Source organism: Flagellimonas sp. (assembly GCF_965222555.1).
GTDB lineage: Bacteria > Bacteroidota > Bacteroidia > Flavobacteriales > Flavobacteriaceae > Flagellimonas.
On the sequence record NZ_CBDCUG010000001.1, the window covers coordinates 115,344 to 230,686 of the forward strand.

Genomic DNA, 115,343 nt, shown 5'->3' on the forward strand with positions numbered 1-115,343 from the left:
CCCATAACGTTCCACCTCCGCCACCAGGGAGAACAATCCCACTAAAATTTGCACCAAGCCAATTATTCCTTAATGGGGCATGCCAAGTGAAAAAATGTACCGATCCACCGCCATAGGCAAATTGCTGGTACACGGGCCATCGTATATTGGCTGCACATTGGTTTACGGTCACTAATAACCCCGGAGCCAAACCTTGGGCTGCTATCCATCCCGCTACTCCGGCATCAACAGCTGGATCCAAATTGACCAAGTTAAAACCGCCTACGGGAACTAAGTTAAGGGCGGCAGCTGGTCCAGCATCCATATAGGTCAATCTATAGGCTCTAGATGGCATAATCCTAAAGGGTTGGGCCGGAATTGGTAAATGTTCCCTACTGAACAACGGAGGTTGTACAAAAGAAACCGAAAATGGCGGGGTGCCCGTAAAGGCTGCATGAATGCTATCCGGAGCGACTCCCGTTTCCTGACATACACATAATTGCAAGGGATGTCCCGGGTACATTCCGGTTAAAGCATTTGCAGCGGCAACGAGTTGGCCACCTCTTGGGACTGCACCTCCATTGGAGTTCCAGGTTAATACTCTTAAACTAGGCATGATTCTATAAATTTTAAAGGTTAATGATATTACCACAATTGTATGGGCAAAAAGAAGGGGCGCATTGCTTTTCCATGTATAAATGGTTCGATTAGGAATGCGCCCCAGACCCTGTCAAATATGATTAAGCAGGTTTGTCGTAGTTATAGTTGACTATAGTGTATTTATAATCATATGAGTAATGCTGCGCACTTCCACAAACCAATTTGACCACCCAAGCACTGGTTTCAGCGGAAGAAAAAACGTATTGGAAGCTTGTTACCGGAACTCCCAAGCCTGGCATCACAGAAATCAAGCCGATAACAGTTCCAAAGTTTTCGGTTACCGTACTTCGCCTTGTTTCTGCTATAACATCCCCCATTTGAGTTGTTAGATAGGCCATTAAAGGTTCCACGTCCCCATCCAGTCCGCCTAAAATCGCTGCAAAAAATTCCATATTTATGGATACAGTGGTTCCACTTCCCGATTTTTCTTGTTGGTCCACAGAAGTTTCCCCCATTCCATCTATATTATTCATCGCCTTGGTCATTGCAGGTTGGTTCAAAAGATATAGTCCATTGACCACATCGTCACCACTGGTGGCCTTAACTTCTTTTTTTATCACTGTAGACATTTTTAGAGCATCTTCAAAAGCCTTTGTAACCTGTTGTTTGACATCGGCCGACCAATCGTTTTGAATAAATGCGAATAGAAAATCGGATCCTGGCGCATGAAGCCATGTACCTTTGGCCGTTACGGTTTGGTTGTAGGAAGATTGTACGTGTTGTGTTTGTGTTCCCATAGTTTTGTGTTTTATTAGGACACTATGAATGCCCTGGGTTACTGATTAATTTAATAGGGGGAGATCATGGTCAGAAAAGCGCGTATTGAACGTAATTCAATCTACTAACCCATTTACAGTGATCAAGAATTCCCAAACAGTTAAGATTCACGCTTTTTTTGCAGCCATTGCCAATAATGAACATGTACCATTAGTTGCTCTTTTAGGATAAGAATCCCTTTTACATTTTAAAAGGCGTAAGACTGTCCTATCAAAAAACATGATGTTTCCGGCCGAAGAGGAAGCTTTTATATTCACCTTGTGATTTGCAATTATCTTCGGAATATTAAGAAGCTACCTGCTAACTGTTGAATCAAATATGAGTTATCATTACATCAAAAGAAAAATAAATGAGTGGACGAAAGGGTGTTTTGAGTGAACGAATGAAATTTTTGTGTAAACTATTTTTGTGATTGCCTTATTTGTGTTTTTATCTGAAGATTATATCCTTCGGAACGACTTAAAAACGGAATGGTGATGGCTTTTACTCACCGGAATTTTATGTTGTTCAACAAACAATAGATTTCCTTCAAACCCAGTAACAGCCTCCATATTCACAACAAAACTGCGATGCACTCTTAAAAAGAAGTCCGAAGGTAGTAGTCCTTCAATCTTTTTTAGTACCATGGAGTATACGAATCTACCACATTGGGTATGTATGGTGGTATAGTTGCTCTCAGCCTCCAAGAACAAAATTTCCTTTAATAGAACACGTTCAAAATGGTTGTCTTTTTTTAAGAAAAGACTATCATTAATTTTTAAGACCTGTTTGGGCTCAGGTTTATAATTGTTACTTGCCAGGATATCCTGAATGGGTTTGCGGTTGGAAAAATTTTCCAAAGCCATTTCTATAGATACCGCCACTTGTCTCTTATTAAAGGGTTTTAGGATATAAGCGTAGGGTGTAGTTGTTTTTACTTGGTTAACCATTGCTGCATCCGCATGGGAAGTCAAAAAGATGTACGGGATATGTGGGTACTTCCTATCCAAGAGTTTGGCAAAGGTCAAGCCAGTTTCGTCTCCTCTTAAAATGATGTCAATTAATATTAAGTCTATGTCAGGATCTTGCATTAAAAGTTTCTTAGCTTCAGCCGAGGACGGAGCAATACCTGCAATTTCATATCCACATTCGATCAGACCTTCAGCAATATCTTTAGCTATCAGATGTTCATCTTCAAGAATGAGTAACCTAACTTTTTTAACTTCCCCTATCATCGTATATGTTTATGTCCTTTTAAACCATTAATCCATACTAAGTTGAACCTGCCAATGTGTGCCCCTATTATCTTTTTTGGTCAAAGTTCCCTCTAACTGTTCCACCAACGACTGGATTAATTTAAGCCCAAAAGAGCCTTTCTTGCCACTATCCGATAAAATGAAACCTTTGCCATTGTCAATCACCTGTATGGTCAAATTAGAATCAACTTCTTGTACTTTAAGGGTCAGTGAAGGATTGTCCAAGCCGTTGTAGGCATATTTAAGGGCGTTTACAACCATTTCATTTACAATTAACGCCAAAGGCACCAAAGTATCCACTGAAATATTGATGTCCACAAGCTCAAGTTTGGGTTTAAAATGGGCATTGTACCCATGAAACAATCCTAAAACCAATTCTTCCAGATACTCCTTTAAGTCCACCCGTGTTTCTGCATCTTCCTGGTAAAGTTTTCTGTGAATCAATGACAAAGCTTCCACACGGTCCTTACCTGTTTCTAGTGCTTCTTTTGCAGGGTGGCCGTCCAATTCACGACTTTGAAGACTTAATAAACTGGATATCATCTGCAAATTGTTCTTTACCCTATGGTTAAGTTCCCGTAACAACAGGGCTTTTTCCTTTTCTCGTTCAGAAATAATCTCTTTTTGTTCAAATAAAATTGTATTGGCTTTTTTTACTTTTCTGTTCCCCCTATAAAGCTGATAAAGGAAGGCAAGAGTTGCTACTACGCCACCAACTAAGGCCCATAAAAGATATTTTTGATTGGTATTCACCTGGTTCAACAGACCAATTTCTGATTCTCTTTTGTCAATTTCATAGGCTGCCTTAACTCTCTCAATTTTTTGAATGTTAGCCTTGTTTACCAAACTGTCCTGGTAAATCTGGAATATCTTTTGGAACCGAAGCGCTTCGGAAAACTTGTTTTCATTTGCATAAAACTGGGCTAGTTTTTTGCTGAAGTCCCTTATTTGTTCTTTGAATCCTGTTTTTTTTGCCATTTCCATGGCCCTCAAATAGTTTTTCTCAGCCAAATCCATACGTCCCTCTTCTTCATATATCGAAGCCAATTCTGTCATATAAACAGAGGTTGAATAGTAGTCCCCAAGTTGCAGCAATAGGGTGATGGCTTGCACTAAATTTGTTTTGGCATTGGATAACTCATTTAGACTATGGTATATCATACCCAAATTACCCAAGGAGTACCCCTCAGTAATGTCGCTGTCTATTTCTTGGTTAAGTTCAAGGGTTCTTTTAAAGGAAATTTCAGCGCTATCCAAATTATTGGATAATCGATAAGCTTCCCCGAGATTTAAAATAGTGTTGGCTAGATTTTCATCTTGATTGGAGTTTTCATATATAACCTCGGCTCTTTTAAGATATGTAATTGCCTCTGGATAGTTTTCATTCATCATGTGGTTGGCAGCCAATTGGTTATAGGATGCGGCTACTCTTTGCTTCAATCCTTCCCTCTCATATATCTTCAAAGCGTTTAAGGATGCTTCCAAGGATTTATCAATATTACCCAACCTTCCTTCTAGATGTGCTATTTCTTCCCAAGCTTCGGCCTGTAGAATAGGATTATCCAATTTTTTGGCCAAAAGCAAGGATTCCTTTGCATAAGTCAAACCAGAATTCACATCCGGATGGTAATAGGCTATATATCTCAATGTTTTTGTCCTCTCCAAATAGGAAAGGTCGGTGTTATTTAAAATCCGTATTAAACTATCGGCCTTTTCCTTGTTTTGGGAAAAAATGGGTAAACTCGCCAATAGAACGGAAAACAGTATTAGAAACGAAAGAGAGTTTCTATTTGAACACATGATTAACGTGGTGGATTGGAACTAACCTTAATTACTGGATCCAATACAAAATAATAACTTCTTTGATTATCATTATCGAACTGTACGGTCGCTGAAAAGATCATGCTATATGCAAGGATGGCGTCAGGAACTTTTTTACATGTATTAATACAACATTTTCCATTCTTTTTTGGTCCAACGTACAGGGTGCCATCTGGAGCTGGATAAATAGTTCTTAATCGCTTTCCGCTCTTTCTTTTTAACTTAAAAAACTCAGACCAAGGATTTCCAGGATTTCCCTTAAGGTCATCATTATGCCTGCGGTCTATATTGGTTACTTTGCAGCAGACCATTTGCATGTCGACAAGGGTATTGGTAGAGTCACTCCAACTAAGGTAGGCGGTAATTTGTGTCCTGGGATGTATAGTGGCATATTCCTGATTTTCCAAATTGATAAAATTATCCACCGGTATTGGTTGGTAAGGTGTACCAATTCCCATATAACTTGACTCGAGTGCCTCGAGCAATTCCTTTATTTTGATGGTAAAACTAGGTTGGTTTTTGTTTTTTTTTGAATTAACAGGGTTTTTGCCCCTCACTTTTAAATTAAGTCGGATACTGGCATTCATGGGTTATGGCTTTTAGTTTAGTTTGTTAAATATGTAGGGGAAACTTTCAAAGTTTATAAGATAATAAAAATTAATCCTTTTCCCGGTTTTGTATAATTAAAATTGGATATAGTTATCCGTAAGGTTTATGTATTACAATATGAATCTTCGATAATTCTATATCAGGATTTGGAATCAATACCTTGAAAGTTGAAACAACAGATGAAAATTTTATCTCTTATTTTGAGCTTTTTGTAGTCTCCAGGTTGACATCTCTAAATTTAGGGGTGTTTGCAAATTGTTTGCAAAAAATAACCCTTGAAAAGTAAAACTCTCCAAGGTTATTTGAGGTTTTTAAAATAAAAGTAAGCCATTTTGGAGCTATGTGTTCACTAGATCAAGATGGTTTCATTCAAGATCATATGGTCTAGGTCAGACTAACGGTCAGCAGATGTTCGCTTCGGAGTTAATGTTCTGGTTTGGTTGTTCTTAAGGCCGGAGTGTTTCAATAATTTGAGCATCTACCCAGAATATATCTACATCTTCGTATTTATCTGTTGGTTTTGTTTTGCCCACATCCCTATTGAAGATAAGATATTTTCCATCTGGAGTAACAATTGCACCAAATTCTGAAGTTTCGGTGTTGATCCTGTCTCCCAAGTTAATGGCTTCACCCCAGGAACCATCCAACTGTCGAAAACTTACATAAATATCAGCCTTACCGTACCCGCTATCTCTTCTACCATCCCAAAGAATATAAGATTCATCTGGTGCGATGAATGGATGAGCATTATATTTTCCGGTGTTAATTTCTTTACCAAACGGTTCTGGTTCCTCTCGTTTTCCATCCACTAATTTTGAATAACGAAGAATACCATCATCCATCGAATCAAAAACATAGGTTCCTTTTGCCGAAGTTGTAAGGAGCATAATCGGGAAGTCTTTAAATGGAGCGTCAAGGCTTTTTATCTCAGACCAATCACCAGTTTCTTTACGCTCCTTATATCTATTACCTAAATGCATAGTCTTCCCGTCGGGAGAGATAAAAGGTTCACCCACTCTTGGTGAAACTACTGACATGTGCCACTCATCATTCTTGTTTTGAATAACCACAAATTCCATTTTTTTATCTTCATCGGTTTCTCCAACTTCTCTGATGAAGTAAAATTCTTTTAAATCGGGTGTGAAGACACCAAAAGTTTGCCAATCTTTTGTAGATACCATTCCAGGGGCAAATAATTCGGGTAATAAACCTGGCGGCTCTTGCCCAAGATAGGGACTTTCTATGGTTGATGAATCACTAGCCATTGAGTTCTGTTTTTTAGTATTGCAAGCATTTAAAAATGGTACCGATACAAGTATCAAAATAAAATGCTTTTTTTTCATTAGTTAGATTTTTAAACGATTCATTATTTCTTTGCAAACGCCGGGATGATAATTTCAGAAATTTGTGACATTATTTTATCGTCTCTATCGTGACCTGAAATTACAATGGTTAGGTCAAGCTCTTCAATTACTATAACACGTTGTCCTCCACCTCCCCATGCGAATGTTGCGTCATAATTTTTAGAACCTACCTTTATCAGGGTGTGATACCAAAAATAACCGTAGCGATAGTCTTTGGGCATCCAATCTTGAGTAGGTTTCACAATGCCACTGGTGGCTTTGGCAAGATATTCTTCAGCAATAAGCTGCTCGCCTTCAAATTTACCCTTATTGAGAACCAAATTACCCAATTTGATCATGTCGCGAGACATGATACTTGCTCGCCATCCTGCTTCTGGCAAACCACTAATATGAGTTGACCATTTATAATTTGTAATACCAAGTTTGTCAAGTAGCTCAGTTTTAATAAAGTCCTCAGCCGTTCCAGGAACAACGGCGTCAATAACCGTCATCACCAACATCGGATTAAAATTACCATACAAATACGTCTGAGACTCTGAGGTTATGGGTTTGCTTTGCTCAAGAAGTGTCTGAACCAATCCCTGACCCTTTAATCGAACGGAATCTTTCTCAAATTCTTTCCATGCATCGCTATCTATATTCAATCCTCCGTGCATGGTCAATGCTTTATGAAGTGTAATTTTTTCAGCGCCTTTGGTCATTTTTTCAGGATTAACATCTTTTAGAAAACGAATCAACGGTTTGTTTAAATCTTCCATAGATAAGTAACCCATTTGAATTGCTCTACCCAAAACCAAACTGGTATATGCTTTTACCGCTGATGCTTGTCCATGAGGCACGTTGATACGACCTTTTTTATAATAGGATTCAAAAACTAATTTGTTTTTATGTGAAATGAGTAAGGCATCGTAGCTGCCATGTTTACCATCAAAAATGTCTTGGGACAATTTGAGAATGGCATTTCGATTATTGCTATCTACCGATAAGGTATCAACAGATATTCCATCTTTTCTATCTTCTGGTGTTGTATTGACAAATGCATTATTGAGATGTGGAATCGACCAGAATGAGACCTCGTTGCTACTCGTTGAAACATGATTCATCAAGGATGACAACCAAGCCGCACTGCGAACTGCTGTCATCGGGAAAGCGGTTCCATGATCACCATCAATCACTACTTTTTGAACTGACAAACCATCATCCCTTCTGTCGTTTAATACCTTGGTAAACTCATCGATATGCGGAGCTACCTCTTCTTCTAATGTGCCATATGAAATGAAAACATTAGAATTCAAGCTTGTGTTTCCATTCGATGCATCGTATGGACCAAATTTCGAATTGAGTTCAGATAGATAAGAAACTTCGTTTTTTATTGATGGACTACCAATAATGTAATTGTTGAATGTATCAGGTTTAGTCAATAGTATATAAGCACCGAATTCACCACCCAACGAGTATCCAAAATATGTACGACTGTTTGGGTCAGTTCGATACGTGTTGTCAACATACTTGATGACATCATTACGAATAAAATCAAGATGCGTATTGGCTTGTCCAAACTTTATTTTTGGATGTTTTGGATTAGAGATTTTCTTGGATGAGTAATCACTAAATCGACTGAAATGAGCCCCGTATTCTTTCTTTAAGTCTTCGCTGATATCCTTTTGCCATGAAATACCAACCAGAATAACATCTTCAAGCATGTATTCTTGGCAAGCAGATAGTACTTCGAGATGCCACATAGCGTCTGTGTAAAAAAGGACAGGATACGTTTTATTCTTATTTTCAGAATAACCTTGTGGCAGTTCTATATAAAGTTCATAGTTTCTTTCTGTCTTCGTATCTTTTATTGGGATGACCTGTATTTGTGGCGATACAAAGGAGGACCCTTTCACTGGTTGCGAATTTCTATTTTCTTGTGTAAAGACAGCGTTAAATGATAAAGCGCATATTGCTATTAATAATTTCAGTTTTAATATTTTCTTTCGTTTCATTGTTTAGATTTTCATTCGATTTGCAATTACTTTATAAATGCAGGTAATATGGACTCCGCAATTATTTGCAGGGTGCGGTTGTCGTTGTTATGAGCAGTAACCACAACCATTAAATCAAGCTCTTCTATCAGGATGATATATTGGCCACCACCACCCTGGGCAGATCTGCTGAAATAGGTTTTATCGCCGTATTTTAAATCTGCCGACCACCAATAGTATCCATAGCCCTGCTTAGAAACATCTTCACCTCCGCCATAGACATCGTCATCGCCTGTTAAGAGAATCCTGCTGGTCGCTTTAGCTAGAAAAGCCTCCGGAACCAGTTGTTCGCCATTCCATTTGCCCTTGTTCATTGCTAAAGTTCCCCATTTGACCATATCACGAGAGGTCATATTCGTACTGCTTCCGGAATTTGGCAGACCACTAACATCGGTCCTCCACTTATAGTTTGTGATGCCCAGCCTATCAAGAAGTTCCTTTTTAATAAAGTCTTTGGCCGTCCCGGGCACAACGGCCTCAATGACCTGCATTACCAACCTTGGGTCATCTTTGTAATCAAAACGTTGAGAAGCTTCCGTAACTGGCACACTGTGTTCAAGAAAAGCCTGAACATGCCGCTGCCCTTTTATTTGAGTGGGGTCTTTCTCCAATGCATCACGTTGTTCTTTACTTAGATTGATACCTGAACGCATTGTCATTGCTTGATGCAACGTGATCCTTTCTGCCCCTTCTATAAATTTTGTTGGATCCAGCTCATTGAGAAAGCTTATTAAAGGTTTATCCAAATCTTCCATCGTAAGATAGCCCAACTGGATTGCACGACCGAGTGCCATTGAGGTATATGCTTTGGTTGCCGACGCCTGGAAATGAGGTAAATCGATTCGACCGCGTAAATAATAGGATTCAAACAAGAGTTTACCCTTGTGCACTATAAGAAAACTATCGAATTTACCATCATTGTTTGCCTCAATTTGCTTTGCCCACTCAAGAATCATGGCCTTGTCACCCCCATCCGTTCCTAATACCCCTACAGGAATACCATCTTTTCTATTCATTGGCGTTGGATCTATAAAAGCTTTCTTGAGATAAGGTATATCCCGGAACGAACTTTTGGTTTCCTCAGCTGTAGCCTCTGGTGCAGTATCGTTTTGTTGAGCAAAGACGGTATTATATGATAGAATGACTATGAGCATTAGAAATTGGGTAGTTCTCATTTTCTATTTTATTTAAGGATTATTGCGTTTGAAATTTTGAAGTGTTCGGATAACTTCATTTTGTGAGGTGTCCATTAGCTATTTTTAGCCATGCAGGACTTGTAGCATTAGATATAAGTTTTTTTACTGAAGAACCATCCCTGTTCATAATGTAAATACTTTTTTCTCCATTCCTAAGTGATGAAAAAATTAGTTGAGAACCATCAGGGGACCACGATGGATACCAATCATCAAAATCATTATTTGTTAATCGTTTTTGATTGGAGCCATCTATATTCATTACATAAATTTCATGATTTCCATCCCTGTCAGACATAAAAGCGATTTGCTTGCCATCCGGTGAAACTTCAGGATGTTGCTCTTCTGCTTCATTATGTGTCAACCGAATTAGATTGTTACCATCAATATCTGCTATGCTTATCCAGCTTTTTTTATTTTCCGAGTGAAAGACTATTCTACCATCTGGTGTAAAATAAGGGCCACCACCCCTTAGTGATTTTATTTGAGACAATTCACTACCATCAGAATTCATAATCCAAAGTTCTTTTTGCCAATTATTATCTGAATCTTTATATGCTCTTGAAAAAACAATTTTTTTACCATCAGGTGACCATGCTGGAGAATTATCCCATTTGTTTTTCGCATGCGTTAATCGTTTTCTATCTGTCCCATCACTATTCATTGTATGAATTGACCATGTTTTTTCTTCATCATATTTGTGATAAAAAGCAAAGTGTTTTCCGTCAGGAGACCAAGCCAAGTAACCACCCTTTTCATTTGTACTTTTAATACTTGATTTACCTTCGATATCCCTTAAATAAATTTCTACATTGCCAGTTTCTTTGGAATGATAGGCAATTGTATAAGAAGTCGGTTCTGACTTTTTACTATTCTGACAATACAAATTGGCAGATAGTAAAGTCAAAAAAACAGACAAGATTTTTACCCGATTGAGATATTTGGTTCTCATTGAATTCTTTTTTTAGTATGTTTTGCTACACATGGAATTGAAACAGACGTTTTTCGATGCCTTAGTTATCTGACAAAAGATGTATTTTTCTGTCATGTTTTCAATCTAAATTTTGTCAACTGCTCTATACCCTAATGAACTACTCTAATAAGCCAATTTATAATGGTTAGTTTGCATGAGTAAAACCGGATCAAAATGAAGTTGAGGTCTTCATCTTATTTTCTTTTAGTGTGCTTTATGCTATTTGCGAGTTCTTGCTCTCAAAGTTCAAATCCTGTTTTCAAAAGATATCGGACCGTATTTAAAATAGGAAATCAACAAGAATGGGCATCCAAAAACCTGAACGACCGGCAATGGAAAACACACTTGGAATTGGTGCCGGACGGTCAGGTCTTCTGGTCAAGGACCCCCATCGATATTCTAAAAGCTCCTGAAGTATTGCAACCCTATGGACTTCGATTGGAAGTCTATGGTGAGTATGAAGTGTTTTGGGACGGGGTTTTGATCGGTAAGAACGGAAACCCGGGACAGGAAGCAGATTTACCTCCTGAAGGTGAATTATGGATTACCTTTAACATTCCTACCCATTTGACCAATGAAGGTGAACATGTAATAGCCTTGCGGTTGAGTAATTATTATTACCCTGATCATGTTGGCAATTACGGATTGCAGATAGATGATTATCATGATCTTTTAACCGACCGACTCATCCAAAACTCCTATATGCATGTTTTTGCGGGAGCTTTTCTTATCGCATCCATCTATTTTCTTTTTCTATTCTTAGGAAATAAAAAGGAATACCTCACACTTATTTTCAGCATCAGTTGTTTGCTCTTTTTTGGCTTAACAATGACCCACTTTGTAAGGACAACCATACCCATCCATTACAGTTTACATGTAGTTCGTTTAGAAGTTATCACTAGTCTAATGTTCGGTATTTCGTTTTTGATTCCACTCTATTTCTCAATGCAGTTCCCCTATCCCAAATGGAAACTCGTCTTAGGTATTTACACCGCTATTCTTTTGTTTATATTCTCTATTGAGCACCACTTATTTGACCTCACCATATTAAATATGACGCTAAGCTTGTTGCTGTTTTCCCTATGTATAGCAGTTTTTGGGGTTTATAAAAAAGCAAAAGGCGCTCTTTTAGTGCTTCTCACCCTTCTTCTCTGTATATTCATTCGATACTCTGTTTCGCTTAATCTTAGTCTTTTTACAGGTTTTAGTCTAATTCTACTTAACATGCTGTACTTACTTTCTTTGCGGATTAAAGAACAACGATTGGCCTATGAAAATTCTTTGGTCCAATCCACGCGCCTGCGTTTGGAATTACTTAAAAAGAATATTCAGCCCCATTTTCTAATGAACACCTTAACTTCATTAATAGACTGGATAGAAGAATCTCCTAAAAAAGGTGTTATGTTCATAGAAGCCCTGGCCAAAGAATTTGACCTCCTTAATCAGATAGAAAATAAGACCTTAATACCTATTGCTCAAGAAATAGCACTCTGCCGTTCACATCTTGAGATTATGGAATACCGGAAAGAAATAAACTATTCCTGGCAAGAAGAAGGTATAGATCCTGAACAAAAAGTACCTCCTGGTATTCTGCACACGTTATTGGAAAACGGAATTACGCACAGCTTTCCTTTGGAAGATAACAGCATCAAATTTAAGCTTGTTTATGAATCGAACAGTGATTACAAGTGTTATACGTTTTTAACCTTTGCTGTTATTGTGGGACAAGAAGCGAATACCAAAAAAGAAGGTACAGGACTGAAATACATAAAGGCCCGACTCACAGAGAGTTATCACGAGCAATGGGAATTTACTTCTGAACGTGCAAACCATGGGTGGAAAAATAGTATAAAAATATATTCGTAAGGGGATGAATATTTTAATCGTTGAAGATGAATCCAGAATCGCCAAAAGAATTGAGCGAATGACACATGATATCTTTGGAGATACCTTACAATCATTAAAGCGTATTAACACACTTCAAGAAGCGCTGAAATTCATTGAAAGCAATGCTTTAGATCTTGTTCTCCTAGATTTAAATCTAAACGGTAGTAATGGCTTTAGTTTGCTTACCACAGCAGTTTCCAAATCGTTTCACACCATCATTATTTCTGCTTATAAAGATCAAGCGATTACCGCTTTTGAATATGGAGTTCTAGATTTTGTACCAAAACCTTTTAACAGAGAACGACTGGAGCAAGCTCTAAATCGAGTCATTAAAAAAGAAAAAACAGAAACAAATGCGGTTAAGTTTTTAGCTGTTAAAAAAAGACACAAAGTACAGCTTATCCCAATTGAGGATGTGATTTATGTGAAAGGAGCTGGTGCCTATACCGAACTCTTTCTAGTAAATGGGAAAAAAGAGTTGCATGATAAATCTCTGGAAAAGTTAGAACAGCTGTTATCCCGCTTTTTTGTACGAATTCATAAATCCTACTTGGTAAAGATGTCTGAGGTAAAGGAAATTAGTGTAGAATCTGGAAGTAAGTATATGGCTGAGCTAAAAAATGGGGAACGCCTCCCTATTGGAAGAACCAAATACAAGGACATAAAAGCCAAGTGGTTTTAAAAGGTTTTGAGGCTATTATTGGCCTACCTTGTATCCATTCAGCGCAATGTGCCGGTGAAGGATAATTTTAATTCATAGTTATTCATCTTAAAATACGCTTTGGAGGAATCAATTTAACCTTAAAAAGTAAACCTATAACACAACCAAAAAAGAAGACAGCCGAAGTAGTTTAGTCAAAGTCAGATAACACTCAAAAAATCTGCAAGATAAAGTTCTGTATGGTGTCCCTTACACCATTTTTATCAATATAATTTCGAAAGACATATTCAATAATGGGAAATCCCTTTTTGGCCCTACACTTCCTCTTGTTGACTTTAATAGTAATCTTCTCTGCAAACCGAAAATGATTGCACAAAACACTACTTTTTTACGCATTTCCATTAAAATTAGAAGTAAAAGAAAAGTTCTAAAAATGAAAAAACCCCAGAATTACTGGGGTCTTGGAGTAGTGATCGCGATAGGATTCGAACCTATGACCGTCTGCTTAGAAGGCAGATGCTCTATCCAGCTGAGCTACGCGACCTTTTAGCGGGTGCAAATATACAATAAAGATGAAATAACTATAACAAAATATAAAAAATATGCTCGATTTGATAATCAAATAAAATCTCATTTTTCATTAAATTATATCAAAGTCTTTATGCTATGCAAATTGAAGCATTAGTTTAAAGATTTCCCTTATTCTCCAATTCGGCGAAGAGCATTTTTCAAATTTCAATACTCTTCTTTATGGATTATGTTAAATACCCTTTAGTAGCTTTCTCTGTTTTATATTGTAAAATGCGAATAAAAAAAACCACACAAATGTGCGGCTTTTTTTAATAGTTCAATGTGATTATCTATGGATAACTTTCTTTACAACGGCATCTCCATTAGAGGTCCTTACCAGAAGTAGGTACATTGATGGAGATAAATTGGAAGTGTTAATTCTAACACTATTCTTTCCTTTGTTAAATTTAAGGTTGTCCATTTGTGTGGTGACATTCCCTTGCATTCCATAGATACTTATAGATCCATTGGTCTGGTTCGGTACTTTTATCTCCACGTTCAACTCCTCAGAAAACAATGTTGGGTACGGCTTTACGGAAACTTGCTGTTTTTGAACCAAGTTTGAACTATTACAGGTGACCGCATGCACAATCACATAAATTCCATTGGAAAAACCACTTACATCAATAGCGCCAAATTGATAAGTGGTAACATTATTTAAATTTTCCACAACAACGGGGTATTGCCCGGGGGCCACCGTCTGGCTCCCATTATTTGCTGTGGGATATTTGTTCCCACCAATATATAGATGCGCTTCTTGCATAACAAATCCAGGTAATAGATTAATTGTAACAGTAACCATGTTGTTGTCATCCCAATTCACAGTGACATTTCCTGATTGCTCACCCTTGTTCTGGTAATCACATTGTGCAGCTCCTGCATATAATTCTAAATTATATGAGCCTGAAGAATTGAAAAAGTTAGTCCACCCCCATCTGTTAAATCCATCATCAAGAAAACAGGTATTGTTGGCTGAGTAACGCGCAAATGCAGTTTCACAACCCGTTTCACCATCATCATCACATGCATCTGGCGTACCATTTCCATCCGTATCTACATTGTCGTCTCCAAGTTCGCAGATATCGCAAGCATCAGGTACCCCATCGCCATCGCTGTCCACATTGTCGTCCCCTTGGGCGCATATATCGCAGCTATCGGGAACTCCGTCACCATCGGCATCGGCCGTATCATCACCATCGCAGATATCGCAGGCATCAGGTACCCCATCGCCGTCGCTGTCCACGTTGTCATCACCTTGGGCGCATATATCGCAGCTATCGGGAACTCCGTCACCATCGGCATCGGCCGTATCGTCGCCATCGCAGATGTCGCAGGCATCAGGTACCCCATCGCCGTCGCTGTCCACGTTGTCGTCGCCTTGGGCACATATATCGCAGGCATCAGGTACCCCATCGCCATCGCTGTCCACGTTGTCGTCCCCTTGGGCACAGATGTCGCAGCTATCGGGAACTCCGTCACCATCGGCATCGGCGGTATCGTCACCATCGCAGATATCGCAGGCATCAGGTACCCCATCGCCGTCGCTGTCCACGTTGTCGTCGCCTTGGGCACATATATCGCAGCTGTCGGGAACACCGTCACCATCGGCATCGGCCGTATCCTCACCATCGCAGATATCGCAGGCATCAGGTACCCCATCGCCATCACTGTCAACATTGTCATCACCTTGGGCACATATATCGCAGGCATCAGGTATCCCATCGCCGTCGCTGTCCACGTTGTCGTCGCCTTGGGCGCATATATCGCAGCTGTCGGGAACTCCGTCACCATCGGCATCCGAGGAATCCTCACCATCGCAGATATCACAGGCATCAGGTACCCCATCGCCATCACTGTCAACATTGTCGTCCCCTTGGGCGCAGATGTCGCAGCTGTCGGGAACTCCGTCACCATCGGCATCGGCGGAATCGTCACCATCGCAGATATCGCAGGCATCTGGTACCCCATCGCCATCGCTGTCCACGTTGTCGTCCCCTTGGGCGCAGATGTCGCAGCTGTCCGGAACACCATCACCATCGGCATCCTCAGAATCATCCCCCAGTTCACAGATATCACAGGCATCAGGTACCCCATCGCCATCACTGTCAACATTGTCGTCACCTTGGACGCATATATCACAGCTGTCGGGAACACCGTCACCATCGGCATCTGCAGAATCCTCACCATCGCAGATATCACAAGCATCAGGTACCCCATCGCCGTCGCTGTCCACGTTGTCGTCCCCTTGGGCACAGATGTCGCAGCTATCGGGAACTCCGTCACCATCGGCATCGGCGGTATCGTCACCATCGCAGATATCGCAGGCATCAGGTACCCCATCGCCGTCGCTGTCCACGTTGTCGTCGCCTTGGGCACATATATCGCAGCTGTCGGGAACACCGTCACCATCGGCATCGGCCGTATCCTCACCATCGCAGATATCACAGGCATCAGGTACCCCATCGCCGTCGCTGTCCACGTTGTCGTCCCCTTGGGCGCAGATGTCGCAGCTATCGGGAACTCCGTCACCATCGGCATCGGCCGTATCGTCACCATCGCAGATATCACAGGCATCAGGCACCCCATCGCCATCACTGTCAACATTGTCGTCCCCTTGGTCACAAATGTCATAACAATCAGCTACTCCATCTTGATCAGCATCGAATCCCTCATCAATATCTCCATCGCCGTCATTGTCGATCCCATCACATATTTCGACCGGAGGTTTTGGTTCAGTAATTATTATGGAGCACTTGGATGTACAACCATTTTTGTCGGTTATCGTTACAATATGTTCCCCTGCATTTAGTTTAACGGCGATTGCCGTGGTTTCTCCATTGTTCCATTCATATGTAAATGGAGCAGTTCCCCCATTTGCTATTACCTGAGCGGAACCATCAGAGCCACCTGCAGTACTAACGTTGTTTATTAGTTCTATTTTATGGACCAGTTTCCCTGGCTCATTGATAACAATGCTACAAACTGTACTGGAACCAAGAGCATCTGTTACAGTAACGCTATATGTTCCAGCTATTAAACCATCTATTTTAGCGGTTGTTGCACCATTGCTCCACAAATAAGAATATGGGGCCATTCCCCCAACAGGTGTAACCGTTGCATGGGCATTGTCGCCACCAAAACAGAATACATCACAATAGTCATTGATAGAACAACTTAACGGAACCGCTACCGTATTGGTGTTTTGTCGAATTTTAATTGGTGCTTTGCCATCAACTGAAACCTTATCAAAGGCTTTGTCCATTTCCAATCCTCTTGCCGCGGTGGCAATATTTGTTGCTAAGAGAGTAGAAATTAAGAAAACAAAAATTCTTTTAGCCAACTTAAAAGTAGTAATTGATCTCATAATATAGTTTGTGGTTATTTTTTAAACTAAACCATGAGTATAAATAGAGTTTTGTCCTCTAGCGAAATGGGGTTCACGTAAAGCTGAAGATGGTCAGTCAATAAAGTAAATGATAAAACGAGATGATTTTGGAAGCGTAAAATTATATCATAAATTAATTTTGGTTAATGCATTCATATTCATTTCATTAATAATCTACATCCCTTAAAATCGATTATTAAATGGACAAATCGTTATAATGGAATTAAAATTCGTTGAAATGACTTGAAAATTGGATAAAAGTTAGCGTATAGATCCTCTTTAAACTTGTTCTCTATAGTAAACCATGATTTTAGATTCTAGTTATTTTTATTACTTCTCAAGAATAAGCTCAATTATATTAGTACAACGAAAAAAATTTGGGTTAAATAAGGGCAAAAGTCGTACCAACACAACTTTCATTTGATCTCAAAATGGTGGCATTTGACGAATAAAAAGCAATGAAAAATCTATGGCTTTCATTATCAATACAGCATTTAAACCATATTTGTTGGAGTGTTTGGGTTACCCATTAGCAACAATCTATAATATATTGATACCATATTTAAAAATTTGCATGTTTAACTATACCTGTTGCATTCAAAAATCCACCCAGTCGCTTTTTGATGATTTTTGGGTAACCGTTTGTAAAGATTTTTTGATGTTTATGGTTTTGTTCAACGCGCTTCTTCCATCACTGAACATATAGGAAAGAGAGGCTGTATGCGTTTCCATATCAACGAAGTTGAAATCTGTATTATAGGTTTTTGTTCCTTTTAATGCTTGGAACGAATTTATAAGATTACCGTCTACCTTAAACTCCAATGTACCTTCTGGTAAATCTTCCGAAGAATTGATTGTGATTGAAATTTCCATCGTATTCCCCGATACTGCAGTTGCACTCCAATCAAAAGATGGTGTTTCCAAGGCCTTGGCTTCCTCATCCTTGCTACAGGAATGAGTCATAAGCATTACCAATGTAATCAATATCAATTTTTTCATTAGTTGAGTGTTTTGGAGATTTTTTTCTTTAAACTGGGTATTTCAACAGTCCAGGTCCCTTGGGCTATGTCTTCTAGAATAAGGGGTTCTTCGAGTGATGTGGTGAACGATTGTTCAAAATCTGGTCCTTTTACAATGATGCCATGAGTGTCAACAATGGCCTTGATCTCAATCCTCCTTGTTGTTTCTCCAGATGCAAATTGAAGGTTGTTACCAACATATATGGAGTTTGAAGAAATCCATGTAATTTCAGGAAAGTTAATTTTTGGTATCACTGTGATTGAAATTTCTTCGGAGCTGGATAACCCTCCAAAGTCAAATGCCACGACCGTTACCCTATGATTCCCCAAAGCTAAATTGGATAAAGTGGCTTCAAATGGCATTAATTCAACCGTATCAACTAAAATATCATCAACATAGAACTCGACTTTGTCTATATCATCATCGCCATTTAAGTCAGTCACCGTAGTTGTCATGGTAATTGACGTTCCCTCTTCAAAGCTCGCATTATCCTCTGGGGTGTTGACGGTAACCTGCGGATTCAAGTTATCCCCATCAGGAATCAGCAAACCTGTATCCATCAAATTTTGGGTTTGCCATAATGTTATTCTTGCGGGGTGTTCCAATGCCAAAAGCATCCTATCTACCTGACCTGTTGTAAACATTTTATAACAACCCGATGCACCATTGTATCCCATATAATTTTCCGAATTGACATAATCTCCATCGCAATTGGTGCCCAGCGAACATTTGACATTATGTAATCCATCTTCTTTAGGGGTATCATCAACCTCATCGGTTCCATCACAACCTCCCTCAAAGGTATGTATGAGGTTCAACCAGTGTCCAAATTCATGAGTTAAGGTGGAAGCAAACTCTTTATCAGTATTTGTGGCCAAATAAGCACCATTGTACACCACCCGCGCCAAATCGTTATCAGACATATGGCTTATGGGGTACCAAGCTACACCGGAATTATCGGTGACACCATCATCATGTAGATCATTTTGGATGTAAACATTCATATACTTGTAGTTGTCCCAAGCGTCTGCCATTATCTCAGCGTCACTACTGGATGAATTACCATACCCGCTTTTTTCTGGATAGTATACCACACCGGATGTTTGATTTCCCTCTGGATCTTTTTTTGCAAGCCTAAAAGTTATGTTTATGGATTGTTTGATGGAAGAAAACATACTGTTTACAGTGCCGTAGTCATCATTTAATCCTTGAAAATCTTTGTTCAACTCCTCCAACGCCTTTTTGATCAAGGCATCATCCACAGACTTTCCATTAAAAGATGAGCCATAAACATGGAACACAACCGGTATTTGATAAGACATGGACTTATCGGTCGTATTTTGGGATTTTGATTTTTTACTGAAACTCTTATACTCTTTTTGGGCAGATATGTTGTTTTGAAAATAAATTCCGTTGACTTCAGAAGTTCTACATTTTACCTGAGATTTTATCTCTTGTAAAAAAAACACCTGCGCTAGTAATATAATAGATAGGACTACTTTAAATTTCATAACTCCAATTTGTTGTTTTAATCATCTACTAATTCAATTGCCTGAAACTGTTGCCGTTGTACAACCCGCCTACCATTCAAAATTCCAGATAGGTGTCTCGCCCTTTAAATGTTCAACAAAATAATTCCATCTTTTCTTCATGAAATAACTCCTGTACTTTCCACTATATCCATGTCTTTGACTGGGCAATATCAAGAGGTCAAATTCTTTGTCCTCCTTAATCAGCGCCTCGGCCAGTTTAAATGTGGCCGATGGATTTACATTTTCATCCATACCACCGTGAACCAATAACAATTTGCCTTTTAAGTTTTTGGCGTTTGTAATGTTGGATACTTTGTGATAGGTAGAATCCACTGGCCAACCTTGATACATTTCTGGCCACCAAGCTTTTTCCATTCTAAAATCGTGGTCTGCAGAGCTTGCCACTCCAACTTTGTACACATCCGGGAATGCCAACATTGCTCTACCCGTATCAAAACCTCCGGCCGAATGTCCAAAAATCCCAACCCTGTCCGTGTTGATCCAAGAATATTTAGATCCCAAATATTTTATGGCCAAAACATGATCCTCCAAATTGTTCCCCATGTTTTTATAGGAATGGTCATGGAATGCCTTTGACCGCTTTGAGGTTCCCAAACCATCAACTTGCATAACAATGAACCCGAGTTCGGCCAAGGCCTGATTACGAAATGCGCTTGCAAATCTTTCAGGAAACATGTGCGTGTGTGGTCCGGTGTACGTGTGATCAATCAATGGATATGACTTTGAGGCATCAAAATTTGTCGGCTTCCAAATGGCCCCATAAAGGGTGGTCTTGCCATCTTTGGCGGTAAATTCAAAAGCTTCAGGAGCCTTCCACCCCTCGGAAATGGCTTTGGATATGTTCGCTTCCGCTATTTGCTTTATGATTTCCCCGGATTCTGCCCTTCGCAAAACAGTTTTTGTGGGCGTATTTACGGTTGAAAAACTATCCACAAAATATTTTCCATCGTTAGAGAATGAAATGTCATGGTCCACCAATTCAGGGGTCAGTAGCGTAACCTTACCTTCAAAATTTACTTTATACAATTGGTTGTGGTATGGATTGTTTCCTTTTTCCTTTCCGTTGGCAAGAAAATAAACAGTTTCATTATTTTGGTCGATATGTTCAATGCCGGATATGTAATAATTTCCACTGGTAAGGGGGGTGGTTTTGTTGGTCAGAAGGTCGAAAAGATATAGTTGCCGCCAACCGCTTCTTTCTGAAAGAAAGATCAATTTGTTTTTCTCCCTTAAATACCTGTAATTAAAATTGTCAATGTTTGTCTTACTGGATTCAGTGACCAAAGTCTTAATATCCTTGGTTTTCAAATCTATTTGCTTTACATAGCCTTTTTTAAAGCCCCGTTCCAAGTAATACGCCAAGGCTGCATTAGGTTGTTCCATGAACTCTACAGAAACCGAATTTATATGGGTACCTCTGGGCAAATCTGTAGGCACCTCACTTTTGTCTTTTACGTTAAAGAATACCGGCTTTACATGAACCATTGTGGTATCTCCTGGAGAACCTCTATAATAGGACCACAATTTGGGGCGGAACAAAGAGTCTATACTGTAATCGAGCAGATACATTTTTTCCGCATTCCGCAAATCGACCACGTTTGTGGATATCCATTTGGAGTCTTCGGACCAATTTACAGTAAAGCGTTCAGGTCGATCTCCGTTTTCACCTTCCATTTTATCATACCAACCGTACCATGTTCCATATTCATAGTTTTTTCTTCCATCAAAACTCAGTTGATGTTTTTGTCCAGTTTTGGTTGACTTAATGTATAGATTATAGTCTTTTGTGAAGGCAATCCACTCCCCATTGGGTGATTTGGATTCAAAATCATTTTCCTCTTCTTCCTCATCGGTATTCTCTTGGAGCTTATATGTTGACAAATCCAAAACATATGATTTACCATCATGTGCAAATGAAAGTTGTCCTTCCTTGGGCCTTTTAATATCATAAAGCTCCAATTGATTTGCTTTTGTTTCCTTTTTGGAAAGTTCATTTATCTCCTTGGCAATCCCGGAATGATCAAATAAAAACCCAATGTTATAGTTACTGATGTCCATTGCTTTATAAAAGCCACCTTCTTCATTATAGTCAACAAACCAAAATCCAGAATTATCCTCAAACCAATTTATCTGAGTGTCAAGATTAAAAACCTTCTTGTTATTGTAGTTAGCATATAAATAGCTAACAGCTCTTTCGTAATCCTTTTTGGTAATACCTTGCCCCTTAATCGAAGCTATGGATAGGACCATTAGCGCAATCAGAATTTTTACCTGCTTCATTGATATCTTTTTTAAATCATACTTCCAAATCCAAAGTGCTTTACAAAACTTTGGTTAAGGAAATTCAAAACCACTTGTAACTATGAATTGGAGAAAAAGCGCAGAAAAAATCTGCGCTTTAACTAAAAAAACTAACTCAAAAACTACTAACTCAAATCCTACTAACAGATTTCAATTAATATATTGTCAAAAACGCTAGATAGCTTATACCTTGTAAACTGTTAACAATCATAGCATTCCGTTTATTCGTTTTTACTATTGTTTGGTAAATGTAATTGCCGTTTGTGCTGGAAAATAACCACATTCCCCTTGAGCACCTTCTGTAAATATCAAAGTGAACTCGCTATCATCATTTACATCATAACTTGAAGGGCTTTGTGCCGCAACAAACCATTCTGTTCCATCACCACAATGACACGCATTACTCTGTGTGGGAACAATTATTTCATTACAAACCAAGTCGAATAGAAAATCAACTTCGTTCCAACCGCAAAATTTAGGCGTAATGATAGTTCTAAACCTTCTTCTAGTTTCACTTTCCGCAATAACTTCAACCACTACATCATCACTAAATGCCGTTCCTCCATCTCCCCATGGAGCTTCTAAGAAAGGTGTTGTCTGTTTAACATGATACATACCTACAAACGAGGTTATTTCAACCGGACATGTTTGAATAATGCTAAAACTTAATTTATTATTTACTCCAGAAAATTCAGCACTTTTAGGTACCTGCAATGCCAAAACCCTAATATCTGCTAATTCTCCCTCATCTTGCACATCTATTCTCAACATCCCGTCATAAGAATTGGCTGGGACCACAATAGATCCCAAAGTATATGAAGTTGATTCCAACGTTGTTTCATCTTCTATTACTTCAACCGGAATAGTTCTTTCTGATGTGCTAATACTACTTACGGTGATTGGCACCTCAACTGAGGCTGATTCACCAATAGGAAGCGAAAGGTCATCTGTCTCTCCAAATTTTACAAAGGTTTGCTCCTCACTAAAAATCACCGTATCCCTTTCACAGGACACCAATATGATACATGCAGTAATAAAGCTTATTATATATTTTTTCATGATACATTTTTAAATGGTTAATAGCCTGGGTTTTGTTGTTCACGCAGGTTGGGGTTGGCAATCAATTCGGCCTGTGGAATGGGCAATGTAAACCTATGGTCTGTAGCCGGTAGTGCACAAGCTCCATTAACTCCGATAGCATTGCAATCCAAAGGGTCCCGCAACACACCCTGGTTGGCACGGGCACCCAACCGTTTTAAATCATGAAACCTATGCCCCTCAAATGCCAATTCTACCCTACGTTCGTTCAAAATAGCTGCAAAAGCCTCCGTTTCATTGGCGTATGATGGTAAAGGTTGATCAGTTCCAAATCTGGCATCACGCAATTGTTTAATATGGGCTGCGGTAGAATTAGCCGCTCCGTTAAAGTTACCTGCATCTGCTGCAGCTTCGGCCAAAATCAACAGCATTTCAGAAGACCTAAAAACTTTCAAGTCGTTCAATAAAGGACGGTCTCCCTCTCCAGGGTATTTATAAACTAGCAAAATATCTTCGTTTTCAAAATCTTCTGCGTTTTGATAATCTGGAGAAATTAAAGACTCTGGTCCAACATTCACATCGAACCTAATATCATCTTCATCAAATAAGTTGAACAAAGACCTTCCTATTTCAAAATAAGGGCCACCATTAATCGTCTCATTGGTAAAGGCAAACTTGGCTCCAGCCCTACTTTGACTTGCCATATTGGATACGCCATTGCCGGCACTATCAAATACATCGCCCCGTGTACGTTCCAACTTGAAGATAATCTCTGTATTGTCTGCATCCAAAAACATGTTGGCGTATTGTGTTCTATCAGCAATAGGATAGTCATCCAATAATTGTTGAGCATACGTTGTTGCCATACCGTATTGCCCACGATACGCAGCCATACGAGCCCTTAAAGCCGTGACAAAATCCTTGGATACAAAAGTGGTATTGCTCTGTTCTTGCAATAAGCCTTCTGCTTTTTGCAAATCAGCTTCTATTAGGGTAAATACCTCGCCATTGGTATTTCGAGGAAAAGCATCATCTATACTCGGTACAAAATCCACTGCAATCACCCCCAAGGCACTATCATCCGTCAAATCTGTTGAATAATAAGACAACAACTTAAAATGGGAATATGCCCTAAGTGCATGGGCCTGTCCCAATATGTTGTTATATGTTCCTTGTTCCCCACTTTCCAAAGGAACAGATTCAGCAGCTAAAATTAACCGGGTAGCCTCATTGATTTCTTCATAGCCTCTTTGCCAAAATGTGAAAGCGGACAGAGAAGTGGCATCTAGAATGAATTGGTAATCCCCTACTCTTTGTCCACCACTAATAAATCCAACGGAAAGTTCATCTGTAAAGGTCGATGCATGTGCTATGTCCTGGACCAGGTCATATTTAGTGTAAACACCTATTAGTCCATCTTGTAAATCTTGTAGGTTTTGAAAAGCTACATCAGGAGTAATACGACCTACTTGGTCAATATCTATGGCATCCTCACAAGCTGTAAAAAGTGCCACGCAAAATATATATGTTATTATTTTCTTCATTGCTTTTTTTTTATAATCCTATTTCAATTCCTAGGGATACAATACGGGGAGTGGGGTATTGTCTTGTTTCGGTAACACGTGATTCCGCGTCATATCCCCTCCATTCAGAAAAGGTCACCAAATTTTCGGCCGAACCAAACACCTTAAGATTTGTTAAACCAGTGCCTTTTAAAAACTTCTTCGGAAAAATATACCCGATATTTAAGAAGCGTAACCTTAAAAAATCCGAACTGCTAAGAAAGCGGTCGCTGGTATCCCTCAATATGGTTGCATTGGTAGATGTAATACCAGGAATGTCCGTATTACGGTTTTCTGGAGTCCAGTAATTGAGTATATCCCTAGACAATTGAAAGTTGGTAAGGGCAAATCCATTATTGATAAGCTCATAATAAATAACATCGCGCCTATCGACCCCTATAACATAACTCCACTGGGTATCTAGATAAAATCCTTTATAATTAAAATTGAAACCAAAACTTCCAGTTGCATCTGGTGTGGCGTTCTTGCCTGTCCAAACGGCATCAGTATCAGGATTTGGGTTTTCGGTCAAATTTCCATCGATATCCAAAAACAACAGATTACCATTACCAGGATTCACCCCAGCATAGCGTACCAGTTTCTGTTCAAATATTTTGCCCCCATTTCTGCCTATTCCAAGTATTTCCCCTGTTTCCGATGGCAAGTTGCTTAGTTCATTTTCATTATAATTGCCCACAAAGTTCAATGTGAGGGTTACATCATCTTTTTTGATAAGATCATAATGTAATGCCCAATCAACACCTTTATTGGTCAAATCACCAATATTGGAGTCAATCCCGGTTGTCCCATTAATTGCCGATATACTTGTAAATTGAAACAAGTCTTCGGTTTTTTTATGATATACATCCAAAGCGCCTCTCAATCTGTTATTGAACAACCCAAAATCCAAGCCTATATTGGTTTGGGTGACCTCTTCCCACTTCAAACGTATTATTTCCTATTTGTGCAAGAGATATAGCATTGGCTCCACCATAACCCGTAGAGGTATCGTAAAAAGACTGATAAAGGTCCGGGGCTGAAAAGTAAGTAGTACCTCTTATTCGCTGGTTTCCTGTAGTACCATAAGATGCCCTCAGTTTTAATACATCAAAAACCGAGTCCTCCATAAAGCTTTCATTGGAAATGTTCCAACGAGCTCCTGCCGAATAAAAAGTTCCCCATCGGTTTGTTGCAGAAAACCTATAGGAAGCATCACGTCTTACCGTAACGGAGATACCATATTTACTGTCATAGTCATAGTCAGCGTTTCCAAAGTAAGAGAATAAGCCCGCATCAAGTCTGGTTGCCCTGGCAATCATCAACAAAGGTGTCATTATCTTCATTGTCAGGCACAAATGCACCACCATCTCCTGGCACAAAGGTTCTAGGGTTAAGCCCTCTTGCCGTGAAACCCAGCGTTCTACGATGTGCCTTAAAATACTCTGAAAAAAGCGTTGCGTCAACAGTGTGCTTACCAAAAGATTTGTTATAGTTTAAAGAGAGGTTGTTGTTAAAAGAAACATCCCTATTGGAATCCTGAAACTGCAACCCTGGGGTAAGATTGTCATCATCTGCAAAAACAAGAGCCCTGTAGGCGTTGGGGGGTATAGCCTCATGAAGCGTAACATGCTCATAATCAATTCCCAAATTTATTTTCGCAGTTAAATTGTCAGTCAACTTGTAATCAGCATTAAACCCTGCTATAACCTTGACTTCCTCTTCAAGGAACTCGTAATTTTGCAGTCTATCGATAAGATAAAGGGGGGTCAATGCAAGAGAAAACCCTCGATTTGCTAGATCCGCTCCATCTATATACTCATCTGGAGATATATAGGGCAGTGAAGCATTTACGCCATAAAGCAAGTTTGTGGTTACCCCAAAGCTACCAACGCCGGTTGGAATATTACTTTTAGAGTAATTGGCTGTAAAGCTAGTACTGTAGTTAAATTTACCGTCAGCTGACCCTCCGTTAAGATTATTTCTAAACGTAAAACGTTGTAAGCCCGTTGTTCTCAAAATTCCTTCTTGGTTAAAATAACCCAAAGAAGTATAACTGGAGGTGTTTTCCCCACCTTGAGCGAAGGTCAGGGTATGGTTTTGGGTGGTACCTGTCCTAAAAAATACATTTTCCCAATCCGTAGTGGGCGTGGCATCAATTTCTGCATCGGTCATACCTACTCCTCTTCCACTTCCTATTACATCACGCTCAAAACGCAAATATTCGGGGGCTGATAAAAAGTCATAATCGTGATTTTGAAGTTTGGAAAAACCTGTAGAACCGGTATATGTGACTCTAAGAGGCGAATTTTTTGTTCCCCTTTTTGTTTTGATGACAATTACCCCATTAGCTCCCCTACTTCCAAAAATAGAAGACCCGGCAGCATCTTTGATAACAGAGATAGATTCTATATCATTAGGGTTCAAACTTCTAAAGTTGTCCTCATTGATTGGAACACCATCCATTAAAAAAAGTGGCTCGGTATTACCATTTATTGAGCTCACTCCCCTGATTTGTACCAAGGAATTGGCTCCTGGTTGCCCGCTACCCGTTTGTATGTCCAAGCCAGCAACCTGACCGGACAGCGATTGTACAAAACTTGCATTTGGTCTAGCATCCAATGCCTCGGAAGTAAGCTGCACACTTGAAATAACAGACTTTTCTTTGGATACGGTTCTATATCCTTCCACCACCACTTCTTGCAGGGAAGCTACGTCTTCCTCTAAAACTACGTCAATGACCGTACTGTTCCCTACCACTACTTCTTTATCTTTCATTCCTAGGTAAGAGAACACCAATGTCTGTCCAGATTCTACCTGTATGGCGTACTTGCCATCAAAATCAGTTACAACACCTGATGCTGAACCTTTTATAATGACGTTCACCCCCGGCAAAGGAGCTCCAAATTCGTCAGAAACCGTTCCTTCAACTGAGTCCTGGGGCTGTACTTTTACCTTAACCTCAGGCTTCTCTGGTTTTTTGATAAGGGAAATTTGCTTATCGTCAATTTTATATGCAGTTTCTGTATTCGAGAAGATTCTGTCCAGAATGGAATTTACCTTTTCTCTCCTGGCTTTGACCGATACAATTCTTTTTAAATTAACATCTTCAAGAAGATAGAGAAATCTGAATTCTGTCTTATCCTCAATTTCATCTATAAGCCGTTCAACGGTAATATTATTGAGATTTAACGTAACCTTGGTACGCTGGGAATAGCTCTCACTTGCCTGTAAAGCAAATATGCTGGTCAGCAATAAAAGAACGCTAATTCTCATTTTTAAATCAAATTTGAACAACGGAGCACAACCCTCCGATTGTTTCAGAAGATTTTTCATAATTTTACAGTGTATTAATGTGGTTAAATTTTTAGTCTAATCACTTTATCTAAATCGGGAAGTGTTAGCGCATTTTCCGATTTTTCTTTGTCGTAAAGTGAACAGCAGACCTTTTGTTTATCAAATAGTTGTTGAATTAGTTAGTTTATTTCATTGGCTGTTTGGTTTAATTGAATTATCAGTTAAGAGTGACTTTATCATTGTTAATGGTATAATCTATTCCATATGTATTCTTGAAGTAATTCAATACCGTCTCTATTGGTTCGTTTCCAAAATTTGCGTTGAATCTTTTTTGGGAATATTCTAAGTTTTGGTTTGTGATAGTAACATTGTAATGCCTTTCCAATTTCTTTAGGATATTCTCCAAACTCATTGCCCTAAACACCAACTCGCCTTTAACCCAAGAGGTGTAAACGCTCGTGATCACCGGTGTCGTTGAAATATCTCTTTGTTGCCTATTAAAGCTCCCTTTAAAACCAGGCTCAAGAACCACGGCATCGTTTTTCCCATTCACTTGTAAGCCCACCGAACCTTCTACCAAAACCACTTCGGTAGTTGCGTCTTCAGGATAATTGGAAACATTGAACTGGGTTCCCAACACTTGAATATCCAAATTGTCTGAAGTGCTGATTGTAAATGGCCTTTTTGCATCTTTGGTCACATCCAAGAAAACCTCTCCAACCAGGAATACTTCCCTTTTACCTTCATTTAAAAACTTAACTGGATATTTTAAGGAAGAACCTGCATTTAGATGGGCAATTGTTCCATCGGATAATTCCAGTTCAAATCTTTTTCCATAAGGGACGGTCAACTGATTATAAATCAATTCTTCTGAATCCTTATTTGAATTCGTATTTGAATCACCATATATTAATCGATTCCCTTCCTGCTTCCCTATTACCTCACCGTTGGAGTTCACTATTTCAACAACTTCTCCTTCCGAAATTATCTCAAAATTTCCATCTTCATGTTCCAAAACTATGGTATCATCATTAGGAGAGGTTGTGTTTATGGAATTCTTGTTATTAAATAGGTCGGAAAAGTAATCCTGTTCATACATCAACCCCAGACCAACAAGCAAAACCGCTATGGCCGCATATTTTAAATATTTGGTGATTCTTAAAGTGATGACGGAACGCTTGTCCTTTTTTATTTTTTCCAAGATAAGTTTCTTGGTCTTTTCCGTATTGAACTCGCTCATTAAATCTTCAATTGCGTAATTAATTTTTATATACTCACGGAATGTCTGGGTATCCTTGGACTGCTCAAACCAAAGGTTCAGTTCTTCCCATTCTTTCTTTGAAATAGAATCTGTAAGATATTTTACAATGAGCTTTTCTATTTTCTGCATCCTCTTTTTGCTCTAGTCTTTTTACCTAATACAAATCAATTTTATCATACCACCAATATTTTGTTATTTTTTTTAATGTTTTGGTAATATTTTTTTTCTATTTAAGTCATATTTATAAATTCGGGACATGGGAAATGGAATTTTGATTAAGCATATTTCCATTGATCTACAGTTTTTATAAATAGGAATCGTCAGTTAAATCTTCGATTATTCACTTAGGACAGGTTCAATTATGAAGAAAAACTATCGCAATAACTCCGATTTAATCCTTGAACTAAAAAAAGGAAATGAAAATGCGTATGCCTATTTGGTAGAAACCTATAATCACAAATTATGTCTGTACGCCAACAGTTTGGTGAACGACATTTCTATCTCTGAAGACTTAGTACAAAATGTATTTATAAAGGTTTGGGAAAGGCGTGATAACCTAAAAGTAGATTTTCCCATTAAGAGTTATTTATACAAATCCGTTTACAATGCCTGTATCAATGAATACAAAAAGAACCAATCGGTTACGGCTTTAGAAAAAAAGTATATTGAAGAATTGGATCGTATTATTGAGGATAAAGATGAAGCTGCATTGGAAAAATTAATCGGGTTGGTAAAAGAAGCAATTCAAGAATTACCTCCAAAATGCAAGGAAATATTCCTTTTAAGCAAAAAAGAAGGGTTGACCAATATTGAAATCTCCGAATATTTAAATCTTTCCAAAAACACCATTGAAAGACAGATCAATATCGCCTTTTCAAAAATTCGGGAAAACGTTGGGGGCAAAACCGACGCCATTCTTTTTCTTTTATTTCGGTTTCAGAGTCTTTCCAAAGATTGATATGGTTTCTGTTGTTTAGATAAACGGAATTAAAACAAAAAGCACCATCAATCTAAGATTAACAGTGCTTAAAATTCATTAAAAGTAGCTGGTCGGGGTGGCAGGACGGAAACCCTGCCACGCTATCCCTTCAAATTCAATACCTTATGAGTTTTTCAACTTTGTAGGTAACCGAATAGGTAACTTTTTATTTGATCTAACTTACGTTAAATTGGGGGCAAAGATATACAAAGCGGAAATCTAAAGCAACTGAATTTTCGAATAAAAATGGAACGATAACTCACTGAAGTTGGTGCTACGCTCAATACCACTTTCAACTTTCCTTCAATTGAATTAGATTATACTATTAACAAGAATTAAGGCACAATAATTGCGGTTAATTTTGGTATATGGTCTGACCTCTAAATAAAGCGTAGCCCCAATTCAATATTCGCTTTGACCTACAATGGTAACTAACGCTCAAAGGTCAGCTTATGGAACTACATTTACTATCTCAAGAACTTTCGGAAGAATTAGCAAGAATTGAATCAATCACAAAGGATGTCGTCAAAAAAAGTGATCTGTCCATTGTGCTCTGTAGAAACCTGCTGACCAAACTAAAAAGATTTATCTCAAAAAAGAAATTTGAATCACCCGCCAAAGAAATTCTTTTTTTCAAATACACCAAACAGGTACCCCTGTCGAACCTGGTCTATTTCTTTGAGCTCAAATCCTTTGAAATTCATTATCCCAAAGGGGATGGCTCAACCAAAAGGAAATACACCACAAGGAAGTTGAAAAAGTTAAATGATTTTTTTTCTCGAAACCTTGATTTCATTCAATATATAGACCAAGGAAAGACCTATTTGGATACCCATTATTTTACCCGGGAATACTTTAATGAATTCAATATCACCCATGCGAGATACTACTTTCGAGATCCCGATTTCAGTACCTCACATGATTTGTTGTTGGCAAAACTAAGTGCGAATCGAAGATTGATTACTTATCTGGACCATCGATTGAAAAATATTGATCGACCCAACGGACATCCATTCATCCCCTTGACCCAACTCAATTGGACGGCGAGCAAGACCGACATGACGGAATTGGCCTATGCACTAAAAAGTAGTCGTGCCGTAAATGACGGTAAAGTAAGTATTCGCGAAATTATTAAAACGCTTGAACAGGCGTTTCGCTTTAAGAGCGGCGATCCTTACCGAAACTACGGGGAGATTCGAATACGGAAAAAAAGCCGTACAAAATTCTTGGATGATTTGACCACCAGTTTGCTCTTTGATTTGGAAAAAGGAGACGAATAAAAAGGTGTTATTCCCTCTTAAAGAGGTTGTTAAAATTTCCCCTTACCTAGGGAAACCTTGTGAATTTATTTTTCATCATCGACTCATATTTGCTGTATAATATTAAAACTAAGGATATGCCAGCAAATATTATTACCGCAGATGACCTGCAGGAGTTTAAGGAAGAACTTATCTCAGATATTAAGGAACTCTTGACAAACTATGAAAGGGTCACCATTGACAAATGGATAAAATCAAATATCGTAATGAAGAAATTGGGCATCAGCCCTGGAACATTGCAAAACTTTCGCATTAATGAAACCATCCCTTTCTCAAAATTGGGAGGTATTATTTACTACGATGAAGAAGAAATCGATGAGATTCTTAAAAACAACAAGAATTTCTTTCTAAAGAAACAGCTATGATCATTGCAACCTATAACATCCAGAATATCTTCCATAGGGACAGAGCGCTAATAAAAAAATACCGTGAAGAAAATCGGGAACTTTGGATTGAAGAATTTGAACGGCTTATGGTCATGGGGATGCGCACCAATAAGGAATTCAATAGACTCAGAACACTATCAAAACTTTTGGGTTTTGAAGATGCCCAGAACGGTCCTTACCTCACCATGGTACATAAAGCCGGACAACTATTCCTAAAAAAGGATGCAGCCTCAGAAGCCAATAAAGCAAGCCCTTTAACCAATTGGAACGGGTGGGTCAGATTAAACTCAACCCCGATAAATGAAGTGGCCATAGTAAACAAAGCGAAGGTCGTTGAGGAAGTTTCACCAGATATACTGATCTTATTGGAGGTCGAGGACAGGTCATCGCTACTGGAATTTAACAAGAGTTTTTTATCTGACACCTATACCCATATCCTGTATTTGGAGACCAATGACCTGTACGGTAGAGGTATCGGGTTGTTGACCAAATCCGGTTATGAAGTACTTGCAATGAAATCCCATGTCAATGATTTTGATGAAAATGGCAATCCCATTTTTGATATGGACCTACAGGAATATAAAATCAGTACCCCCAATGGTAAAATCGTAAGCATACTGTCAACGTGCTTTTTGGATAACTTAGAACACCATAAGGATGCTAAAAGCAAAATTGAAGTTCAATCCAAAAAGATAGCAGAAGTATATAAGGATAAAGATGGTCCCAATGAATTGATCGCTGTTGTAGGCACACTAAATGTCCCGTCCTACAGCAAACTTCTTGCGCCGTTAACCCTAGGAACCGATTTAAAGGATATTTCAAAACATCACACTTTTGAAGTGGATTTGGACAAGGGAAAAGACTCAAAATATTATCGTTTGGGAGCCTATAAAATGGGCGTTAACTTGAAGCAAAGCGACTATTTGATGCTTTCCAGCAAATTGTATAGAACGGTAAAGGCCAGTGGATTGATAAGAAAAGGGATTTGGTTTAAAAAAAGGCCTCAATGGAATATCCTAAAAAGCATCAAAAATGAACTGCATAGTGCCAGTGAACATCCCATGGTATGGTCGGAACTAAAAATCCGTTAAAAATGGAGTTACAGACAATACAAAACAGGATTTATGAAATACGTGGACAAAGAGTACTCTTAGATTTTGATCTGGCTTTACTTTATGAAACCGAAACTAAACGCCTTAAAGAAGCTGTACGGCGCAATAAAGACCGTTTTCCATCAGATTTTATGTTTGAATTGACAAACGAAGAATACAACTCTTTAAGGACGCAATTTGCGACCTTAGAAAATACAGGTAGAGGAAAACACAGTAAATACAATCCTTTTGCATTTACCGAACAGGGCATTGCAATGTTGGCCAGTGTGTTGCGAACCCCCAAGGCCATAGAAGTCAATATACAGATTGTTCGTGCCTTTGTTTTTCTTAGAAAATATGCTTTATCACATACGGAGTTAACCCAAAAGTTACAGGAGCTGGAAACTAAATACAACCAACAATTTACCGACATTTTTGAGGCCATTAATTACTTGCTGCAAAAAGATAAAAAGCAACTTGCACAAAGCAAAAGAAAACCTATCGGATATAAGAAGGAATAAGAGAATTAACCAACTAACTCGTAAACAAATTTACTCTTTGCATCACCGATCTTCTGCATCAATTCCAATTTGTTCGGCAATATAATACTAGGTATACGATCCAATCCCTGTAAGTATTCTCCCAATTCTTTTTTGTTTTCAAAAATAGTCCGTATTCCATTCTTACCATATTTCTGAAGTCTGGAAATCGTTTCGCCACCAACACTCGCCGATGATACCAGAGGTATGTTGAAATAAACATCACAACTTATAGCTACGTGCTCTTGGTCAGCCAAACTAAAGTCTTTACTAATTGCACTTCTGAGCATGGCACAATGCGTTAGTAGTACATCTAAAAATTTACCGCCTTCATCGGCCTTAATTGGCTTTAGGGCAACTTTTAGTTGTCTAAAATTATCCAATTGTCTCAATGGACTTGGTTTTGATTCAATTCTAAATTTCATAATCTATCGTTTTTATATTACTAATTCTTTTGACGAAACTTCTTTTTTTAGCCTTATTTAAAGTTGTTTTACGAATACCAACAATTCTTTACCGACTGCAATAACAATTTCTTTTAGTACTTTATACAGGCTCACAAATAACGCTTTCATCATCCTACATTTTAATTGACATGAGCACAGCCAGTGCTAGGGCCATACTATTGTTTTCCATTTCCAAATAGGCTGCCTCATCATGATTTGACAGGAAACCCAACTCCACCAAAATTGCTGGGCATACCGCTATCGATTCGCGTAGTACTTGAAAGTTTGCTCTTTTAAGTCCCCTACTTCTATATCCCAATTTTTGAGTAAGCGTTTCTACTATGGATTGGCCCAAGCGCATTGATTCCACTTGATTTTTGGTCGTTATGCTTGTTTTGCTATGCAGGTAAATTTCAACGCCCGTAGCCCTTTCATTTTTAGCATGATTGCAATGCAACGATATAAAAAGGTCGGGTTGAATTGCCTTTACCAGTTTAGTCCGATGCCGCAGTGAAATAAGTGTGTCCGTGTATCTTGTCAAATACAAATCATATTCATTATTGAGGACTTTCCTATTAAACTCTAGCATTGCTTTTGCAATGGCCAGTGTGATATCTTTCTCTTTTATATGATTGGTTCCTATAGCTCCAGAATCCATTCCACCATGTCCGGCATCAATTATGATTACCTTTTTATGTTGTGCTACGGGCATATGTAAAGGCATCAAAAAAAGTAGCGTTATCAACAGTTTTACTGGTTTCATATTTACTTGCATTTAGGTAACTATCCATTGCACAATTTTTAAAGATTTCAACCAATGCATAACTATCCTTCAAAATTTAACGCTGATTACCGTTAATATTTTCAGTTTTTCTCCCTTTCCATGCATTCCCTTATAGATTTCGTAAAAAGTTATTTCAAACAGGTTCCCTAAGCGCATTGGAGAACCATAAAAACGTAAGCGTTATGAAAAAAACAGTTTATCCTTTGTGGGCCATGCTCCTAATGAGCCTACCCACATTTGCACAAATCGGAGGTATTGAAGATTCGGTAAATGATGTTTCCGATACCATTAGGTCTATTTTCCCTCTACTATTGGGGGTCATTTTCCTCATCGGATTCTTATTTAATGCAGGTCATTTCTTCGGCGAAAATGCAGACCTCAAAAAGGGAATTACCCGTGTTTTGGTTTTTGTACTCATAGCAGGGGCGGTAGTGGGCATCTTTACCTATCTCATTGGAATAGTAGTCTAAGGTCGATAATCGACATTAAAAAACTATACAATGAAAAGGTATGAAGTTTATAAAAACATTCGCAAAGGGGCAATGATATGGGGGCTTCCCATATCCCTCTTTGCAATGATGATGCTCTTAATACTGGGATCCCTGCTGATAATCATTTTTTCATTCAGCCTTTGGGTCATCATCGGAGCATTCTTACTAAACGGTACATTCTATATCGTTCTGACCAAAATTGCCCGTAAAGCAATAACCATAAACATCGTTAAGGTATTTCCTAAAATCATAAGCAACAAGAAAGAAAACATACAATACTATGTCGATTATTAATACAGCATCATATAACCCCATCATAGAAATACGGGATAATTTAATATTTGCCAACAATGGCAATATCATTGCCTGTTATCGTGGAGAACTCCCTGAGATCTATTCTTTATCGGAAAAGGATTTCGAGGACTTACACAGTATTTGGTTTCAAGCACTAAAGTCTTTGCCCGTTGGTTCCGTTATCCATAAGCAAGATGTTTACCTAAAGAAAGGGTTTAGCTCGGAATACCTACCCAATAATACTTTTCTTGGAAAAGCAACACACGACCATTTCAAAGGAAGGGAATACATAGAACATCGTTGCTATCTATTCCTCACATTGGCAGGAAACAAAACATTGAACAACCCCAAATATGTAAACCCATTTCGGAAAATAAGTAAAGGGATTTACCAAGAATTAAATCAGAACGTTCACAGTTTCATTGGTTCGGTAAATGATTCCATTTCCTATATCAACAATAGCCGCAAAGTTCAATTTCTACCTTTAAAGGAATCCGAAATACTCAATTTTTCACAAACCTTTTTTAACGGTTTCAATCTCAATTTTGATACCGATATGCTTTTGGAGAAATCCAAAATTACCATAGGCAATAATCATTTTGACGTATTAGCCATCAATAGTGAATCCTGTTTTGGCGAAAACGTACAAACAAGTAAAATCAACGAACGTTTTACTTCGGATGATTTTGTATTTCATCAAGGGTATATCGATGGTTTGGGACTTTCCCTGAATGAAAATCATATCGTTAATCAAATCCTTTATTTAGATGATAAACAGAAATGGCGAAAACTCTTAGAAAAGAAGATTGAGGAACTTAAAAAGAGTTCGAATTTTGGTACGCAGAACAAAGTCATTCTTAAAAAAATTGAGCATATCGTTGACCAAATCAACAATGATGATAGCGCAAGAATCATAAGAGGACATTTGAATATTGTCTATTGGGACCGGGAAGCCCAACAGCTGGAAAGCATAGGCTCACAAATAAAATCGGAATTTAAGGAACTGGATATTACTCCATACTATCCAAGGGGTGAGGAACGTAAAAATTATATTCTAAATAGCCATCCCTGTTTTTCTTCCAATTTTTCAAATGAGGATTTGTACGTGACCGATTTGAAACATGCGCTTTGCCTTTTCATAAACAACACCAGCTACAGGACGGATAGGCAAGGAATTATATTCAATGATAGGGAACATAACATCCCCGTGTTAAAGGATGTTTGGGACGAGAAAAAGAAACGTATCAATGCGAGGAACTTTGCCATTTTTGCGCCTACGGGAGAGGGGAAATCCTTTTTGGCAAACAACATATTACGGCAGTATTTTGAAATGGGTGTGCGCCTTGTAATTATTGACTTGGGAGGTTCCTACACCAAGTTTGCCAGTCTGTATCCCGAACAATATACTGTACTGCGCTATGAAAGCGGCAAGAGCCTTGGTATCAATCCCTTCTTTATAACAAAAGGTGACGATGTCACCCCAGAGCGGTTAGAGGATCTATCTGTATTCCTATTTGAACTGATTGGGGAAGGCACCAAGCCAAAAAAGGAACAGTCCGTAGCCCTCAAGAAAATATTACACGCTTATTATAAAAAAAATGCAGAGGGGCATTCCCTCGATAGTTTTTATACCTATATCGAATCGCAACGGGAAAATCTATTGACCCAACTGCATATTCATTCTGATTACTTCAATATTGAAGGGTTCTTGCATATCCTATCTGAGTATGTACGTGATGGATTGTATAGTTTTTTATTTGAAACAAGTGAAGACCAATCCTATAAGATTGAGGACAAGCGATTGATTGTATTTGAACTGGATGAGGTAAAGGACAATAAAGAAATTCTTTCCGTAATGCTCAAACTAATCAAAACAGCAATACAACGAACCATTTGGCAAAATAAAGAAGAAAAGGGTATTATCCTTTTTGATGAGTTCGCCAAACAATTAAAATTCGATAACGTGCTGGAATCGGTGGAATTCTATTACCAAGCTATCCGAAAACAAGAGGGAGCAATCGGCATCATACTACAGTCCATTAATCAATTGCCAGACAATTCCACTTCGGCAAGTATTCTGGAAAATACACAGGTCATTTACAGCCTTAACAATGAAAAGGGCTATAAAGAATTAAAAAATAGGCTTAGCCTGTCCAGTCACGACCTGAATCAATTAAAATCCATCAAAAATAACTTATCAGGGAAACGTAAGTACACAGAGATTTTTATCAAAATCGGAAAGGAAAGCAACATTTTCAGACTGGAAGTACCCCAAGAAGTTTTCGCTGCTTATCTCACTGATGGCGCCGATAACGAGGCCATAATGGCCTTTTATAAAGAAAGTGGCTGCATGGAGATGGCCATTAAACAATTTGTTCAATTAAAATCAAAAGAGTTATGAGAAGATTCATTTTTATGTGCCTTTTGGCACTCGGATTATTATTGTTGCCCGCACGTGCTGCGTGCCAGGGAATGCCCGTGTATGATAACACCAATTTTATCACTCTGGGAAAACAAATTATTGAAGCCGCCAAACAAACAGAAAACCTGATAAAAACGGTGGAGTTTATGAAGCAGCAAAAAGACCGTATCGAGAAGGTCAGCAATGTTGTAAAACAGTTAAAAGCGGTTCGGGAACTTGCCCGAAACAACCAACGTCTTTTTGAGGTGGTCAGAGGTGACGTGAGGAATATTTTGAATTCCCCATATATCAAACCCGAAGAAATTACAAGAGTATCGCAATCCTTTGAAAATATTATCGAAAACTCTTTGGAGGATTTGGATTTTGTACAACAAATCCTATCCAGTGACTATTTAAAAATGACCGATGCAGAAAGGGCTGCTGTATTAAAGGACCGGGAAACAAGCTCCAAAGAAATGGTCGCTGAAATAGAGCGTAAGACCAAGCGATACAATGACATCATTTCCTTTCGGGAAATGCAAGACAGAATTAATAGCAGGGCAACAAATTATTAGGCTATGCAGTTGGCTTTCCCATTAATCGGAGGATTGGAATATGTAGACACTGTTTTTCAAACAATTAAAGACAGTGATTTTCTACAGTATACCATTGTAGGTATGAAAGCCCTTGCCATCCTATTCTTCCTAATCAACGTCTTAAAAAAGTACAATGAAGGAGTTGCCAATAGGGATGGATATACGTGGGGGCTTACCCCAACCGAACTGATAAAGAATTTCATCATAGTGATTCTGGTCATTTTTTCAATTCAGGTACTTGAGGTATTTGATAGTATCCTGGTGGCCATTGAAGGACAGTACAGAAATACCGCACCATCACTTTTGCCACTACAATTACAAGATGTGGAAATTGAGGATGATGTAAGTGGACTGGAAGCCGCTAGCAAGGGGTTGGCTTTATTATATGAGGCATTGACCACACCACTATATGGATTAAAGATATTAGCATTTATATTGAGTGTTTTTCTTTGGTTGTTAGACCTCTTTATTTACCCCCTGTTCTTGGCGGAACGATTCTTTTTGATGGGGATAATGCAAGCCTTTTTTCCCTTGGTCATAAGCCTTGCCGTGTTTGAAAAGTTTCGGTCAATGGCTTATACTTTTTTCAAATTATACGCGGCTGTTTATATGTTGGTTCCTGCCTTTTTTCTGGTGAATGTATTCGTGAATGCACTCTACACAGAGTTCACTACCAATTTTTGGGTAAACCTTTTCGGCTTTGATTTTGGAAGTTCATTTTTTGCACCCATTATCGAGTTGGGGACCATAGGCTTTATCGTCTTTTTGAAATTCAAATTGTACAAACGGGCAACCTCATTCACCTTCAAACTATTTAGTGCCTAAGGCTCTTTTAATTAAAAAAGTAATGAAAAATGAAAACACCATATAAAAACATATACGAGGTCCTGAAAACGAACCGGTTTATAGTTCTGACCGTTGTTACAATGGCGATGCTGTCCACGATTGTTTCAAGTATCATTTCCTTTAAGATGTACCACAAGTCATTGGATGGTTCTTTTGCCATCGGTAAGAATGGCGAAGTGATACCCCTGCAATGGGTACAGCAAAAAGAGAATTTAAAGGTAGAAACCTTAGAACATTTGCGTCTATTTCATACCTATTTCTACGATATAGATGCTACTAATTTTGAAATGAATATTGAAAAAGCCTTATGGCTTGGAAATAGTACAGTGGATAACGTATACAGACAGAAAAAAGCCGATGGTGTGTATAACAGATTGATGCAATACTCCTTAGTTCAAAAGGTAATCAGTATCGATTCTGAAATAGACCTTAAAGCAGAACCCTATCCCTTTAGAACAACTACAGTTTTTCAAATCAATAGGGGGTCGATAATCGACACTTATGAATTGGTGACTACGGGTAAAATTTTACATCTGGAAAAACGAAACTTCCCGAAGAACACGCACGGGCTTTTGATTACGGATTACTTTGAGAACACTTTAAAAAAAATAGACTATGAAAATTGATAAGAAGAAAATCACTTTTGCCGTAGTCATTGGAGCGGTGGTAATTTTCATTGTTGCCTATTCCATATTGACTTTTGGCGGTGATAAAGACGAACAAGATGAACTGCTACAACCCTTAGTACCCACATTAGAAACGGTAAAAGATGATTATACATCTAGGCTTGATGCTGTAGACGATTTAAAGGAAATTAGGGAAACCAACGCACCAAGTATCTATGATGAGAAGTATTTGGATTCAACGGGAGTCTATGACCCTGATTTTATAGAAAAGGAGAAAATGCGTCTTGTCGATAGTATCTACTCCAATAGTCAAATTGATTATAGCACGGGTGCATTTAGAAAACGCACCTCCAATGTAGATAATGCCATAAAGGGTATTATAGGTAAAAAAGTAGAAGAGCCTGAAGATGACAAGAGCAAGTCTACAGCAATCTTAGCAAAAGAAATGGCTTTGGAACAACAATTGTTTTTTGCTTCCAACCCTTTACCGAATTCGGCTGTTGAATCAATACCCAGCGTAAATGTAGTTGTCGATTCCAAAGAAGTTATAAAAGCAAATGACCGTTTGGAAATGCGTACCCAAAACGATGTTACTATCAAGGGGTATTTCATTCCAAGAAACACCCTTCTTTTTGGTATTGTCAGCTTTCAACCGAATCGAGTTTTATTGAAAATAGAGAACATTAGAAACATCCCACTAGCTTTTAAAGCCTATGACTACAGGGATAATTTAGAAGGAATCTATATCAAGAATAGTTTTCGGGAAGAACTGAGACAACAAGTACTTGGAGATGTTATAAACGAAGTTAATGTACCTGGCATTCCACAGGTTAGGGGGGTAAAGAGAATATTTCAACGTTCTAACCGTCAGGTAAAAGTAACGGTAAACAATAATTATGTGCTGACCTTAAAGGTCGAGACAGAACAATAAAAATGAATACTATGAAAAAGTTAATAGTCATGATGAGTTTAGGGCTCATGCTCTCAGCACATGCAAAAAATAAAATTCAGTTAGATACTCTATATGCTAATTCAACAATGACAATGGCGTTGTTTTTCCCAACGGATATTAAACAGGGCATCACAGGATCGGACAATTTTGTTTTTACCTACAATAGAGATAAAGAACAGAATCTGGGTTTATTAAAAGCGGTAAAAGGAGAGCCTAGTAACTTATTGGTGATTACCACAGATGGCACAGTGTATTCCTTTATTTTGAAATATTCGGAACATCTGGAGAACCCCAATCGTTTTATAACAAAGAATGAAAGCATTGGAAACGTCAAGCAAGTTCAAACTGAGCGGACAATTACAAAACAGAGCTTTTCAGTTAAAGATTCGCTGGGACCACTGCGCAGATCTTGTGAATCATTATTAAAACTTCCTGAAGAAAAGAATGTGACAAAGAAAGTGAGTAACATAAAGTTGAGTCTTAAAAATTTAAAATATCACGGTGATAATGTTTATCTACAGTTTGAAATTGAAAATAAATCCGGTATACGATTCGATTTTGATTATCTCAATATTTTTAAGGTAAATAGAAATAAAAAGCGGAATGCATCCTATCAGAAAATTCCCTTAAACCCTATTTATGTTCACAACAAACCCTATCAAATATTACCCAATACAAAAGCGAAGTTGGTTTATGTTGTTCCGAAATTTACTATTGGTGACAGTGAAAAGACGGAGGTAAGGTTACAGGAATTAAACACGACAAGAGCGGTGAATTTAATTTGGTGATAATAACAAAAGCCCTGATTCCATTATCAGGGCTTTTGTTATACGCTCTTATATGTTTCCTAATTATTGCAGCAATCTTTGTTTTGTTGAATAGGTGGGCAAGCCACCGTGCCATACGAACAGAATACACAGCAATCTCCCTCTTTAGGGCGTAATACTTCTTTACAATTTTCACAATCATAAAAGAACTGGCAAGCTGTTGTTGGCATTTCTTCTTCTTTCTTATGTCCACAGTTTGGACACGTAATTGTAGATTCTAAAATAGCTTCCATCACTCTATGATTTTATATCCTGTTTTTCCAATAGCGCCTACTATCTCATTAGCAGTTACTTTACTTTTATCAAACTTCACAAAAGCTTTGGATGTTTCATAATTTGCATCTACCTCCAAAATGCCTTCTAGTTTATTTACCTCGTTTTCAATATGGGCTTCGCAACCTGCACACGTCATTCCCTGTATGGAATAGTTCACTTCACTTACGTTACTTTCAGATACATAAACGACTTGCTTTTCAGCATTTGAGTTGGAATAAAATATATGTGAATAGTAGGGAAAGGCTAACATAATACCTGCAAAAATGCTCACCAAAAACAAGAACTTTTTGGATTGAATAAATTTAGGTTTGTCATCATCACAAGCGCAATCAATATCCTGTGTACGTGGTTTTAATTTTTCATACCAGGCAAAACCAAGAATCAAAACGGTTATACCTATTAAAATAGGTCTGTACGGTTCTACCCAAGAAAAGGTAGAAGCTATTCCTGTTGTCCCAGAAAGTAAAGCTAAGACAGGAGCAATACAACACAGTGAAGCTACTATAGCTGAAAACAATCCAGCAAAAGCAGTTCGATTAGAGGTCAATGTTTTTTTCATCTTATGCAATTTTTTTTTCAAATGTTATATTACTCAAAATAGCAGTCAAAAAATCTTCATTTTTCTTCGAAATACGATAAAAGATGGTTTGACCATCTCTACGGGTAGTAATTACATTTACATCCTTCATCTTGCGTAAATGTTGGGAAATAGCAGGAACACTCATTTCTAAAATATCAGCAAAGTCACAAGGGCACAATTCGGTTTCCCTTTTCAACAAAAACAATATTTTAAAACGGACTTCATTACCAGCCAGTGCCATAATTTTACTGATGGCTTCAATGGAAGTTGATACCGCATTCAAATCTTCTTTACAACGAAGTATTTGGGTGTGGTCAGCCTCTGCCCTGATACAGCTAGTTTCAAGTTTCATATAACTAATTTTGATCAAAGGTATAGATATGTAATTATTTAAGCAAATGCTTAAATACAAACTTGAGTTAAAATAAGTTTGACTCTGAAGATTTGAAAATAAAGAAAGGAATGCCTACTGATAAAAAATAGCTTGGTTTACAGGCTATGACCAATTCATTCTTTGTAACCGTATAGCATTCAAGATAGCCAATAGCGCTACGCCAACATCAGCAAAAACAGCTTCCCACATTGTAGCTAGACCGCCTGCACCTAAAATCAACACGATAGCTTTAACACCAAAGGCAAGTATAATATTCTGCCATACAATTTTACGTGTAGAACGACTTATTTTAATAGCTCTAACCACTTTTGAAGGCTGGTCGGTTTGGATGATGACGTCTGCGGTTTCAATAGCGACATCACTGCCTAAGCCACCCATCGCAATACCAACGTTACTTGCCGCCAAAACGGGTGCATCATTAATACCATCGCCGATAAAGGCTACTTTGTTTTCTGGGTTTTGTTTTAGCGTTTCGACCTCATTTAATTTATCCTCTGGTAATAACCCACCTTTGGCTTTTTCAATATTCAATTCTTTAGCGACTTGCTGGGTAATGGAATCTTTATCGCCTGAAAGCATCATAATATTTTTGACCCCAACATTATGCAATTCCGTAATTGTTTCTTTTGCATCCTCTTTTAATTCGTCCGCTATCACCACATAACCCGCAAATGTATGGTCAATTGAAACCAACACTATTGATTCTACTAAAGAATCTGTTTCATTTGGAATGGTAATATCATTATCAATCATTAAGGCTTTGTTTCCTACTAAAACAGTTTTTCCGTTTATAATCCCTTTTAAACCTTTACCTGCAATTTCAGATACTTCCTTTGCATCATAGTCATCACCATTTTCTTTGTACTCCATAATGGCTTTTGCAACGGGATGTGTAGATTGTTCTTCCATTGCTATTAGGTATTTTATAAATTGGGATTCTTCCCAACCGATAGCCTTGATTTCTTTGATTTTGAAAACACCTTTGGTAACCGTTCCCGTTTTGTCCATCACCAAGGTGTTTATTTTGGTCATTGCATCTAAGAAAGAAGCTCCTTTAAAAAGAATTCCATTTCTTGATGCTGCGCCCAATCCACCAAAATAGCCCAACGGAATAGAAATGACCAATGCACAAGGACAAGAGATGACTAAGAAAATCAATGCTCTATACAACCAATTTTGAAACACATAATCATCAACAAAAAAGTAAGGTAGAAACGTAACTCCAATAGCTAAGAACACTACAATAGGCGTATAGATCCGTGCAAACTGTCTAATAAATAATTCCGTTTTGGATTTACGTGCCGTAGCATTTTGAACCAAGTCTAATATTCTAGCAATTGAGCTATCCTCAAAGGTGTTGGTGACTTTAATTTCAATGACACTTTCTAAATTGATACTACCTGCATATACTTTGGATTCTTTTAAAAGCGAATCAGGTTTGCTTTCTCCTGTTAAAGCAGCCGTATTCAATGAAGCCTTATCGGATAAAAGTACACCATCTAACGGAATTTTTTCACCTACTCGGACTTGAATTTTTTCTCCAATCGTTACCTCTTCTGGTGATACATTAATGTAATCATTATCACGAAAAACAGTGGCTTCTTTTGGACGAACATCCAGTAAAGCTTTGATATTTCCTTTAGCTCTATTTACAGCTGCATTTTGGAATAATTCACCAACAGCATAAAAAAGCATTACCGCGACACCTTCAGGATATTCTCCTATTGCAAATGCGCCTATAGTTGCAATTGACATTAAAAGAAATTCGGTAAAGAAATTTCCTCGTATAATACTCTTCCAACCTTCTTTTATTACGGGAAAGCCTACAGGTAAATATGCGATACCGTACCAAGCGATACGAACCCAATCCTTAAAAAAAGAAATATCAAAATAATCTAATCCTATACCAATTATAAGCATTGTAAAACTTATGATTGCAGGTATATAGGTGCCAAAAGAACTACTATCACTGTGGCCGTGATTGTGACCATCATCGTGAGTATGTACTTCTGCCGATTTTGGTTTTAATTCTCTTAAATTGACTTTCTTTTTTTTCATTTAGTATCTAATAATTTTTCAATATCATTTGGAATAGGCATACGTTTTAAAGGTGGCACATTTGCACCTCCGGTATTACCAAGTGGAACGTGATTAATAAATGATTTCCAACCTCCGACAACTAGCCTAAGTACTTGCCCAAAGACTTCTTTGGTGTTTTTTTGCATTAAACCAAACCTTAGCATTAACCAATGGGAATAGGTATGCTCTATCGGGTAAGACTGACCTATAATATGACTACGTTCTAAATGATACCAGGCATCAGCATATTGGTTTTTTAGGAGGCAATGTCTATAATCTTTTAGCTCTGACTTATAAGCTTCTTTTAGATGTCTCGGGATTTTTACATTAAACTTCATATCCATCTATTTTGGATAAAAGTAGCTTAATGGTCAGTGCAACGGAAGTGCATTTATTAGGCACTGCATTTATCGCAAATACCTTTTACAACCAAGTTTACATTTTCCGAAACAAAACCATCGGGGACCTTTATTAGTGGGATTTTATGTTCCGTTAAACACACGGTTTCTCCACAATTGTTACAATGAAAATGAAGGTGTAAATCTTGTTCCATTTCACAATTGCAACCTTCTTCACACATCGCATATTTGGTGATGCCAGTGCCATCATCTATTTGATGTACAATTGCTTTTTCCTCAAATGTTTTAAGGGTTCTATAAAGGGTAGTTCTATCTGCTTTTGCGAAAGCATTTTCTATATCACTCAAAGTAACTGCCACCTTTTTTCCTGCAAGAAACTTGGATATCAGCAGGCGCATTGCTGTTATCCGAACTCCCTTTGATTCTAATAATTCTTCTATTGTTTGCATAATTAATCGTTGTCTTCGTTTCCAAAGGGTTTTAAAATGATTCCAATACTAAAGATAAAACCATCTGTAGGCGCATATATTTCTGGAAAAGTAGGGTTTTCGTGAGGGGGCAGAACTAAAGGCGAAAAACGACTTTGTCTTCGGTCTGTAAAGTTCTCAAAATTTACAAATGTACTTCCCCATTTAAAATTACGCATTACAAGCAAGCCCATTGTAAAGAAATCGGTTGTTTCAAACCCGTTTGAAAGTAATTGTTTTCCTGTGTAAAAGGTTTCATAACCTATACGCCATTTTTCAGATTCATACATCAAAACACTCCCTGCATTGTGCTTTGCGGTCAGTGGTTTCTGTGGATTGCCAGGTAGATAATTTAGGCGTGTGTCTATAAATGCGTAATTCAAAAACCACCTAAAATCTTTATAGGTAAACTTGATATTGGTCTCGGCCCCTTTACTTAGAATTTCTCCAGAAGCATTTTCAAACTGAAATAAATCACCATCAACGGAATTAAGTAACAATCCATTTCTAATAGCAGTCAGATAAAACAATTGGTTTACGGAAAAACCTACTTCATCGGTCAATCTTGTTTGATAGTTAAAATCTAGGTTAAGCCCATAAGAACGTTCCGCCTTCAAAGCATCCTTATCAATCTGTAAGACATTTCGAAAGTTTATGAATTCCGCTTCCTCAGTAAAAATATCGGGGACTTTATAGCCCAAACCACCCCCAAGTCTGCTAGAAAAGTTGTTGTTTGATTTATATAATAGGGAAATTCTTGGCAGCGCAAAGAATCCCCAATCAATGGCATAATCGGTGCGCAGTCCTGTTTCAAGAATCCATTGTTCCGTAACGTCATAGATGTTATTAGCAAACAATCCAACGGTAACGTCCTTTTGGTCACGTTCTAAAGGATTTCCCCGTTCATTAAATACTGTAGAATATAAGTTTGCTCCTAAAACCCAATCTGCTTTTACTCCTTGCTTTTGGTAAGCAGCTTCTGTAAAGGTGTTCCATTGACTCCCTTTAAAAGATAAATCTGGTATGTCCAAACTCCTATCAAAAAAAGCAATACTGTTCTTTACCGAAATAGATTGAACAGAATCTAATTGAGATTCAAAAACGGCCTGAGTACTTACCCGTTTGGATAGGTTTTCTTCGGTATATTGATGAATTCCGTTTTCTCCTTCTTCAATTTTTGTAATATCACCCCCTTTTCTATCATCATAAGTTCCATTGATTCCAAACCAGAAAGTGGTATTATCCGAGGGGTAATAAAACAATTTAGGATTAAAGCTTATAGATTGCGTCTGGGGCAGATTGCTAAAACCGTCATCCTCTGGGTCATATGCTTTTTGATAATGACCTGAACCGTAAAGCGTCCAGCCCCATTTATCCCTTCGTTCGCTATAGAAAACATTGGCGGTACTTCCCAAAGCTTGTGTTTGGGTTAGCATAATATCTAAAGCTGGTTCTTCGTTGGGCGTTTTTGAAACCATATTCACCAATCCTGCAATAGCACCACCGCCATACAATGTTGACGAACTACCTTTGATGATTTCGAATTGCCTTAAATCTAATGGTGGAATCTGTAAAATGCTCAATCCACTCGAAAAACCGCTGTAGAGGGGAAAACCATCACGCAATAGTTGCGTATAACGCCCATCCAAACCTTGTATTCTAATGTTGGTATTTGCGCTGCTCAATGAGGTTTGTTGCATTTGTATTCCGGTACTTTCTCGAAGTACCATAGAAATATTGGTTGGGTTCATTACGGCTTTTTCACCTAATTCCTCAGCCCCAATAAATTCTATTCTAGTAGGTATCTTTTTTACTGTTCTTGTACTTCTTGAGGATTGTACGATTACTTCATCAAGGGCATTTTCATCTTCTTTTAAAAAGAAGATTAATGCTTCGTTTGAAGGAACGGTTATGCTTTTTTCTATTGTTTCAAAACCTAAATAGGAAATTTGCAAGTTATATTCCCCATTGGGGAGGTCTTCAAAGAAAGCGATTCCGTTAAAATTTGTTGTCGCTCCCTTGTTGAGGCTTTCTATATAGATAGTTGCCCCTAGTAATGGCTCTTTTTCTTGCTCTGAAAATATTTTTATTTCTAACGTATTTTGAGCGTAACCAAAAGCACAAAATAGTAGCATAAGCCAATAGCTTAATAGACTTTTATTCATTTGTATTTGTAATAAATTGACTAAATAATGTGGGTGGCGATTTCTTTATCGCTAAGAATTTTAGCCAATACTTTGGGGAGGCTGTAAGATGCGGAGTGAAACTTCTTGAAAGATACCCAACTGTTTAGAAATAATCTTTCCATCAACTAATTGATGTTCCGTCTCTGCGAAGAAATTAAAGGCGGAAATGGCGTGGGCATGACAGCAGTGACACTGGCAAAACGGAGAACAAAGTTCGCAATCTTGGTCGTGGTCTCCGTCAAAATCAACTACTGAGATAGTTTGAGAATCATCTATAATATTTTCATCATCATTACAGGGCACTGCTTGAAGTGCCAAGAAATAAAAAGATAAAATGACTGCCAAAAATTTCACAACGCAAAGATAAAAAGATTTTCGTGCAACTGGGTTGCAAATAACTATCGCAATGAATCAATGACACTCCCGCAAGTCAACATAGCATCCCCGTAATAGGGATTGCGAATCTCTTTTTCAGCACTTAACCAAACCGCGCCCTTATTACTGTTTGCCATAGGACATTGCTGCACATAAAGTGCATTACCCAAATCCTTTAGCTCACCTGCAATAGCGACCATATTCGCATTAAGAATTACGAAATGGGAACGTTGGTCTTCTAATTTTCCCGCTTTAGTGATAGCTTCCAACATTTCAATACTCTTGTCCAAATGTGCTCTTTCCATTGTACCCAAGTCAGAAAAATTTGGCCTTTGCCATATTTCCAAAGTAGCTTTTGCATGTATTGCCGCCTGCTTTGAATTACTGGCCACCAATGCATCTTTTAATTTTAAATAGGCTGGAAATCCTTTTTCAAACTCCTTTTGAAAGGTGTCCGGCAATGTCATTTTCATCTGGTCTTCCGAACTATTGGAATCTTCCTGAGGTTGCATTCCCAGATGGCCTTCATGACCCGTCCTCGTCTTGCCGCCAGCTTTGTTCATCATACTTTTTTTACCCTGTAATTGTGCAGCCGCATCAACTGAAAAAGTTCCATTGGCCACAATTTCTTCGCCTGAATTAAGGCCAGAAATAACTTCCAATTGTTCTCCATTTCTTACCCCTAACATTACCTCCCTCATTTCAAAGACTGGCTCATCTGGTTTGACTTTTATATAGACCAAAGAACGTTCTCCTGTCCACATCACAGCTGAGGAAGGTACCCACAGTTTCGATTCATCACTAAAATTTTTATCATTCTGAATCTTCCCAGTTACGAACATCCCAGGCTTGAATTGTTCATTTTGATTTGCAAGTGTTGCACGCACTGTTACGGTTCTAGTAGCATTGTTAAGTACAGGGTCCACAAATGAAATTTTACCATTAAACGTTTTATTTGGATAGGCATTGGTGGTTATGCTTATTCTTTGCCCTTTTTTTAGTTGTGACAACTGAGTTTCATAGGCATCAAACTCGGCCCAAACTGTACTTAAATTGCTCACCTTTACAATAGGCTGCCCTTTCTTTACATAATCACCTTCCGCGCTCATGACCTCGGAAACCGTACCGGAAACCGTTGCATAAACAGGAAAGTATTCCGTTACCTTAGTGGAGCTTTCTATGGCGTTGATTTGATTTTCCGATAATTTCCAGAGCTTCAATTTGTTACGGACAGCTTGGTACAATTGCGGTTGCGACTGCTTTAAAGATACCGTGGTCAATAGTTCTTGCTGTGCCGCTACCAGTTCAGGAGAATAGATAGTTCCCAGTAATTGTCCTTTTCGAACTTCTTGCCCTTCATAATTAACGTTCAATCGCTCAATCCTTCCGTCAAAATAACTGGCCTGTACGGCAACAGCTTCTTCGTTTATTGCAATTTTACCCGATAGGGAAATGGAATTGTCGTCACCTGCGGATTTAGTGCCGACCACAATGGTCTGTACATTCGCCAAGGCAAGCGCATTATCCGTCATTGAGAATTGTTCAGGCGAAAGACCTCCAGTACCGACTTCAGCAGGAATCAGGTCCATTCCACAAATAGGACAGTCACCCGGTTCAGGCTGCATAATCTGGGGATGCATGGAGCATGTCCACATTTGGTTTTCTGATCCTGTTTCATGGTCATGCTCCGTTGCCTCCATAGTATCGGCATGGGATGTTCCAAAAAGAACATACCCTACTCCCAATCCAATAATGGCCGCAACTGCAATTAAAATTATGCGCTGTTTCATTTCTTTATTTTTAATCGTTTTTTTAATGTAATAATTGAAGGTGAACTGATATACCAGAGGAGAAATCCACTTAATACCGTAATCAAACCTAAAAGTGAAAATGCTCTCAAAACTGTTGTATTGAAGTTATCCCTACCTTCATAATCCATAGTGTGGGTCATCCATAGAAAATCGAAAATGCGCCAATCCCTATGGCGAACTGTTTGAAATTTTCCATCACTAACGGAAACATAGGCCTTTAAAGCTTCATCTGTTTTGTATGAGATGACGTAAGCAGGTAATAACTTTTCGCGATATTCATGGTGTTTTCCAGTTTCAGTAATCTGCTCAATAGATTCCACAATCAAATCACTTCTCATATGACTTTGAGCGATTGATAGTGCTTCATCCCTCGTAATACTCTTCTTTGGTTTTCCATTAATGGCACTGTACAATTGTTTGTTATTTATCCAGTAATAGGGTCTATTGCCAATATCCCTCAATTCAATGGTTTTAACTCCATTTGCAACATCAAGTTGGGATGGGCTTATTAAATCTCCATAGGCTTTAGTTTGATGCTCCAAATTTTTAAAATGGTCACCGTGTATTTCATCGATGTCTGTCCAACTAAAGTATAAACCACTAATTGTCCAAAACAGGAACTGAATGCCTAAAAAGAGACCCAAATACCTGTGCGTTTTTCTGATTTTTAAAGCTGTGTTCCTGCTTACCATAATTATATCGTTTTGCTTCTTAAACGTAGTGCGTTTGCTATTACCGAAACAGAGCTAAAACTCATTGCTAAAGCTGCTATCATTGGTGAGAGTAATATTCCAAAAATTGGGAATAAGACCCCTGCGGCGATAGGTATACCTAAGGTGTTATATATCAATGCAAAAAATAGGTTTTGCTTAATGTTTTTCATTACAGAATCGCTTAGATTCCTTGCTTTTACAATTCCGTTTAAATCACCTTTTACCAAGGTTATCATTGCACTTTCTATGGCTACGTCCGTTCCCGTCCCCATTGCTATTCCAACATCGCTTTTTGCCAAAGCCGGTGCATCATTTATGCCATCACCTGCCATTGCCACTACTTTCCCATTTTCTTGTAGCTTTTCTACCTCTTTGAGCTTGTCTTCTGGTAGCATGCTGGCTTTAAAATCTGCCAGGGCCAATTCAGATGCCACCGCCTGAGCGGTATCGTGATTATCGCCTGTTAGCATTATGACATTAATATTTTTGTCTTGTAATGCTTTGATAGCTTTGGCACTTGTTTTCTTGATTTTATCGCCTATAACAACGTATCCTACGACTTTTCCCTTGATGGCCAGGTACGAAACCGTTTTACCTTGCTTTTGATAGGATTGAGCTTCGTTTTCCATTACCTTGGATAGTGCCGCATTAGCCTGTTCCATCATTTTAGAATTCCCCAGATATACTTTCTTTTGATTTACATGGCCTTCAACACCCTTACCCGTAATTGCCCTAAACCCATCAGCTTTTAAAAATTCCGTTTGTTGTTCCTTCCCGTATTTAACTGTAGCTTCAGCCAATGGATGTTCACTCTGATTGTTCAAGGAAACGATATATCGTAGCACTTCATTTTCGCTAAAACCGTTATCAAAAGAACCTACTTTTTCTACCGTAGGTTTTCCTTCTGTGATTGTTCCTGTCTTGTCAACAATGAGTGTGTCTACCTTATCCATTTTTTCGAGAGCTTCCGCATTTTTGATAAGCACACCATTCTGCGCACCTTTTCCAACACCTACCATAACAGACATTGGTGTAGCTAATCCCAAAGCACAAGGGCAAGCGATTATCAATACGGCAATGGCATTGACCAAAGCATAGACGTAAGCTGGTTCTGGTCCCCATATTGCCCAGACCGCAAAGGTTATCAAGGCAATGATTACCACAACAGGAACGAAATACCCCGAAACCTTATCCGCCAAATTCTGGATTGGTGCGCGACTACGACTAGCATCATTTACCATATGGATGATTTGGGACAATAACGTGTCCGAACCCACTTTTTTAGCTTTCATTAAAAACGACTGATTGCCATTGATGGTTCCACTACTCACCTTATCATCTATAGATTTGTTTACTGGAATAGGTTCACCCGTAATCATCGATTCGTCAATACTCGTATTGCCTTCTGTGATGATACCATCTACAGGAATTTTATCGCCTGGTTTTACCATTAGAATATCATTGAGTGCTATCTCGTCAATACTGACTTCTATTTCTTCACCATCTACAATTTTTATGGCTTTATTGGGTGCTAATTTCAACAGTTCTTTTACTGCCGAATTGGTTTTACTATGCGCACGAGCTTCTAATAATTGACCTAAAAGCACTAAGGTTAGAATTACCGTTGCTGCTTCAAAGTAAACGTGAACAGTACCTGCTTCGGTCTTAAACTGGTCTGGGAAAAAATCGGGTGCGAGCATACCTATTACGCTGAATAACCATGCGACACCAGCACCAATGCCTATGAGCGTAAACATATTCAGGTTCCAGGTTTTTATACTGCGGTAGGCACGTTCAAAAAACATCCAAGTAGCATAAAACACTACTGGAATGGAAAGCACGAACTGAATCCAGTTCCAATAATTCTGTTCCAGAATATCGTATAAGGGATTGTCGGTCAGCATTTCAGACATTGCAATTATGAAAATGGGCAATGTAAATACGACTGCAATCCAGAATTTTTTGCGTAGTGTTTTATAAGTCTTTTCCTCTGCGGACAGGTCGGGTTCCATCGGTACTAAATCCATCCCACAAATTGGACAGCTTCCCGCTTCGTCCTTAATAATTTCAGGATGCATTGGGCAAGTGTATTGCGTATTGGTAGTAGCTGAAAGATTTACTTCCTCAACCAAATCCATTCCGCAGACTGGACAATCACCCGCCTGATTGTAGGTTGTGTCGCCTTCACAATGCATCGGGCAATAGAAAGTTCCCGTCCCTTTGCCTTTAGGTTTCTGTTTCTTTTCTTCAGTTTTTTCGGGGCGCTGACCTGATTTGTAAATACTGTAAGTACCGCCATCTGTTTCTAGTATGCCCTGAAATTTTTCTATTGGTATATCTGATTTCATGTCAATGATAGCCTCAGCTTTTTCCAAACTCACAGAAACTTTTACAACACCATCCACTTTTGAAAGCGTTTTTTCAACGTGCGACTTACAGCCGTTACAGGTCATTCCATTTATAGGATAGGTGCGTGTTTTTATGCCATCTGGTTTGACGGGATGTATATGATATTTACTTTTCTTTTGCTGTACGGCTTCTTCAAATTTGTCTATCGGGATATGATTTTCCATTTCTATCGTCGCAGTTGATGCTTCCAAATCAATAGCAACGTTGATGACATCCGGAACTTCGTTCAAAGCCGACTTCACACTTCTCAGACAACCTTTACAGGTCATTCCTTCTATTTGATATGTATGTTTCATCTTTAAAACTATTTAGTGTTAGACCGGACAAAATATGAAGCCTTTATACCAGAGGCTTGAACAATTCGGGTTGAAGCTTATACAATTTTGTCTAAGTTTTTTCTGTTCCAGTTTTGTACTTTTTTATATGCTGTCATTGACATTCCAGTATTATTTTTGAACTGCTTTGCAAGATGGCTTCCACTACTGTAATCCAGTGAATAAGCAATCTCAGCGAAAGTCATATTGCTCATTTGCAAGAGTTCTTTAGCCTTTTCTACCTTCAGACGGATGAGATATTTTTCAATCGTAATTCCAGCAGTAGCACTAAAGGATTTACTGATTATCGAATATTCCGTCCTTAATTCCCTGGACAGAATTACTGATAGGTTTTCCTGTAACCCTTTTAAGGAATCGAGACTTTTAATCAAAATTGACTTCACGTTCTCAACCAAAATTGAATTTTGGTCATCAATGATTTCAAAACCGTTACGTTCAGCGATCTCCTTGAGAATACCTTTACTTACATGCGCCTCATCCATCACAGTTAATTCGCCAAGCTCAATTGATAACACATTTATTCCAGCATTGTCTAGTTCTTGTTTTAGAACGGTCTTACAGCGGTCACAAACCATATTTTTAAGTTTTACTTTCACGGTATGGGCAGCTTTAATGTTGCTTTTTGACCTAATGACAAATCATCAACATGGCCGGCAATCTCATTATTATTTGTTTTAAAATGCATATGTAAGAAGGTAGAATGATGGGTAAATACCGCCTTGTGCGACTTCGAAAAGAAACCGATAATCTCAACTTCTTTATTTTCTTCAACTCCATTTAAACCAGATTCCTTGTGCTTTTGATGCGAGTGAACGGTATCGCCATCTTTCCAATTAATGACATGCCAACGCAATGATTGGGCGTTTCCTTCAATTAAAAAAGGAATTGGCTTTTCAGTATTAATCCCTAATGCTTTTGCCTGTTCTTCTATGAATCCCTCCAGTTTAATGGAAGAATCAATTTCATTTGGCATTTCTATGTTCTGCCAATTGGAGACTTGGGCATAAACGATTAGTGCCGCCTTTTTATCAAAAGTGGTATCGAAAACAACTTTTTTAGATGCTACGGACGTGTTGAATGCCCTACCATTAAAAATCTGAATCTCACCTTTTAAGTTCTCAAAAGCACCGAGCGCATACAGGTTTTTCCTTTTTGAAAGCGTATCCAATGCAGCCGTTGCTTCTAAATTACCGGACATTAGTGTACGTAATGCTCCTGCATACTTTACTTCTGCATCCCGGGTCTCTGGAATACAGCTAACCAGTAATAAGGTTAGTGATACTATGGCAAGAATCTGTTTTAAAGAAGCGGTCATTCTTGTTTATTTTATGGTTTCTGTCACTTTACCACATTTTAGCATTTTATCCCCGAAGTAAGGGTTACGAATTTCTTCTTCGGTTGAAAGCCAGTAACCTCCTTGGTTGTTAAAGGCCATTGGGCAAAATTGTTGATACACCTCGCCAGAAGAAATAGATGCGTCCACTATTGCCGTCATCTTTGCAGTAACATCTGAAAATACCGTGCGCTGTGCTTCAATATCACTGGTTTCCGAAATTTTGGAAAGTAAACCTTTTAAGGCTGTATCGTCTGTATTTTCCATGAGCATTTTCGCCCCAGATTGAGCCTCTTTAGCATCTGAGTTTACTAATGCGGTCTTTACATGGATGTAGTGTTGAAATTGTTCGCCAACATTGTCATCACTAAAAGAAAGCCCTACTATCTTGGTCGTTTCAGTGTTGGAATCCGATGTACTGGTGTTGTCCTTTGTTTCATTTTTACACGAAATCAAACTTGCAAAGGCAAGTATTGTTACTGTTGTTTTAAAAAGTGTCTTCATCTTTGAATTTTAAATTATTGATTTATTAAATAGTTGATAATAGCTGATTGCACATAGTACAGCTGCACCGATTGGATTTGATTTATCTGGAACTTTAATTGTAGTTCCTGAATGTCGAGCACATCATTGAAATCTATGGTGCCCGTTTCATAATTTTTAACCAAAATCTGTTCGGCATCCTTGGCCTGTTTCAGGTTTTTTGATTGGGTATCGTAGGCTATTCGGGCCTCATTTCGCTGTGCTATCGCTTTGGCAAAAGCGGACTCCAATACATTCAAGCGTTCTTGTTTTTGAAATGTAATTTCCTCCTTACGAAGTTCGTTCTGCTTGGTTTTTGAAGTATACCGCTTATTGAAAATTGGAATGGAAAGCGAGACCATCGGCATTACAATGTCTTTGCCATTGTCGTTAAAGCTCATATCGGGTCGCTCTTGGACGGGAACGTAGTCCAACCCAAACCCCAACATTGGTGCTCCCTCTTTTTGGTTTAGCAATTCCGCCTGGGTCACCGATTCGTACATTTTATCAAAACGAAGAAGTTCAGGATTCAACTCAAGACTGTCCATAGTGACAGGGTCCCTATCAGGGATGTCCATAGATACGGTCAAATCAACTGTGAGATCCGTATCTCGATTCAATAGATTATTGAAGTTGACCTGCTCTCCTTTAAATTGCTCCCTGAGCATTTGCTTTTGTTGCTCCAATTCGTTCTGACGAATTTGCAGTCGCAACACATCCACGGCACTTGCTTTGCCCACTTCCACCGAAGTCAAGGCCAAGGTCTCATAGGTGTGGAGCAGTTCAATGTTAGTGTCCAAGACCCCTTGTTTGGCCCATAAGCTATAGAGTTCGTAGTACGATTGGGCCACGGCCAGTGCCAATTTTCGCTTTGCAACGACATAGTCCACGTAATCTGTTTCGGCCATTGCAGAGGCGTACTTTTGACGTGTAGCAACTGTCCCGAACCAAGGCAGCATTTGTTTGGCGGAAAAACGGGCAACCTGCGCCCCCGTCCTGGTTTCTGGTTCACTGACAAAATACCCCGCCCCGAATTCGGTATTGGGTAGCCAGTTGGCCTCGTTTTCCTTTTCCCTAGCAATCGTATATCGCAGTTCGTAGGCTTGAATTTTCGGATTATTGGCCTGTGCCTCCGAAATGTATGACTGCAATCCTTGTGCATTTCCTATAGCGGAAACCAACAAAAGACCGATAATAATTTTCAGCTTGTTCATTTGCTTACCTTTTTAAGTTGAACTTCCTTCCGCCATCCAAATAGCACTGGAACGACAAAGAGCGTAATCAAGGCAATGAGCATTCCCCCAAAAGATGGAATGGCCATTGGTATCATAATATCACTTCCCCTCCCCGTGGATGTAAGGATTGGCAACAAGGCCAGTATAGTGGTCGCCGTGGTCATCAAACAAGGTCGAATACGCTTTTCACCGGCCTCAACAACGGAATCATGGACCCCTTTTAGATCCATCGGTCTATTTCTATCGAAAGTCTGTGTCAGATAGGTGGCCATGACCACCCCATCATCAGTGGCTATGCCAAAGAGGGCGATAAAGCCTACCCAGACGGCAACACTTAAATTGATGACATCCATCTGAAAAAGGTTCCGCCAATTCTCGCCAAACAGATTGAAATTGAAGAACCAATCCTGTCCATATAGCCAAATCATAATAAATCCACCTGCAAAAGCGACAGCAATCCCGGTAAATACCATCAACGAAGTGGCCACACTCCTAAACTGGAAATACAGAATCAGAAAGATGATTGCCAGTGCCAAGGGCACCACTACACCCAGGGTCTTTTCAGCCCGTAGCTGATTTTCATAAGTACCCGTGAAAGCATAGTTTATCCCTTTGGGGACTAGGAGCTCGCCACTATCAATCTTCGCCTGGATCGCGGCTTGTGCATTTTCAACCACATCTACTTCCGCGTAACCGTCCAGCTTATCGAACAAGACATAGCCCACAAGAAATGTATCCTCACTTTTGATGACCTGTGGACCCTGCTCGTAACGTATGGTAACCAGTTCATCCAGCGGTATCGGACTCCCTTTGGAAACGGGCACATAGATATTTTTTAAATCATCTGGATTGGCACGTAACTCTCTTGGATAACGAACCCTGACCGCGTAACGTTCCCTACCTTCAACGGTTTGGGTCAAAGGCATTCCTCCCACCGCAATCGACAAAACACTTTGCACGTCTTCAATGGTAATGCCGTAACGTGCCAATTGTTCCCTATTTATATCAATAAGCAGATATGGTTTTCCTACAATACGATCGGCAAAAACAGCCTGTTCCTTAACACCTTCTGCTGTTTTTAATATCCCTTCCAATTGTAGGCCAAAAGCTTCTATTTCTCTTAAGTCCTGTCCCTTTACCTTGATGCCCATGGGTGCGCGCATTCCAGTCTGAAGCATGACAAGTCGGGTTTCTATCGGTTGCAGCTTAGGTGCGGAGGTAACCCCGGGCAACTTGGTCACCCTTACGATTTCATTCCAAATATCATCGGGTGATTCAATTTCAGGCCTCCAATTGCGAAAGTATTCCCCATCCTCATCTGCAATCAATTGACTTCGTTCAATCCCATAGGGATCCGTTATTATGGTTTCGGAATAAGTAGCTTCTTGGGTAAGGGCTAGGTTGGGATTGGCTGCCAACTTGCCGTTCTTCAGTTCAAACAGACCGTCTTTGTTTACCTTAAAGCGCTGTGGTTCGCCCTCCCCGTTCAATTCATATTCCGAACGATATTGGATAACGTTCTCATACATGGATAGCGGCGCAGGGTCAAGGGCAGATTCGGTTCGTCCAGCCTTCCCCACCACAGTTTTGATTTCTGGGATACTGGCTACGGCCATATCCAACTGCTGCAAGACCCGTTTGTTTTCAGCTACACCAGAATGTGGCAATGACGTGGGCATTAATAAAAAAGAACCCTCATTGAGGGAAGGCATAAATTCCTTTCCCGTATTGTTCATTATGAGAACTCCACAAACCACAATCACAGTGGGGATGGAAAGAAATAAAAGCTTGTTCCCCAATGCCCAACGGAGTATTCGGGTGTAATACATTCTAAATACCCAAAAAATGCCCAAAAGAGTGAAACTAATTATTCCCACAAAAAGCAGGTTCATCGGCACACTTCTATCAAATCCCAAAGGTCGCCAGTAAGTGGCCAAAAGGAAGATGATAGCTGTTGCTGAAATAATAATGTTTAGACGTGTCGCCTGTTTTTCAGAAAGCGAAAATCCATTGAACAGACGAGAAGCCAGTTCTTTGTTCTTTAGGGATGTTATGGTTCCAAAGGCTATTAACACCAAGCCTAACCAATAGCCATAGAAAACAGCCGCTACTCCTGTAATAATCAATACTGCACTAGAAACATACCCCACGATACTTTTGCTTCTTCTTTTTTTGAAGAAAATGGCGGCAAAAGGTGGTATCAAGAAAAGGGCAACGATTATGGATGCAGTCAACGCCATGGTCTTGGTAAATGCCAATGGGCGAAATAATTTCCCTTCAGCACCCACCATCGTGAACACGGGGATAAAACTGATGATAGTGGTGAGTACGGCTGTCAGAATGGCTCCTGAAACTTCGGCAGTGGCATTGTAGACCACGTCATTGGTGTGTAACCGTTCATTTTCTGGTTTAGTATCGTTCTCGTCCAGATGACGAATGATATTTTCTGAAAGTATGACCCCAACATCGACCATGGTACCTATGGCAATGGCAATACCTGAAAGGGCAACAATATTGGCATCGACCCCAAATAATTTCATGGAAATAAAAACCATTAGCACGGCAACGGGTAACAAACCTGAAATCAAAATGGAAGCTCGTAAATTGAATACCATGACAATAATGACCAATACGGTAATCAGAATTTCAAGGGTAAGTGCCTCATTGAGGGTTCCCAAGGTCTCTTGTATAAGTTCGGTTCGGTCGTAAAATGGAACAATAGTTACCTGAGAGGTTCGTCCATCTGACAACTGTTTTGAAGGGAGGCCCGAAGAAAGCTCCGCAATCTGGTCTTTGACATTATTGATGACCTCCATGGGATTTGCACCGTATCGGGCTACCACCACACCACCGACCACTTCGGCACCTTCTTTGTCCAATAGGCCACGACGGGTCGCTGGACCCAAACTCACTTTGGCAACGTCCTTTATACGGATGGAAGTATAGTTCTCCGCATCGACAACCGCATTCTCAATATCCCCAATCGATTTTACATAGCCCAAGCCACGAACCAAATACTCCGCCTGGTTCATTTCCAGGGTTTGTGCCCCAATATCTTGGTTGGATTGCTTTACTGCTTTTACGATATGGTGAAGGCCAATATTATATTGGCGCATCAACTCAGGATTGACATCAATTTGGTATTCCTGAACATATCCACCGATAGAGGCCACCTCAGAGACCCCACTTGCTGATGACAGCGCATACTTCACATAGTAGTCTTGAATGCTTCGCAGTTCGTGTAAGTCCCAACCTCCGGTGACGTTTCCGTCTTCATCGCGACCTTCAAGGGTATACCAAAATATTTGTCCAAGACCCGTGGCATCAGGACCCAATGAAGGATTCACCCCATTGGGCAACAGTCCAGCGGGAAGGGAATTCAGTTTTTCGAGAATCCTGCTTCGTGACCAGTAGAATTCCACATCTTCCTCAAAGATGATATAGATACTTGAAAAACCGAACATTGAGGAACTTCTAATGGTTTTTACACCCGGTATTCCCAATAATGATGTGGTAAGCGGATAGGTAATCTGATCTTCAATATCCTGAGGGGAGCGGCCATCCCATTTGGTAAAGACGATTTGTTGATTCTCACCAATATCGGGTATGGCATCCACCGCAATTGGATTGCTCGGCAAAAAACCTGTGTCCCATTTAAAGGGGGCATGTACCATTCCCCAGCCCACAAAAAGGACCAGTAGCAAGATGGCTACTAATTTGTTTTCGATTAAGAATTTGATCGCTTTGTTCAGCATATAATTCGAGTATTAGATAATTACAAGTACTTCGCGGAAATAGTGCATAGCACGTTTGGCCCAATGCGGTAAATCGCCGGGCACATTTGTAGTTATCTAAAAATCAAATTAAAAAGGTCTGGTGCAATAGCTGCACATCCCGTATCAGAGGGGGAGGGGAATACTCTTTAAAGGGGATTATTGTATCATCATATCCTTCAAAAAGGTTGATATAGGTGTAGATGAAAGAGGCAACGAAGAGTTGCTGGTCGAAGGTGAGTTGGTCAAAGGATACCTTTAAATCGTCCTGACCCTCCAAAACAATTTGAACATCGGTACAACAATCCATCTTCATCTCCATCACCGCACATTCTGTTGATGATTTGGACATCTCTGCCTTCATCATACAGCTAGCTGCACTATCGGAAAAACTGAAATCAACTAAGTGGTCACCACAATAGTGCATATCCACTGTAAAAGACATCGTGGACAGCAACACAATTGCTGATAGTGCAAGGGCCGATATTTTATGAAACAAGTCCTTCATTGAACAACACAAAAGTATTCAATTTTAACATATAACGATAAACTATAACATTTATTTAATTGAGCCGTAACTGCTTCCATTGCAGGAGTACTCTTCTCCAATGCATTTAAATCGACTTCCTTTTAACCGTCACCATTCCCTTTTTGGATAGGCAAAAAAACAATAGCAAAACCTTGCATTGCGGCATAAAGCCGTTTCGTTTCCTTCACTTTTTATACGCCCTCCAAGGCCTTGCTATTGTATCGAGAATAGCATCAAAAAAGGTAACAGCGACGGCACTATGGGAAGTAAATCATTTAAAATAAATCCAATGAAATCATACCAAAACAATAAAACGGAAGCGATACAGCAGTTAAAAAATCAAAAAAGGGAAAACGCTCTGGATATAATAAGTAAATCAGTTTTAAAGGCCTTATGAAAAAGGCAAAATCAATAGTAACATTTTAAATTTTTAAGTTATGAGTACATTAAGAAACAAAGTTCAGTTGATCGGAAACATTGGCAATGAGCCAAAAATCACCAACCTTGAAAGCGGTAACAAAGTGGCCCGTTTTTCCATGGCAACCAATGAGTATTACCGAAATGCACAAGGGGAAAAAATACAATCCACACAATGGCACTATGTAGTCGCCTGGGATAAAAAAGCGGACATCATAGAACAGTACACCCATAAAGGGAAAGAAGTGGCCATAGAGGGTAAATTAATCTCCCGAAGCTATACCAATGAAATGGGTATTAAATGCTATGTGACCGAAATTGTGGCCACAGAAATCTTACTCTTGGGATCTAAAAATGAACCTACCCCTCTAAATGAAATGGAGGTTACCGCAGATGAAGTAAACGGAAAACCTTCTATGGATGATACTTCAGCCAATGGGAAAACTACGGGAGCCCAACAAGGAAAAAAACCACAGGGAGGCACAAGAAAAAGAACCCCAAAAACCAATCAGGAAGTTGCTTAACGCTAGGTACTTCTTCAAAAGTAAAGAGGGCACACACTAACCACAGGTTTGCCCTCTTTTTCATTATAAATCCTATTAAGATAATACAATGAGAACGCAAATTAATGAAATAAAAATAAGCTACAAAGACCGCATCTTATCCGATAAATGGGTGAAGCTAAACAGCTCTCAAAGTGCAGCGGAATTCATATACAAACAATGGGACAAAAACACCATAGCCCTACATGAAACCTTTAAGGTGGTGTTACTTAACAACGGTAATAAAGCCAAAGGAATATTTGAGGTCTCCAAAGGGAGTATCACGGGTACATTGGTGGATATAAGGGTATTACTGGCCGTGGCCTTAAAAAGCCTTTCCGTGGGAATGATATTGACCCATAATCACCCAAGCGGAACGCTAATGCCAAGTGCATCCGATAAACAAATCACTAAAAAAATAAAGGATGCTGCAACCCTTTTGGACATCAAAGTATTGGATCATATCATCATTACCCCCAATGCCGACTATTTCAGTTTTGCCGATGAAGGTCTAATCTAAAATTTGAGTAATGATCTATTTGAATTTTACAAATTTGGACGAAGAAACGCAGCAACATTTAATGACCGTTTCTAAAAAAGATATCGAACAAAAATTTGGTCTAGACCTACAACGATACGCCAAAAGAAACAATGTTGATTACCAATCACTTTTGGAACAGGAGGCACAACGTAATCTATATACCTACGATTATGTATTCATTATTTAAGCAGTATAGTTTTACTATTGGAAAGGGCAGTTTATAAACTGTCCTTTTTCTTTTGATGGATATACAGCGAAAAGAAATATCCGCTAACAATACTTCAAAAGTCCGCTTTCCACATTCTTAAAATCTCCTGTTTTACCTTAAAAAAAAGCCCCTGCGAATACCTTGGTATTTGTATGGATTTTCGACCGTTCGCGGGCGAAAAGGAATAGCAAGAGGGTAGCGCGCTAAAGCGACGCTACGAGTTTCATTTGCTCCGCAAAGGGTTTTAAATAAGGGGATTAAGAGGTTTTTGAAAAGCATGGGAATTAAAGGGATTTGTTGAAAACCATCGCCTACTATTTGTAAACATTGAAAAAGTTTGTTGAAAAATGCGTGTAAAGAAGAAATACCATTATGAATATCTGGCATTGAACCTAAAGGCTTCGGTGGTCAAACGCTTTCGCGCCTTCTCCAAGAAAATCGCAAAGTCCCAATCCGAAGCCCTGAACAATATGTTGGATTTTTTTGAGTGGCATGGGCTTGATCCTTCTCAGAAGTTTGCCAAAAGTATCCTTCAAGAAATCCTTAAAAATCGAGAGCAAACCAACAAATCCATAAAAAGAAATGAGGCCACCATTGCCATTATCCGAGATATTGAAATCAACCAGACCAAGCCCAACAATGCCATGTTACTTGCGCTTTTTGGGGAGGATGTCAAAAGCAAGAAACCCATCCGAAAAGAAAAAAAACAAACCGAAAAAAAAGCGGGTTCCCCCACTGAAATAGAACTGACCGTTCCCAAGATCCGCTATGACCGACTGACCGAAAAAATGGAGAAAATAAAACAGGATTATGGCCATGTATTGGATAAAGTTTCCCTGGTCAAGGGCAGCTTTGGCAAAGCCTATTTCAAGTTGGAACTCTCCCCATCGGAGCTTGAAAAATTCAAAAGAACATTAAAAAACAGTCCGTAATGCACATCAATATAACTGCACAAAAAATTGGGAAAAACCACCAAACCTACAACAGTAGTGTAACCGATTATGTCAACTATTTGGAGAAGGAAAACGAAGGGAAACACCCAGAACTACAAGAGCATTTCTTTGACCAAAACAATAATAAAGTAAGCCCTGAAACCGTCATTGCTGAAATCGATGGCAACACCAAAAAACTCAAAAAAAGAGACCCGAAGTTTTATTCCATTGTGGTCAGTCCAAGTGCAAAGGAACTCAAACATATCAATAACGACCCTGCCCTACTCCGAAAGTATACACGGGAACTGATGAAGGATTATGCCGCTTCCTTTTATCGGGATAGAGAAGTTACCGTCGATGACCTCAAGTACTATACAAAAATTGAACACGAACGCAGCTTTCGAGGGTTTGAGAAAAAGGTGGAGGAAAACGCCCCCTACCGAAAACAAATAGCAAAACTCAGAAATGACTTGGCAAAAGCAAACCGTGGGGAACTTGATGGAAATGTCAAAAAACTACAGCAGAAAATTGATAAGCTCATGGCCGAAGCTCCTCATAAAATCAATGGGAAACTGGTCGCGGAAGGGATGAAAAAGGAAGGTTTTCAGACCCATGTCCATATCATCGTAAGCCGAAAAGATGTGACCAATACCTATAGCCTTTCCCCTAATTCCCAACACCGAAAGAACACGACCATTCTTAACGGAAAGGAACAGAAACAAGGTTTTGACCGCAACAAATTCTTTGATGCGGCCGAGCAACGATTTGATAAAACTTTTGGGTTTGAACGAAGCTTTATAGATCAATACAGCACTAAAAAATTGTATCGCAAAGACCCCGTAAAGTTCTTTACTATGGTAGCAGGGTTGCCCACAAATGAAAGGGAACTGGCCTTAAAATCCTTGCACAAGTTGAACATTCCAACAAACAAAAAAGGAGTGGCCTTAAAGCTATTTCAAAAGGCAGGATTGCCCGTTTCCAGCATTCCCACCAATAAGGTGCAACTGGCTATAAAGGCCTTCAACAAACTCAAAAAAGGACTCGGCAGAGCGATGGAATCGGGGTCGATAGGTGTTTAATTTAAATAGAATAATATGGAAAATTCAATGGTATTGCTGCTAACTTTATTCATGGGTATCGCCATGGAATTTTTGCTGATTCGTTATCTGAGATACGGCTTTTACCTCACGCTGGTATTGCTAATGCTACTAACAGGTATAGCTTACTATATCCTACCAACAGTTGTATTTTTAAAGTTCATTTTATATGGTTTGACTCCCCTCTTATTTATTGCCATCATCTTATATGTATTTGTGGCCAAGGAAGAAACTACCAACCATACCAATGAAAAATACAGGGCAGTTTTACTGACCAAAGGATACCGTTTGATCCTCGACAATATCCGCCGTGGTATCTCCATTATCGGGTCGGCAGGAAGTGGTAAAACGGAAAGTATTGTCTACAATTTATTTGGACATTTGGCCGCTTATGGGTTTTGTGGGGTAATGCATGATTATAAAAACTTTGAGATCACGGAAATGGCCTATCCCATCTTTAAGGAAACCGACAAGGAGTTCTATATCATCTCCTTTGACCCCATTTACAATAGGGTCAATCCCATTGCTCCCAAATACATTCCTGATGAGGAAAGCGTACACGAAATCTCCCGCGTCCTTTTGGAAAACCTATTGGAACTTAAAGAAAGTGGAAGCACGGGAACCTCCAAATTTTTCAATGATGCCGTAGAAGGATTGATAGGCGGATTGATCTGGAGATTGAAAGTGGACTATCCCGATTATTGTACCATTCCCCATATGATTGCCTTGTACCAACACTTGACTACGGAAGAACTAACGGAGTTTTTAAGTGCCAATACCACCTCAAAAGCCATGGCCGATGCCTTTATCAGCGGTGTGGATTCCGACAGGCAGACCGCAGGGGTGAAAAGTACTTTGGCCAATGCTTTTAAAAAGATAAGTACACAAAAAATATTTATGGTGTTGTCCGCGGATGAAGTGCCCTTGGATGTGAACAATCCTGATCATCCTGCTGTGATCTCAGTGGTCAATGACCCGAAAAAAGAAACGTCATTATCTCCCGTTATTGCCACCATAATCCATTCCATTACCAAGCAAATGAGCGAACGAAATCGATTGTCTTCCTTTCTTTTGATGGAAGAAGCGGCAACCTTGCGCCTACTGAACATGCATCGTATTCCTGCTACGTTAAGGAGTTATGACATTGCAACTATCTATGTCTTACAGGACAAAATCCAAAATGATATGATGTACGGAGATAAGGCAAGCAAGGCCATTCTAAGCAACCTATCTTACCAATTTTTTGGAAAGGCCAATGACCCCGACACCGCCAAATACTACGAACGTTTTTTTGAGATTGTAAAGAAGGAAACGCGCAGTGTAAGCAAAGGGTATTCCCTAAATTTTGATACTAGAGTGACCCAAGGGGAAAAGGAAGTTGCCAAAAGGCGTGCCGATGCTTTTTATGGGTTGCAACAAGGGGAGTTTGTGGTTTTCTTTGATGGAAAGGACAAAAAAGTGCGGTTTAAAATGCCGCAAATTAAAAGGGAATTGCCGAAGCCCATGACTATAGATGTGGATGAATTAAAATCAAATTTTGAAAGGATTCATAGGGAGGCAGCTTCTATTTTTAAATAACAGAAGATTCTTGCTAATTACACAAAAACCTTAGTTTTTTTAAGGTTTTTGTGTAATTATGTTTGGGTAAAAAACCATAACTTACTTGTCTCTCCCATACTATATTTTCACCATTAATATTAACGTACATGATATTGTTGAAATACACAGTAAGAAGGAATAAAAATAAATAAATGTACATATCCAAAGTAACCCTAATTAACTTCAGGAACTTCAAAAACACGCTGTTTGAGTTCAAAAAAGGCATTAACACGATAATTGGAGAAAATGGGTCGGGAAAAACTAACCTATTTAGAGCGATTAGACTTCTCCTAGATGATAATATGTTGAGAATGTCATATAAGCTCAATGAGGGTGATTTCAATAGGCATCTCGGTGATTGGAAAGGTCATTGGATTATTATTAGTGTCGAGTTTGCTGACTTATCACCAGACGAGGCTGTCCAATCTCTTTTTGTGCATGGGGTTGGTAATGTTGAGGATAGTACCGTCGATAGAGCAACATATAATCTCTTCTTCCGCCCAAAAGCAGATATACGATTAAGGCTATCTCAATTAGAGAGAGGAGATACCGAGGGCATGAATGCCATTCTCAGTGAAATTTCTATTGATGACTACGAAACTTACTTTACAGGAAAGAGTAGTGTTGATTTTAATGATGAGAATATATACCAAGAGGTTGTTGGTGATTTTGATGCAGTCCAATTTACCTTTCCAGACGATGCTTCAAAAGTTGGAGTGAGAGTTCCTCATCAACTATCAATCTCAAAAGAAGTTTCGTTCACTTTCATTCAAGCATTAAGGGACGTAGTATCCGATTTTCACAATACCCGAACAAATCCACTGTTAAGTCTGCTGAAGATGAAAAGTGAGGATATAGATGAGGAAGACTACGCTTCAATATCAGATACAGTCAAAGAACTGAATGAGTCTATTGAACAGTTGCCAGATGTCCTAGACGTTTCAAAAAACATCAAAGAAACTATCAAATCAACTGTAGGCGAAACTTACTCTCCTTCGTCACTTACTATCAAATCAAATTTATCAGACGAAGCCAACAAATTACTTCAGTCATTAAAGCTGTTTATAGGAGAGCCAGATGAAGATTATGAGGGGGCAGTTCATGAACTTAGTTTGGGCGGAGCAAACCTCATTTACCTAACGTTAAAACTGTTGGAGTTTAACTATCAAAAAGCAAGAGAGACATTTGCCAATTTCTTATTAATTGAAGAACCTGAAGCGCACATCCATACTCATATTCAAAAAACCTTATTTGATAAGCTGGATTATGGAGATACACAAATAATTTATTCTACCCATTCAAATCAAATTTCTGAGGTTAGCAACCTTTCAAACATTAATGTCTTGAGCAAGAGAAGAAACCACGCCGTTTCTTTTCAGCCCGCACGAGGACTTAATGACGATAAGGTTGAAAAGCTTGAGCGATATCTTGATGCTATTAGAACGAATCTGTTGTTTGCAAAGGGAGTAATGTTAGTTGAAGGGGATGCAGAGGAGTTACTCGTGCCGTTGCTCATAAAAAATGTTCTCGGTGTGAGTCTTGATGAGCTCGGCGTCAGCATCATCAATGTACGCAGCACAGGTTTTGAAAACATAGCAGAAATATTCCATAGCGCCAGAATTCAGAGAAAGTGCGCGATTATTACAGACCTTGATGCTTCAATTATTGATTACACACCACAAGAAGGGGATGGTGAGACTTTAGAAAAATTTAAAAGCAAGTGCAAGAATTCTGAAATTAAGGGTGCTGAGAGAAAAGCTAAACTTGATGAGTTTGTAAGGGAAAATGATTGGCTAGATGTTTTTTATGCAGACCATACCTTCGAAGTAGATTTTTTGATGGCGGGTAATCAATTCGAGGTTGGTAAGACTCTACTTGAGGTATATGAGGATAAACTAACCATAAAACTCGCAAAAGAAGAGCTTGATTCTGGTGATGTTGCAGTTGCAGGGAAAAGGATTTTGACAATGGCTAAAAATAAGGGAAAAGGATGGTTTGCAATTTTGCTTGGAAAATATGTTGACTATAAAACTTACATCCCAGATTATATTGCTGATGCTTTAAATTTCGCAATCCCAAGGTTAGCAAAGACTGTAATCTCTGACATTATTAAATATAGAATAGGGAAGAACATTAAGGATGATGAGTCCCTTAATTTCGATAGAACCAAAGCTGTTTTGGAATCATTTTTGATCAATGAAGCTAATTTGACCGACCTTCTTGATACATTAGAAGGAGACTACGAAGATGATGCAGCCCTAAACTTCCTCAAAGCTATCTAGTTATGTTTGTTTGGACTGAGGATGAACTGAATGAAAAGCAAACGGCTGTTGTCAAGAATGAGGCAAATATTCTTTTGGTCGCGTGCCCAGGAAGCGGTAAGACGAGAACCCTCACTTACAAGGTAGCATATGAGTTAAGCAAACTCGATGATGCTCGCAAGTTCGTAATTGCAATTACCTACACCAATATAGCAGCCGAAGAAATAAAGGAACGTGTTCAACTGTTAGGAGTCGATACTACTCAGCTATGGATTGGTACTATTCATGCCTTTTGTAATGAGTGGATTTTGAAACCATATTTTTCGTTACTGGAAGATTTAAAATTTGGGTTCAGAATAATTAGTGCACATGAATCAGAAGAGCTTCTAGTATCTTTTTGTGAGCCTTACAAAAAACAAAGGGTTACCTCTTGGGATTGTGGACACTATGCAACCATAAATGGTATTCAAACTGAAATTGCTGCTGGAAGTAAGAAACAGTACGTTGATAGAGTACTTGAGGACTATTTTGCTTACCTCAGAGATAATCATGCTGTTAATTATGAACAAATCTTGAGTTACTCCTATGAACTTCTTGTAAAACATCCAATTATTTCAGAAACTCTTTCAAATCTCTTTATCCATATTTTGGTAGATGAATATCAAGATACCAAGGATATTCAGTACCATATTATTGGAAAGATTTATAAAGCAGGAAAAGGAAAAACTATTGGCTTTATCGTTGGCGACCCAAATCAGTGTATCTATAGCAATTTGGGAGGTTATCCAATTTCGCTTGAAAACTTAAATGCAATCTCAGGGATTTCATTTGAGTTGCACCATTTAGAAAATAATTATCGCTCATCACGGAATATTGTTGAATATTTTGATGTATTCAAAACCTATGCTAATACTATTATTCCTTCAAGTAATAATATAGACTATGAAAGTATCATTACGCATGATGAAGCAACGAATGTCGCAGACCTGGTTACCGAAATTGTAAGACTTTTGCAATACAATATCGATGTAAGAAGCGTACACCCTAATGAGATTTGTATAGTTGCTCCGCAGTGGGTTCATCTTGCACCTATCACTCGAAGCCTCATTATCGCTATGCCCGACTATAGTTTTAACGGACCCGGAATGGCTCCTTTCTCAAGGGACTTAGACAACTTTTGGTACAAGCTCTCAAGAATTGTACTGACTGAGCCATCTCCTGACATGTTTGTTCGAAGGTTAAGATGGGCAAACGAGGTAATTGATGATTTAGAATCTTCAGGGTTTAATACCTCTGCATTAAACAGCAAGCAAATCCTGAAAATATGTAATGCAATTGAGCTTGATGAAATAGATGGATTAATGTACCTAGAGCAATTCTTTGTCAAGTTCCTAGAGGCGGTTGGTGTTGAACTTGATGTATACCAAACATTAAAAAGTAGTTTTGACTCATTTTTTGAAAGTTCTAGAAAGAGAATTGATAGAATAAAATCTGAGGGCAATGACTCTATAGAAAATATTGAAAGCTTCAAAAAAGTATTCAAACAGAGAGAAGGTATAACAATCTCGTCAATACATGGAGTCAAAGGAGCAGAATATGATACGGTTATTGCTTTTGGAATACTTCAAGGATACGTCCCTCATTGGTTTGATGATGGTGGAGATATCTCTGCAAAACGCCTACTATATGTACTTTCATCTAGGGCGAGAAAAAATTTGCACATAATTTCTGAACGCGGGAGAACAACAAGGGGTGGCAGTCAATATGCTACTACTCAAGTTTTAAGAGCGAGAACATATTCGTACGATTCTGTAAATTTTAATGGTTAATACAACAATTCAAAATTAGGTTTTTCAATAGTCCAAATGAGCATTAAAAAAAATCAACATTATGTTTGGCGACACTATTTAAAACCTTGGTCAATTGATAGTAAAATATGTTGTAAAAGAAATGATGATGTTTTCAATACATCACTTAAAAATGTAGCAGTTGAAAAGTTATTTTATGAATCCGTACAACTAAAAGAAGAAGAAGAAAATTTTGTTCTAAACATTATGAAAAATTTGGAACCATCTCTTCAAGGGCCTCTTTTAGAATTGTTTAATTTCTATAAATGGACAACCAAGTTTGAAATTACCAGAAAAAATGGAATCGAAGAATTTCATACTAATCTTGAAAAGAAAGGAATTAAATTCCTTAATAATCTATACCTAGAAAACACTTTATTCTTAAACAATCAAAACCATAAAAGAGACTTCTGCAATTATATCGGTGCCCAATATACCAGAACACGAAAAATGAGGGAAAATTTGACTTTAGGGGGTATATTATCAAACTATAGTCTTGATATGAATAGATTATCGAATATCATGCACTTAATTTTTATTGTAGTAATCGGTAATTGGTTATTCTCAAGAGGAAAAATAGAATTTCTTAAAGTATCCGGGGATTTAAATCTGATTACAGCGGACCAACCTATAATTAATACGAAAGGAACAATCGATTTGAATGAAACGCCAGAAGAATTTGAGCTTTATTATCCGTTAACACCAAAATTGGCCCTTTATTTAAGCGAAGAAAATGAAGGAATTAGGCATTTGAATAACATAGAAATTAAAGAATTTAATAGTCTTATAAAGACGCATCATTATAAACAGTTATTCGCCTTAGGAGTGGGCGACATTTAACAAACACATAGCACTTTAGCCCGTTAGAATTCTTTTAGAAACAAAAGCAGTTGATTAAGTGGTAGACAGAATTGTATTTTATTCAAAAGGAGATATGGCATCAAACCATTCACTGATAAAAGCGGAGAAAATCCTAGACAATTACAGGTCTGATAAGGAGTTTTCAATTAATGATCTTTTGGAAATCTACAATATCCAATTACATTTTGACAATAATCTTTTCTTGGCTAAATGGAGTGAGAATGACAAGGAATCTTACAATAAAATCCTGAAAAACAATTGGAATTTACTAAAAAGACGACTTGTCAAAATCAATGATAAAAACATTGAAGAAACCCTATCAGGTCTTGAATACCAATACCGTAAAAATTTTTGGGAACTTATTAACCAATTTAGATGCTATGAAAACATCTCAGATATTGGTTTAAGTAAAGTCCTATCTAAACATCCACGACATATTGACTTCATTCTTCCTCAAAAAAATATTGTCTACAAATTCGATAAGGTTATCAAAGACTTTCTATTGACCTATGAAGAGTCAGCCGAAATCTTGTTGACACAATTCGAGGAGAAAAAATCGGATAAGGAACGTTCGTCCTACCATTTCCCAAAGAGTTTGAATCTCAAGGACAAAGAAGCTATTATTAGCGACTATCTTGACCACGAGCAAGCCAATCTAAATTACATTAGATTGGTTGAAAACTCTAAAGATTCCGATAAATTGAGATTATCGGGAAAAACCAGGTTGAAGGCCAAGAAACGATCCCAAGAAATAAACAATGAAATATTCGAGAAGGGCCATGCCTGGAGTGAACGCGTTCAAGTCGGACTTCGTGAAGACCAAGAGGAGCCAGTAAAATTTAACCGCGAACATGACTTATTCGAGGCCATTTATAGCACGAAGTTCTTGGACAGCATTGAAGATGATATTGAATTGTTTAGTATGTTCAGGCACCTATTTAGATACCTTGACGAGACTTCTGTGATTACCTTGGTCAGTAAAAGAAGTGAACTGAATGTTTTTGAACGAATCTCTTTAAAATCAAAAAATGAATATGCGAAGGGGGAAGTATTCTCACGAAAGGAATATCTCTCATTTCTTCAATTGCATATTCTCAATGCCTACTTGGAAACCAAGGACCGTAAAGTAGAAGATTTGATAAATTCATTCATAATACACCTAAACAATCTAATTGATACATGTGAATTCGTTTTTAAAATAAGGGATTCAGAAGCTTCCTATTTAGAACGTATACGAACGGTTCTGCCAGACTTGGATTTTTTGCTACGACAATACCAGAATTTGGCCGAAGATGGTACCATTGATCTAGAGTTGATACAGGAAAGCTCCAAGCCTATTGCATTAGAACAAATTAAAAGTCAATCCAATAAAAAGTACGTGTATTCTGAGGACAATCTGATTTTACAACTGAAGCACTTATTCTTCTCGGATCAGAGCCATCTGTTCTACACAGATAAATACAAGAGCAAATACAACAACCTATTTGATTTATTGACCAAAGAAAAAGTCCTTCTAGATGATTTTGCAAATTTCCAAAAAGACATCATACAAAATTTGATTCGAGATGGTTATTTGAGTATTGATGAGAGCAAGAATGTTGTAATTGAAAGCATTGCCTTAATATACATCATAAGGGAACTGAATCGAAATGAAATGATAAACTACTGGCATTATCCCAGATTCATCCGAGAGAAATTAGATGAAATGATACAAGAAGGGAATTTGTTTTTTGAAAATACATTATTCACAAAAGAAGAAAAAAGATATTTAAACTATTACCTCAATAAAAGAGAATGCACAAATGGCTATGATTTGAGGAATAGATACCTCCATGGAACTAACACATTATCTGAAGATAAGCAAAAACAAGACTACTACCTCCTCTTGAAGGTGATTGTGCTCATCTTGCTAAAAATTGAAGATGATATAAGAATAAGCTAGAAATTAAAGGAGAGTTGTAATCGGTCATTTTACATTATCGCAAAGAAATGATGTTTCTATTTATTCGATAAGCTGTCGAATAATAAAAAGTGCAATTCGACAGGGTATAGTTTTTTTTCAATTATTAATCAATTTATAATTTAGTCCTTTAAAAGCTTTAAAATGATAAATGGCAAACTATTTGAGCCCTCGAACTACCTTTTCAAAGTTGATTACTTCAAAAAAGGAAAGCCAAAAGGGAAAAGAGGTAACGAAACCTATGCAGATACATATAGAGAAGTTCTTTATGAATTTTTACTAAAGGAACTTTGTGAAAAAGTACATGGTCATGACTGGTGGAACATGGCTTTAGAAGATAAAGATATCATCTGTCATAAGGAAAGTAATGTATCAGCATATTATACAGTAATCTTTAAAGAGTTTGGCAAAGTATTATGCGAATACGAAGTAGAAATGGAGGTTATCGGATGTCATAAAAACATTGCCAACAACCCTGAGACATCTCCAATTAGAAGAATAGAAAATAGTTAAGTTCAATTGCCTAATCTTTTTAGAATAAAAAAGACTATCGTTGAGTTTCATTATAACAATAGTCTTCTTTAGACATGATTTAACCTTCAAAATAAAACTACACTTGAATAATCACCTCAATTTTCCTCAAACCTCCTTTAACAGGCTTTCTGAAAGATTTTTTAATTATCCGCAAAGTATTTAAGCTTATCATGCAATTTCCCTATTGCCGTTTATTACCTCCTGTAGCTTGCTCATATCATCTCTTAACTTCTTTTCCACCACATTGGCGTAAATCTGTGTGGTAGAAAGCTTAGCGTGTCCCAATAGTTTGGATACCGTTGCAATGGGCACTCCATTAGAAAGAGTCACCGTTGTTGCAAATGTATGTCTAGCGATATGACAGGTTACCTTGATATCAATTTCACAGAGAGAAGCAATCTCTTTCAAATAGTTATTCATTTTTTGATTAGAGCAAACGGGCAGTAACCGTTCCGAATCCTCAAAACCTTTATACTTGTTCAAAAGCATTTTTGCCCTATCCAAAAGAGGGATTTTTACAGGTTCATCACTTTTTTCTCGGTATAAGGATAACCACATATTGCCATCAATTCCCATTACCAGGTTTTGACTTGTAAGCATCTTTACATCTATATAGGATAACCCTGTATAGCAACAGAAGATAAACACATCCCTGACACGGGCAAGTTTTAGATTCTTTAATTCTATGGTTTCAAAAGAATCCAATTGTTTCTTGGTCAAGAACCCATTTTTGAATTTGGTATAGCTCAATTGGTATTTTTCAAAAGGATGTTTTGCAATCCATCCTAACTTTTCAGCAAATCCCATAAGCTTATTGAGACGCTCAATATGCTTCATTATCCCATTGTTTTTAAGGGGTTGTGCCCTACTCAAGTGGTTTTTAGGGTTTCGCAAGTATAATTCAAAATCGACCACAAAACTATACTGGATATATTCCAGAGGTATGTCGGTGGCCTTAAATTTTTTGATTAAAAAATTCTGCAAATAGGTTTCAGTGGTACTATAGTTTTTTAAGGTCCCTGGAGCCAATTTAAACCTGTTCTTATCAAAATGGTACTTGGATAGTCCCAACAAGGTTTCGTTACTGTGGTCCGTTCCTAGATACCTTGCTTTAACCGCTTGAGCGGTAACAAACCTTCCTTCCTTTTTTAATTGCTTGTAACAATCGGTAAGATCTGTGTAGATGCCATCCAAATCTTCATTTAAGATACGGGCCTCTCTGGTCTTGCCATTGGCGCGGTTCATTTTTCCGTTCCACGCATCCATTGGAAATAATATTCCCAAACTCATTTCTGCCCTTTTTCCATCTACGGTAATTCTGGCATAAAGTGGTGCGCTATCGCCTTTCTTTTTGGCAAGGTTTTGCCAAAAGAGAATAGTGAATGTTTTTGAAGTTTTCATGTTCTTTCGTTTTAGGTAACCGAATAAATTCCATTAACGAAAGTTAAATCACGTCGAAAGCCTTGCTCTCACTAAGAAGTTACAAAAAAATAGGTAACCGAATAGGTAACCGAATAGGTCACTTTTTAAACAAAAAAATAGCTAACCAAATGAAATCAAAAAAAATTAAATTCTTGATTATCATAAAGTTAGCTATTACATGATACCATATAAAATGGTTTCGTCGGGGTGGCAGGATTCGAACCTGCGACCTCCTGCTCCCAAAGCAGGCGCGATAACCGGGCTACGCTACACCCCGAAAATGGTCTAATGTTAAAAGAAAAAGCGGAGAGACCGGGACTCGAACCCGGGCAGCACTTACGCGCTGACAGATTAGCAATCTGCTCCGTTACCACTCCGGCACCTCTCCTAACATTTTATTATGAACGTGCACTCTAAAAATGCGGATGCAAATGTACCTTTTCATCCGATAGATCGCAACTATTTTTTCATTTTTTTAAACCAAAAAGTTTTGCAGCCTATTACTCAGGGTATTCCACCCGCAAGTGGTAAATATTGGTCAATTTTTGCTTCAACACCTTTTTTACCATTTCAACTTCTTTTAAAGTGATGTTGGCATTCAAAAACTGATTGGCCTGCATCTGCCCCTTTACAATCTTTTCCACAAACTCATCAATGATCAGAAAGGTGGGGTTCTTTAAACTTTTTGAAGCGGCTTCAACGGCATCGGCCATCATCAAGATTGCAGTTTCTTTAGAAAATGGAATCGGACCAGGATACCTAAAATCCTTATCATCAACTTCCGCTTCCAACTCCTGTTGCTTTTTGTAAAAGTAAAAGACCAAGGTAGTACCATGGTGAGTACGAAGAAAATCGATTATCCGATCTGGAAGATTGTTCTTTCTCGCAATCTCTATTCCGTGTATTACATGATCAATAATAATCTTAGCACTCTCTTTTGGAGGCAAATCATCATGTGGGTTAACATTGGTAATCTGATTTTCGGTAAAATAGGTGGGTCTGTCCATCTTCCCAATATCATGATACAGTGCCCCAACCCTTACCAACATGGCATTGGCCCCTATCTCATTAGCTGCGGCTTCGGCCAAATTGGCCACTTGAAGGGAATGGTGAAAAGTACCAGGTGCCTTATCCGACAATTCCTTTAGTAATTTTGAATTGGTATCTGAAAGCTCCAACAATGAAACATCAGAAACCAACCCAAATATTTTTTCATACATATAGATCAAGGGCTGGGCAAAAAGCGTAAGAAGGCCGTTAAGAATAAAAATCCCAAACAGTATCCATTCAATATTCTCCAGATTACCCTCATGAATGGCATGAAACGCAAAGTATCCAATAATGTATATCAACGTAATCTGACCAACAGAAATAAAGAGATTTGCCCGTTTGTACAGTTCAGACGCCGTTAATATGGTCACTATTCCGGCAATAATCTGCAAAAAGATATACTCAAAACTATTGGGCACCACAAATCCAAGAATAAGAACTGTCAGAACATGAACAAAAAGCCCTAATCTGGCGTCAAAAAAGTTTTTAAGAATCAAGGGTAGAATACAAAGCGGAACTACATAAACATAACTCTCATTGTTCTTAACCATAAGTGTGGTGGCCAAGACCATAAGCAGAATGTTCACAAAAATGAAAGTGACCTTATTGTTGTTTTTGAATATCTCGTTCCGATATCTTTTTAAGAACAGAAACAACATAATTAAAACCAAGGCCACCAAAATGGTATAACCTAAAAGGATAAAATAATAATTATTGCCCCTCCATAATTCTGATTCATATTCTTCTTTAAGTGAATTTAGAATCTTAAAATTTTCGGCTTCAACCACCTCGCCCTTGGCTATGATCAACCTACCTTCTGAAACATTTCCTCTAGTAAAAGAAACCTTGGAAAGCTCTTCTTCCAAAGCTTTTTCAGTTAGAGCTTCATTAAAGAAAATGTTGGCCTCCAATGTTTGGCCAATAAGGTTTTCCAATGTTGTTCTTGCTGGTGTTGATTTATCGGCAAGAATAGTGGATACTCTCTGTTTTGCCTTTTGAATATCAATAAAACTGTTTGTATTTAATGATCTGGCCTCATTGTTCTTTACCACCAAAACAGAGTTTGATGATGGTAAATCCTGAAAAATTCCCAGTTCGTAAATACTGTCAATCACTTCTAAACCAGTGCTTAATATTGCTCTTTGCTGGGAAGCGGTGTATACATTGGAAGTAAAGAGTCCTCTTAATTCCTCTTCTACACTTTTTTCAACATTGGTGGGAATAGTTTCGTCAAAGGTGTAATAGTCAGCTTTGTTATCTCGCAACGACCTTTGTTCATCAGCTATCTCATCAGCTGTTTTTTTTATGGAAAAATCTATAGGGGCGTACAAATTTTCATACTGCCATGGCTTTCCTTTTTGAAATTCATATTTGAACTTTCCTCCTTTTGGAAAGAAAAATACAATTAGTCCGACTGTTACAAAATAGAGGAAATATTTGTAGGCAAGTGATTGGTTCTTATAGACATTATCCAGAGTTTTTCCCATTCTATTACTGTTAACATCAAAAATAGAAAATATAAATAAGACAACGGAGACCGTTTTACACGCAATGGCTTTGCATTTAATTTTAGTATTTTCGCATCAGTAAAAAAGCATATATGAATAAAGTAGTTATTGTTTCTGCCGCAAGGACGCCCATTGGTAGTTTTATGGGCGCATTGTCAAGTGTTCCCGCACCTAAATTAGGCTCTGTTGCCATAAAGGGAGCATTGGAAAAAATAGGTTTAAAACCTGAGCAAGTGGAAGAGGTTTTAATGGGCAATGTTGTGCAAGCCGGAACGGGTCAAGCGCCAGCCAGACAAGCTGCGATATATGCAGGAATACCTGATTCTGTCCCGTGCACAACAGTAAACAAGGTCTGTGCCTCTGGAATGAAAGCTATAATGCAAGCGGCCCAATCTATTGCTTTGGGAGAAAATTCAATCATGATTGCTGGGGGCATGGAAAATATGAGTCTTATTCCCCATTATGCATATATGCGGAGCGGGCATAAATTTGGCCCTGCCACATTGGTAGATGGGATGCAAAAGGATGGATTGGTAGATGTGTATGATCAAAATGCCATGGGTGTATGTGCTGATGCTTGTGCCGTTGAACATGATTTTAGTAGGGAGGACCAAGATGCTTTTGCCATTCAATCTTATAAAAGATCGGCTGCCGCCTGGAAAGCAGGAAAGTTTGCCAACGAAGTGGTTCCAGTAGAAGTCCCACAACGTAGAGGTGAACCCATACTTGTCAGTGAGGATGAGGAATATAAAAACGTGAAAATGGAAAAAATTCCTGCTTTACGACCTGCATTCACCAAAGAGGGTACCGTTACGGCCGCAAATGCCTCTACAATCAATGATGGAGCTGCCGCAGTAGTATTAATGAGCGAGGAAAAAGCCAAAGAGTTGAACCTAACCCCTCTAGCAACAATAAAGGGATATGCCGATGCCGCCCATGAACCCAAATGGTTCACCACGGCTCCGGCAAAGGCATTGCCAAAAGCATTGGACAGAGCAGGAGTATCTATAGATGATATTGATTTCTTTGAGTTCAACGAAGCGTTTTCCGTTGTTGGGTTGGCCAATATGAAACTTTTGGGGCTTCAGGATTCCAATGTAAATGTAAACGGTGGAGCTGTTTCTTTGGGCCATCCTTTGGGCTGCTCAGGTGCCAGGGTTACCATTACACTGCTTAACGTACTTGAACAGAATAATTCAAAATTAGGTGCCGCGGCTATCTGTAATGGCGGTGGAGGTGCATCGGCAATTGTTCTTGAAAGAAATTAACTCATTCTAGCTCCTTTGTAGATGCAATATGGTATTTGCCATCTAAGTATTGTTCCTATTAGAACACATCCCGATGATAGCACCGAAATGGTATCCCAGCTATTATATGGCGAGTATTTTAAAGTTCTGGAAAGTAGAAAAAAATGGAGCAGAATCCGTGTTAGCTATGACAATTATGAAGGTTGGGTTGCCAACAACCAAATCACATTGATTGAAGAGAGCATATTCCAGGGATTAAACGGTACAACCGATGATAGTTTTTCGGCGGATATTGTTTCGCATGTTTGCGGTGAAGGAGAAATGCTACTTCCCATTCTTTTAGGCTCGGTAATTTCTACAACTGAAATACTCAATCACTCTTTTGAGGGGGATTCGATAAAAGGACAAAGCCCAAAATCAAACTTGGTGGACACCTCTTTGTTGTATCTAAAAGCTCCATATCTATATGGTGGGAAAACTCCTTTTGGAATAGACTGTTCAGGATTTACCCAAATGGTCTATAAGATAAATGGTTATAAGCTAAAGCGAGATGCCGAGCAACAATCAAAACAGGGAGAAGCTCTAAGTTTTATTGAAGAAAGCGAGCCCGGTGACTTGGCTTTTTTTGATAATACTGAAGGCATCATTGACCATGTAGGCATTATTTTAAAGGACAATTACATTATACATGTCCATGGGCACGTGCGCATAGATCGTTTGGACCACACGGGTATCTTTAATTCCGAAAAAAAGATGTACACCCATAAGCTAAGGGTCATAAAGAAAATCGTGTAATAAAAAAGCCCCAATTTAAATTGGGGCTTTTTTATTGTTTTGGAAAACTTATTATTATTCTCCCAACAATTTTTTGATGCGCATGAAGTTATCAGTGTCTCCCAAAGCACCATAAATGTTCTTCAATTGAGATAAAACTCCTTGGTTATCTGGATTGGATTTTAATGCTTCTTCAAGTATTTTAGCCCCTTCTAGGAACAAATCATCTTTTTGCTGTTTTAGCTCATCATATCTGGCAATATCCTTTTTAGAGCTTCCCAAATTATTCATTTCATCAATAAGGCCATTTCCTTCATTCACATAAGTGGTTGATAGGTTCAAAAGCGCATTGATATAACCAGGATCTACTGCCAAAGTTTTTCTATATGCATCCCTCGCTTCTTCTAAATTTCCTTGCTCCATATTGATTACACCAATGTTATAAAGCAAATCTGCATTGTCAGGAGCCATTGCCGACGCTTCCGACATCAAATTCTTAAACTTGTCTTTGTCTCCCATTGCGTAATGTAAATTAGCTTCTCCCAATACAAGGTTTACGTCATTGGGATCTACCGATCTGGCATCAGAATAAGCTGCCAAAGCTTTGTCATTATCGCCAAGTTGTTGATAAATAAGCGCTATGTTTTTAACTATTTCAGCAGTTTTTGACGGTGTTTTCTCATCAGTGGGGTCCTTATGGGTTCCTGCTTTCACATAAAGATCTCTCGTATTCTGATCCATCGTCTCTACTTCTCCTGTCTCAATATTTACTGCAGAATAGTTAACCCCACTTCCATCATATCCAATTTCTTTAAGCTCATTGTAATAGGTAAGTGCTTTCTCATAATGTTGACCGTTTACAGCACTACTAGCAGCATAGTACAAGTAGAGCGTATCTGTTGGGCTCAACTTATAACCCATATATAATTTTTCCGCTGCGGCATCAAACTTTTTATTATTGTTATCCTCAACAGCTGCATTGACCAAATCAGCAGTTATCTGAGCTAATTTTTGCCTTGCAACGGTGGTGTACTTTTCCTTTCCACTTGCCTCTTCTACAGAAATGACTTTGTTATAGGCATCAATTGCTGTTTGAAAAGCTGATGCATCACCTTTTTTAGCTAAATCGGAATAAACGTTTCCTTTTACTGCATAATACTGAGCTTGTACTCTGGCATCAGCAGCATCAATTAAAGACACGGCTCCCTCCAAAGAAGTCTTTGCACTCTCTGCATCTCCTACTTTTAGTGCCTTTTCTGCAGCCTTGATTTCATTTTTTTGAGAGAAACCCAAAGTTGAAATCCCGATTGCAAGTAGTATTAAAATTTTAGTTTTCATTTTTAATTTAATTATTAGTGTTTATATATTATTCTTTAGTGTCGTCAGTACTCTTATCAATTGCTGTGCCATCTTCTCCATTAACCTCAATATCAAGGATATCCGCTTCCTCAACAGCATTTTCATCTTTCATCACTTTTGCCACAGCTGCTATGGAATCCTTATCCTTTAAATTGATAAGCCTAACACCTTGGGTTGCCCTACCCATAACGCGTAGGTCCTCAACCCCCATACGAATGGCAATCCCAGATTTGTTAATAATCATAAGGTCATCGGTATCCGAAACATTTTTAATGGCTACAAGACCACCCGTCTTATCAGTAATAGAAATGGTTTTAACTCCTTTACCTCCTCTATTGGTGACCCTGTAATCATCTATAGTGGAACGTTTCCCATAACCGTTTTCAGATACTACCAAAATATCATCTTCAAAATTATGGACTGATACCATTCCAATAACCTCATCTTTGTCACTGGCCAAAGTTATACCGCGAACCCCGGAAGCATTTCTTCCCATGGGTCTGGTCTTGCTTTCTTCAAAACGAATGGCCTTTCCAGATTTTAGACCTAGGAAAATCTGACTTGTACCAGTAGTTAACTTAGCTTCTAGCAACTCATCTTCATCTTTAATTGTAATGGCATTGATACCATTTTGTCTTGGTCTTGAATATTGTTCCAAAGAGGTTTTCTTAACGGTTCCCTTTTTGGTGGCCATAATAACGTAGTGGCTGTTCACATAATCCTCGTCCTTAAGGTCTTGGGTACAGATAAACGCCTTGACCTTATCTTCCTGTTCAATATTTATCAAGTTTTGGATGGCTCTTCCTTTGGACGTTCTACTACCTTCCGGAATTTCATAGACACGCATCCAGAAACATTTTCCTTTTTGGGTAAAGAACAGCATATATTGATGGTTGGTTCCTACAAAAAGATGTTCCAAGAAATCCTCATTTCTTGTGGATGAGGCCTTTTGACCTACTCCACCCCTATTTTGAGTTTTGTACTCAGTTAAAGGGGTTCTTTTGATATAACCAGCATGAGAAATTGTAATAACAACCTGCTCGTCCGGAATCATATCTTCAATACTAAGGTCTCCACCGGCAAAGTTGATTTCTGACCTACGCGCATCGCCGTACTTATCTTTTACCTCTTCAAGTTCGTCCTTGATAATCTGCATTCTACGCTCTTTCTTATCAAGGATATCTTTTAAATCTTCAATGGTTTTTAACAATTCATCATACTCCTCACGTAATTTGTCTTGCTCCAGTCCGGTAAGCTGACGTAAGCGCATCTCTACAATGGCCTTCGCTTGAATCTCAGTAAGCTTGAAACGCTCCATCAAACTATTTCGGGCTTCTTCTACATTGGAAGACCCTCTGATAATAGCAATAACTTCATCAATATTGTCCGAAGCGATAATAAGCCCTTCTAAAATATGTGCGCGGTCCTCAGCCTTTTTAAGCTCAAATTTGGTTCTACGGACCACAACCTCATGCCTGTGCTCTACGAAGTAGTGAATAATCTCCTTAAGATTGAGTAATTGAGGCCTTCCATTCACCAAGGCAATATTGTTGACACTAAAGGAAGACTGAAGTGCAGTATACTTATAAAGCATATTGAGCACTATATTGGGAATAGCATCACGTTTAAGGATATAAACTATCCGCATTCCCTTTCTATCAGATTCATCCCTAATAGCAGAAATGCCCTCAATCTTCTTGTCGTTGATAAGGTCGGCGGTTTTCTTTATCATATCCGCCTTATTGACCTGATAAGGTATCTCAGTAACAATAATGCATTCTCTTCCTTGGACCTCTTCAAAAGTTGCCTTACCACGCATAACTACCCTACCTCGTCCTGTATGGAAAGCTTCTTTTACCCCATCATAACCATATATGATCCCTCCCGTGGGAAAATCAGGAGCTTTAATATGGGTGATCAGTTCATCAATCTCAATGTCATTATTATCTATATAGGCTACCGTACCATCCACTACCTCAGAAAGATTATGTGGTGGCATATTAGTGGCCATACCTACTGCAATACCTGAAGCTCCGTTCACCAACAAGGCAGGTACACGGGTGGGGAGAACCGTAGGTTCTTTTAAAGAATCATCAAAATTTAATTGATGGTCAACCGTATCCTTATCAATATCAGCCAACATGTCATCGGCGATCTTGCGCATTCTTGCTTCGGTATAACGCATTGCCGCAGGGCTATCGCCATCTACCGAACCAAAGTTTCCTTGCCCATCTACCAGCATATACCTCAAACTCCATTCTTGAGCCATACGTACCATTGCATCATAAACCGAGGTATCTCCATGCGGGTGATATTTACCCAATACTTCCCCTACAATACGAGCGGACTTCTTGTGCGCACTGGTGGATCTAACACCAAGTTCGTGCATGCCAAAAAGCACCCTTCTATGCACTGGTTTAAGGCCGTCCCTAACGTCTGGCAGGGCACGTGACACAATGACCGACATTGAATAATCAATGTAGGCAGATTTCATCTCATCTTCAATGTTGATAGGAATTAACTTTTCTCCTTCAGCCATGCTAAAATCTTGTTGTTTTTTGTGGTTAAAATATCATGCCAATATACGCAAAATCACACCTTTCAAAACGATTCCCAGTGACTTTATTAAAAAAATTATCAACAGTATTGCTCTTAACCTCAAAATGAACATAAAGCTTTGTTAAACCTTGTAAAAAGTCTACTTTATTTCGACTTTTACTACTAGTTTATCGAATATGGGTACGGTATTTGACTACGGTAAGGATACTTTTATTAATTTTAATTGCTGAAAAGGAAACGTATGGATGATAATTTTTCCCCAAGAGTAAAAGACGTAATAGCATATAGCAAGGAGGAGGCCCTGAGGTTAGGGCATGATTTTATTGGAACGGAACACTTAATGCTTGGTCTTTTGCGAGATGGTAATGGTAAAGCCATTAACATTCTAGATGCCCTGGACGTTGATTTGGACCACTTGAGAAGAAAGGTCGAAATCCTTAGCCCAGCAAATCCAAACACCGGAACTATCCAAAAAGATAAAAAGAACCTGCACCTAACGAGGCAGGCTGAGCGTGCTCTAAAAACTACATTTTTGGAAGCAAAGCTTTTTCAGAGTTCTTCCATCAATACAGCACATTTACTGCTTTGTATACTTAGAAATGAAAATGACCCTACCACTAAATTATTGCACAAGCTTAAGGTGGACTACGATAATGTAAAGGAACAGTTCAAATCCATGATTACCAGCGATGATGATTATTTGGACACGCCACAGGCTGAATCGTTCCCTAGTGACCCTGATGATGTAGGGGATTCCAAGGAAAGTACTTTTGGTTCAAGCTCTTCCCAAAAGGGAACCAAAAAGTCCAAGACTCCAGTGTTGGACAACTTTGGGCGCGACTTGACCAGATTGGCAGAAGAAAACAAGCTGGATCCTGTAGTGGGAAGGGAAAAAGAGATAGAGCGTGTTTCCCAAATACTTAGTAGAAGAAAAAAGAACAACCCTTTGTTGATTGGAGAGCCCGGTGTGGGTAAAAGTGCCATCGCCGAGGGTCTAGCACTCAGAATTATCAACAAAAAGGTTTCCAGAATACTTTATAATAAACGTGTGGTCACGCTTGATCTTGCTTCTTTGGTTGCTGGAACCAAATATAGAGGCCAGTTTGAAGAGCGAATGAAGGCGGTGATGAATGAGTTGGAAAAAAATGACGATATCATCCTCTTCATTGATGAAATACACACTATAGTCGGTGCAGGTGGCGCCACGGGAAGTTTGGATGCCTCCAATATGTTTAAACCCGCGTTGGCTAGAGGCGAAATTCAATGTATTGGTGCAACCACGTTGGACGAATACCGTCAGTATATTGAGAAGGACGGTGCATTGGAAAGACGTTTTCAGAAGGTAATGGTTGAACCAACTACGGTTGAGGAAACTATTGAAATATTGATGAACATCAAAGGGAAGTATGAGGATCACCATAATGTGAATTATACGGATGATGCCATCCTTGCTTGTGTCAAATTGACAAATAGGTACATGACAGACCGATTTTTACCGGACAAGGCCATAGATGCTTTGGATGAGGCCGGTTCTCGTGTTCATATTGTAAACATGGACGTACCAAAACAAATCTTGGAACTGGAAAATCAGTTGGAAGATGTTCGCGAGCTTAAAAATAGCGTGGTAAAAAAGCAGAAGTATGAAGAAGCTGCGAAGCTTCGCGATGATGAAAAACGCTTGGAAAAAGAATTGGCCTCTGCTCAGGAAAGATGGGAAGAAGAGAGCAAACTGCATAGAGAAACTGTCTCGGAGGATAACGTAGCCGACGTGGTTTCCATGATGAGTGGAATCCCTGTTAATCGAATTGCACAGACGGAGAGCAACAAATTGGCGGAGCTTCCTGAACTGATCAAAGGTTTTGTGATCGGGCAGGATGAAGCTGTAGCCAAAGTGGCCAAGGCCATTCAACGTAACCGTGCAGGACTCAAAGATCCCAACAAGCCTATTGGTTCCTTTATTTTCTTGGGACAAACAGGTGTAGGAAAGACACAGTTGGCCAAAATTCTCGCCAAAGAGCTTTTTGACTCGGAAGATGCCCTTATTAGAATTGATATGAGCGAATACATGGAAAAATTCGCCATTTCACGTTTGGTAGGTGCACCTCCAGGGTACGTGGGCTATGAAGAAGGTGGACAATTGACGGAAAAGGTAAGACGTAAACCCTACTCCGTAATTCTTTTGGACGAGGTGGAAAAAGCACATCCTGATGTGTTCAATATGTTACTCCAAGTTCTGGATGATGGATTTCTTACGGATAGTTTGGGTCGAAAAATCGACTTTAGAAATACAATTATCATCATGACCTCAAACATTGGGGCCAGACAGTTGAAAGATTTTGGACAAGGTGTTGGTTTTGGTACTGCTGCCAAGAAAGCACAAGCGGACAGTCACCAAAAAAGTGTGATTGAAAATGCACTCAAGAAAGCATTCGCTCCAGAATTCTTGAATAGAATAGACGATGTTATCGTCTTTAATCCTCTGGAAAGAGAGGATATCCATAAAATTATTGATATAGAGCTGAACAAGCTCTTTAAAAGAATCAAGGACATTGGATATGACCTCAGCCTTTCCAAAAAGGCCAAGGATTATATTGCTGATAAAGGGTTTGACAAGCAATATGGTGCAAGACCTTTAAAAAGAGCAATTCAGAAATACATTGAAGATGCTCTTGCTGAGGAAATAGTCAATTCCAAATTGGATGAGGGAGACAGTATCTTTATGGACTTGGATGCCAAAAAAGAAGAACTCACTATAAAAATCAAAAAATCGGAAAAGTCGCCCAAGGCAGACTAAAATTGATAGAACCATATTTAATAGAGCCGGCGGTTGCCGGCTTTTTTTTGCCTTGGTTTTACCGTACAAACGATATTTAAGCTTTTAATCTATTATTTTTCCGCCTTTCTCCCCTTCCCCATAATTTCGGCCTTAGAGACACTATAATTATTTGGGGATGAGAATTGCTTCTACGAAGAAAGCTATCGTTGTACGCGAATATCAGTTGGATATTGGAAATGTTCAGGTTTATGACGACTATATGGTATCCACCTTTGAAGAAGGGGCCACTGTTACACTAGAAAGAGCTTATCAGATTATCGGTATTTCCGAAATACATTTCAGGGACAAGGACTTTGGTTACATTAGCCTTCGTAAAAATTCGTATGCGGTAGATCCCACCATTTACAATTACTTAAGAGGACTGCCTAACCTAAAAGCCTTTGCCATCGTTTCCAAAAAGGAAATCGATATGCACAACTTCAAAATAGAAAAGCTTTTCTATAAAAAGAATATGGAGTTCTTTATTGAATATGACAACGCATTGGCCTGGGTTAAAAAAAGACTCAAAAAGAAGAAAAAGAAGGATAAAATTTAGGTTTCTTCTTTATTTTCTGCTGACGAGGGTGGTCTCAACAGTTCCAAATAAGCCTTTCCAATATTTTCTATTATACCCGAAGCTTTCAGAGCTTCATAACCTGTGTTTGAAGCTCCAATATCACCGGCCATTCCATGCAGGTAAACTCCAAAAACAGCAGCATTTAGAGAAGAATATCCTTGGGCCATCAACCCAGTTATCATCCCTGTAAGCACATCGCCACTGCCAGCAGTTGCCATCCCTGGATTTCCAGTTGTATTTACATATCCCTTGTCCTTATATACCGTAATGGTGTGAGCTCCCTTAATGACCAAAATACAATCATGCTTCTCAGAAAATTGCTTCGTTTTCTTCAGTTTCTCAAAATCATCCCCCCATTCACCTATCAAACGCTGCAATTCTTTAGGATGTGGCGTAAGTACTGATTGTCTAGGCACCCTTTCCATTAGTTCCGGTTTTTTGGCCAGAATATTTATTCCATCTGCATCAATCACTAAAGGAATGTTCATCTTTTTCAAAAAAGCACCAAATGCCTTGATTGTTTCATCTTTTGTCCCCATACCCATGCCAATCCCAACGGCTGAAGGTTCAAAAGGAATATCAATTTTCGTGAGACTTTCATCTTCATCATTGGATAAGACCATGATCTCGGGAATTGCCGTTTGCAGGGATTGATAACCACATTCAGGCACTACAGCGGTAACCAAGCCGCTTCCCACAGACAAGCAAGCATTACTTGCCAACTGAACCGCCCCTATTTTTCCATAACTGCCCCCAATAATCACCGAATGCCCATAGGTACCCTTATGGGAAAATTTGAGTCGAGGTCGGTACATAGGCAAAACCTCGGGTCTGCCTATAAGATGGTAATCAGTCTCCGTTTCTCCCAAAAAGCTCGTATCCAATCCTATATCCAAAACTTCCCATTGGTTCACATATATGCCCGTTTCCGGCAGGAAGAAAACCAGTTTAGGAACCTGAAAGCTCAATACATAACTCGAAGCAATCACATGTTCTGGAGTAGATGGCATTCTATCTGTGGGCAATCCTGAGGGAATATCTACGGACAACACAAATGCTGAGGAAGCATTTATATGCTTAATTAAATTTCCTACCCAAGAATCAGGAGGCCTGTTCAGTCCTATGCCAAAAATGGCATCAACTACAATATCATTTGGCGTTATCTCTGGAAAATTACAATCCTGATTTATGAACTGGGGCCAAATTTTTCTATCCTTTAACCGTTCCAAATTCAAAAGAAAGTCCTTGGAACGCTTTTCACTGTAATTTACAACATGTACCTGTACATTATATCCATGCTCTACCAGATGGCGTGCGAGTGCGATTCCATCCCCTCCATTATTACCAATGCCACAAAACAATTGAATGTTTACCTGTGCCCCTTGTAGGCGGGAATGCATCCACTCAAATATCTTGGTAGCAGCTCTTTCCATGAGTTCATCACTGGTAATTTGCTGTTTATCAATTGTGAATTTATCAGCTTCATAGATTTGAGCGGCAGTAAAAATTTTCATTCAACAAGAAAAATTCGTTATTAATATAGATTTGATAAAAATTTTAGAATCGTTTGACGAAGTTCTCAAAAGTACTACTTTTGAGCCTCATTACTTGATGATGCAATTTAAACAAACGGATATTAAACCTTTATTGATGGAAACCATTTCATCTACCATTACTGTGATTACTATCACCCCTTTGGGGTAATCTATATATTTCTCTCCGTCCGTTTTTTATTTATTCAATAGTTGTACAAATCACAAAATCATGAAAGTCCTAAAATTTGGTGGCACTTCAGTCGCCAATCCAGAGAATATAAATCGAGTAAAAGCAATTGTCCAAGACGCAGGATCCAAAAAAGTGGCCGTAGTGGTATCCGCTTTTGGAGGAATCACCGATTTGCTGCTCAATACGGCATCCTTGGCCGCCAACCAAGACCTCAAATACAAGGAAAGTCTTGCTGAAATTGAGAACAGACACATCTCAACCATAAAAGAACTTATCCCTGTTCAAAAACAAAGTGGAATTTTAAGTAAGGTAAAGAGCGACTTAAACGTGCTGGAAACTTTGCTGGAAGGCGCTTTTTTAATTGGGGAAATCACACCAAAACTTTCAGATAAAATCGTTAGCTACGGGGAATTGCTCTCCTCTTTTATTATTAGCGAGTTCTTTAAAGCCGAAGGCCTTGATGCAACTTTTAAAGACAGTCGCGAGCTTATTATTACCGATGAAAACTATGGAAAGGCAGCCGTTGACTTCAAAAAAACAAATCAGCAGTGCAACGCTTTTTTTAAGGCAGACAAACACAAAACATTCGTCTTACCCGGATTTGTGGCATCAAGTTCTGAGGGTAATTCCACAACTTTGGGAAGAGGAGGCTCCGATTACACAGCGGCCATCATAGCCGCAGCTGAAAATGCGGACATTCTGGAAATATGGACCGATGTAAGCGGCATGTATACTGCTAATCCCAAACTGGTAAAGCAGGCCAAATGTGTGGCCAATATCAGCTACGAAGAGGCCATGGAACTTTCACATTTTGGCGCAAAGGTATTGTACCCTCCTACCATCCAACCTATTCTCAACAAAGAGATTCCCATCGTCATCAAAAACACCTTTCAACCTGAAGATGCCGGAACTTACATTGCCAAAAGCAACAATGGTAACGGAAAAACGGTAAGGGGTATTAGTCACGTTGGGAATATTAGTCTTCTCTCACTTGAAGGGCCTGGAATGATTGGGATTCCCGGAATTTCAAAACGCTTTTTTGAAACCTTGTCCTTTGAGGACATTAGCGTTGTATTGATTACCCAAGCTTCATCGGAACACTCCATCTGTGTTGGAATTTCGGATGATGATGTTGAAAAAGCAGTAACAGCGGTAAACGAAGCTTTTAATTATGAGATAGCCAGTGGCAAGATAAAACCTGTTATCGTTGAGAAAGAGCTTGCCATTGTTGCCCTCGTGGGCGATAATATGAAGAGTCATCAGGGGCTTAGTGGTAAAATGTTCAGTACGCTTGGTAAAAACAATGTGAATATACGTGCCATTGCACAAGGGGCTTCGGAACGAAATATTTCTGCAGTAATTAAAAAAGAGGATGTAAAAAAAGCACTGAATTCCCTCCACGAAGCATTTTTTGAAGAAAACATCAAACAGCTTAACCTTTATGTCATGGGTGTTGGTAATGTCGGCTCTAAATTTCTAGGGCAGATTCAACAGCAAAATGCCTATCTCAAAGAAGAATTGAAGCTCAATGTAAGGGTCATTGGTATCAGTAATTCCAGAACCATGGGTTTTGATGAGAATGGAATTGACCTGGATAATTGGCAAACGACTTTGACCAATGGTGAAAAAGCCGATAAAAAGAAGTTTTACCAAATGGTAAAACAATTCAACTTCAGGAACAGTGTTTTTGTGGACAACACCGCTAGTGAGGAAGTTTCGCAAAGCTATCCAGATTATCTAAAAAACAGCATCTCTGTGGTGACCTGCAACAAAATTGCATGTTCATCCAATTATGAATTTTACAAAGACCTAAAACAGCTGGCAAAAAAATACAATGCTCCTTTCTTGTTTGAGACCAATGTAGGTGCCGGACTTCCCATTATCGATACACTTAAACATTTGATTGCGTCCGGGGATAAGGTCAAAAAGATTCAGGCGGTATTATCCGGAAGTCTAAACTTTGTATTCAACAATTTTGATGACTCCACTACCTTCCACGATGTGGTAAAACAGGCACAGGAAGAAGGTTATACAGAACCGGATCCTACCATCGACCTAAGTGGAATCGATGTTATGCGAAAAATCCTTATTCTGGCCAGGGAAAGTGGAAATCAGTTGGATATTGAACAGATTGAAAATGAATCCTTCGTGCCCAAAGAAAGTCTGGAAACCAATTCCAACGAAGCCTTTTTTGAATCTTTGGTGAAATATGAAACTGATTTTCAGAAAATATATAAAGAAGCTTCCGAAGCAGATAGCAAACTGAAATATGTAGCCCAATTTGAGGACGGAAAAGCCAAGGTCGGACTTCAAAAAATACCAAAGGGACATGATTTTTACAATCTGGAAGGGAGCGATAATATTGTACTTTTCTTTACAGAGCGTTATCCCAACCAGCCTTTGATTATAAAAGGTGCTGGTGCTGGTGCCGAAGTCACCGCTTCAGGTATCTTTGCTGATATTATACGAATTGGAAACTTTTAATATGGAAGAAATAAAAGTTTTTTGCCCGGCTACCATCGCCAATGTGTCCTGTGGATTTGATGTCCTTGGACTGGCATTGGATGCGGTTGGAGATGAAATGATTGTTCGGAAAACAGCGGAAAAGGGAATCACTATCACCAAAATAATAGGCCAGAACCTTCCTCTGGAAACCTCCAAAAATGTATCCGGAGTTGCAGGCTTGGCTTTCTTGGAAAAAAGTGATTACGATGGTGGTTTTGAGATTGAAATCCACAAAAACATAAAGCCAGGTAGTGGTATTGGTAGTAGTGCCGCCAGTTCAGCCGGAGCCGTTTGGGCCATGAACGAACTGTTAGGGAAACCTTTTTCCAATCTTGAGTTGGTCCAATTTGCCATGCAAGGTGAAAAATTGGCCAGTGATGTAGCCCATGCCGACAATGTGGCTCCTGCCATTTATGGTGGTTTTACCTTGGTAAGAAGTTATGATCCGTTGGACATAGTCCCGATTCCAACTCCAAACGAGCTTTGCGCCACTGTGATTCATCCCCAAATTGAGGTAAAAACCTCAGATTCCAGAAAAATATTGAAAACCAATATCACCTTGGAAAAAGGGATTCAGCAATGGGGCAATGTAGGTGGACTTATTGCCGGACTTTTCCAATCCGATTACGAGCTAATAGGACGTTCATTACAAGATCATATCGTGGAGCCCATTAGGTCGATATTGATTCCGGGTTTTGATGAGTTAAAATCAAGTGCTATAAGTGCCGGTGCTCTGGGCGGTGGAATTTCAGGTTCTGGCCCCTCTATTTTTGCATTGAGCAAAGGAATGGATACCGCACAAAAAGTAGCAGATTCCATAAAAAAAACATATCAAAACATTGGAATACCGTTTGAAATCCATGTTTCCAAAGTCAACACCCAAGGGGTAAAACCACTATAACATCCCATGAAGTTTTACAGTTTAAACAACCAAAACATACAGGCTTCTTTTAAAGAAGCCGTTATTGCCGGAATAGCTCCGGACAAAGGATTGTATTTTCCAGAAAGGATTGATCCCCTTCCCAAGGAGTTTTTTGACAATATCACTTCGCTTTCAAACCATGAGATTGCCTTTAGGGCGATTCAACAATTTGTGGAAGGTGAAATTCCCGATGCTGTTTTAAAGGAAATCATTCAAAATGTATTGGACTTTGATTTTCCAGTGGTGGAAATCGAGGATAATATTGCCACCCTTGAACTTTTCCATGGTCCAACCATGGCTTTTAAAGATGTTGGGGCACGATTCATGGCCAATTGCTTGGGCTATTTTTCCCTCGGAGAAAAAAATGAGGTCGCCGTTTTGGTGGCTACTTCGGGAGATACTGGCGGGGCCGTTGCCAATGGGTTTTTAGGTGTGGAAGGCGTAAACGTTGTTATCCTCTATCCTAGTGGAAAGGTAAGCGACATACAAGAAAAGCAATTGACCACTTTGGGACAGAATATTGTGGCCATGGAAGTCAACGGGACTTTTGACGATTGCCAGCGTATGGTAAAGACTGCTTTTTTGGACATTGAAATTACGAGTCAAAAGAAATTGACCTCCGCCAATAGTATCAATATTGCCAGATGGCTCCCCCAATTGTTCTACTTTTTGTTTGCGTACAAACAGGCCAAATCCAAAGGAAAGGAAATTGTTTTCTCGGTGCCTTCAGGTAATTTTGGAAACATTTGTGCCGGAATGGTCGCCCAAAAGTTGGGCATGCCCGTAAATCAGTTTGTTGCCGCTACCAATGCCAATAAGGTAGTTCCCAATTTTATGGAAAAAGGGGTATATGAGCCCATGCCATCGGTAGCTACCATATCCAACGCCATGGATGTTGGCGATCCAAGCAACTTTGTCCGAATCAGGCATTTGTACCAAGACAATTTTTCAAGCTTAAAAGACAATCTTTCCTCCTATTCCTTTTCAGATGCGGAGACCAAATCGGCCATGAAAGCCATTCACTCCAAAACCAGGTATGTAGCCGACCCCCACGGTGCAGTGGGTTATTTGGGATTGAAAGAACATCAAAAATCGCATCCCAATACCTATGGTATTTTCCTGGAAACTGCGCACCCGGTCAAATTTTTGGATGTGGTGGAGGAAACTTTGGAACTATCACCAGAAATCCCTCCGCAAATTCAAAAAGTGATGGGAAAAGAAAAAAAATCAAATAAAATATCCACCTACGAAGAGTTAAAATCCTATCTCTTGGGCAGTTAGCCAACTGAGATTTCAAGTTGAACCATTTTGTTCAAAATATTGAAGGTAATAGCACTACATCTTGGTCTAATTCAATAAATTTACCCGCACAAACTGAACAATATGAAATCTACTGCTTTAAGTGAGACCCACATTGCCCTAGGCGCAAAAATGGTTCCTTTTGCAGGCTATAACATGCCTGTTTCCTATGAAGGTGTCAATATTGAACATGAAACGGTACGGAATGCCGTTGGTATTTTTGATGTTTCACATATGGGGGAATTTTTGATTGAAGGGCCAAAGGCTTTGGACCTGATTCAAAAGGTAACTTCCAATGATGCCACTAAACTAACCGTTGGCAAGGCGCAATATAGTTGTCTCCCCAATGAAACAGGAGGTATTGTGGACGACTTGATCGTATATCGCATAAAAGAGGAAACCTACCTTTTGGTAGTGAACGCTTCCAACATTGAAAAAGACTGGAACCATATTTCAAAATATAACGACGCCATTGGAGCTGTAATGAAAGATATCTCTGAGGATTATTCCCTGCTCGCCATTCAAGGCCCTAAAGCAGTGGAAGCCATGCGATCGCTTTCCTCCGTAGACCTTTCAGAAATCAAATTCTACAACTTTGTTGTAGGAGATTTTGCTGGAATTGAGCATGTTATCATTTCAGCAACTGGCTATACCGGTTCAGGCGGATTCGAAATCTATTGCAAAAACTCAGAGGTAAAACAAGTTTGGGACAAGGTACTGGAAGCGGGTGCCGATTTTGGCATTAAACCTATTGGTTTAGCCGCTAGGGATACCTTGCGTTTGGAAATGGGCTATTGCCTCTACGGTAACGATATTGATGATACCACCTCTCCTTTTGAAGCCGGGTTGGGTTGGGTGACCAAATTCACTAAGGATTTTGTGAACAGTGAGGCCTTGGCCAAACAAAAAGAAGAAGGGGCCAAAAGAAAATTGGTAGCATTTCAATTGGAGGAAAGAGGGATTCCCAGAAAGGATTATGCAATTTTGGACAATGATGGAAATGAAATTGGGGTGGTAACCTCAGGAACCATGTCTCCTTCACTTTCAAAAGGAATTGGACTGGGCTATGTAACCGTTGAAAATGCCAAGGTGGACAACACGGTTTTCATTCAGATAAGAAAAAGCCAAGTGCCAGCAACCTTGGTAAAGTTGCCATTTTATAAAGTATAATGCTGGATTATTCACCCATTGTAGACAAAATTGTCAAAGAGGCAAAACAACAGGCCGACAAGGGTGAGGTAGCAAGCTATATTCCCGAACTTTCCTGTGTGGATTCCAATAAGTTCGGGATTTCCATTTTGGATAAAAATGGAAAGGGATTTCATGCCGGGGATTCGGGCGAACAATTTTCAATTCAAAGTATTTCCAAAGTACTGTCTCTCGCAATGGCCTATTCATTGATGGACGAAGAACTATGGAAACGTGTGGATGTAGAGCCTTCGGGAGATCCCTTCAACCATTTGTCCCTTTTGGAAATGGAGAACGGCATACCCAGAAATCCATTGATAAACGCCGGGGCAATTGTGATTTGTGATATTTTGGTTTCCAACTTGAAAAACCCCAAATCCGATTTTCTAACCTATGTTCAAACTATTGCCAATGACCCAACCATTGCATATGATCAAAAGGTTGCCGAATCTGAAAAAAGGACCGGTTTTAGAAATTATGCCGCGGCCTATTTGATCAAGTCCTTCGGAAATCTTGAAAACGATGTGGAAACTGTTCTTGACTTTTATTTTCATTCTTGCTCCCTGAGCATGTCATGTGAACAGCTAACGAAGGCATTTTACATTTTTATGAACAGGGGAAATTGCCTTAAGAACAACAATTACCTGAATTTGTCCCAGGTAAAGCGAATAAATGCTATCATGCTTACCTGCGGATTCTATGATGAGGCGGGGGAATTTGCCTTTGAAGTGGGACTACCGGGCAAAAGTGGCGTTGGAGGCGGTATTGTGGCCTTGTTGCCCAATCAATTTTGCGTTGCCACCTGGTCACCCGGATTAAACAAAAAAGGAAACTCAAAGTTGGGCATGTTGGCTTTGGAAAAACTCACGACCGAAACGGGTCTGTCTATATTTTAGCTGTTTGGATAAAAAAAAGATATTAATACTTGGGGCAAGTGGGTTTATTGGCAATGCCATCTACAAAGAACTCTGCAACTATTTCAACACCTACGGTACATATTGCCATAGCACGGTTTATAGTGATAACGGGCAATTTTTTCGATATGATATGCGGGAGGATGACATTGTCAGACTGTTGGAAAACCTGCGTCCCGATTTTATCATATCGGCCCTTCGTGGTGAATTTGGGGCACAAGTACAGGCCCACCAACATCTGATGGAATATCTTAATAAAAATGAGGCCAAACTATACTTCATTTCTTCGGCCAATGTTTTTGATGCCTACAGCAAATTCCCATCGTATGAGTTTGACAAAACACTCTCAGAAAGCGTTTATGGAAGGCTCAAAATAAAGGTGGAGAACATGATGATGCGCTTGCCCAAGAAGAAAGCGGCCATATTACGTATTCCGATGGTCTTTGGAAATACATCCCCACGAATCAAGGAGATAAAAACCTTGTTAGAGGCTAATGAGCCAATCGAGGTATTTCCCAACCTCATCATCAATGTGACCAATGATGACCGATTGACCCAACAAATCCATTATTTGATCAACAGGGACAAAACCGGCATTTTCCATTTGGGAAGCAAGGATTTGATCCAGCACGAGGAGTTCATCAAAGAGGTCATTAAACAAATGGGGAACTTCCATCCCATTCTAAAGCGGGTTTTTACCACCAACGAAAACCGTTATTTGGCCGCACTGCCCAAACACAACAAATTGCCTAAAAATCTGAGGATAAAATACCAAGAGATCATAGATCATCACATTCCGGTTGATTAATTTTAAATGCTGATATAGGATTTCAGGTATTAGACAAATGATTACCGTTTTCAATAAAGGCACGCAAAAATGGAAGTATTTGGAAGCCAATTCAAAAATCATAACCACAGTTTATGGGCTTGAATCGTCTATGGATTTAATGAAATACCTTAAATAATAGTGAATCAAAATCCACTGGCCTGTGAGCAGTAGCAACAAAGTTTAAACCTTACCTTATCCTTTTTATCGGTTTTATGCCCGGTTTGGGTATAAAAGCAACCTTTGATCTCGGGGCGAATCTTTAAGAAAAACAGCATAATGAAAAAATTGATTCTAACGTTGTTGATTTTTAATTTGATTTTATCCTGCTCCAATGACAACTGGGATAGTGCTGACCCTCCCGAGGGGCAGTTTAGATTGGTAGAGAGAATCTGTTTTTGTGGGCCTCCAGAAGAAGGTTCCATAGAATATTGGACATTCGATTTAGAAGCAAACTTACTGACAATAAGAATTGTTGATAGCGAGGGGCAGGTCATAGAGTCTAGGGAATTATACTATGGCAGAAAAGAATCCAATATACTGATTGGGGAGGGGGGCGAATTTGTGCAAAAAAGGGAGGGTTCACTTCTGGTACTAACCTTGCTTGATGATCCTGGTATTGCAGACGACGAATTGGTCATAAAGCTGGCTTATCAATAAAAAGCATTCTCATATACAATGAAAATAAAATTTATAATCACATTGGTATTTGCCCTTTCCTATTTCCAGTGTTTTACGCAAACCGGAGATGGTTCTGAACAATACCAAATCTTAACCTATGGTTTGCAATCTGGGATTGACGATGCACAAGCTATTGTAAATCAAAAATGGAACATTGAAATAGTTCCTGTTGCTGGCTGCAGAGTTACCAGAAAATTGATTGATAGTGTAAAAACCCACAACATCGCAACTTGGAAGCTAATAGAAACTGAGAAAAAAGTTCAGAACCCTAAACTGGTTTATAAAAAGGATATTTATGAGACTAGGCAAAGCTTGGAAAAAATAAAGCTGTTGGCCTATGAAAATGAGACCCTAAACGGGATATGGAAGAATTTAAAAAACAAACCAGCTGATTATTTGGTTTTTGAAGACCCTCAGTTTATTTCAAAATCAAAATACGCCGTTACCGTAAAAAAGCGAAAAAGAAAAATGGATGGCAAATCCAAACATAAAAGCTATGAACTAGTTGTTAACCTTTCCTCTGAATCGTTGACAATCAAAGAATGATATTAAAGTGTCCATATTTCATCGGCTATTAGGTAGAGCGTTCAAACCTTCAAATAAACGACAACCTTTTTCCTCTGCTTTATGACAGTTAAATTGATATAAAGATGTATTTTATATCGGTAACAAAAACAAAGCGGAAAACATGGCAAATTACATAGACGGATTCGTACTTCCCGTACCACTGCATCATCTGGATGAATACAAGCGCGTAGCAGAAACAGTGGCAAAAGTTTGGAAGGAACATGGCGCACTGGCCTACTTTGAGTATGTTGGTGAGGATTTAAAATTGGAAGGCACACGCTCTTTCCCTGAACTTTTGAATGCAAAAGAAGATGAAGCAATTGTATTTGGCTGGGTCGTATTTGAATCTAAAGCGGCACGTGACCTAGCAAATGAACGGGTAGCAGCTGACCCAAGAATGCCAGATTTAATTGTTCCGTTGACCAATCCATCAAAAATGATTTTTGATGCCAAGCGAATGGCATACGGAGGGTTTCAGCCACTTGTTCAATAACAGTATTGCCAAATAACTTAGTAAATTCAAATAGGAGCCCCGATATGCGAGTTTGTATGAGCGGAACAGAAAAACAAGATTGCTAACTTAAGGAGGTCCTATATCAAGTAATAAATTGCTATAACTTTGTCCTTGAGCATTTTAGAGTCTTTTAAAGTTCCTATCTTTAAATAAATGTCTTTTGAGTGCTTAAATCTTCATTCGCAATATTGTTTTTTTTATCGCTGAGCTTTTCGTTTGGACAATCCAGGATTGACAGCCTTGAACAAAAACTCCGTAAAGAAAAAGTGGATTCGCTCAGATTCAATCTATTGGTAGAGCTTTTCGACGAACTTCGATATGAAAATCCAGACAAGGCATTGGAATATGTATCGGAGGCCATTCGGATTTCTTCCAGAATTGAGCGCAAAAAATATAAAGTAATTGCCTTAAATACCTATGCCGACCTTTTAAACGCACAAGCCCATAATGATTCGGCGATCACCTTCTTTAAAGAAGCCTTGACACTTGCAGATAAAATCAATTATGACAACGGAAGGGGAACCGCTCTTTTAGGTCTAGGGAACACCTATTTGAGCAAAGGGAATATAAAAAAAGCAAAAGAGTACCATAAAAAAAATATAGCATTTTCCGAAAAAACCGGAGATTATGAAGGGGCAGCAAGCTCCTACAATAATCTGGGCAATATCTACAATGAAACCGGAGAGTATGCAAAAGCGATGGAAAATTATACCCTCGCCTCCACCAAAAACATTGCAATCAACAATGAAAAGAATGCTGGTATTGCAATGGCCAACATAGGTCTCATTCACCAAAAACTAAATAATTATGATGAAGCCATCCATTACTACCAAAAAAGCGATAGCCTCTTCAAAAAGTTTGATTTTTTACCAGGTCGCGCTTTCGTTTTAAAAAATCTAGGAGTTGTCTGCAAAAATCAGGGTGACCTAGGTGCCGCATTGGATTTGTACAATGATGCGCTCAAGAATTATGAAAGAATGGGCCTAAAAAGAGAAATGGGGCAAGTGCTTGAAAATATCGGAAACATATATTTTGAGGAAGGACATTTTAATAAGGCCGTTGGACATTATCGGCAATCTTTGGTTATAGCCAACACCATGAAAGATTCCATCAGTATTGCTATGGCAAGCCAGGCATTGGCCAATGGGTTCCTAAAACTGAAGGAATTGGACAGCGCAGAGGTTCATTCAAAAATTGCCATCAGTCTTGCAAAAGCCACCGGTGTAAATCTTACGGCCATGGACGGGCATAAGACCTTGGCAGAGGTATATTACGATAAGTCTGATTTTCACAAGGCATATGACAATCTGTACCAACATAAATTACTTCGGGACAGTCTTTATACCATTGAAAAACGTGATCTGGCTGAAGAAATAGAAGCTAAATATCAAAATCAGCAAAAGACAAAGGAAATTGCCCTGCTTACCTCTGAAAAAGAACTACAAACACTTCAGCTAAATAAGCGGGAGAATGAGCGCAATGCCATTATTGTCTTTGCAATACTCGCCATAATACTAGCATTTTTACTTTACAACCTGTACCGAATCAAGAAAAAATCCAACAGGGAACTTCAAAGAGTTGGATCAGGCGAAGTCCAACTTTTTTGCCAATATATCCCACGAATTTAGAACTCCTTTGACCTTAATCAAAGGTCCTATCGAATATGTGGAACAAAATCCAGAGGAACAGTTGACAAGAAACCACATTAAAATGATACGTCGTAACACCAATAAGGTCTTGGGGCTTGTCAACCAACTTCTGGACCTCTCCAAAATAGATCAGAAACGTTTGCAGCTTAAAACCACGGAAGGGGACATTTTTAGGTGTCTTCGGGTTGCGGCTGCCTCATTTAACTCTCTAGCAGCACAAAGACGTATTGAATTTAGGGTGGATATTCCATCAGGTTGTCTCTGGACTGCTTTTGACAGGGATAAGCTTGAGAAAATAGTGTACAATTTGCTTAGCAACGCCTTCAAATTTAGTGATGATCAAGAAATGATATCGATGAGGGCCAGTTTTGTTGAGCATGAGCTTCGAATTGAAGTTTCAGATACAGGAAGAGGTATCTCAAATGAAAGTTTACCCTATGTTTTTGATCGTTTTTATCAAGAAGATAGCGGTACAACCAAGGACAAGGAGGGAGCTGGCATCGGATTAGCCTTGTCAAGAGATCTTGTAGAATTAATGGACGGTACCATAACCGTCTCCAGTGAATTGGGAAAGGGCACCTTTTTTACCGTTCATTTGCCCATTGAGGAAATTAAGACCATTCAACCAGGAGAAAAAGAGTATAAGGAAGCTAACACGGTGGAACTGCCAAAAACCTTTGATTTTGAAAAATTGGACGAGCGGAATCTTCCAAGGGTACTTCTTGTGGAGGATAATGAGGATATGAGAACTTTTATAATGGACCATTTAAATAACTATTATAGTCTTATAAAAGCCACTAACGGTGAGGAGGGGCTAAAAAAAGCCACTTCCAAAGTACCCGACTTGATCATCACTGATTTGATGATGCCCAAAATGGATGGTATTGAACTCTGCAAAAATTTAAAAACCAATATTGCCACAAGTCATATCCCTGTAATCATGCTTACCGCCAAGGCAGGGATGGAGAACAAAATCCAAGGCCTCGAAACTGGTGCCGATGATTATCTCACCAAACCCTTTGATGCCCGTGAACTTTTGGTACGCACCTCCAATCTTATAGCGCAACGCCGTAAACTTCGGGAGCATTTTGCAAATAAGGATTTTCAGATACAACCCAATAGAATTGCCGTCACTTCCCTTGATCAGAAGTTCCTGGAACGGGTATTGAAATTATTGGAGCAACAATACACCAACAGTGATTTTGGAGCTGCCGATATGCAAAATACCTTAGGTATGAGCAAATCTCAACTTCATCGTAAAATGAAAGCATTGACCAATGAGTCACCGGGGGAGTTGCTTCGCAACTTTAGGCTTAAAAGAGCCGCCCAACTACTTTCACAAGAAGCAGATACCGTAACCCAAATCGCCTATAAGGTCGGATTCAATGATCTTTCATATTTCACCAAATGCTTTAAAGCTCTTCATGGTGTGCTACCTTCAGCTTATAACGGATAGAAATTTCTGGTCTTCTTTTGTCAAAAAACTTCGTTTTTCCATAAAAATTTTAAAATTTGAGACCATACTCCTACGTAATGGGACATATGTCCTAGTCGCCAGAAAGTTGCCTTCCTAGTTTTGAAAGCAGTTGGTAAAGAATGTAGTAAGCCGTTAATGGTTTAGCATAATAGTGCCTTCATGCATTTACCAGTATTATCTAAAGTTCCCAATTAACAATTAAAACTATATGATTATGAAAAAAGCAACTTTGTTTACCATGACGGTAATTCTGTTTTCACTTGTTGTACACTCGCAAGACGTTAAAATTGGGATCAAAGGGGGAGTGAACCTAGCTACCCTTAAACCAGATTTGAACGATCCAGCAACCAGAACATCATTTCACTTAGGTGGAATGGCTGAATTATCCCTTATAGACCAACTTTCACTTCAACCGGAACTCCTTTATTCCTCTCAAGGGGTTAAAGACGAATCGGATGACGATGAAGTTGTAAAACTAGATTATCTAACGATTCCTGTGCTGGCCAAATACCATGCGTCAGAAGCATTTAGCATTGAAGCAGGACCACAAATTGGGCTATTGTTATCAGCCAAAGGAGAAGACGATGGTGAAACTTTCGATTTTAAAGATGTAACCAAATCCACGGATATTGGCTTCGCTTTTGGACTGGGTTATAAGTTGCCAAGTGGAATAAACTTTAACGCACGCTATTATTTTGGCAGTAATGTAAATGATGATGAAAGTGATTCCGATAAGATAAAGAACAATGTCATTCAGTTCTCCATAGGGTATTGGTTCAACTAAAAATCTGAAAAAGTGAAAACAATATGGAAAGGCATTCTATGCCTATGGATACTCTGTTCCTGTTCATCGGATAGTTCAGATGAAGAGGCCAGCATCTTGGAACCCAACTTCAAGTTTGAGATCAGCGGAGCTATTAACACTACAATGTCCGGAAACGGAATTGTATATAATGAAACAACAACACAGGCGGTCAATGCTAATGGGGACGATGTAAATATTACCACAATTTTGGTAATTGCGCAGGACAGAGGCTCAGATAACCATATAGTGTTTGGTGTAACCCTGGAAGGGTCCAAGGTTGGGACGGGAGATTATGCCATTGGAACCGATATTTTGAAATTTTATAACGCTTTTATGAATTTTTCCGGGGATCGTGGGAAAACCATCTCCTACCAATCAGCTTCAGGAAGTATAAATTTTGATTCTAGACTTTTGTATACAACAGGAACTGTTGATGTAAACTGCCCCGGTGTGGGAGGTGGAGGAACGGTTACCGTAAAAGGAAGCTTTCAGGCGGAGAATGTTAACTGAGAAGTTAAAACCCTATGTTATAATTGTTTTTTTAGTCAATTCGGGTAACCGGAAAGCTCATGGACCGTATAGTCAGGTTTACCCCCCACTGAACAATGTAATATTTAAAAAAATCCCATAATGCCAAGGTTTTATGGGATTCTTTTATATCCAACTTTGTAACTCAATCAAATTTCCCTCCGGATCTCTGGCATATACAAAAGTGATTTCTCCTACTCCTTCTACTTTTCTCTTTGTGATTTCGCCAGAGGCCTTTCCGCCATTTTTTTTAAGTATCTCAAGAATCATTTCTACACTTTCAACTTCAAAAGCAATATGGCCAAACCCTCTTTTGTTAGGAGGTACTGGGTTTTGGTTTTCTATACTTTCGTATTGGTAAATCTCAAGCGTAGGGCCTTTTTCACCACATCCTGGAAGTAACAAATGTGCACCTTCCAATTTGGCATTTTCCAAACCCGTTCCTCTTTCAAGCCAATCCCCAGATTGGTTTCTGATTGGGGGAACAACTTTACAATCAAAAGTCTTTATGTAAAAATCCACCAGTAATTTCCAGTTGGTGCTTACAATATTTGTATGTGCAAACCTCGTTTTCAAGAATCGATTTTTATCCTTTGTTTCAACTTTTACTATTTTTATAAATATATCTTTATTACATGAGAACCAAGCAAATTAGCTTGGTTTTAATTTAATACATTACAATTTGGACATTGTTTCTTCAACGCAGGTTTCCATTTTCTACGGTTGGTGGCAGTTTTCAGTATGTCTTTTCGCATTTCTGGCTTTACTGTCAATCTGGTATCACATTGGTAAGAAGCAAGACGATTTTGGACAGGTTTGGCTGGCGCTTTCCATTCTTTGTTGGTCGGTTTCCGGTCTTGTTGAAATACTATACCATGATGGTATTGGGTTGGGCCTACATTTTAAAGAAGGACTTATAAGCGTGTTTTCGCTATTGAACAGTTTGTTCATACTCCTGTCCCTTCCATGGTTCAGGTATCTACCCAAACCATTTGCACCATTGATAAAATCCAACTTTTGGCCGTACATCATCGGCATTCCATTTGCATTTGCACTGTTCCCTACCCTTCATAAAATGTTTCTGGCAAGAACGGCATCAATAATCAGTGAACTGGATGTTTATTACGCCTTGCTTACCTTGCTTTTCTTGGGTTCCGTGTTATGGGAATCATTCGTTAAAAGAAGATTGCCACTACTGGGCTGGCTGTCAATAATCACAGTTTGTATCACTCTGCTGGCCCAAATGTACAAGCTGTTGGACAACACAATTAATCTATTGTTGTTCTCCGCTATTTTTAAAACATCCCTGATCATGCTCTTCTTTGCCCTGGCACTGAGTTGGGTGAAGGAACTTACAGAGACTATGATTCCCAAACCTCATCAACTAAAACTTTTGTTTACTAAAAACCGTAGATTGGATAGCAAAGACAACTATAAAGTTGTCATCCAAGGCTTTTCCGGAAACCAAGATAGAATTGTTCAGCTTACCCCAGCGCTTTATAAGCTATTCAAAGTCTTTGCACAGCGTAGACTATGTGAAACTGAAGGGTGGCTCGAGATCAAACCCAAAAATTTTGATGTCTCCAAAACTTACGACATTAACGATCATAATGAGATAAAAAGGCTGATTGCCGCCTTATTGGATGGTCTTTTTGGCAAACAATGTTGGACAAAAGACAAACACTTTGTACCCTTAAAAACTACTTTATTTGAAATGTCGGAGCACAGGGAAAGAAGAATCAGGCTGTTACTTCCCAAAGAGAACATTACCCTTGAAAATGATTGATATAACTGATATTTGTCAGTTTTTAAGCTACTGACATTTTCAGATTCGTTCCGACATCTCCCAGATAATTCAATTCAGCTGATGAAATTTCAGAAACTTTTTGAATTATGGGAACACCTCACTTTTTAGACTTTCAACTATGTTCAACCGCTCAAGCAATCACACCTTTTACAGAAAAAGGATTGGACGAAAGAATCAATGATGCTTTTATGCCTTTTGCCGTATGGTGGGAAAATTTAATCCTGGCAGAAGTGTCCATTTTCGGTCATGGAATTCCTCTGGTCCTGATAGTGCTGATCGTAGGGGCCTTGTTCTTCACCCTATATTTTGGTTTTGTTAATGTCCGCCATTTCCCAACTGCCATACAAGTGGTTCGCGGAAAATATGATGAACTGGAACATCCAGCGGCAAAGTTAAAAACCAGTGTGCTTGAAGTTGATGGCGATGTAAAAGGCACAATCAAAGACGAAGGCCATTTAGGCGAGGTCAATCACTTTCAAGCTTTGGCAACCGCAGTATCGGGCACTGTTGGACTTGGTAATATAGCCTTGGTAGCTGTGGCCATTTCCATTGGAGGTCCAGGAGCCACTTTCTGGATGGTTTTGGCCGGTCTGCTTGGAATGTCCACAAAATTTGTGGAATGTACCCTAGGCGTAAAATACCGTGACATAGATAAAGACGGAAAGGTTTTTGGTGGGCCCATGTACTACTTGTCCAAAGGACTGAAAGAAAAAGGGCTTGGGAATTTGGGGAAGTTTTTGGCCGCTGTTTTTGCCATTCTCTGCATCGGGGCATCTTTTGGCGGGGGCAATGCTTTTCAAAGTAATCAGGCAGCGGCACAGATTATCGGGCTTTTTGAGCTTTCTGGTTCTGCATCTGGGAGTGTTATTGGTGTTGTTTTTGCGGTTTTGGCAGGAATTGTAATCATTGGGGGAATTAAAAGAATTGCCAAGGTCACTGAAAAAGTGGTGCCCTTTATGGCCATTTTGTACGTGGGAGCAGCACTTTTTATAATTTTTTCCAAAATTGAATTGGTTGATGATGCACTATCTCAAATAATTTCTGAAGCATTCTCACCAAAAGCTACAATTGCGGGAGGTTTTATCGGAGTTATGATTCAAGGTTTTAGGCGTGCTGCATTTTCAAACGAAGCAGGCGCAGGCTCTGCTGCAATTGCGCATTCCGCGGTTAACACCTCTCAACCGGCATCGGAAGGGTTGGTGGGTCTGTTGGAACCTTTTATTGACACGGTTCTGATATGTACCATGACCGCAGTGGTCATTATTCTTTTTAATATGGATGGTGCATTTGTTTATGGTGATGTGGTCAATGGGCAAGCATTGCTGAACGATGGAAGCCGCCTTGGAGGTGTAAACATTACTTCCATGGCCTTTGAAAGTTCAATCAAGGGCTCTTCCTATGTTTTAATGGCGGCGGTGTGCTTGTTCGCTTTTTCCACCATCTTGTCATGGTCCTATTATGGTCTTCAAGCCTGGAAATATCTTTTTGGGCGTGGAAAACTGACCGATCTAACTTATAAAATACTATTTCTCCTATTTACCGTTTTGGGCGCGGCCATTACCTTGGATGCAGTAATCAAGTTCTCTGATGCCATGATCTTGGCACTGGTTTTCCCAAACATGATCGGCCTGCTTATCTTGTTTCCCAACGTAAAAGAGGAATTTGAGAAATACATGGCCCTTATAAAAAACAGCAAACCAGATTAAAAAGCTGGCTGCAATGTATTCCAGCAAACAAAAATTAAAACTATCGTGAATCTTAGTATAAGTAATTAAATTTATGAATATGAAAAATACAAAATCGCTTACCCTTTTTGGGTTAATCTTGTTGAGTGTTATGATTTTAGGATGTCAAAATCAGAAAAAAGACGAGCCAAAAAAACCAGTGGACACTTCAGTTTCCGATCTTGAAACTGTCATCGAGAAACACATAGACAGTTTTTATACTGTATACAATCGCTTTGATTATGACTGGATTGATTTTTTTGAGGATGAATTCACCAATGTTTTTCCTGATACTCCCATTCGTAAAATTTCGACAGATTCAACAAAAGCCCTTTGGAAAGACATTTATGAGCGATATGAGGTTCAACTTATTTCTCGTGGGAAACCTACTTTTATCACTTCAAAAGATATGGTCATTTCCCATAACCCTTTCAATGAAATCTTTATCCATAAAAAGAGTCGGGACACTGCAAAGAACGTGGGAACCTATATCACTGCTTGGAGGAGACAACCGGACGATTCATGGAAAATTGCATTTGAAACAGTCCAGAATAACTAGTTAAAGATTGATACCATGGAAAAATTAGAAGCAACTCAAATAACATCCCTATTAAAAAACTTGGATGGGTGGACTTATGAAAATGGAAGTATCTGCAAATCCTATGTTTTTAAGGATTTTAAGGAAGCCTTTTCTGTGATGACTCGCATCGCTTTTGAGGCCGAACAACAAAACCACCATCCGCTTTGGGAAAACGTCTATAACCAGTTGGCCATAAAACTGAATACCCACGATGTTGGCGGCATCACCCAAAATGATTTTGATTTGGCAAGAAGCATAGAAAGTATCGTCAATAAGAAATAATTCCACTGTAAAAAACACACTTGCCCAAGGGGCATTTTTTGCTAAATTTGCCTTCATCCATAACGAACAGATACTACATGGGAAGAGCATTTGAATTTAGAAAAGCGCGGAAAATGAAGCGTTGGGCTGCCATGTCCAAAGCATTTACCAGAATTGGGAAAGATATTGTCATCGCCGTTAAAGAAGGTGGCCCTGACCCAGATTCCAATGCCCGCTTGCGTGCCGTAATTCAGAATGCAAAGGCCGTTAATATGCCCAAGGACAATATTGAACGGGCCATTAAAAGGGCATCGGACAAAAATCAGGGGGATTATAAAGAAGTCTTATTTGAAGGGTATGCCCCCCATGGCATTGCCATTTTAATAGAAACGGCAACCGACAACAATACCAGAACAGTGGCCAATATTCGTAGTTATTTTAATAAATGTAATGGTAGTCTGGGCACATCAGGTTCAGTAGAATTTATGTTTGACCATACCTGCAACTTCAGAATAAATGCAGAAGGTATTGACCCCGAGGAATTGGAACTTGAAATGATCGATTTTGGTGCCGAAGAAGTTTTTGTGGATGAGGATGGAATCCTGATCTATGCTCCCTTTGAGAATTTTGGTTCTATTCAGAAAGAATTGGAAGCGCGTGAAATTGAAATTCTTTCTTCTGGTTTTGAACGCATTCCGCAAGTAACCAAAGAACTTTCCGAAGAGCAGATTGCCGACGTAGAAAAACTTCTGGAAAAAATTGAGGAAGATGACGATGTCCAAAACGTTTATCATACTATGCAGGAATAGCCATTCCTTGCTTTGCTTCAGCTAAAGGAAATTTAACATTGTTTTTTTCTGTTGGATTGTTATAATTTATAACTTATTGCTTATCAGTAAATTATATCAACCATGAGAGCATTAGCAAGAATATTGGGATTAACCTTACTTCTTATTTGCCTACAAGCTTGTGGCGATGACGAAGGAGACAGTTTAACGGGAACGGGAATTTCCATCAGTGACATACAAGGCAGTTGGAATGCTATCCGAGTAGAGTTTGATATTGCGGGAAGCGGTGCTTCCCTAGCAATAGATGTTATACAGGCGGGTGGTTCAGCAACACTAGTGATTCAGCCCAATGGGCGATTTACGCTTACAATTACCCAAATGGGTGAAAGTCCAGAGGTAACTACAGGGCAAATGTCCGTTGACGAGGACCTTTTGGTTATAGAATTTGATGATTCACCAGGAGAGTCAGAATTCTTTGGGGTCCGAAGTACTGAGAATACACTTTCTATAAATGGTCCTGCGGAATTTGACCTGGACAATGATGGCATGGATGACCCAGCTAGGGTGGAAATGGATTTTGAAAGAGCATAACCAAATCTTGTTTACAAGTTTTTCCAATTAATTGAGTAAAGAAGATTTCATTCTTTCGACATAACAAAAAACCAAGCATATGAAGCAGTTTTTACTTTTAATACTGTTTGGTCTTCCATTTTTGGGCTTTTCTCAAGAAATGACCACCGCCAAACTTTATGAAATCATAGAGCAGGAAGCGGATACTGTAAAGACCAATGGCAATCAATATCAGTTTTTATACAATAATGCAATGCTTATTTGTGTTTTTGATGAAAATGCGAATCGTATGCGTATTATCTCACCCATTGTTGAACGGGAAAAACTTGGTGAAGAGGAGCTCTTGAACGCCTTGGTTGCTAATTTTCATTCGGCTTTGGATGTAAAATATGCCCTTAGCGATGAAATCATTTGGTCGGTTTATACCCATCCTCTTAAGGAGTTATCGGAACATCAAGTTATAGATGCCATTCAACAGGTATATGCAGCGGCCATTACCTTTGGAAACACATATTCCAGTACCAATTTGGTTTTTCCTGGCAATACAAAAAAGACGGAGAAACCAAAGCCTAAAATTTTAAACAAGACCTAATAACTGTATTCTGGTACTTTTCCCTGTACTCCTTTAAAAAACTGACGAATTTCTTTAAAATCTTTTTGAATATCATCCGTTGGATGGAATGCTTCTGATATTTTCACCTGTTTTCTTCCAAAATCAAAAGCTACCATTACAATAGGAACTCCTGCTTTCTTGGCAATGTGGTAAAATCCTGTTTTTAAAGCCTTTACCTTTTTTCGGGTACCTTCTGGTGCCAACGCAAAACGAAAAACTTTCCTCTCGTTAAAAATCTGGGCTACACTCTCTACGGTGTTCGAGTTTTTGGAGCGGTCAATAGGTGCTCCCCCAGTCCAACGAAAAAACCAGCCAAATGGCGGTTTAAAGAGGCTTTTCTTTCCAATATAGTTGATTTCCTTATTGACCACCTTTCTGACCAAGAGCCCTAGAAAAAAATCCAGCCAATGCGTGTGGGGCACTACAATGACCACACATTTATCCTCATCAGGAAATGCCCCTTTAAGCTTCCAACCCAATACTTTAAAATAAAGAAACTTAGAAAGCTTGTGCATATTAAATGATTAGTCTCCTTTTCAGAAAAGGAATATGGGAAATGCTAAATCCTTTGATAGATGGCCTGAAGTCGCTCCGGGGGCATAATTTTTTTCCATTCCTTACCCAAAGCGTTCTCCCACAATGCATCCATGCCCAATGCCACATTGACCATAATATCAAAGTCGTTCTGGGTTAAATTGGAACAAACTCCCTGTGGCAATTCTATATCATGCTTTGCCATCATTTTTTGGAACAATTGTACTCCTTCGGGATAAAATTCACCCAAATGCTGAAAAACCAAGCAATTTCCAATGCCGTGCTTTATACCTAAAAGATAAGAAAGTCCATAACTAACGGCATGTGCAATCCCAACCTGTGAATAGGCAATGCTCATACCACCATGCCATGAAGCCATCATCAACTTATCCCTTGATTCATCTTCTGGAAGGTCTTCCAAAAACACTTCTTTACAAAGTTCCAATGCTTTCTCACCATAACTTTGGCTAAAAGCATTTAAATAGGTTCCATTCAAAGATTCTATGCAATGGATAAAACAATCCATTCCAGTGTAGAACCATTGTTCTATTGGAACAGTCTTGGTCAGGTCAGGATCCAGTATAACCTGATCATAGGTAGTGAAGTCCGAATTTATCCCAAGCTTCTTTTCAGGACCGAGCAATACTGTTGTTCGTGAGACTTCTGCGCCGGTTCCGCTGATTGTGGGAATCCCGACATGGTATATGGCGGGCCTATTTACCAAATCCCATCCTTGATACTGCTCTGCCTGTCCATTATTATTTAAAAGTATGGCAACTGCCTTTGCCAAATCCAATAGCGTGCCACCCCCTATACCAATAATGCCAGAGGGCAATTCCTCATATTTTTCTTTTATTCGGGTTACAAGGGCATCCACCTGCCCTGTCTTGGGCTCTTCATTGGCAGAGATAAAAATAAGTTCATCATTGAACATAATGGGCAAGCGATTGGCAAACTCTTCATTCTCAAAAAAGTCATCCACCAAAAAGATAAATGGAGCTTCTGAACTTTTTCTATTGGACAACAGTATATCTCCCAATTGCGAAAAACTTCCTTGACCAAAAACCACCCGAGGTACCATGGGGAAATTGCGGTACTGGGTACTCTTGCTTGATGTAATCTCTTCTTTCTTCAAATTACCTTCTGTATTCATTAGTTATCCAAATACTTCAAAACTTCAGTTAGACTATTCAGCTTTAGATGGCCATTTATTTTTTCGGCATCCTTTACCATTTCATGCGCCCAAGTGGTGTGAAATGGAATATGGATAGCCTGTGCCCCAATATTTACAATAGGTAATATATCAGATTTTAGCGAATTACCTATCATTAAAAACTCATCCGTTTGTATTTCCAAATGTTCCAACAGATTTTTATAGTTGTCTTCTTTTTTATCGCTGAGTACCTCCACGTGATGAAAATATTTAGAGATACCTGATTTTTCCAATTTTCGTTCTTGGTCCAACAAATCACCTTTGGTTAAAACTATCAACCGGTATTTATCTACCAACTTTTCCAACACCTCCTCTACTCCATCCAGCAATTCCACAGGATGTGCAATCATTTTTTTTCCCAGCTCCAAAATTTCAGCTATGGTTTCTTGAGAAATCTTGTTATTGGATAAATCCAGAGCTGATTCAATCATGGAAAGCACAAAACTTTTAACCCCATAACCATACGTATCAAGGTTTTTCATCTCTGTCTTAAACAACTCCTGATCTATCTTGTTTTTAGTTTCATACCCCTCCAACAGTTCTGCAAAACGTTCTTCGGTCTCCCTAAAATAGGTCTCATTGACCCATAAAGTATCATCGGCATCAAAACCTATAACCTTAATATTTCTAAAATCTACTTCCATGCTTTTTTGGCTCGTTCTAAATCTTCAGGTGTATCAATTTCTATGCCGCTTACGTGTGTTTCCACCATTTTTATTTTCTTTCCATATTCTAAAAACCGGATGGCCTCTATTTTTTCCTTCGCTTCCAAAGGTAGCATAGGCAATCGCTGAAAATCGAGCAGAGCTCTTTTCCTGAAAGCATAGATTCCTTTATGCTTGTAATACGTTGCATCTACACCTTCATCTCTTGGATATGGAATGGGAGAACGCGAGAAATAAAGCGCAAAGTCTTGATTGTCCACAATGACTTTCACCGTATTGGGGTTGGAAATTTCATCCCATTCTGTAATCGGGGTCATTAAGGAGGCCAAATCTATTTCTTTTTCGGCATCATTCCTAAACACTTCTATTATTTTTGTAAGACTTTCCTTATCAATAAAGGGCTCATCACCTTGCACATTGATTACAATATCCACATCCATATCTTCAACAGCCTCAGCTATCCGATCACTGCCACTTTCGTGCTCTTTCCTGCTCATGAGCACTTTTCCTCCTATACCCGAAATAGTGTCAAAAATGATGTCGCTATCTGTGACCACATAGACCTCATCAAACAGTTTAGTTTGTACTGCAGCTTCATATGTCCTTATAATAACCGGCTTTCCTCCCAAGTCCTGCATGAGTTTTGCTGGAAATCTTGAGGCTTTATACCGGGCCGGTATCATGGAAATTATCTTCACTCGTTCTATTTATGAATTGATGAAATTATTTTTTGGGTCGCAATTTGCGATAAATTCTGAATATGACAACCAAAATTATGATAACTAAGATAGCGGCAATTGGAGGAACCAATATGGAGGCTGTTGATACTGCTACAGCCGTTCCAGTTTCAATGGTTGATACCATTGGATTTGCCACTCCTCCGGTTGTTGCCGTAGATGTTAATCTTCCTGCTGCATTTGCTCCTTTTATGGCTGTTGCCGTTCCGCCACCCGCAATAATGGCCAACGACCATGTCACCACAGGGTCCAAATTTGCCACGGTAGATACCACCACCGCGGTTCCTGCAATAGCAGCAAGTGGTACAGCAATACTATCCAGTGCATTGTCTACCCAAGGAATAAAATAGGCGAAGATTTCCACCAAGGTGGCAATCCCAAAGGTAATCAATGCAGCTACGCTCCCTATCCATTGCCAACTCTCGTTAAGCCCCCAAACACCCAAATAGGCTGCCAAACTCAAGGCGAAAAGTGGCAAAAACACTCTAAAACCAACAGAAGCGGCCAAACCTATCCCTAAAAAAATGCTAATAATGGTATCTGGTGACATGTTAATGGTTTTGTCTAAAATAAAATATTCCTAGTCAAGAAAAAAATCATCCTTAAATCCTATCAAGAATAGTTTTTCCTTAGCCCTTGTAACCGCGGTATACAACCAACGTAAATAATCTTTGTCCACCCCATTGGGCAAATAGGGCTGTTCCACAAAAACGGCATTCCATTGCCCACCCTGCGATTTGTGACATGTAATGGCATAAGAGAATTTTACCTGTAAAGCGTTAAAAAACTTATTGTTCTTTACCCCAAGAAACTTCTTATACTTTGATTTTTCATGAGCGTAATCCTGAAGAACTTCTTGATACAATCTATTACCTTCTTCATAAGAAAGCGAAGGTGTTTCCGAATTGATAGTGTCCAACAACAAAACAGTTTCAAAAGGTCTTTGGTTGGGATAATCCACCATTTTCACCTTTACTTCAGCAAAAGAAAAACCGTATAATTCTTTGATGGCGAAGAGTTCCAGTATTTCAATGATATCACCGTTGGCAATAAAACCAGCCTCCGAATTTGGCCTCAACCAAAAATAATTGTTCTTCACCACCATCATATAATCCCCAACTGCAATCTGATTTTCCAAAAATAGAATTCGCTCTCTTATATTTTGATTATAAAGGTTTGCTCTTTTGTTAGAGCGTACAATGATTGCTGTTTCTTCTTTTCCATTTTGATTGTACGATGAATCAATGGCTTCTTGGATTTCGGAGCCATCTATTAACCTGACAATATCTTTAAATGGGTCAATGTCGAACTTAAAGTCCTCAAAAAAATGGGATTGTAACTGTTCCCTGAGATGAGTAGCGTTATACAAAATTCCAGAATCCTCAGTTTGGCGCATCACCTCGTCCAACTCCAGCTCCTCCACTTCCTTATTATAGTTTAAGGAAAGACGTTGTTCTTCCAAGGCTGGGCTCAAATCCAATTTTACTGGGGGTAACTGGGCTGTATCGCCTATCAACAATAGCTTACAATTGTGACCGGAATATATATAATACATAAGGTCGTCCAAAAGTGAGCCATTTTCAAAAAGTTTGGAATCCGCGGGGGTATCCGGAATCATAGAGGCCTCATCTACAATAAAAAGTGTATTCCTATGCTTGTTAGGTGCCAAAACAAACTGGATGCCTCCCCCAGATTGTTTCTTGGGAAAATAGATTTTCTTATGGATGGTAAATGCCTTGTTTCCAGAATACACCGACATTACTTTGGCTGCTCTTCCTGTAGGTGCCATTAGCACGGCGCTCATTTTTATTTTCCAAAGACTGCTTACAATGGTTCCTACTATGGTGGTCTTGCCAGTCCCTGCAAATCCCTTTAGAAGAAACACTTCTTCCTTTTTATTGTTCAAAATAAACCTGGATAACTTTTCTAAAGCTTCTCCTTGTTTACTGGTAGGGTCGTGCGGAAACTTCTCGGTCAGAATAGCTAAAAATCCAGATGGTGTAGGGTTGTTCATAAGCTTCTAAAGATAGCATGGATTTTTAAAGCAAAAAGTTTCGTGATTAAAAAAAAATTGTAGATTTGTCAGTAACCGCTAAATTAATTCAGAAAGACAATATTAGTATGTTAAATTTAATCCTTATCGTTTTAGTTATATGCCTTTTGACCATAGGCTTGGTATTCTTAATTGATAGATTTTTGCCACAAAAGATAAAGCCAATCCTAGTTATTGCCTTTGGTCTTTTGAGTATTTTCTTGGGTTATAAAATTTATCAATCAATCAATGCCCCCATTGAGTTTAAAAAGGTTAGAAAGGAAAGATTTTCGCAAGTTATTGCCAAACTTAAAGATATTAGGGATGCCCAGGATGCCTATAAAACCGTAAATGGGCGATTTGCAGGTAACTTCAATAACTTGATCAAGTTTGTGGATACGGGGAGCTATACCATTACCCAGCAGAGAGATTCTTCTTTCATGCGTTATGACAAAGTGTACCAAATAGAATTACAAAAAGATACGGTGATCATAGACACTTTAGGTTTTATAAAGGTGAAGGATTCTCTATTTAAAAATAGTGACCGTTACAAATCTATGATGGAAGTTCCTTTTGCCCAAGGTGGTGAAAAGTTTGAAATGAAAGCTGACATTATTGATAAAAGTGGATATAAAGCTCCTGTTTTTGAAGCCAAAATAAAGAAGGATGTGGTGCTCTATGACCAGCCTGCCGATTTGGTAGCAAGAGAAAATGCGCACCAAAGTGTGGAGGAAGTCAATGGTACAGAAATCAAGGTTGGCTCACTTACAGATGTAAGTACAAACGGAAACTGGCCTCCAATCTATGACAGAAAAAAGAACAACTAGTATAGAGGACTTCAGTACAGATAGTAACTCTTTTAAAAAATTGTCCATTCAAGTTGGCTTGAATGGACTTTCTTTTTGTGTTTTAGATACTATTTCCAATAAAATATTGGCTTTTGAAAGAACGGTTTTTGAAACAGCCTTAACCCCCTACTT

General features: G+C 39.0%; 102 protein-coding genes and 3 tRNA genes (2 of these 105 cut by a window edge). 52 read left to right on the top strand and 53 right to left on the bottom strand.

Features of this window, described 5'->3' with window-relative positions:
• From ACOQO1_RS00425 to ACOQO1_RS00465, 9 genes are all read right to left on the bottom strand, one after another.
• Positions 1-595 carry the 5' portion of a hypothetical protein gene (locus ACOQO1_RS00425; RefSeq protein WP_420600922.1) on the bottom strand. The gene continues 278 nt to the left of window position 1, outside the view, so the window shows 595 of its 873 coding nt (coding positions 1-595); the start codon lies at positions 593-595; the stop codon falls past the left edge of the window.
• A 124-nt stretch (positions 596-719) separates the two neighbouring features.
• Positions 720-1,376 (bottom strand): hypothetical protein, encoded by a 657-nt coding sequence (locus ACOQO1_RS00430; protein WP_420600923.1) that lies wholly within the window; start codon positions 1,374-1,376, stop codon positions 720-722.
• Positions 1,377-1,856: 480 nt separating this feature from the next.
• A complete protein-coding gene (locus ACOQO1_RS00435; protein ID WP_420600924.1) occupies positions 1,857-2,630 on the bottom strand; it encodes a LytR/AlgR family response regulator transcription factor in 774 nt (257 codons plus the stop codon).
• A 27-nt stretch (positions 2,631-2,657) separates the two neighbouring features.
• Complete coding sequence (locus ACOQO1_RS00440) at positions 2,658-4,451, bottom strand: tetratricopeptide repeat protein (protein ID WP_420600925.1); 1,794 nt, start codon at positions 4,449-4,451, stop codon at positions 2,658-2,660.
• Between the two features lie 2 nt (positions 4,452-4,453).
• Positions 4,454-4,957 (bottom strand): hypothetical protein, encoded by a 504-nt coding sequence (locus tag ACOQO1_RS00445; RefSeq protein WP_420600926.1) that lies wholly within the window; start codon positions 4,955-4,957, stop codon positions 4,454-4,456.
• A 570-nt stretch (positions 4,958-5,527) separates the two neighbouring features.
• A complete protein-coding gene (locus tag ACOQO1_RS00450; protein WP_420600927.1) occupies positions 5,528-6,424 on the bottom strand; it encodes a hypothetical protein in 897 nt (298 codons plus the stop codon).
• A gap of 23 nt (positions 6,425-6,447) precedes the next feature.
• Positions 6,448-8,439: a serine hydrolase gene (locus tag ACOQO1_RS00455; RefSeq protein WP_420600928.1), complete on the bottom strand. Its 1,992-nt coding sequence runs from the start codon at positions 8,437-8,439 to the stop codon at positions 6,448-6,450.
• A gap of 26 nt (positions 8,440-8,465) precedes the next feature.
• Positions 8,466-9,653: a serine hydrolase domain-containing protein gene (locus ACOQO1_RS00460; protein ID WP_420600929.1), complete on the bottom strand. Its 1,188-nt coding sequence runs from the start codon at positions 9,651-9,653 to the stop codon at positions 8,466-8,468.
• 55 nt (positions 9,654-9,708) lie between these two features.
• Positions 9,709-10,623 (bottom strand): TolB family protein, encoded by a 915-nt coding sequence (locus ACOQO1_RS00465; protein WP_420600930.1) that lies wholly within the window; start codon positions 10,621-10,623, stop codon positions 9,709-9,711.
• A 195-nt stretch (positions 10,624-10,818) separates the two neighbouring features.
• On the opposite strand from ACOQO1_RS00465, the gene ACOQO1_RS00470 reads away from it, so the two are divergent.
• Positions 10,819-12,510 (top strand): histidine kinase, encoded by a 1,692-nt coding sequence (locus tag ACOQO1_RS00470; protein ID WP_420600931.1) that lies wholly within the window; start codon positions 10,819-10,821, stop codon positions 12,508-12,510.
• A 4-nt stretch (positions 12,511-12,514) separates the two neighbouring features.
• Positions 12,515-13,213: a LytR/AlgR family response regulator transcription factor gene (locus tag ACOQO1_RS00475; protein ID WP_420600932.1), complete on the top strand. Its 699-nt coding sequence runs from the start codon at positions 12,515-12,517 to the stop codon at positions 13,211-13,213.
• Positions 13,214-13,662: 449 nt separating this feature from the next.
• On the opposite strand, the gene ACOQO1_RS00480 is transcribed toward ACOQO1_RS00475, so the two are convergent.
• The 11 genes from ACOQO1_RS00480 to ACOQO1_RS00530 form a co-directional block, all read right to left on the bottom strand.
• Positions 13,663-13,736 (bottom strand) — tRNA-Arg (locus tag ACOQO1_RS00480).
• A 312-nt stretch (positions 13,737-14,048) separates the two neighbouring features.
• Positions 14,049-17,126 (bottom strand): T9SS type A sorting domain-containing protein, encoded by a 3,078-nt coding sequence (locus tag ACOQO1_RS00485; protein ID WP_420600933.1) that lies wholly within the window; start codon positions 17,124-17,126, stop codon positions 14,049-14,051.
• Positions 17,127-17,744: 618 nt separating this feature from the next.
• On the bottom strand, positions 17,745-18,146 hold the full coding sequence (locus ACOQO1_RS00490) for a hypothetical protein (RefSeq protein WP_420600934.1): 402 nt from the start codon (positions 18,144-18,146) through the stop codon (positions 17,745-17,747).
• Positions 18,146-19,678: a M43 family zinc metalloprotease gene (locus tag ACOQO1_RS00495; protein WP_420600935.1), complete on the bottom strand. Its 1,533-nt coding sequence runs from the start codon at positions 19,676-19,678 to the stop codon at positions 18,146-18,148. Before ACOQO1_RS00495 ends, ACOQO1_RS00490 begins: the two co-directional genes overlap by 1 nt.
• Positions 19,679-19,747: 69 nt before the next feature.
• Positions 19,748-22,000, bottom strand: coding sequence for a DPP IV N-terminal domain-containing protein (locus tag ACOQO1_RS00500; protein ID WP_420600936.1), 2,253 nt, complete (start codon positions 21,998-22,000; stop codon positions 19,748-19,750).
• Positions 22,001-22,255: 255 nt separating this feature from the next.
• The gene (locus ACOQO1_RS00505) at positions 22,256-23,080 is read right to left on the bottom strand and encodes a hypothetical protein (protein WP_420600937.1); all 825 of its coding nucleotides are present in this window, start codon (positions 23,078-23,080) and stop codon (positions 22,256-22,258) included.
• A gap of 17 nt (positions 23,081-23,097) precedes the next feature.
• Positions 23,098-24,603, bottom strand: coding sequence for a RagB/SusD family nutrient uptake outer membrane protein (locus ACOQO1_RS00510; protein WP_420600938.1), 1,506 nt, complete (start codon positions 24,601-24,603; stop codon positions 23,098-23,100).
• A gap of 10 nt (positions 24,604-24,613) precedes the next feature.
• Positions 24,614-25,567, bottom strand: coding sequence for a hypothetical protein (locus ACOQO1_RS00515; protein ID WP_420600939.1), 954 nt, complete (start codon positions 25,565-25,567; stop codon positions 24,614-24,616).
• Complete coding sequence (locus ACOQO1_RS00520; RefSeq protein ID WP_420600940.1) at positions 25,509-25,964, bottom strand: hypothetical protein; 456 nt, start codon at positions 25,962-25,964, stop codon at positions 25,509-25,511. Before ACOQO1_RS00520 ends, ACOQO1_RS00515 begins: the two co-directional genes overlap by 59 nt.
• The gene (locus ACOQO1_RS00525; RefSeq protein ID WP_420600941.1) at positions 25,915-27,954 is read right to left on the bottom strand and encodes a SusC/RagA family TonB-linked outer membrane protein; all 2,040 of its coding nucleotides are present in this window, start codon (positions 27,952-27,954) and stop codon (positions 25,915-25,917) included. Before ACOQO1_RS00525 ends, ACOQO1_RS00520 begins: the two co-directional genes overlap by 50 nt.
• Positions 27,955-28,132: 178 nt before the next feature.
• Positions 28,133-29,305 carry a FecR family protein gene (locus ACOQO1_RS00530; protein ID WP_420600942.1) on the bottom strand — a complete coding sequence of 391 codons (1,173 nt, stop codon included), beginning with the start codon at positions 29,303-29,305 and terminating at the stop codon, positions 28,133-28,135.
• 232 nt (positions 29,306-29,537) lie between these two features.
• On the opposite strand from ACOQO1_RS00530, the gene ACOQO1_RS00535 reads away from it, so the two are divergent.
• From ACOQO1_RS00535 to ACOQO1_RS00555, 5 genes are all read left to right on the top strand, one after another.
• The gene (locus tag ACOQO1_RS00535) at positions 29,538-30,134 is read left to right on the top strand and encodes an RNA polymerase sigma factor (protein WP_420600943.1); all 597 of its coding nucleotides are present in this window, start codon (positions 29,538-29,540) and stop codon (positions 30,132-30,134) included.
• A gap of 473 nt (positions 30,135-30,607) precedes the next feature.
• Positions 30,608-31,435 (top strand): RteC domain-containing protein, encoded by an 828-nt coding sequence (locus tag ACOQO1_RS00540; protein ID WP_010519647.1) that lies wholly within the window; start codon positions 30,608-30,610, stop codon positions 31,433-31,435.
• Positions 31,436-31,551: 116 nt separating this feature from the next.
• Positions 31,552-31,839 (top strand): helix-turn-helix domain-containing protein, encoded by a 288-nt coding sequence (locus ACOQO1_RS00545; RefSeq protein ID WP_010519648.1) that lies wholly within the window; start codon positions 31,552-31,554, stop codon positions 31,837-31,839.
• Positions 31,836-32,951 carry a hypothetical protein gene (locus ACOQO1_RS00550; RefSeq protein WP_010519649.1) on the top strand — a complete coding sequence of 372 codons (1,116 nt, stop codon included), beginning with the start codon at positions 31,836-31,838 and terminating at the stop codon, positions 32,949-32,951. Before ACOQO1_RS00545 ends, ACOQO1_RS00550 begins: the two co-directional genes overlap by 4 nt.
• Before the next feature lie 2 nt (positions 32,952-32,953).
• Positions 32,954-33,472 carry an ORF6N domain-containing protein gene (locus ACOQO1_RS00555; RefSeq protein WP_010519650.1) on the top strand — a complete coding sequence of 173 codons (519 nt, stop codon included), beginning with the start codon at positions 32,954-32,956 and terminating at the stop codon, positions 33,470-33,472.
• A gap of 5 nt (positions 33,473-33,477) precedes the next feature.
• Here ACOQO1_RS00555 and ACOQO1_RS00560 read toward each other — a convergent pair whose 3' ends face one another.
• Complete coding sequence (locus tag ACOQO1_RS00560; protein WP_010519651.1) at positions 33,478-33,915, bottom strand: hypothetical protein; 438 nt, start codon at positions 33,913-33,915, stop codon at positions 33,478-33,480.
• A gap of 154 nt (positions 33,916-34,069) precedes the next feature.
• Positions 34,070-34,699, bottom strand: a complete 630-nt coding sequence (locus ACOQO1_RS00565; protein WP_010519652.1) for an N-acetylmuramoyl-L-alanine amidase family protein — start codon at positions 34,697-34,699, stop codon at positions 34,070-34,072.
• Between the two features lie 203 nt (positions 34,700-34,902).
• Between ACOQO1_RS00565 and ACOQO1_RS00570 the strand changes: the two genes are divergently transcribed.
• Genes ACOQO1_RS00570 through ACOQO1_RS00605 form a run of 8 tightly spaced genes read left to right on the top strand, consistent with a single transcriptional unit; the run spans position 34,903 to position 41,714 of the window.
• Entirely contained in the window at positions 34,903-35,190 is a 288-nt protein-coding gene (locus ACOQO1_RS00570) for a hypothetical protein (protein ID WP_010519653.1), read from the top strand.
• 30 nt (positions 35,191-35,220) lie between these two features.
• Complete coding sequence (locus ACOQO1_RS00575) at positions 35,221-35,505, top strand: hypothetical protein (protein ID WP_010519654.1); 285 nt, start codon at positions 35,221-35,223, stop codon at positions 35,503-35,505.
• On the top strand, positions 35,492-37,906 hold the full coding sequence (locus ACOQO1_RS00580) for a TraG family conjugative transposon ATPase (RefSeq protein WP_299214289.1): 2,415 nt from the start codon (positions 35,492-35,494) through the stop codon (positions 37,904-37,906). The genes ACOQO1_RS00575 and ACOQO1_RS00580 overlap by 14 nt, the downstream gene beginning before the upstream one ends.
• Positions 37,903-38,481 (top strand): hypothetical protein, encoded by a 579-nt coding sequence (locus ACOQO1_RS00585; protein WP_010519656.1) that lies wholly within the window; start codon positions 37,903-37,905, stop codon positions 38,479-38,481. Before ACOQO1_RS00580 ends, ACOQO1_RS00585 begins: the two co-directional genes overlap by 4 nt.
• A 3-nt stretch (positions 38,482-38,484) precedes the next feature.
• On the top strand, positions 38,485-39,327 hold the full coding sequence (locus ACOQO1_RS00590) for a hypothetical protein (RefSeq protein WP_299214290.1): 843 nt from the start codon (positions 38,485-38,487) through the stop codon (positions 39,325-39,327).
• Positions 39,328-39,356: 29 nt separating this feature from the next.
• Positions 39,357-39,974 carry a conjugal transfer protein TraK gene (locus ACOQO1_RS00595; protein ID WP_010519658.1) on the top strand — a complete coding sequence of 206 codons (618 nt, stop codon included), beginning with the start codon at positions 39,357-39,359 and terminating at the stop codon, positions 39,972-39,974.
• Positions 39,964-40,905, top strand: a complete 942-nt coding sequence (gene traM, locus ACOQO1_RS00600; RefSeq protein WP_010519659.1) for a conjugative transposon protein TraM — start codon at positions 39,964-39,966, stop codon at positions 40,903-40,905. The genes ACOQO1_RS00595 and traM overlap by 11 nt, the downstream gene beginning before the upstream one ends.
• 11 nt (positions 40,906-40,916) lie before the next feature.
• Positions 40,917-41,714 (top strand): DUF4138 domain-containing protein, encoded by a 798-nt coding sequence (locus tag ACOQO1_RS00605; protein WP_010519660.1) that lies wholly within the window; start codon positions 40,917-40,919, stop codon positions 41,712-41,714.
• A gap of 59 nt (positions 41,715-41,773) precedes the next feature.
• Here the strand turns inward: ACOQO1_RS00605 and ACOQO1_RS00610 are convergent, their stop codons facing one another.
• The 17 genes from ACOQO1_RS00610 to ACOQO1_RS00690 form a co-directional block, all read right to left on the bottom strand.
• Positions 41,774-41,986, bottom strand: a complete 213-nt coding sequence (locus ACOQO1_RS00610) for a GDCCVxC domain-containing (seleno)protein (RefSeq protein WP_010519661.1) — start codon at positions 41,984-41,986, stop codon at positions 41,774-41,776.
• Positions 41,986-42,588, bottom strand: a complete 603-nt coding sequence (gene merTP, locus ACOQO1_RS00615) for a mercuric transport protein MerTP (protein ID WP_029511582.1) — start codon at positions 42,586-42,588, stop codon at positions 41,986-41,988. Before merTP ends, ACOQO1_RS00610 begins: the two co-directional genes overlap by 1 nt.
• A gap of 1 nt (position 42,589) precedes the next feature.
• On the bottom strand, positions 42,590-42,961 hold the full coding sequence (locus tag ACOQO1_RS00620; RefSeq protein ID WP_010519663.1) for an ArsR/SmtB family transcription factor: 372 nt from the start codon (positions 42,959-42,961) through the stop codon (positions 42,590-42,592).
• A gap of 144 nt (positions 42,962-43,105) precedes the next feature.
• Complete coding sequence (locus ACOQO1_RS00625; RefSeq protein ID WP_420600944.1) at positions 43,106-45,061, bottom strand: heavy metal translocating P-type ATPase; 1,956 nt, start codon at positions 45,059-45,061, stop codon at positions 43,106-43,108.
• Positions 45,058-45,420 (bottom strand): DUF3703 domain-containing protein, encoded by a 363-nt coding sequence (locus ACOQO1_RS00630; protein ID WP_298998013.1) that lies wholly within the window; start codon positions 45,418-45,420, stop codon positions 45,058-45,060. Before ACOQO1_RS00630 ends, ACOQO1_RS00625 begins: the two co-directional genes overlap by 4 nt.
• Before the next feature lie 56 nt (positions 45,421-45,476).
• Entirely contained in the window at positions 45,477-45,890 is a 414-nt protein-coding gene (locus ACOQO1_RS00635) for a Fur family transcriptional regulator (RefSeq protein WP_010519666.1), read from the bottom strand.
• 2 nt (positions 45,891-45,892) lie between these two features.
• Positions 45,893-48,043: a TonB-dependent receptor gene (locus tag ACOQO1_RS00640; protein ID WP_420600945.1), complete on the bottom strand. Its 2,151-nt coding sequence runs from the start codon at positions 48,041-48,043 to the stop codon at positions 45,893-45,895.
• 90 nt (positions 48,044-48,133) lie between these two features.
• Entirely contained in the window at positions 48,134-48,448 is a 315-nt protein-coding gene (locus tag ACOQO1_RS00645; protein ID WP_050810863.1) for a DUF6660 family protein, read from the bottom strand.
• A 44-nt stretch (positions 48,449-48,492) separates the two neighbouring features.
• Entirely contained in the window at positions 48,493-50,259 is a 1,767-nt protein-coding gene (locus ACOQO1_RS00650) for an efflux RND transporter periplasmic adaptor subunit (RefSeq protein ID WP_299214310.1), read from the bottom strand.
• Positions 50,256-50,972 carry a PepSY domain-containing protein gene (locus ACOQO1_RS00655; protein WP_420600946.1) on the bottom strand — a complete coding sequence of 239 codons (717 nt, stop codon included), beginning with the start codon at positions 50,970-50,972 and terminating at the stop codon, positions 50,256-50,258. Before ACOQO1_RS00655 ends, ACOQO1_RS00650 begins: the two co-directional genes overlap by 4 nt.
• A 2-nt stretch (positions 50,973-50,974) precedes the next feature.
• On the bottom strand, positions 50,975-53,698 hold the full coding sequence (locus tag ACOQO1_RS00660; protein ID WP_420600947.1) for a heavy metal translocating P-type ATPase: 2,724 nt from the start codon (positions 53,696-53,698) through the stop codon (positions 50,975-50,977).
• Positions 53,699-53,775: 77 nt separating this feature from the next.
• Positions 53,776-54,333, bottom strand: coding sequence for a helix-turn-helix domain-containing protein (locus tag ACOQO1_RS00665; protein WP_029511585.1), 558 nt, complete (start codon positions 54,331-54,333; stop codon positions 53,776-53,778).
• On the bottom strand, positions 54,330-55,052 hold the full coding sequence (locus ACOQO1_RS00670) for an acetolactate decarboxylase (protein ID WP_298793677.1): 723 nt from the start codon (positions 55,050-55,052) through the stop codon (positions 54,330-54,332). The genes ACOQO1_RS00665 and ACOQO1_RS00670 overlap by 4 nt, the downstream gene beginning before the upstream one ends.
• 6 nt (positions 55,053-55,058) lie before the next feature.
• Positions 55,059-55,574: a DUF3347 domain-containing protein gene (locus tag ACOQO1_RS00675; protein ID WP_299214324.1), complete on the bottom strand. Its 516-nt coding sequence runs from the start codon at positions 55,572-55,574 to the stop codon at positions 55,059-55,061.
• 14 nt (positions 55,575-55,588) lie between these two features.
• On the bottom strand, positions 55,589-56,806 hold the full coding sequence (locus ACOQO1_RS00680; protein ID WP_420600948.1) for a TolC family protein: 1,218 nt from the start codon (positions 56,804-56,806) through the stop codon (positions 55,589-55,591).
• On the bottom strand, positions 56,803-60,582 hold the full coding sequence (locus tag ACOQO1_RS00685; protein WP_420600949.1) for an efflux RND transporter permease subunit: 3,780 nt from the start codon (positions 60,580-60,582) through the stop codon (positions 56,803-56,805). Before ACOQO1_RS00685 ends, ACOQO1_RS00680 begins: the two co-directional genes overlap by 4 nt.
• 103 nt (positions 60,583-60,685) lie before the next feature.
• On the bottom strand, positions 60,686-61,108 hold the full coding sequence (locus ACOQO1_RS00690) for an HYC_CC_PP family protein (protein WP_249969304.1): 423 nt from the start codon (positions 61,106-61,108) through the stop codon (positions 60,686-60,688).
• Between the two features lie 458 nt (positions 61,109-61,566).
• Between ACOQO1_RS00690 and ACOQO1_RS00695 the strand changes: the two genes are divergently transcribed.
• The 11 genes from ACOQO1_RS00695 to ACOQO1_RS00745 all read left to right on the top strand — a co-directional run bounded on the left by ACOQO1_RS00695 (position 61,567) and on the right by ACOQO1_RS00745 (position 73,907).
• Positions 61,567-62,070 (top strand): single-stranded DNA-binding protein, encoded by a 504-nt coding sequence (locus tag ACOQO1_RS00695; protein WP_420600950.1) that lies wholly within the window; start codon positions 61,567-61,569, stop codon positions 62,068-62,070.
• Between the two features lie 88 nt (positions 62,071-62,158).
• Complete coding sequence (locus ACOQO1_RS00700; protein WP_249969306.1) at positions 62,159-62,608, top strand: JAB domain-containing protein; 450 nt, start codon at positions 62,159-62,161, stop codon at positions 62,606-62,608.
• Positions 62,609-62,618: 10 nt separating this feature from the next.
• Complete coding sequence (locus ACOQO1_RS00705) at positions 62,619-62,816, top strand: hypothetical protein (RefSeq protein ID WP_010519679.1); 198 nt, start codon at positions 62,619-62,621, stop codon at positions 62,814-62,816.
• Between the two features lie 368 nt (positions 62,817-63,184).
• On the top strand, positions 63,185-63,769 hold the full coding sequence (locus ACOQO1_RS00710; RefSeq protein WP_420600951.1) for a BfmA/BtgA family mobilization protein: 585 nt from the start codon (positions 63,185-63,187) through the stop codon (positions 63,767-63,769).
• The gene (mobB, locus tag ACOQO1_RS00715) at positions 63,769-64,848 is read left to right on the top strand and encodes a MobB family relaxase (protein ID WP_420600952.1); all 1,080 of its coding nucleotides are present in this window, start codon (positions 63,769-63,771) and stop codon (positions 64,846-64,848) included. Before ACOQO1_RS00710 ends, mobB begins: the two co-directional genes overlap by 1 nt.
• Before the next feature lie 15 nt (positions 64,849-64,863).
• Complete coding sequence (locus ACOQO1_RS00720) at positions 64,864-66,444, top strand: type IV secretory system conjugative DNA transfer family protein (protein ID WP_420600953.1); 1,581 nt, start codon at positions 64,864-64,866, stop codon at positions 66,442-66,444.
• 173 nt (positions 66,445-66,617) lie between these two features.
• A complete protein-coding gene (locus ACOQO1_RS00725) occupies positions 66,618-68,747 on the top strand; it encodes an ATP-dependent nuclease (protein ID WP_420600954.1) in 2,130 nt (709 codons plus the stop codon).
• 2 nt (positions 68,748-68,749) lie between these two features.
• The gene (locus ACOQO1_RS00730) at positions 68,750-70,555 is read left to right on the top strand and encodes a UvrD-helicase domain-containing protein (protein ID WP_420600955.1); all 1,806 of its coding nucleotides are present in this window, start codon (positions 68,750-68,752) and stop codon (positions 70,553-70,555) included.
• A 36-nt stretch (positions 70,556-70,591) separates the two neighbouring features.
• Positions 70,592-71,413 (top strand): DUF4238 domain-containing protein, encoded by an 822-nt coding sequence (locus ACOQO1_RS00735; RefSeq protein ID WP_420600956.1) that lies wholly within the window; start codon positions 70,592-70,594, stop codon positions 71,411-71,413.
• A gap of 94 nt (positions 71,414-71,507) precedes the next feature.
• Complete coding sequence (locus tag ACOQO1_RS00740) at positions 71,508-73,376, top strand: hypothetical protein (protein ID WP_420600957.1); 1,869 nt, start codon at positions 71,508-71,510, stop codon at positions 73,374-73,376.
• Positions 73,377-73,538: 162 nt separating this feature from the next.
• A complete protein-coding gene (locus ACOQO1_RS00745; RefSeq protein ID WP_420600958.1) occupies positions 73,539-73,907 on the top strand; it encodes a hypothetical protein in 369 nt (122 codons plus the stop codon).
• A 189-nt stretch (positions 73,908-74,096) separates the two neighbouring features.
• On the opposite strand, the gene ACOQO1_RS00750 is transcribed toward ACOQO1_RS00745, so the two are convergent.
• The 4 genes from ACOQO1_RS00750 to ACOQO1_RS00765 all read right to left on the bottom strand — a co-directional run bounded on the left by ACOQO1_RS00750 (position 74,097) and on the right by ACOQO1_RS00765 (position 77,887).
• Positions 74,097-75,329 carry a site-specific integrase gene (locus tag ACOQO1_RS00750; RefSeq protein WP_420600959.1) on the bottom strand — a complete coding sequence of 411 codons (1,233 nt, stop codon included), beginning with the start codon at positions 75,327-75,329 and terminating at the stop codon, positions 74,097-74,099.
• Positions 75,330-75,552: 223 nt separating this feature from the next.
• Positions 75,553-75,627: transfer RNA gene (locus ACOQO1_RS00755), tRNA-Pro, on the bottom strand.
• A 27-nt stretch (positions 75,628-75,654) separates the two neighbouring features.
• Positions 75,655-75,738, bottom strand: a tRNA-Ser gene (locus tag ACOQO1_RS00760).
• Positions 75,739-75,850: 112 nt separating this feature from the next.
• Complete coding sequence (locus tag ACOQO1_RS00765; protein ID WP_420600960.1) at positions 75,851-77,887, bottom strand: HD family phosphohydrolase; 2,037 nt, start codon at positions 77,885-77,887, stop codon at positions 75,851-75,853.
• Between the two features lie 113 nt (positions 77,888-78,000).
• On the opposite strand from ACOQO1_RS00765, the gene ACOQO1_RS00770 reads away from it, so the two are divergent.
• Both ACOQO1_RS00770 and ACOQO1_RS00775 read left to right on the top strand, forming a co-directional pair.
• The gene (locus tag ACOQO1_RS00770) at positions 78,001-79,176 is read left to right on the top strand and encodes an acetyl-CoA C-acyltransferase (RefSeq protein WP_420600961.1); all 1,176 of its coding nucleotides are present in this window, start codon (positions 78,001-78,003) and stop codon (positions 79,174-79,176) included.
• 21 nt (positions 79,177-79,197) lie between these two features.
• Complete coding sequence (locus tag ACOQO1_RS00775; RefSeq protein WP_420600962.1) at positions 79,198-79,950, top strand: NlpC/P60 family protein; 753 nt, start codon at positions 79,198-79,200, stop codon at positions 79,948-79,950.
• A gap of 54 nt (positions 79,951-80,004) precedes the next feature.
• On the opposite strand, the gene ACOQO1_RS00780 is transcribed toward ACOQO1_RS00775, so the two are convergent.
• Entirely contained in the window at positions 80,005-81,267 is a 1,263-nt protein-coding gene (locus tag ACOQO1_RS00780; protein ID WP_420600963.1) for a tetratricopeptide repeat protein, read from the bottom strand.
• A 28-nt stretch (positions 81,268-81,295) separates the two neighbouring features.
• A complete protein-coding gene (gene gyrA, locus ACOQO1_RS00785) occupies positions 81,296-83,827 on the bottom strand; it encodes a DNA gyrase subunit A (protein WP_420600964.1) in 2,532 nt (843 codons plus the stop codon).
• A 261-nt stretch (positions 83,828-84,088) separates the two neighbouring features.
• On the opposite strand from gyrA, the gene ACOQO1_RS00790 reads away from it, so the two are divergent.
• Both ACOQO1_RS00790 and ACOQO1_RS00795 read left to right on the top strand, forming a co-directional pair.
• The gene (locus ACOQO1_RS00790) at positions 84,089-86,641 is read left to right on the top strand and encodes an ATP-dependent Clp protease ATP-binding subunit (protein WP_420600965.1); all 2,553 of its coding nucleotides are present in this window, start codon (positions 84,089-84,091) and stop codon (positions 86,639-86,641) included.
• Positions 86,642-86,798: 157 nt separating this feature from the next.
• On the top strand, positions 86,799-87,218 hold the full coding sequence (locus ACOQO1_RS00795) for an STAS/SEC14 domain-containing protein (protein WP_420600966.1): 420 nt from the start codon (positions 86,799-86,801) through the stop codon (positions 87,216-87,218).
• Here ACOQO1_RS00795 and ACOQO1_RS00800 read toward each other — a convergent pair.
• On the bottom strand, positions 87,215-88,753 hold the full coding sequence (locus ACOQO1_RS00800) for an NAD(P)H-hydrate dehydratase (RefSeq protein WP_420600967.1): 1,539 nt from the start codon (positions 88,751-88,753) through the stop codon (positions 87,215-87,217). The genes ACOQO1_RS00795 and ACOQO1_RS00800 overlap by 4 nt on opposite strands.
• A gap of 250 nt (positions 88,754-89,003) precedes the next feature.
• Here ACOQO1_RS00800 and thrA point away from each other — a divergent pair, with 250 nt between their 5' ends.
• The 13 genes from thrA (at position 89,004) to ACOQO1_RS00865 (ending at position 102,821) form a co-directional block, all read left to right on the top strand.
• Positions 89,004-91,448, top strand: coding sequence for a bifunctional aspartate kinase/homoserine dehydrogenase I (gene thrA, locus ACOQO1_RS00805; protein ID WP_420600968.1), 2,445 nt, complete (start codon positions 89,004-89,006; stop codon positions 91,446-91,448).
• A 1-nt stretch (position 91,449) separates the two neighbouring features.
• A complete protein-coding gene (locus tag ACOQO1_RS00810; RefSeq protein WP_420600969.1) occupies positions 91,450-92,370 on the top strand; it encodes a homoserine kinase in 921 nt (306 codons plus the stop codon).
• Positions 92,371-92,376: 6 nt separating this feature from the next.
• On the top strand, positions 92,377-93,672 hold the full coding sequence (thrC, locus tag ACOQO1_RS00815) for a threonine synthase (RefSeq protein WP_420600970.1): 1,296 nt from the start codon (positions 92,377-92,379) through the stop codon (positions 93,670-93,672).
• Positions 93,673-93,774: 102 nt separating this feature from the next.
• Entirely contained in the window at positions 93,775-94,860 is a 1,086-nt protein-coding gene (gcvT, locus tag ACOQO1_RS00820; protein WP_420600971.1) for a glycine cleavage system aminomethyltransferase GcvT, read from the top strand.
• Positions 94,860-95,774 carry a glutaminase gene (locus ACOQO1_RS00825; RefSeq protein ID WP_420600972.1) on the top strand — a complete coding sequence of 305 codons (915 nt, stop codon included), beginning with the start codon at positions 94,860-94,862 and terminating at the stop codon, positions 95,772-95,774. The genes gcvT and ACOQO1_RS00825 overlap by 1 nt, the downstream gene beginning before the upstream one ends.
• Positions 95,775-95,778: 4 nt before the next feature.
• A complete protein-coding gene (locus ACOQO1_RS00830; RefSeq protein WP_420600973.1) occupies positions 95,779-96,600 on the top strand; it encodes a sugar nucleotide-binding protein in 822 nt (273 codons plus the stop codon).
• A 297-nt stretch (positions 96,601-96,897) separates the two neighbouring features.
• Entirely contained in the window at positions 96,898-97,278 is a 381-nt protein-coding gene (locus ACOQO1_RS00835; RefSeq protein WP_420600974.1) for a hypothetical protein, read from the top strand.
• Positions 97,279-97,296: 18 nt separating this feature from the next.
• Complete coding sequence (locus ACOQO1_RS00840) at positions 97,297-97,845, top strand: hypothetical protein (protein ID WP_420600975.1); 549 nt, start codon at positions 97,297-97,299, stop codon at positions 97,843-97,845.
• A gap of 142 nt (positions 97,846-97,987) precedes the next feature.
• The gene (locus ACOQO1_RS00845) at positions 97,988-98,359 is read left to right on the top strand and encodes a DUF1428 domain-containing protein (protein ID WP_420600976.1); all 372 of its coding nucleotides are present in this window, start codon (positions 97,988-97,990) and stop codon (positions 98,357-98,359) included.
• Positions 98,360-98,646: 287 nt separating this feature from the next.
• Positions 98,647-100,008 (top strand): tetratricopeptide repeat protein, encoded by a 1,362-nt coding sequence (locus ACOQO1_RS00850; RefSeq protein WP_420600977.1) that lies wholly within the window; start codon positions 98,647-98,649, stop codon positions 100,006-100,008.
• Positions 100,009-100,015: 7 nt separating this feature from the next.
• Positions 100,016-101,485 carry an ATP-binding protein gene (locus ACOQO1_RS00855; protein WP_420600978.1) on the top strand — a complete coding sequence of 490 codons (1,470 nt, stop codon included), beginning with the start codon at positions 100,016-100,018 and terminating at the stop codon, positions 101,483-101,485.
• A gap of 235 nt (positions 101,486-101,720) precedes the next feature.
• Positions 101,721-102,290, top strand: a complete 570-nt coding sequence (locus tag ACOQO1_RS00860; RefSeq protein WP_420600979.1) for a porin family protein — start codon at positions 101,721-101,723, stop codon at positions 102,288-102,290.
• A gap of 12 nt (positions 102,291-102,302) precedes the next feature.
• On the top strand, positions 102,303-102,821 hold the full coding sequence (locus ACOQO1_RS00865) for a hypothetical protein (RefSeq protein WP_420600980.1): 519 nt from the start codon (positions 102,303-102,305) through the stop codon (positions 102,819-102,821).
• Positions 102,822-102,965: 144 nt separating this feature from the next.
• Here ACOQO1_RS00865 and ACOQO1_RS00870 read toward each other — a convergent pair whose 3' ends face one another.
• Complete coding sequence (locus ACOQO1_RS00870) at positions 102,966-103,415, bottom strand: VOC family protein (protein ID WP_420600981.1); 450 nt, start codon at positions 103,413-103,415, stop codon at positions 102,966-102,968.
• A gap of 106 nt (positions 103,416-103,521) precedes the next feature.
• Here ACOQO1_RS00870 and ACOQO1_RS00875 point away from each other — a divergent pair, with 106 nt between their 5' ends.
• The 7 genes from ACOQO1_RS00875 to ACOQO1_RS00905 all read left to right on the top strand — a co-directional run bounded on the left by ACOQO1_RS00875 (position 103,522) and on the right by ACOQO1_RS00905 (position 109,161).
• Positions 103,522-104,625, top strand: a complete 1,104-nt coding sequence (locus ACOQO1_RS00875; RefSeq protein ID WP_420600982.1) for a hypothetical protein — start codon at positions 103,522-103,524, stop codon at positions 104,623-104,625.
• Between the two features lie 107 nt (positions 104,626-104,732).
• Positions 104,733-106,352, top strand: a complete 1,620-nt coding sequence (locus tag ACOQO1_RS00880) for an alanine/glycine:cation symporter family protein (RefSeq protein WP_420600983.1) — start codon at positions 104,733-104,735, stop codon at positions 106,350-106,352.
• A gap of 79 nt (positions 106,353-106,431) precedes the next feature.
• Positions 106,432-106,929, top strand: coding sequence for a YybH family protein (locus tag ACOQO1_RS00885; protein WP_420600984.1), 498 nt, complete (start codon positions 106,432-106,434; stop codon positions 106,927-106,929).
• 15 nt (positions 106,930-106,944) lie between these two features.
• Positions 106,945-107,232: a 4a-hydroxytetrahydrobiopterin dehydratase gene (locus ACOQO1_RS00890; RefSeq protein ID WP_420600985.1), complete on the top strand. Its 288-nt coding sequence runs from the start codon at positions 106,945-106,947 to the stop codon at positions 107,230-107,232.
• Positions 107,233-107,309: 77 nt separating this feature from the next.
• Positions 107,310-108,020 carry a YebC/PmpR family DNA-binding transcriptional regulator gene (locus ACOQO1_RS00895; protein WP_420600986.1) on the top strand — a complete coding sequence of 237 codons (711 nt, stop codon included), beginning with the start codon at positions 107,310-107,312 and terminating at the stop codon, positions 108,018-108,020.
• 102 nt (positions 108,021-108,122) lie between these two features.
• A complete protein-coding gene (locus ACOQO1_RS00900; protein WP_420600987.1) occupies positions 108,123-108,590 on the top strand; it encodes a hypothetical protein in 468 nt (155 codons plus the stop codon).
• 79 nt (positions 108,591-108,669) lie between these two features.
• Positions 108,670-109,161, top strand: a complete 492-nt coding sequence (locus ACOQO1_RS00905) for a hypothetical protein (RefSeq protein WP_420600988.1) — start codon at positions 108,670-108,672, stop codon at positions 109,159-109,161.
• On the opposite strand, the gene ACOQO1_RS00910 is transcribed toward ACOQO1_RS00905, so the two are convergent.
• The 6 genes from ACOQO1_RS00910 to ACOQO1_RS00935 are packed head-to-tail and all read right to left on the bottom strand — an operon-like array spanning position 109,158 to position 114,345.
• Positions 109,158-109,697 carry a lysophospholipid acyltransferase family protein gene (locus ACOQO1_RS00910; RefSeq protein WP_420600989.1) on the bottom strand — a complete coding sequence of 180 codons (540 nt, stop codon included), beginning with the start codon at positions 109,695-109,697 and terminating at the stop codon, positions 109,158-109,160. The two genes, ACOQO1_RS00905 and ACOQO1_RS00910, sit on opposite strands and share 4 nt — an antisense overlap.
• A 44-nt stretch (positions 109,698-109,741) precedes the next feature.
• Positions 109,742-110,869, bottom strand: coding sequence for an iron-containing alcohol dehydrogenase family protein (locus ACOQO1_RS00915; RefSeq protein ID WP_420600990.1), 1,128 nt, complete (start codon positions 110,867-110,869; stop codon positions 109,742-109,744).
• Positions 110,869-111,573, bottom strand: coding sequence for an HAD family hydrolase (locus ACOQO1_RS00920; RefSeq protein WP_420600991.1), 705 nt, complete (start codon positions 111,571-111,573; stop codon positions 110,869-110,871). Before ACOQO1_RS00920 ends, ACOQO1_RS00915 begins: the two co-directional genes overlap by 1 nt.
• A complete protein-coding gene (gene kdsB, locus ACOQO1_RS00925; RefSeq protein ID WP_420601271.1) occupies positions 111,564-112,277 on the bottom strand; it encodes a 3-deoxy-manno-octulosonate cytidylyltransferase in 714 nt (237 codons plus the stop codon). Before kdsB ends, ACOQO1_RS00920 begins: the two co-directional genes overlap by 10 nt.
• Positions 112,278-112,317: 40 nt before the next feature.
• Complete coding sequence (locus tag ACOQO1_RS00930; protein WP_420600992.1) at positions 112,318-112,881, bottom strand: DUF4126 domain-containing protein; 564 nt, start codon at positions 112,879-112,881, stop codon at positions 112,318-112,320.
• A gap of 30 nt (positions 112,882-112,911) precedes the next feature.
• Complete coding sequence (locus ACOQO1_RS00935; protein WP_420600993.1) at positions 112,912-114,345, bottom strand: ATP-dependent DNA helicase; 1,434 nt, start codon at positions 114,343-114,345, stop codon at positions 112,912-112,914.
• A 194-nt stretch (positions 114,346-114,539) separates the two neighbouring features.
• On the opposite strand from ACOQO1_RS00935, the gene ACOQO1_RS00940 reads away from it, so the two are divergent.
• Complete coding sequence (locus ACOQO1_RS00940; RefSeq protein ID WP_420601272.1) at positions 114,540-115,190, top strand: hypothetical protein; 651 nt, start codon at positions 114,540-114,542, stop codon at positions 115,188-115,190.
• A protein-coding gene (locus tag ACOQO1_RS00945) for a DUF3822 family protein (protein ID WP_420600994.1) crosses the window boundary here: on the top strand, positions 115,168-115,343 show its start. The gene runs 664 nt beyond the window's last position; only the first 176 of its 840 coding nucleotides appear in the window; it begins with the start codon at positions 115,168-115,170; the stop codon falls past the right edge of the window. Before ACOQO1_RS00940 ends, ACOQO1_RS00945 begins: the two co-directional genes overlap by 23 nt.

Bases quoted from the DNA above. Each gene is read 5' to 3' on its own strand.
- ACOQO1_RS00430 (WP_420600923.1), bottom strand. From the start codon at position 1,376: ATGGGAACACAAACACAACACGTACAATCTTCCTACAACCAAACCGTA.
- ACOQO1_RS00435 (WP_420600924.1), bottom strand. From the start codon at position 2,630: ATGATAGGGGAAGTTAAAAAAGTTAGGTTACTCATTCTTGAAGATGAA.
- ACOQO1_RS00440 (WP_420600925.1), bottom strand. From the start codon at position 4,451: ATGTGTTCAAATAGAAACTCTCTTTCGTTTCTAATACTGTTTTCCGTT.
- ACOQO1_RS00450 (WP_420600927.1), bottom strand. From the start codon at position 6,424: ATGAAAAAAAAGCATTTTATTTTGATACTTGTATCGGTACCATTTTTA.
- ACOQO1_RS00455 (WP_420600928.1), bottom strand. From the start codon at position 8,439: ATGAAACGAAAGAAAATATTAAAACTGAAATTATTAATAGCAATATGC.
- ACOQO1_RS00460 (WP_420600929.1), bottom strand. From the start codon at position 9,653: ATGAGAACTACCCAATTTCTAATGCTCATAGTCATTCTATCATATAAT.
- ACOQO1_RS00465 (WP_420600930.1), bottom strand. From the start codon at position 10,623: ATGAGAACCAAATATCTCAATCGGGTAAAAATCTTGTCTGTTTTTTTG.
- ACOQO1_RS00470 (WP_420600931.1), top strand. From the start codon at position 10,819: ATGAAGTTGAGGTCTTCATCTTATTTTCTTTTAGTGTGCTTTATGCTA.
- ACOQO1_RS00475 (WP_420600932.1), top strand. From the start codon at position 12,515: ATGAATATTTTAATCGTTGAAGATGAATCCAGAATCGCCAAAAGAATT.
- ACOQO1_RS00485 (WP_420600933.1), bottom strand. From the start codon at position 17,126: ATGAGATCAATTACTACTTTTAAGTTGGCTAAAAGAATTTTTGTTTTC.
- ACOQO1_RS00490 (WP_420600934.1), bottom strand. From the start codon at position 18,146: ATGAAAAAATTGATATTGATTACATTGGTAATGCTTATGACTCATTCC.
- ACOQO1_RS00495 (WP_420600935.1), bottom strand. From the start codon at position 19,678: ATGAAATTTAAAGTAGTCCTATCTATTATATTACTAGCGCAGGTGTTT.
- ACOQO1_RS00500 (WP_420600936.1), bottom strand. From the start codon at position 22,000: ATGAAGCAGGTAAAAATTCTGATTGCGCTAATGGTCCTATCCATAGCT.
- ACOQO1_RS00505 (WP_420600937.1), bottom strand. From the start codon at position 23,080: ATGAAAAAATATATAATAAGCTTTATTACTGCATGTATCATATTGGTG.
- ACOQO1_RS00510 (WP_420600938.1), bottom strand. From the start codon at position 24,603: ATGAAGAAAATAATAACATATATATTTTGCGTGGCACTTTTTACAGCT.
- ACOQO1_RS00520 (WP_420600940.1), bottom strand. From the start codon at position 25,964: ATGAAGATAATGACACCTTTGTTGATGATTGCCAGGGCAACCAGACTT.
- ACOQO1_RS00525 (WP_420600941.1), bottom strand. From the start codon at position 27,954: ATGAAAAATCTTCTGAAACAATCGGAGGGTTGTGCTCCGTTGTTCAAA.
- ACOQO1_RS00530 (WP_420600942.1), bottom strand. From the start codon at position 29,305: ATGCAGAAAATAGAAAAGCTCATTGTAAAATATCTTACAGATTCTATT.
- ACOQO1_RS00535 (WP_420600943.1), top strand. From the start codon at position 29,538: ATGAAGAAAAACTATCGCAATAACTCCGATTTAATCCTTGAACTAAAA.
- ACOQO1_RS00540 (WP_010519647.1), top strand. From the start codon at position 30,608: ATGGAACTACATTTACTATCTCAAGAACTTTCGGAAGAATTAGCAAGA.
- ACOQO1_RS00545 (WP_010519648.1), top strand. From the start codon at position 31,552: ATGCCAGCAAATATTATTACCGCAGATGACCTGCAGGAGTTTAAGGAA.
- ACOQO1_RS00550 (WP_010519649.1), top strand. From the start codon at position 31,836: ATGATCATTGCAACCTATAACATCCAGAATATCTTCCATAGGGACAGA.
- ACOQO1_RS00555 (WP_010519650.1), top strand. From the start codon at position 32,954: ATGGAGTTACAGACAATACAAAACAGGATTTATGAAATACGTGGACAA.
- ACOQO1_RS00560 (WP_010519651.1), bottom strand. From the start codon at position 33,915: ATGAAATTTAGAATTGAATCAAAACCAAGTCCATTGAGACAATTGGAT.
- ACOQO1_RS00565 (WP_010519652.1), bottom strand. From the start codon at position 34,699: ATGAAACCAGTAAAACTGTTGATAACGCTACTTTTTTTGATGCCTTTA.
- ACOQO1_RS00570 (WP_010519653.1), top strand. From the start codon at position 34,903: ATGAAAAAAACAGTTTATCCTTTGTGGGCCATGCTCCTAATGAGCCTA.
- ACOQO1_RS00575 (WP_010519654.1), top strand. From the start codon at position 35,221: ATGAAAAGGTATGAAGTTTATAAAAACATTCGCAAAGGGGCAATGATA.
- ACOQO1_RS00580 (WP_299214289.1), top strand. From the start codon at position 35,492: ATGTCGATTATTAATACAGCATCATATAACCCCATCATAGAAATACGG.
- ACOQO1_RS00585 (WP_010519656.1), top strand. From the start codon at position 37,903: ATGAGAAGATTCATTTTTATGTGCCTTTTGGCACTCGGATTATTATTG.
- ACOQO1_RS00590 (WP_299214290.1), top strand. From the start codon at position 38,485: ATGCAGTTGGCTTTCCCATTAATCGGAGGATTGGAATATGTAGACACT.
- ACOQO1_RS00595 (WP_010519658.1), top strand. From the start codon at position 39,357: ATGAAAACACCATATAAAAACATATACGAGGTCCTGAAAACGAACCGG.
- traM (WP_010519659.1), top strand. From the start codon at position 39,964: ATGAAAATTGATAAGAAGAAAATCACTTTTGCCGTAGTCATTGGAGCG.
- ACOQO1_RS00605 (WP_010519660.1), top strand. From the start codon at position 40,917: ATGAAAAAGTTAATAGTCATGATGAGTTTAGGGCTCATGCTCTCAGCA.
- ACOQO1_RS00610 (WP_010519661.1), bottom strand. From the start codon at position 41,986: ATGGAAGCTATTTTAGAATCTACAATTACGTGTCCAAACTGTGGACAT.
- merTP (WP_029511582.1), bottom strand. From the start codon at position 42,588: ATGAAAAAAACATTGACCTCTAATCGAACTGCTTTTGCTGGATTGTTT.
- ACOQO1_RS00620 (WP_010519663.1), bottom strand. From the start codon at position 42,961: ATGAAACTTGAAACTAGCTGTATCAGGGCAGAGGCTGACCACACCCAA.
- ACOQO1_RS00625 (WP_420600944.1), bottom strand. From the start codon at position 45,061: ATGAAAAAAAAGAAAGTCAATTTAAGAGAATTAAAACCAAAATCGGCA.
- ACOQO1_RS00630 (WP_298998013.1), bottom strand. From the start codon at position 45,420: ATGAAGTTTAATGTAAAAATCCCGAGACATCTAAAAGAAGCTTATAAG.
- ACOQO1_RS00635 (WP_010519666.1), bottom strand. From the start codon at position 45,890: ATGCAAACAATAGAAGAATTATTAGAATCAAAGGGAGTTCGGATAACA.
- ACOQO1_RS00640 (WP_420600945.1), bottom strand. From the start codon at position 48,043: ATGCTACTATTTTGTGCTTTTGGTTACGCTCAAAATACGTTAGAAATA.
- ACOQO1_RS00650 (WP_299214310.1), bottom strand. From the start codon at position 50,259: ATGAAACAGCGCATAATTTTAATTGCAGTTGCGGCCATTATTGGATTG.
- ACOQO1_RS00655 (WP_420600946.1), bottom strand. From the start codon at position 50,972: ATGGTAAGCAGGAACACAGCTTTAAAAATCAGAAAAACGCACAGGTAT.
- ACOQO1_RS00660 (WP_420600947.1), bottom strand. From the start codon at position 53,698: ATGAAACATACATATCAAATAGAAGGAATGACCTGTAAAGGTTGTCTG.
- ACOQO1_RS00670 (WP_298793677.1), bottom strand. From the start codon at position 55,052: ATGACCGCTTCTTTAAAACAGATTCTTGCCATAGTATCACTAACCTTA.
- ACOQO1_RS00675 (WP_299214324.1), bottom strand. From the start codon at position 55,574: ATGAAGACACTTTTTAAAACAACAGTAACAATACTTGCCTTTGCAAGT.
- ACOQO1_RS00680 (WP_420600948.1), bottom strand. From the start codon at position 56,806: ATGAACAAGCTGAAAATTATTATCGGTCTTTTGTTGGTTTCCGCTATA.
- ACOQO1_RS00685 (WP_420600949.1), bottom strand. From the start codon at position 60,582: ATGCTGAACAAAGCGATCAAATTCTTAATCGAAAACAAATTAGTAGCC.
- ACOQO1_RS00690 (WP_249969304.1), bottom strand. From the start codon at position 61,108: ATGAAGGACTTGTTTCATAAAATATCGGCCCTTGCACTATCAGCAATT.
- ACOQO1_RS00695 (WP_420600950.1), top strand. From the start codon at position 61,567: ATGAGTACATTAAGAAACAAAGTTCAGTTGATCGGAAACATTGGCAAT.
- ACOQO1_RS00700 (WP_249969306.1), top strand. From the start codon at position 62,159: ATGAGAACGCAAATTAATGAAATAAAAATAAGCTACAAAGACCGCATC.
- ACOQO1_RS00705 (WP_010519679.1), top strand. From the start codon at position 62,619: ATGATCTATTTGAATTTTACAAATTTGGACGAAGAAACGCAGCAACAT.
- ACOQO1_RS00710 (WP_420600951.1), top strand. From the start codon at position 63,185: ATGCGTGTAAAGAAGAAATACCATTATGAATATCTGGCATTGAACCTA.
- mobB (WP_420600952.1), top strand. From the start codon at position 63,769: ATGCACATCAATATAACTGCACAAAAAATTGGGAAAAACCACCAAACC.
- ACOQO1_RS00720 (WP_420600953.1), top strand. From the start codon at position 64,864: ATGGAAAATTCAATGGTATTGCTGCTAACTTTATTCATGGGTATCGCC.
- ACOQO1_RS00725 (WP_420600954.1), top strand. From the start codon at position 66,618: ATGTACATATCCAAAGTAACCCTAATTAACTTCAGGAACTTCAAAAAC.
- ACOQO1_RS00730 (WP_420600955.1), top strand. From the start codon at position 68,750: ATGTTTGTTTGGACTGAGGATGAACTGAATGAAAAGCAAACGGCTGTT.
- ACOQO1_RS00735 (WP_420600956.1), top strand. From the start codon at position 70,592: ATGAGCATTAAAAAAAATCAACATTATGTTTGGCGACACTATTTAAAA.
- ACOQO1_RS00740 (WP_420600957.1), top strand. From the start codon at position 71,508: ATGGCATCAAACCATTCACTGATAAAAGCGGAGAAAATCCTAGACAAT.
- ACOQO1_RS00745 (WP_420600958.1), top strand. From the start codon at position 73,539: ATGATAAATGGCAAACTATTTGAGCCCTCGAACTACCTTTTCAAAGTT.
- ACOQO1_RS00750 (WP_420600959.1), bottom strand. From the start codon at position 75,329: ATGAAAACTTCAAAAACATTCACTATTCTCTTTTGGCAAAACCTTGCC.
- ACOQO1_RS00765 (WP_420600960.1), bottom strand. From the start codon at position 77,887: ATGGGAAAAACTCTGGATAATGTCTATAAGAACCAATCACTTGCCTAC.
- ACOQO1_RS00770 (WP_420600961.1), top strand. From the start codon at position 78,001: ATGAATAAAGTAGTTATTGTTTCTGCCGCAAGGACGCCCATTGGTAGT.
- ACOQO1_RS00775 (WP_420600962.1), top strand. From the start codon at position 79,198: ATGCAATATGGTATTTGCCATCTAAGTATTGTTCCTATTAGAACACAT.
- ACOQO1_RS00780 (WP_420600963.1), bottom strand. From the start codon at position 81,267: ATGAAAACTAAAATTTTAATACTACTTGCAATCGGGATTTCAACTTTG.
- gyrA (WP_420600964.1), bottom strand. From the start codon at position 83,827: ATGGCTGAAGGAGAAAAGTTAATTCCTATCAACATTGAAGATGAGATG.
- ACOQO1_RS00790 (WP_420600965.1), top strand. From the start codon at position 84,089: ATGGATGATAATTTTTCCCCAAGAGTAAAAGACGTAATAGCATATAGC.
- ACOQO1_RS00795 (WP_420600966.1), top strand. From the start codon at position 86,799: ATGAGAATTGCTTCTACGAAGAAAGCTATCGTTGTACGCGAATATCAG.
- ACOQO1_RS00800 (WP_420600967.1), bottom strand. From the start codon at position 88,753: ATGAAAATTTTTACTGCCGCTCAAATCTATGAAGCTGATAAATTCACA.
- thrA (WP_420600968.1), top strand. From the start codon at position 89,004: ATGAAAGTCCTAAAATTTGGTGGCACTTCAGTCGCCAATCCAGAGAAT.
- ACOQO1_RS00810 (WP_420600969.1), top strand. From the start codon at position 91,450: ATGGAAGAAATAAAAGTTTTTTGCCCGGCTACCATCGCCAATGTGTCC.
- thrC (WP_420600970.1), top strand. From the start codon at position 92,377: ATGAAGTTTTACAGTTTAAACAACCAAAACATACAGGCTTCTTTTAAA.
- gcvT (WP_420600971.1), top strand. From the start codon at position 93,775: ATGAAATCTACTGCTTTAAGTGAGACCCACATTGCCCTAGGCGCAAAA.
- ACOQO1_RS00825 (WP_420600972.1), top strand. From the start codon at position 94,860: ATGCTGGATTATTCACCCATTGTAGACAAAATTGTCAAAGAGGCAAAA.
- ACOQO1_RS00835 (WP_420600974.1), top strand. From the start codon at position 96,898: ATGAAAAAATTGATTCTAACGTTGTTGATTTTTAATTTGATTTTATCC.
- ACOQO1_RS00840 (WP_420600975.1), top strand. From the start codon at position 97,297: ATGAAAATAAAATTTATAATCACATTGGTATTTGCCCTTTCCTATTTC.
- ACOQO1_RS00845 (WP_420600976.1), top strand. From the start codon at position 97,988: ATGGCAAATTACATAGACGGATTCGTACTTCCCGTACCACTGCATCAT.
- ACOQO1_RS00860 (WP_420600979.1), top strand. From the start codon at position 101,721: ATGAAAAAAGCAACTTTGTTTACCATGACGGTAATTCTGTTTTCACTT.
- ACOQO1_RS00880 (WP_420600983.1), top strand. From the start codon at position 104,733: ATGGGAACACCTCACTTTTTAGACTTTCAACTATGTTCAACCGCTCAA.
- ACOQO1_RS00885 (WP_420600984.1), top strand. From the start codon at position 106,432: ATGAAAAATACAAAATCGCTTACCCTTTTTGGGTTAATCTTGTTGAGT.
- ACOQO1_RS00890 (WP_420600985.1), top strand. From the start codon at position 106,945: ATGGAAAAATTAGAAGCAACTCAAATAACATCCCTATTAAAAAACTTG.
- ACOQO1_RS00895 (WP_420600986.1), top strand. From the start codon at position 107,310: ATGGGAAGAGCATTTGAATTTAGAAAAGCGCGGAAAATGAAGCGTTGG.
- ACOQO1_RS00900 (WP_420600987.1), top strand. From the start codon at position 108,123: ATGAGAGCATTAGCAAGAATATTGGGATTAACCTTACTTCTTATTTGC.
- ACOQO1_RS00905 (WP_420600988.1), top strand. From the start codon at position 108,670: ATGAAGCAGTTTTTACTTTTAATACTGTTTGGTCTTCCATTTTTGGGC.
- ACOQO1_RS00910 (WP_420600989.1), bottom strand. From the start codon at position 109,697: ATGCACAAGCTTTCTAAGTTTCTTTATTTTAAAGTATTGGGTTGGAAG.
- ACOQO1_RS00915 (WP_420600990.1), bottom strand. From the start codon at position 110,869: ATGAATACAGAAGGTAATTTGAAGAAAGAAGAGATTACATCAAGCAAG.
- ACOQO1_RS00920 (WP_420600991.1), bottom strand. From the start codon at position 111,573: ATGGAAGTAGATTTTAGAAATATTAAGGTTATAGGTTTTGATGCCGAT.
- kdsB (WP_420601271.1), bottom strand. From the start codon at position 112,277: ATGATACCGGCCCGGTATAAAGCCTCAAGATTTCCAGCAAAACTCATG.
- ACOQO1_RS00930 (WP_420600992.1), bottom strand. From the start codon at position 112,881: ATGTCACCAGATACCATTATTAGCATTTTTTTAGGGATAGGTTTGGCC.
- ACOQO1_RS00935 (WP_420600993.1), bottom strand. From the start codon at position 114,345: ATGAACAACCCTACACCATCTGGATTTTTAGCTATTCTGACCGAGAAG.